This is a genomic window from Arthrobacter sp. Z1-9 (assembly GCF_054792695.1).
On the sequence record NZ_CP096456.1, the window covers coordinates 171,761 to 287,103 of the forward strand.

The 115,343-nt window shown below is 62.4% G+C and carries 104 protein-coding genes (2 of these 104 running past the window's edge); 50 read left to right on the forward strand and 54 right to left on the reverse strand.

The annotated features are described in order from the left end of the window. Positions 1-373, forward strand: the 3' portion of a protein-coding gene (locus tag M1D93_RS00835) for a cyclase family protein (protein ID WP_461173318.1). The gene continues 272 nt to the left of window position 1, outside the view; the window shows 373 of its 645 coding nt (coding positions 273-645); the start codon falls outside the window, past its left edge; the stop codon is at positions 371-373. 1,082 nt (positions 374-1,455) lie between these two features. On the opposite strand, the gene M1D93_RS00840 is transcribed toward M1D93_RS00835, so the two are convergent. Both M1D93_RS00840 and M1D93_RS00845 read right to left on the reverse strand, forming a co-directional pair. After that, positions 1,456-2,844, reverse strand: a complete 1,389-nt coding sequence (locus M1D93_RS00840; protein WP_461173319.1) for a GH1 family beta-glucosidase — start codon at positions 2,842-2,844, stop codon at positions 1,456-1,458. A gap of 30 nt (positions 2,845-2,874) precedes the next feature. Further along, positions 2,875-4,173, reverse strand: a complete 1,299-nt coding sequence (locus M1D93_RS00845) for an MFS transporter (RefSeq protein ID WP_461173320.1) — start codon at positions 4,171-4,173, stop codon at positions 2,875-2,877. Between the two features lie 218 nt (positions 4,174-4,391). On the opposite strand from M1D93_RS00845, the gene M1D93_RS00850 reads away from it, so the two are divergent. Then, on the forward strand, positions 4,392-5,426 hold the full coding sequence (locus M1D93_RS00850; RefSeq protein WP_461173321.1) for a LacI family DNA-binding transcriptional regulator: 1,035 nt from the start codon (positions 4,392-4,394) through the stop codon (positions 5,424-5,426). Positions 5,427-5,859: 433 nt separating this feature from the next. Further along, positions 5,860-7,104: an IS110 family RNA-guided transposase gene (locus M1D93_RS00855; RefSeq protein ID WP_461173322.1), complete on the forward strand. Its 1,245-nt coding sequence runs from the start codon at positions 5,860-5,862 to the stop codon at positions 7,102-7,104. Between the two features lie 1,436 nt (positions 7,105-8,540). Here the strand turns inward: M1D93_RS00855 and M1D93_RS00860 are convergent. After that, on the reverse strand, positions 8,541-9,584 hold the full coding sequence (locus M1D93_RS00860; RefSeq protein ID WP_461173323.1) for a carbon-nitrogen hydrolase family protein: 1,044 nt from the start codon (positions 9,582-9,584) through the stop codon (positions 8,541-8,543). 153 nt (positions 9,585-9,737) lie between these two features. Here M1D93_RS00860 and M1D93_RS00865 point away from each other — a divergent pair, with 153 nt between their 5' ends. Then, complete coding sequence (locus M1D93_RS00865) at positions 9,738-10,700, forward strand: helix-turn-helix transcriptional regulator (protein WP_461173324.1); 963 nt, start codon at positions 9,738-9,740, stop codon at positions 10,698-10,700. 567 nt (positions 10,701-11,267) lie between these two features. Next, positions 11,268-11,921 carry a hypothetical protein gene (locus M1D93_RS00870; protein WP_461173325.1) on the forward strand — a complete coding sequence of 218 codons (654 nt, stop codon included), beginning with the start codon at positions 11,268-11,270 and terminating at the stop codon, positions 11,919-11,921. 15 nt (positions 11,922-11,936) lie between these two features. Here M1D93_RS00870 and M1D93_RS00875 read toward each other — a convergent pair whose 3' ends face one another. Further along, positions 11,937-12,827, reverse strand: coding sequence for a LysR family transcriptional regulator (locus M1D93_RS00875; RefSeq protein ID WP_461173326.1), 891 nt, complete (start codon positions 12,825-12,827; stop codon positions 11,937-11,939). Between the two features lie 108 nt (positions 12,828-12,935). On the opposite strand from M1D93_RS00875, the gene M1D93_RS00880 reads away from it, so the two are divergent. The 7 genes from M1D93_RS00880 to M1D93_RS00910 are packed head-to-tail and all read left to right on the forward strand — an operon-like array spanning position 12,936 to position 19,719. Then, positions 12,936-13,964, forward strand: a complete 1,029-nt coding sequence (locus M1D93_RS00880; protein WP_461173327.1) for an amidohydrolase family protein — start codon at positions 12,936-12,938, stop codon at positions 13,962-13,964. 14 nt (positions 13,965-13,978) lie between these two features. Continuing rightward, positions 13,979-14,671 (forward strand): 4-carboxy-4-hydroxy-2-oxoadipate aldolase/oxaloacetate decarboxylase, encoded by a 693-nt coding sequence (gene ligK / locus M1D93_RS00885; protein ID WP_461173328.1) that lies wholly within the window; start codon positions 13,979-13,981, stop codon positions 14,669-14,671. Positions 14,672-14,673: 2 nt separating this feature from the next. Continuing rightward, the gene (locus tag M1D93_RS00890) at positions 14,674-15,630 is read left to right on the forward strand and encodes an amidohydrolase family protein (protein WP_461173329.1); all 957 of its coding nucleotides are present in this window, start codon (positions 14,674-14,676) and stop codon (positions 15,628-15,630) included. A gap of 1 nt (position 15,631) precedes the next feature. After that, positions 15,632-17,047: a protocatechuate 4,5-dioxygenase subunit alpha/beta gene (locus M1D93_RS00895; protein WP_461173330.1), complete on the forward strand. Its 1,416-nt coding sequence runs from the start codon at positions 15,632-15,634 to the stop codon at positions 17,045-17,047. 19 nt (positions 17,048-17,066) lie between these two features. Beyond that, the gene (locus tag M1D93_RS00900; RefSeq protein WP_461173331.1) at positions 17,067-18,023 is read left to right on the forward strand and encodes a Gfo/Idh/MocA family oxidoreductase; all 957 of its coding nucleotides are present in this window, start codon (positions 17,067-17,069) and stop codon (positions 18,021-18,023) included. Positions 18,024-18,049: 26 nt separating this feature from the next. Further along, complete coding sequence (locus M1D93_RS00905; protein ID WP_461175081.1) at positions 18,050-18,994, forward strand: aldo/keto reductase; 945 nt, start codon at positions 18,050-18,052, stop codon at positions 18,992-18,994. After that, a complete protein-coding gene (locus M1D93_RS00910; protein WP_461173332.1) occupies positions 18,991-19,719 on the forward strand; it encodes a substrate-binding domain-containing protein in 729 nt (242 codons plus the stop codon). The genes M1D93_RS00905 and M1D93_RS00910 overlap by 4 nt, the downstream gene beginning before the upstream one ends. Before the next feature lie 705 nt (positions 19,720-20,424). On the opposite strand, the gene M1D93_RS00915 is transcribed toward M1D93_RS00910, so the two are convergent. After that, positions 20,425-21,084, reverse strand: a complete 660-nt coding sequence (locus tag M1D93_RS00915) for a GntR family transcriptional regulator (RefSeq protein ID WP_461173333.1) — start codon at positions 21,082-21,084, stop codon at positions 20,425-20,427. Between the two features lie 562 nt (positions 21,085-21,646). Here M1D93_RS00915 and M1D93_RS00920 point away from each other — a divergent pair. The 4 genes from M1D93_RS00920 (at position 21,647) to M1D93_RS00935 (ending at position 25,797) form a co-directional block, all read left to right on the forward strand. Next, entirely contained in the window at positions 21,647-22,333 is a 687-nt protein-coding gene (locus M1D93_RS00920; RefSeq protein WP_461173334.1) for a hypothetical protein, read from the forward strand. A gap of 297 nt (positions 22,334-22,630) precedes the next feature. Next, a complete protein-coding gene (locus M1D93_RS00925) occupies positions 22,631-23,968 on the forward strand; it encodes an MFS transporter (protein WP_461173335.1) in 1,338 nt (445 codons plus the stop codon). 112 nt (positions 23,969-24,080) lie between these two features. Continuing rightward, entirely contained in the window at positions 24,081-24,527 is a 447-nt protein-coding gene (locus tag M1D93_RS00930) for a type II 3-dehydroquinate dehydratase (RefSeq protein WP_461173336.1), read from the forward strand. Positions 24,528-24,777: 250 nt separating this feature from the next. Further along, positions 24,778-25,797 carry a Gfo/Idh/MocA family protein gene (locus M1D93_RS00935; RefSeq protein ID WP_461173337.1) on the forward strand — a complete coding sequence of 340 codons (1,020 nt, stop codon included), beginning with the start codon at positions 24,778-24,780 and terminating at the stop codon, positions 25,795-25,797. Between the two features lie 531 nt (positions 25,798-26,328). Here M1D93_RS00935 and M1D93_RS00940 read toward each other — a convergent pair. The 7 genes from M1D93_RS00940 to M1D93_RS00970 all read right to left on the reverse strand — a co-directional run bounded on the left by M1D93_RS00940 (position 26,329) and on the right by M1D93_RS00970 (position 32,688). Beyond that, entirely contained in the window at positions 26,329-27,918 is a 1,590-nt protein-coding gene (locus M1D93_RS00940) for an acyl-CoA synthetase (protein ID WP_461173338.1), read from the reverse strand. 12 nt (positions 27,919-27,930) lie between these two features. After that, a complete protein-coding gene (locus tag M1D93_RS00945; protein WP_461173339.1) occupies positions 27,931-28,164 on the reverse strand; it encodes a hypothetical protein in 234 nt (77 codons plus the stop codon). A 101-nt stretch (positions 28,165-28,265) separates the two neighbouring features. Beyond that, a complete protein-coding gene (locus tag M1D93_RS00950; protein ID WP_461173340.1) occupies positions 28,266-28,721 on the reverse strand; it encodes a MaoC family dehydratase in 456 nt (151 codons plus the stop codon). A 70-nt stretch (positions 28,722-28,791) separates the two neighbouring features. Beyond that, positions 28,792-30,003, reverse strand: a complete 1,212-nt coding sequence (locus M1D93_RS00955; protein WP_461173341.1) for an acyl-CoA dehydrogenase family protein — start codon at positions 30,001-30,003, stop codon at positions 28,792-28,794. A 3-nt stretch (positions 30,004-30,006) separates the two neighbouring features. Beyond that, the gene (locus M1D93_RS00960; RefSeq protein WP_461173342.1) at positions 30,007-30,891 is read right to left on the reverse strand and encodes an amidohydrolase family protein; all 885 of its coding nucleotides are present in this window, start codon (positions 30,889-30,891) and stop codon (positions 30,007-30,009) included. Positions 30,892-30,912: 21 nt separating this feature from the next. Then, positions 30,913-31,851: an SDR family NAD(P)-dependent oxidoreductase gene (locus M1D93_RS00965; protein ID WP_461173343.1), complete on the reverse strand. Its 939-nt coding sequence runs from the start codon at positions 31,849-31,851 to the stop codon at positions 30,913-30,915. 300 nt (positions 31,852-32,151) lie between these two features. Continuing rightward, positions 32,152-32,688, reverse strand: coding sequence for a MarR family winged helix-turn-helix transcriptional regulator (locus M1D93_RS00970; RefSeq protein WP_461173344.1), 537 nt, complete (start codon positions 32,686-32,688; stop codon positions 32,152-32,154). A gap of 492 nt (positions 32,689-33,180) precedes the next feature. On the opposite strand from M1D93_RS00970, the gene M1D93_RS00975 reads away from it, so the two are divergent. The 6 genes from M1D93_RS00975 (at position 33,181) to M1D93_RS01000 (ending at position 38,026) form a co-directional block, all read left to right on the forward strand. Then, positions 33,181-34,167: an ABC transporter substrate-binding protein gene (locus tag M1D93_RS00975; RefSeq protein ID WP_461173345.1), complete on the forward strand. Its 987-nt coding sequence runs from the start codon at positions 33,181-33,183 to the stop codon at positions 34,165-34,167. A 368-nt stretch (positions 34,168-34,535) separates the two neighbouring features. After that, complete coding sequence (locus tag M1D93_RS00980) at positions 34,536-35,291, forward strand: ABC transporter permease (protein WP_461173346.1); 756 nt, start codon at positions 34,536-34,538, stop codon at positions 35,289-35,291. Next, a complete protein-coding gene (locus M1D93_RS00985) occupies positions 35,288-36,061 on the forward strand; it encodes an ABC transporter permease (RefSeq protein WP_461173347.1) in 774 nt (257 codons plus the stop codon). The genes M1D93_RS00980 and M1D93_RS00985 overlap by 4 nt, the downstream gene beginning before the upstream one ends. 157 nt (positions 36,062-36,218) lie before the next feature. Further along, on the forward strand, positions 36,219-37,013 hold the full coding sequence (locus M1D93_RS00990; RefSeq protein WP_461175082.1) for an ABC transporter ATP-binding protein: 795 nt from the start codon (positions 36,219-36,221) through the stop codon (positions 37,011-37,013). Positions 37,014-37,079: 66 nt separating this feature from the next. Then, positions 37,080-37,565 carry a MarR family winged helix-turn-helix transcriptional regulator gene (locus M1D93_RS00995; RefSeq protein WP_461173348.1) on the forward strand — a complete coding sequence of 162 codons (486 nt, stop codon included), beginning with the start codon at positions 37,080-37,082 and terminating at the stop codon, positions 37,563-37,565. After that, positions 37,562-38,026, forward strand: a complete 465-nt coding sequence (locus M1D93_RS01000; RefSeq protein WP_461173349.1) for a DUF3237 domain-containing protein — start codon at positions 37,562-37,564, stop codon at positions 38,024-38,026. The genes M1D93_RS00995 and M1D93_RS01000 overlap by 4 nt, the downstream gene beginning before the upstream one ends. Here M1D93_RS01000 and M1D93_RS01005 read toward each other — a convergent pair. After that, on the reverse strand, positions 38,011-38,970 hold the full coding sequence (locus M1D93_RS01005; RefSeq protein WP_461173350.1) for a PaaX family transcriptional regulator: 960 nt from the start codon (positions 38,968-38,970) through the stop codon (positions 38,011-38,013). The genes M1D93_RS01000 and M1D93_RS01005 overlap by 16 nt on opposite strands. 134 nt (positions 38,971-39,104) lie before the next feature. Here M1D93_RS01005 and M1D93_RS01010 point away from each other — a divergent pair, with 134 nt between their 5' ends. The 6 genes from M1D93_RS01010 (at position 39,105) to M1D93_RS01035 (ending at position 48,517) form a co-directional block, all read left to right on the forward strand. Continuing rightward, a complete protein-coding gene (locus M1D93_RS01010; RefSeq protein WP_461173351.1) occupies positions 39,105-40,853 on the forward strand; it encodes a CocE/NonD family hydrolase in 1,749 nt (582 codons plus the stop codon). Positions 40,854-40,918: 65 nt separating this feature from the next. Continuing rightward, a complete protein-coding gene (locus M1D93_RS01015) occupies positions 40,919-42,487 on the forward strand; it encodes an ABC transporter substrate-binding protein (RefSeq protein ID WP_461173352.1) in 1,569 nt (522 codons plus the stop codon). Positions 42,488-42,568: 81 nt separating this feature from the next. Continuing rightward, positions 42,569-43,510, forward strand: coding sequence for an ABC transporter permease (locus M1D93_RS01020; protein ID WP_461173353.1), 942 nt, complete (start codon positions 42,569-42,571; stop codon positions 43,508-43,510). After that, the gene (locus M1D93_RS01025; RefSeq protein WP_461173354.1) at positions 43,507-45,276 is read left to right on the forward strand and encodes a dipeptide/oligopeptide/nickel ABC transporter permease/ATP-binding protein; all 1,770 of its coding nucleotides are present in this window, start codon (positions 43,507-43,509) and stop codon (positions 45,274-45,276) included. The genes M1D93_RS01020 and M1D93_RS01025 overlap by 4 nt, the downstream gene beginning before the upstream one ends. Further along, positions 45,273-46,154, forward strand: coding sequence for an ABC transporter ATP-binding protein (locus M1D93_RS01030; RefSeq protein WP_461173355.1), 882 nt, complete (start codon positions 45,273-45,275; stop codon positions 46,152-46,154). The genes M1D93_RS01025 and M1D93_RS01030 overlap by 4 nt, the downstream gene beginning before the upstream one ends. A 1,142-nt stretch (positions 46,155-47,296) precedes the next feature. Then, the gene (locus M1D93_RS01035) at positions 47,297-48,517 is read left to right on the forward strand and encodes an MFS transporter (RefSeq protein WP_461173356.1); all 1,221 of its coding nucleotides are present in this window, start codon (positions 47,297-47,299) and stop codon (positions 48,515-48,517) included. Positions 48,518-49,336: 819 nt separating this feature from the next. Here M1D93_RS01035 and M1D93_RS01040 read toward each other — a convergent pair. From M1D93_RS01040 to M1D93_RS01065, 6 genes are all read right to left on the reverse strand, one after another. After that, positions 49,337-50,044, reverse strand: a complete 708-nt coding sequence (locus M1D93_RS01040) for a GntR family transcriptional regulator (protein ID WP_461173357.1) — start codon at positions 50,042-50,044, stop codon at positions 49,337-49,339. A gap of 142 nt (positions 50,045-50,186) precedes the next feature. Next, positions 50,187-51,272, reverse strand: coding sequence for a zinc-binding dehydrogenase (locus M1D93_RS01045; RefSeq protein ID WP_461173358.1), 1,086 nt, complete (start codon positions 51,270-51,272; stop codon positions 50,187-50,189). 4 nt (positions 51,273-51,276) lie between these two features. After that, positions 51,277-52,341, reverse strand: a complete 1,065-nt coding sequence (locus tag M1D93_RS01050; RefSeq protein WP_461173359.1) for a maleylacetate reductase — start codon at positions 52,339-52,341, stop codon at positions 51,277-51,279. A gap of 11 nt (positions 52,342-52,352) precedes the next feature. Continuing rightward, positions 52,353-52,991 carry an alpha/beta hydrolase gene (locus M1D93_RS01055; protein ID WP_461173360.1) on the reverse strand — a complete coding sequence of 213 codons (639 nt, stop codon included), beginning with the start codon at positions 52,989-52,991 and terminating at the stop codon, positions 52,353-52,355. 89 nt (positions 52,992-53,080) lie between these two features. Further along, complete coding sequence (locus M1D93_RS01060) at positions 53,081-54,034, reverse strand: VOC family protein (RefSeq protein WP_461173361.1); 954 nt, start codon at positions 54,032-54,034, stop codon at positions 53,081-53,083. Positions 54,035-54,194: 160 nt separating this feature from the next. Continuing rightward, positions 54,195-55,367, reverse strand: coding sequence for a flavin reductase (locus tag M1D93_RS01065; protein WP_461173362.1), 1,173 nt, complete (start codon positions 55,365-55,367; stop codon positions 54,195-54,197). Positions 55,368-55,590: 223 nt separating this feature from the next. Between M1D93_RS01065 and M1D93_RS01070 the strand changes: the two genes are divergently transcribed. Beyond that, positions 55,591-56,841: an acyl-CoA dehydrogenase family protein gene (locus M1D93_RS01070; RefSeq protein ID WP_461173363.1), complete on the forward strand. Its 1,251-nt coding sequence runs from the start codon at positions 55,591-55,593 to the stop codon at positions 56,839-56,841. A gap of 143 nt (positions 56,842-56,984) precedes the next feature. Here M1D93_RS01070 and M1D93_RS01075 read toward each other — a convergent pair whose 3' ends face one another. The 3 genes from M1D93_RS01075 to M1D93_RS01085 all read right to left on the reverse strand — a co-directional run bounded on the left by M1D93_RS01075 (position 56,985) and on the right by M1D93_RS01085 (position 60,607). Continuing rightward, positions 56,985-58,070, reverse strand: a complete 1,086-nt coding sequence (locus M1D93_RS01075; RefSeq protein WP_461173364.1) for a zinc-binding dehydrogenase — start codon at positions 58,068-58,070, stop codon at positions 56,985-56,987. A gap of 64 nt (positions 58,071-58,134) precedes the next feature. Continuing rightward, positions 58,135-59,709 carry an FAD-binding oxidoreductase gene (locus M1D93_RS01080; protein ID WP_461173365.1) on the reverse strand — a complete coding sequence of 525 codons (1,575 nt, stop codon included), beginning with the start codon at positions 59,707-59,709 and terminating at the stop codon, positions 58,135-58,137. A gap of 58 nt (positions 59,710-59,767) precedes the next feature. Continuing rightward, on the reverse strand, positions 59,768-60,607 hold the full coding sequence (locus M1D93_RS01085; RefSeq protein ID WP_461173366.1) for an SDR family NAD(P)-dependent oxidoreductase: 840 nt from the start codon (positions 60,605-60,607) through the stop codon (positions 59,768-59,770). Between the two features lie 221 nt (positions 60,608-60,828). On the opposite strand from M1D93_RS01085, the gene M1D93_RS01090 reads away from it, so the two are divergent. After that, a complete protein-coding gene (locus M1D93_RS01090) occupies positions 60,829-62,070 on the forward strand; it encodes an acyl-CoA dehydrogenase family protein (RefSeq protein ID WP_461173367.1) in 1,242 nt (413 codons plus the stop codon). A gap of 18 nt (positions 62,071-62,088) precedes the next feature. Further along, positions 62,089-63,108 (forward strand): alpha/beta fold hydrolase, encoded by a 1,020-nt coding sequence (locus M1D93_RS01095; protein ID WP_461173368.1) that lies wholly within the window; start codon positions 62,089-62,091, stop codon positions 63,106-63,108. Positions 63,109-63,197: 89 nt separating this feature from the next. On the opposite strand, the gene M1D93_RS01100 is transcribed toward M1D93_RS01095, so the two are convergent. Then, the gene (locus tag M1D93_RS01100; RefSeq protein WP_461173369.1) at positions 63,198-64,124 is read right to left on the reverse strand and encodes an SDR family oxidoreductase; all 927 of its coding nucleotides are present in this window, start codon (positions 64,122-64,124) and stop codon (positions 63,198-63,200) included. 254 nt (positions 64,125-64,378) lie between these two features. On the opposite strand from M1D93_RS01100, the gene M1D93_RS01105 reads away from it, so the two are divergent. The 5 genes from M1D93_RS01105 to M1D93_RS01125 all read left to right on the forward strand — a co-directional run bounded on the left by M1D93_RS01105 (position 64,379) and on the right by M1D93_RS01125 (position 70,121). Next, the gene (locus M1D93_RS01105) at positions 64,379-65,947 is read left to right on the forward strand and encodes a sugar ABC transporter ATP-binding protein (RefSeq protein WP_461173370.1); all 1,569 of its coding nucleotides are present in this window, start codon (positions 64,379-64,381) and stop codon (positions 65,945-65,947) included. After that, positions 65,937-66,965, forward strand: coding sequence for an ABC transporter permease (locus tag M1D93_RS01110; RefSeq protein WP_461173371.1), 1,029 nt, complete (start codon positions 65,937-65,939; stop codon positions 66,963-66,965). The genes M1D93_RS01105 and M1D93_RS01110 overlap by 11 nt, the downstream gene beginning before the upstream one ends. Next, positions 66,962-67,990, forward strand: a complete 1,029-nt coding sequence (locus M1D93_RS01115; protein ID WP_461173372.1) for an ABC transporter permease — start codon at positions 66,962-66,964, stop codon at positions 67,988-67,990. Before M1D93_RS01110 ends, M1D93_RS01115 begins: the two co-directional genes overlap by 4 nt. A 57-nt stretch (positions 67,991-68,047) precedes the next feature. After that, complete coding sequence (locus M1D93_RS01120; protein ID WP_461173373.1) at positions 68,048-69,289, forward strand: substrate-binding domain-containing protein; 1,242 nt, start codon at positions 68,048-68,050, stop codon at positions 69,287-69,289. A 97-nt stretch (positions 69,290-69,386) separates the two neighbouring features. Then, a complete protein-coding gene (locus M1D93_RS01125; protein ID WP_461173374.1) occupies positions 69,387-70,121 on the forward strand; it encodes an SDR family NAD(P)-dependent oxidoreductase in 735 nt (244 codons plus the stop codon). 17 nt (positions 70,122-70,138) lie between these two features. Here M1D93_RS01125 and M1D93_RS01130 read toward each other — a convergent pair whose 3' ends face one another. Genes M1D93_RS01130 through M1D93_RS01155 form a run of 6 tightly spaced genes read right to left on the reverse strand, consistent with a single transcriptional unit; the run spans position 70,139 to position 74,403 of the window. Then, on the reverse strand, positions 70,139-70,924 hold the full coding sequence (locus M1D93_RS01130; RefSeq protein ID WP_461173375.1) for a carboxymuconolactone decarboxylase family protein: 786 nt from the start codon (positions 70,922-70,924) through the stop codon (positions 70,139-70,141). A gap of 57 nt (positions 70,925-70,981) precedes the next feature. Next, complete coding sequence (locus tag M1D93_RS01135) at positions 70,982-71,815, reverse strand: NAD(P)-dependent oxidoreductase (protein ID WP_461173376.1); 834 nt, start codon at positions 71,813-71,815, stop codon at positions 70,982-70,984. A gap of 41 nt (positions 71,816-71,856) precedes the next feature. After that, positions 71,857-72,261: a 4-carboxymuconolactone decarboxylase gene (pcaC, locus tag M1D93_RS01140; protein WP_461173377.1), complete on the reverse strand. Its 405-nt coding sequence runs from the start codon at positions 72,259-72,261 to the stop codon at positions 71,857-71,859. Positions 72,262-72,263: 2 nt separating this feature from the next. Next, on the reverse strand, positions 72,264-72,668 hold the full coding sequence (locus M1D93_RS01145; RefSeq protein ID WP_461173378.1) for a cupin domain-containing protein: 405 nt from the start codon (positions 72,666-72,668) through the stop codon (positions 72,264-72,266). Continuing rightward, positions 72,665-73,570 carry an NAD(P)-dependent oxidoreductase gene (locus M1D93_RS01150; protein ID WP_461173379.1) on the reverse strand — a complete coding sequence of 302 codons (906 nt, stop codon included), beginning with the start codon at positions 73,568-73,570 and terminating at the stop codon, positions 72,665-72,667. Before M1D93_RS01150 ends, M1D93_RS01145 begins: the two co-directional genes overlap by 4 nt. Continuing rightward, entirely contained in the window at positions 73,567-74,403 is an 837-nt protein-coding gene (locus M1D93_RS01155) for an N-acyl homoserine lactonase family protein (RefSeq protein ID WP_461173380.1), read from the reverse strand. Before M1D93_RS01155 ends, M1D93_RS01150 begins: the two co-directional genes overlap by 4 nt. Positions 74,404-74,588: 185 nt before the next feature. Here M1D93_RS01155 and M1D93_RS01160 point away from each other — a divergent pair, with 185 nt between their 5' ends. Beyond that, positions 74,589-74,744, forward strand: a complete 156-nt coding sequence (locus M1D93_RS01160) for a hypothetical protein (RefSeq protein ID WP_461173381.1) — start codon at positions 74,589-74,591, stop codon at positions 74,742-74,744. Here M1D93_RS01160 and M1D93_RS01165 read toward each other — a convergent pair. After that, the gene (locus M1D93_RS01165) at positions 74,741-75,544 is read right to left on the reverse strand and encodes an SDR family NAD(P)-dependent oxidoreductase (protein WP_461173382.1); all 804 of its coding nucleotides are present in this window, start codon (positions 75,542-75,544) and stop codon (positions 74,741-74,743) included. The two genes, M1D93_RS01160 and M1D93_RS01165, sit on opposite strands and share 4 nt — an antisense overlap. Next, positions 75,541-77,115 carry an FAD-binding oxidoreductase gene (locus tag M1D93_RS01170; RefSeq protein WP_461173383.1) on the reverse strand — a complete coding sequence of 525 codons (1,575 nt, stop codon included), beginning with the start codon at positions 77,113-77,115 and terminating at the stop codon, positions 75,541-75,543. The genes M1D93_RS01165 and M1D93_RS01170 overlap by 4 nt, the downstream gene beginning before the upstream one ends. A 773-nt stretch (positions 77,116-77,888) precedes the next feature. On the opposite strand from M1D93_RS01170, the gene M1D93_RS01175 reads away from it, so the two are divergent. Continuing rightward, the gene (locus M1D93_RS01175) at positions 77,889-79,019 is read left to right on the forward strand and encodes a glutamate--cysteine ligase (RefSeq protein WP_461173384.1); all 1,131 of its coding nucleotides are present in this window, start codon (positions 77,889-77,891) and stop codon (positions 79,017-79,019) included. Between the two features lie 231 nt (positions 79,020-79,250). Here M1D93_RS01175 and M1D93_RS01180 read toward each other — a convergent pair whose 3' ends face one another. After that, positions 79,251-79,397, reverse strand: coding sequence for a hypothetical protein (locus M1D93_RS01180; protein ID WP_461173385.1), 147 nt, complete (start codon positions 79,395-79,397; stop codon positions 79,251-79,253). A gap of 135 nt (positions 79,398-79,532) precedes the next feature. Between M1D93_RS01180 and M1D93_RS01185 the strand changes: the two genes are divergently transcribed. Beyond that, positions 79,533-79,739 carry a hypothetical protein gene (locus M1D93_RS01185; protein ID WP_461173386.1) on the forward strand — a complete coding sequence of 69 codons (207 nt, stop codon included), beginning with the start codon at positions 79,533-79,535 and terminating at the stop codon, positions 79,737-79,739. Between the two features lie 86 nt (positions 79,740-79,825). Next, on the forward strand, positions 79,826-80,167 hold the full coding sequence (locus tag M1D93_RS01190; RefSeq protein WP_461173387.1) for a hypothetical protein: 342 nt from the start codon (positions 79,826-79,828) through the stop codon (positions 80,165-80,167). A gap of 128 nt (positions 80,168-80,295) precedes the next feature. On the opposite strand, the gene M1D93_RS01195 is transcribed toward M1D93_RS01190, so the two are convergent. The 10 genes from M1D93_RS01195 to M1D93_RS01240 all read right to left on the reverse strand — a co-directional run bounded on the left by M1D93_RS01195 (position 80,296) and on the right by M1D93_RS01240 (position 87,452). Then, on the reverse strand, positions 80,296-80,502 hold the full coding sequence (locus M1D93_RS01195; protein WP_458779734.1) for a hypothetical protein: 207 nt from the start codon (positions 80,500-80,502) through the stop codon (positions 80,296-80,298). A 163-nt stretch (positions 80,503-80,665) separates the two neighbouring features. Next, on the reverse strand, positions 80,666-81,352 hold the full coding sequence (locus M1D93_RS01200) for a hypothetical protein (protein WP_461173388.1): 687 nt from the start codon (positions 81,350-81,352) through the stop codon (positions 80,666-80,668). 80 nt (positions 81,353-81,432) lie between these two features. Further along, positions 81,433-81,807 carry a hypothetical protein gene (locus tag M1D93_RS01205; RefSeq protein ID WP_461173389.1) on the reverse strand — a complete coding sequence of 125 codons (375 nt, stop codon included), beginning with the start codon at positions 81,805-81,807 and terminating at the stop codon, positions 81,433-81,435. Between the two features lie 216 nt (positions 81,808-82,023). Continuing rightward, positions 82,024-82,209, reverse strand: coding sequence for a hypothetical protein (locus M1D93_RS01210; RefSeq protein ID WP_461173390.1), 186 nt, complete (start codon positions 82,207-82,209; stop codon positions 82,024-82,026). Positions 82,210-82,487: 278 nt separating this feature from the next. Next, the gene (locus M1D93_RS01215; protein ID WP_461173391.1) at positions 82,488-82,622 is read right to left on the reverse strand and encodes a hypothetical protein; all 135 of its coding nucleotides are present in this window, start codon (positions 82,620-82,622) and stop codon (positions 82,488-82,490) included. 327 nt (positions 82,623-82,949) lie between these two features. Then, entirely contained in the window at positions 82,950-83,747 is a 798-nt protein-coding gene (locus tag M1D93_RS01220) for an IclR family transcriptional regulator (protein WP_461173392.1), read from the reverse strand. Positions 83,748-83,760: 13 nt separating this feature from the next. Continuing rightward, the gene (kduI, locus tag M1D93_RS01225; RefSeq protein WP_461173393.1) at positions 83,761-84,594 is read right to left on the reverse strand and encodes a 5-dehydro-4-deoxy-D-glucuronate isomerase; all 834 of its coding nucleotides are present in this window, start codon (positions 84,592-84,594) and stop codon (positions 83,761-83,763) included. Positions 84,595-84,613: 19 nt separating this feature from the next. After that, the gene (locus M1D93_RS01230; protein ID WP_461173394.1) at positions 84,614-85,921 is read right to left on the reverse strand and encodes a TRAP transporter large permease; all 1,308 of its coding nucleotides are present in this window, start codon (positions 85,919-85,921) and stop codon (positions 84,614-84,616) included. Next, complete coding sequence (locus M1D93_RS01235; protein WP_461173395.1) at positions 85,918-86,433, reverse strand: TRAP transporter small permease; 516 nt, start codon at positions 86,431-86,433, stop codon at positions 85,918-85,920. The genes M1D93_RS01230 and M1D93_RS01235 overlap by 4 nt, the downstream gene beginning before the upstream one ends. A 14-nt stretch (positions 86,434-86,447) precedes the next feature. After that, positions 86,448-87,452, reverse strand: a complete 1,005-nt coding sequence (locus M1D93_RS01240) for a TRAP transporter substrate-binding protein (RefSeq protein ID WP_461173396.1) — start codon at positions 87,450-87,452, stop codon at positions 86,448-86,450. 155 nt (positions 87,453-87,607) lie between these two features. Between M1D93_RS01240 and M1D93_RS01245 the strand changes: the two genes are divergently transcribed. The 5 genes from M1D93_RS01245 (at position 87,608) to M1D93_RS01265 (ending at position 93,887) form a co-directional block, all read left to right on the forward strand. Continuing rightward, positions 87,608-88,633 carry a zinc-dependent alcohol dehydrogenase gene (locus M1D93_RS01245; protein WP_461173397.1) on the forward strand — a complete coding sequence of 342 codons (1,026 nt, stop codon included), beginning with the start codon at positions 87,608-87,610 and terminating at the stop codon, positions 88,631-88,633. After that, positions 88,630-89,385: an SDR family oxidoreductase gene (locus M1D93_RS01250; RefSeq protein WP_461173398.1), complete on the forward strand. Its 756-nt coding sequence runs from the start codon at positions 88,630-88,632 to the stop codon at positions 89,383-89,385. Before M1D93_RS01245 ends, M1D93_RS01250 begins: the two co-directional genes overlap by 4 nt. Further along, positions 89,382-90,011, forward strand: a complete 630-nt coding sequence (locus M1D93_RS01255; RefSeq protein WP_461173399.1) for a bifunctional 4-hydroxy-2-oxoglutarate aldolase/2-dehydro-3-deoxy-phosphogluconate aldolase — start codon at positions 89,382-89,384, stop codon at positions 90,009-90,011. The genes M1D93_RS01250 and M1D93_RS01255 overlap by 4 nt, the downstream gene beginning before the upstream one ends. Positions 90,012-90,085: 74 nt before the next feature. Beyond that, positions 90,086-90,949, forward strand: a complete 864-nt coding sequence (locus tag M1D93_RS01260; RefSeq protein ID WP_461175083.1) for a sugar kinase — start codon at positions 90,086-90,088, stop codon at positions 90,947-90,949. A gap of 856 nt (positions 90,950-91,805) precedes the next feature. Further along, entirely contained in the window at positions 91,806-93,887 is a 2,082-nt protein-coding gene (locus M1D93_RS01265) for an Ig-like domain-containing protein (protein ID WP_461173400.1), read from the forward strand. A gap of 285 nt (positions 93,888-94,172) precedes the next feature. Here M1D93_RS01265 and M1D93_RS01270 read toward each other — a convergent pair whose 3' ends face one another. The 4 genes from M1D93_RS01270 to M1D93_RS01285 all read right to left on the reverse strand — a co-directional run bounded on the left by M1D93_RS01270 (position 94,173) and on the right by M1D93_RS01285 (position 96,925). Next, the gene (locus tag M1D93_RS01270) at positions 94,173-94,976 is read right to left on the reverse strand and encodes an SDR family NAD(P)-dependent oxidoreductase (RefSeq protein WP_461173401.1); all 804 of its coding nucleotides are present in this window, start codon (positions 94,974-94,976) and stop codon (positions 94,173-94,175) included. A gap of 285 nt (positions 94,977-95,261) precedes the next feature. After that, positions 95,262-95,711 carry an SRPBCC family protein gene (locus M1D93_RS01275; RefSeq protein ID WP_461173402.1) on the reverse strand — a complete coding sequence of 150 codons (450 nt, stop codon included), beginning with the start codon at positions 95,709-95,711 and terminating at the stop codon, positions 95,262-95,264. Positions 95,712-95,780: 69 nt separating this feature from the next. After that, positions 95,781-96,497: a GAF and ANTAR domain-containing protein gene (locus M1D93_RS01280; RefSeq protein WP_461173403.1), complete on the reverse strand. Its 717-nt coding sequence runs from the start codon at positions 96,495-96,497 to the stop codon at positions 95,781-95,783. A 173-nt stretch (positions 96,498-96,670) separates the two neighbouring features. Beyond that, positions 96,671-96,925: a hypothetical protein gene (locus M1D93_RS01285; protein WP_461173404.1), complete on the reverse strand. Its 255-nt coding sequence runs from the start codon at positions 96,923-96,925 to the stop codon at positions 96,671-96,673. 557 nt (positions 96,926-97,482) lie between these two features. Here M1D93_RS01285 and M1D93_RS01290 point away from each other — a divergent pair. Next, positions 97,483-98,781, forward strand: a complete 1,299-nt coding sequence (locus M1D93_RS01290) for an erythromycin esterase family protein (protein ID WP_461173405.1) — start codon at positions 97,483-97,485, stop codon at positions 98,779-98,781. 103 nt (positions 98,782-98,884) lie between these two features. On the opposite strand, the gene ilvD is transcribed toward M1D93_RS01290, so the two are convergent. Next, positions 98,885-100,744: a dihydroxy-acid dehydratase gene (gene ilvD, locus M1D93_RS01295; protein WP_461173406.1), complete on the reverse strand. Its 1,860-nt coding sequence runs from the start codon at positions 100,742-100,744 to the stop codon at positions 98,885-98,887. Between the two features lie 85 nt (positions 100,745-100,829). Between ilvD and M1D93_RS01300 the strand changes: the two genes are divergently transcribed. After that, entirely contained in the window at positions 100,830-101,675 is an 846-nt protein-coding gene (locus M1D93_RS01300) for a helix-turn-helix transcriptional regulator (protein WP_461173407.1), read from the forward strand. Positions 101,676-101,971: 296 nt separating this feature from the next. Then, entirely contained in the window at positions 101,972-102,214 is a 243-nt protein-coding gene (locus M1D93_RS01305; RefSeq protein WP_461173408.1) for a hypothetical protein, read from the forward strand. A 107-nt stretch (positions 102,215-102,321) separates the two neighbouring features. Here the strand turns inward: M1D93_RS01305 and M1D93_RS01310 are convergent, their stop codons facing one another. Both M1D93_RS01310 and M1D93_RS01315 read right to left on the reverse strand, forming a co-directional pair. Beyond that, positions 102,322-103,146, reverse strand: coding sequence for an alpha/beta fold hydrolase (locus tag M1D93_RS01310; RefSeq protein WP_461175084.1), 825 nt, complete (start codon positions 103,144-103,146; stop codon positions 102,322-102,324). A gap of 1,120 nt (positions 103,147-104,266) precedes the next feature. Continuing rightward, positions 104,267-104,584: a GNAT family N-acetyltransferase gene (locus M1D93_RS01315; RefSeq protein ID WP_461173409.1), complete on the reverse strand. Its 318-nt coding sequence runs from the start codon at positions 104,582-104,584 to the stop codon at positions 104,267-104,269. Between the two features lie 65 nt (positions 104,585-104,649). On the opposite strand from M1D93_RS01315, the gene M1D93_RS01320 reads away from it, so the two are divergent. Further along, entirely contained in the window at positions 104,650-104,961 is a 312-nt protein-coding gene (locus M1D93_RS01320) for a hypothetical protein (RefSeq protein ID WP_461173410.1), read from the forward strand. A gap of 429 nt (positions 104,962-105,390) precedes the next feature. On the opposite strand, the gene M1D93_RS01325 is transcribed toward M1D93_RS01320, so the two are convergent. Genes M1D93_RS01325 through M1D93_RS01340 form a run of 4 tightly spaced genes read right to left on the reverse strand, consistent with a single transcriptional unit; the run spans position 105,391 to position 111,503 of the window. Further along, the gene (locus tag M1D93_RS01325; protein WP_461173411.1) at positions 105,391-107,160 is read right to left on the reverse strand and encodes a glycoside hydrolase family 3 protein; all 1,770 of its coding nucleotides are present in this window, start codon (positions 107,158-107,160) and stop codon (positions 105,391-105,393) included. Next, the gene (locus M1D93_RS01330) at positions 107,157-109,445 is read right to left on the reverse strand and encodes an alpha-L-rhamnosidase (RefSeq protein WP_461173412.1); all 2,289 of its coding nucleotides are present in this window, start codon (positions 109,443-109,445) and stop codon (positions 107,157-107,159) included. The genes M1D93_RS01325 and M1D93_RS01330 overlap by 4 nt, the downstream gene beginning before the upstream one ends. Before the next feature lie 52 nt (positions 109,446-109,497). Continuing rightward, positions 109,498-110,169: a TetR/AcrR family transcriptional regulator gene (locus tag M1D93_RS01335; protein WP_461173413.1), complete on the reverse strand. Its 672-nt coding sequence runs from the start codon at positions 110,167-110,169 to the stop codon at positions 109,498-109,500. A 50-nt stretch (positions 110,170-110,219) separates the two neighbouring features. Continuing rightward, entirely contained in the window at positions 110,220-111,503 is a 1,284-nt protein-coding gene (locus M1D93_RS01340) for an MFS transporter (RefSeq protein WP_461173414.1), read from the reverse strand. A 295-nt stretch (positions 111,504-111,798) separates the two neighbouring features. Here M1D93_RS01340 and M1D93_RS01345 point away from each other — a divergent pair, with 295 nt between their 5' ends. Beyond that, positions 111,799-112,800, forward strand: a complete 1,002-nt coding sequence (locus M1D93_RS01345) for a LacI family DNA-binding transcriptional regulator (RefSeq protein ID WP_461173415.1) — start codon at positions 111,799-111,801, stop codon at positions 112,798-112,800. Here the strand turns inward: M1D93_RS01345 and M1D93_RS01350 are convergent. Beyond that, a protein-coding gene (locus M1D93_RS01350; RefSeq protein ID WP_461173416.1) for a family 78 glycoside hydrolase catalytic domain crosses the window boundary here: on the reverse strand, positions 112,797-115,343 show its 3' portion. It continues 36 nt past the right edge of the window; the window shows 2,547 of its 2,583 coding nt (coding positions 37-2,583); the start codon falls outside the window, past its right edge — the gene reads right to left on this strand; its stop codon occupies positions 112,797-112,799. The two genes, M1D93_RS01345 and M1D93_RS01350, sit on opposite strands and share 4 nt — an antisense overlap.

Sequence of the window (115,343 nt, forward strand, 5' to 3'; positions counted from 1 at the left end):
GTGGGAGCAGATCGTGGGGCAGGCGGGAGACACTGTCCCGCCGATCGTGCTGCTCGCTACCGGCTGGGACAAGCATTTTGGTACCCAGGTCTATTTTGATCATCCGGTCCTCACCCGTGAGGCCGCCGAAAAGCTCCGGGACCGCGGGATGCGGGTCTTGGCTCTCGACACGCTCAACCCCGATCACACCATTCAGCCAACGGGAAGCACTGGTTTCCCTGTCCATCAGCTCGTGCTCGGATGCGATGGCCTCATCATCGAAAACGTGCGTGGTGCCACTGATTTGCCTGCAAGGTGCCGGACCGGCTTCTTTCCGCTGAAACTGGACCGGGCTGATGGTGCCCCCGTGAGAGCAGTCGCTTGGTTGGATTAATCAGGTAGGCAGGGTATGCCCACTGTTGGGATGAACCTCCGGATGCGGACATGCCAACAGCCCGCGGGAGTGGCCGACGTGCACCTGATACCAATGGGTGCCGTCTAATTGTCGCCAGGGACGCGATCACCATCTGACATGCAGTTCCACCAATGCCGAGTCGGTCTGACCGGAGTGACACCCTGCTCCACTCCTGGAACTCCCTTGAAGGCTCCATGCGGATGTCGATCATGTTCCGGGGGCTGGAGAAAGGCATGAAATTATGGGCGTGGATCGTCGCCGCGAGATCGTAGCGGCAAAACCGACGCCGAAGACGAATCTATTGCGGGGCAGATCTTGCGAGGCTCGGACACGTTGCGCTAACCCGAACCCTGTTCCGTCCACAGTTGAGGTCAATTCGGGTTATCCACGGCTGGAAGTCGGGAGCGATTGGGTTAGCTCCCGTAGGAGCAGTACCGGTGGATGACCCGTAGGAATTGTCCCCGGCTGCGGGCGGCGGCGGGGTCGAGCCTCTCAGAGGAACCAAATGTAAGTCCCTATTCTGGGCCTAGGCCGGCGCGCCCTGTGTCCGGTTGGGTGTGCTTAGATGTGACTCTTCGGGTGTTATCGGTTGTTCGTCACCGATCCGTGGTGAATGTCTTGGGGGCGCGAAGGTACATCCTTCGAGGGTCTTTTGCGGAGCTGGAAAAGTTTGCAAACCGCGACGTCCCCATGGTTGCCCTTACAGGGGCCTTTCCTGATCAGCAATGGTCGGTTGTTCGGTCGTGCGACGGTCGTCCCGTCCAAGGAGTACCTGCCGCCTGTGGCGGGAGGACTCCCACGTCAGGGTGTAGGAAATACCCGCGGAGTTTGTTGGACGTGGAGCATCCTGCGACCTGCCCGCTTCGTTTAATTCACATGGCGTTTGCATATCGCTTCCTTGGGGTGGTGACTTCCTCCGACAAGGGCGCCTTCAGCACGAGCGAAAGCCGGGGAAGCTTAGTGCGGTAATAAGTTGGCTAGGGCAAGGGAGCAGGGTCAGGGCAGTTGGGGCCCAGGCGAACGATCTGCGTCTATTCGCTCGTCCGGGCCCCTCGCGTCTGCTAGGCGCCGGTCCTTTGCAGGCTGCTGGGTGTGCGGCGTCCCTGCGCTTCTGTAATGAGCTGGTGGTACCAGTGGAAGCTTTCTTTGGGGATTCGTGTTTGTGTTCGGTAGTCGACGTAGGTCAGGCCGAATCGCTTGGAGTAGCCGGAGGCCCACTCGAAGTTGTCCAGTAGGGACCATGCCATGTATCCGCGGATGTCTATGCCCTCGGTAATGGCCCGGCTGAGTACGTTGATGTGTTCGCGGAGGTAGTCGATGCGTTCGGTGTCGTTGACGCGGCCTTCGGGGGAGACGTAGTCATCGAATGCGGCGCCGTTTTCGGTGATGTAGACAGGCAGTTTGTAACGGTCACGGAATTGCCGCAGAACGGGCAGGAGCGCTTCTGGGTCGATGAGCCAATCGAAACTGGTTTTTGGGGCTTCTGCGGGATCTGCTTGCCGTATGCCGATGCCTGGCGGCACTACTTGTCCGCCGGGGCCGGCCGGGTCCGCGAGGACGTGGAAGGGGGCGTAGTAGTTGAGGCCGAAGTAGTCCAGTGGCTCGGAGATGGTGGACAGGTCGCGGTCCTGGATGAAGTCGGCGCCTCCGACGCTGGTGTGCCATTCGAGCAGCTCGGCCGGGTACTCGCCGTCCACGAGGACGTCCAGCGCTGACCGGTTGATCAGCAGATCCAAGAGGCGGGCCGCGTGTTCGTGCTCTGGTCCTTGTTGTGCGGGAAGGACCGGCCAGAAGGATCCGACGATGCCGAAGTGCCCTTCCGACTGGTTTGCTCTCATGTGCCGGGTGGCCCTGCCGTGGGCGACCAGCTGGTTATGGATGGCGGGAAGCACGAGGTCAGAGCGGTTCAGTGCCGGTGGGAACCAGGATGTGCCGTTGCCCCACCAGGTGGTGACAGCGATTTCGTTCATTGTTGCCCAGTGCTTGATCCTGTCGGAAAATGCAGCATGGACGGTGTCTGCATACTCGCAGAATCTGTCGATGGTGTCCCGGTTCAGCCAACCTCCCTGGTCTGCCAGCGCAAGCGGTACTTCCATATGGTTGATGGTGGCAAGGGGAGTGATGCCACGTTCGACAAGTCCGTCGATGAGCCGGTTGTAGAAGTCCAGACCGGGCTGGTTGACCTTGTTTGTTCCATCGGGGTGAATCCGGGTCCAGGAGATCGAGAACCGGTAGGCATTGACGCCGAGCCTGCTGAGCAGGTCAAGATCCTCGTCCAGCCGGTGGTAGTGGTCCGAGGCAATGCTGGCGGTGTCACCTCGGTGGATCGCACCAGGTTTCGCGGAAAAGGCGTCCCAGTCGCTCGGGCCTCGGCCGTCCTCGGAGGCCGCGCCTTCGATCTGGTAGGCGGAGGTCGCGGTGCCCCAGAGGAAGTTGTCGGGGAAGTTCAATGGTTTTTCCTTTGCAAAATGAGGTGGCGTTTAGCGGGTGCGGACCTTGGCCATGACCGGGATTCCGGCCAGGGAGACGATGGCCGCTGCGATAAAGAGGGCGGCGTAGTTACTGCCGTCTCCCAGGCTCAGAAGCAAAGGGGCTGCCAACGGAATGAGTGAGTAGGGAAGCGTGTAGGCGATGTTCACCACGCCGAGATCCCGCGCGTTCGTCGAAGGGTCGGTCATGGTTTCAGTTGCGATGGCCAGATAGAGCCCGGTGAAAACGCCGTATCCGATGCCCGCGATGGCCACGCCGACGAAGAAGAGCGGAAGTGAGGAAGCAATGAGCATGACGAGTGAACCTGCGGCGAGGGTTAGGCCTGCCGCTGCGTAGACAGGCCGGCGCCGGCCGATGCGGTCTGAAATGGCCCCGGCCAGCAGGCTGACGACCAGGGCGATCACATTCATGATCAGAACTGCGTAAAACACAATTGTCGGCACCTCGGACTCCGCTATGCCGAGGTGGTCCTGGACAAAGAAGAAGAGGTAAGTCTGGATGACGGCCAGACCGCCGGCCACGAGAAACATGCTCAGCAGGAACCAGCTGAAGCTCGGCGACTTCCGCGGATTGACGTAGAAGCTGCCCACAAAAGCGCCCAGACCGAAAGCCACCTGCTGGGCAGGATCCAACCGCCGGTCTTTCAGGACCAGCGAGAAGGCAAGCACACCAGCCAGCGCGGCGGCCGCGGGCACCATGAAGATGACGAACGTGTTCTCAGGGACCAGCTGAACGAAGTAGGTTCCGACGAGGATGCCGGCAACGGGGGTCATCCCGGCGATACCGGAGAGCAGCCCTCGCTGCTCCACAGGGACCTGGTCCGCGATGATGGCGATCAGTGCAGCGATCGCGGCGTTGACGAAGAACTGCATGAGCGCCCAGCCGAGGAACAGCATCGGGATGCTGTCAGCAACAGCAAGAACGGCCGCCGCGACGGCTCCGCCAAGGACGCCGACGAACATCCACGGCCGCCGCATGCCGAACCGGGAACGTGTAATGTCGCTCAGGCGGCCAAACATAGGATTCGCCAGCATCGCAATCAGCGCACCCACACTGGCAATCAGCGAATAGTGTGCCGTCGCCCCCTCCGCGTCAATCTGCGAGGCCCTCAGCGCGAGACTTACTGTCGCCGGGGTCATGATGAGCATCCACACACCGAACAGCGCGAAGGTATAAGCGCTGATGAAGGCAACACCCACCTTCGGCAACGCCACCGTGCCGGTGCGCTCCGACGAGGGTTCTGCGGCCTCCCGCGACGCGGGCGGCACCGAGTGATCTGTTTCTGACATTTCCTACTCCTTTGGAGGGCCTCCGGAATCGGTTCCGGAATCGATTTCATTCATGGTCTCTTACCGCGCAGAGGGGTGTCAAGAACAAGTTTTGGCGGCCTTAACATGGCAAGGAGTCTTCGCAAAAGCCCGCACTGGGCTGGGCCAGGGTTAGGGATTGGGCTACTCTGGAATCGATTCCGGAACTGGTTTCGCAGGTTTTCACGGGAGGATAACCCTTGAGTAACACCGTCACTGGCCAGATCAGGGCCAACCTGGCTGACGTTGCCAAGGCAGCCGGCGTGAGTAAGGCGACGGCATCAAGGGCCTTGTCCAGCGATAACCACCCTGACGTACGACCGGACACCCGGGAAAAGATCCGCCAGGCAGCCCTGGAGCTCGGCTACAGGCCCAGTGTCGTTGCCAGGACACTGCGGACCGGCCAGTTCAAAGCCCTGAGCGTGATCATCCCGGATGATACGTGGGGTTGGTGGGAGCCCACCATCAGGGGAGCGGTGGCTGGAGCTGCCGCTGAGGGATACCAGCTGCTTGTGCACCCCGTCGGGGGCGTCGATGGGGGAGCGGCTGCGGTCCTCGAAGGACTCAGCGACGTCCCCACGGACGGCGTCCTGCTGGTTCTGCCCTCGGATGACCTGGCCATAACAAAGGAACTGGACCGGCTGAGGATCCCCGCCGTCTTCATCGATGACCTTTCGGCCGACGTCACCGCGCCTACGGTGAGCGGTGCAAACCGTGCCGGTGCGCGGGCGGCAACCGAACACTTGCTGGCAGTGGGATGCCGGAACGTGGGGCTGGTAGCACCGACAGACGACTCCTGGTTCGTCAAAGAGAGGATCGCAGGGTTCCACGAGGCACTTTCGTCTGCAGGGCTAACAGCAAACCCGGGGCTGCTCTTCACCACATCCTCGGATGAATTCCAAACTTATTCTGCCGGTCTGGAGCAGGCACTGAAGCAGGGCAAGCCCAACTTCGATGCCCTGTTCGTGCTGATGGACCACATGGCTGCACCCGTGCTCCGGACACTCAGGGCAGCAGGACTGTCCGTACCGGAAGACGTCCAAATCGTCGGTTTTGATGACGAAAGAGCCGCCCGCCTTCTCGATCCGCAGCTGTCCACAATGCGCCAACCACTCGAAGCAATAGGCGAAAAAGCAGTCAGTCTGCTCCTGGCAGCCGTCCGCGGCACGCCCGCCAGCCCCACGCGCTACGAGTTGCCCACCGAACTCGTCCTCCGCGGATCGACAGCGCACTAATTTGCATCCCCGGGAAGGCGCGCGACCGCCGCTGTGCAGGACGAGCTGGCCTTCGCTCTGATTTCGCAGGACTCCGCCCGCGGTATCCGACCTTCTCAATAGCGGCCGGTTGCATACAACTAATTCGGGCTAGTTCCCGAGGGGCTTCGCTCCGCCGTGGGGATGGAAAATATACGTCGCGGGCACCTGAGCCGGTGATATCTGGTGTTGTTCCATGGTGCGGGGCAGACTTGATGAGTGTGTTTCGGTCGTCCCCGATGCTTCTATGGTGCCGGTGAGCCTGTGGGCTAGTTTGGTGGTGGAGGGCATAGCTTTTTGTCCGCGGGACGGTGGAATGTTGCCTTCGAGCACGTATGTCAGATTTGTTGTTTATCCGCCCTCCCCGGAACACAGACGCCTTGTCCGCACGAACGGTTTCGGAAGGTGATCCACCATGGAGGTCATTCACTCGCGCTGCGCGGGTGTCGATGTTTCGAAGAAGGACGCTAAGGTCTGCGTCCGTATCCAGGGCCGCGGCAACCGGCCCACCACGTCCACCGTCACGACCTGGGCCGCGATGACCGCGCGGATCCTGGACCTGAGGGACCACCTGCTGAACGAACACGTGACCCTGGTCGTGATGGAAGCCACCAGCGACTACTGGCGCCCTTTCTACTACCTGCTCGAAGACGAAGGCCTGGACGTGATCCTGGTTAACGCCCGCGACGCCAGAAACGTCCCCGGCCGCAAAACCGATGTCTCGGACGCGGCCTGGCTCGCCGATCTCGGCGCTCACGGGCTGGTCCGAGCCTCCTTCGTGCCCCCGCCACCGGTACGCGAGCTGCGGGACCTGACCCGCGCCCGGACACTAATCACCCGTGAACGCACCAGGGAAATGCAGCGCCTGGAGAAACTGCTCGAGGACGCGTGCATCAAACTGTCCTCGGTAGCCTCGGACATCACCGGGCTCTCGGGACGGCTGATGCTGCAGGCACTCATCGAAGGGGAGGACGACCCCGCCGTACTGGCGGAACTGGCCCACGGGAGGATGCGTGCAAAGATCCCCGAGCTCACCGACGCACTCACCGGCCGGTTCAGCGACCATCACCGCTACATGGCGGCCCTCTATCTGCACCGCATCGATGCCCACACCGCCGACATCAAAGACCTCAGCGCCAGAATCGAGGAGGCGATGGAGCCCTTTCGCCTCGCCCGGGAGCTCCTGACCAGCATCCCGGGATTCAGCACCACCATCGCCGAGGTCTTCATCGCCGAAACCGGAGCCGACATGAGGGTCTTCCCGACACCGCAACAGCTGGCATCCTGGGCAGGCACGTCCCCCGGAGCCAACGAATCCGCCGGCCGGATCAAATCCACCAAGACCCGCCCGGGCAACAGATACCTCAAAGGCGCCCTGGGCATCGCGGCCCTCTCGGCGGTACGGTCCAACGGCACATACTTCTCAGCGAAGTACCGGCGCATCGCTTTCCGGCGCGGACCCGTTAAGGCTCTCGTTGCGGTCGAACATGCCATGCTCACCGCGGCCTGGCACATGCTCGCCACCGGCGAACTCTACCGCGACCCCGGAGCCGACTACTTCACGCAACGCACACCCGCCAAGGCAAAAGCCCGCGCAATCGGACAACTCGAATCCCTGGGTTACCAGGTCACCCTCGAGCCCCTGCACCAAACTGGATAAAACGCCCCCTGCCGGCAACCATTCGCCCAACCCTCATTTTCATGTCAGAGCAAAGGAATCACTTCCCGCTGTCAGGTTGGGGTCTACTCCAACTGTGCGAATACCGTCCCCTGAGCAGGACGACGGATTGATCAGCCACAGGGTGTACGCCACGGTCCCGCCCCGCACGGATTATGAGCTGACAGATAATGGGCGGTCTCTACTGCTGGCGGGCCGCTCATGCGAGCACGGATCAGTACTGCCGTCCATCGCGGAACCGTGTAGTACGTCAGCGTCTCGTGCCGGAATGGTGTGAGACCGGCGCGAGACGCTGATGTACTGCGCGCGGGGAAGCCTGCCTGCGTGGTTAGCGCAGGAGGCGGCTCAGCGGCACGTCCTGGAACTCCTGGCATACGTGTATCCCTCCCGTGAACCCGGCATTACGGGCTGACTTTTTCAGAGCCTGTTCCCACTCGCGGTGCGCGAAGGCGTCTGGCACCAGGTGGGTCAGGGCCACCGCGCACCCCGGACTCCTGGGTGATCCGGCCGATCTCGGCCACGTCGGTGTGGACTTCCCGCATGTGCTTCATAGTGGTCTCGTTCCAACCCATGCGGACTGCGGAGGATTCAAGCTCAACCGCTTCGTGTACCGGCAGGTCAGCTCCCTGTGCCAACCGGATGAGGTTGCTTGAGACGCCGTATCGCCGGAAAAGACAACGCTGCCGTGGTCGGTATCAAACCGGTAGGCAAGCGCTGGATGGGCCGCTCCATGCGGAACCAGGGTTGGAGTGACCCGTACGTTCTCGTCCTCCATCACGGGGAAGGGCATCGTGTCCGGGTGCGGATTGGACCAGGAGGCACGGCCGCTTCGGGGACATGGACCTCGTGCGCACGGATCATCTCCGCCCGGTTCCCAATGAATCGTTCAGCAATAAAGAAGTTTGCCGAGCCGTTGAATGCTTGATTGACCAGACGCAGAAGCTCTACCGTACCTGGCGTGGGCTGGTCCGGATCTGCCCACTTTGGATCGGGACCCAAGTCAGCAGCCGGCGTGCCGGCGCTGCCCGGCCCGTAAAGGTCGATCGGTTCCTTGTACGTGTACCGTGTGGGAAATTGTGCGGCCGAGACGGCATAGCTGCCAGATCCATGCAGTGGTCGGCGTGCAGGTGGCTCAGAGAAATCGCCCTAAGCGACCACGTCCAGCCCTGCGCGCACGAACTGGGGTGAGGGAAGCGCGCCCGCAGTCCATCAGGTACGTTCTGCCGTTCACGACCAGAGCTGTCGAGATCCCGGACCGGTCGGGCCGGCGGGGGTCCGCCCTGAATCCCGAGGGGGACGACCGCGAAGCGCGTGTCCCGGTGCGTTGACTGCCCCGCTGGAGCAGCGGCGACAGTGAGAGCCAGTGCGCTGGTTGCTGCGGCCGCTCCCAGAACGCCCTTCTGTCGGTGCTTAGGACATCACACGTGCGCAGGCCTGTCCGTCTCTGAGGCTCCGTCCCACTGAATGTCAGCGTCGAATGCCGGCTCGGTTTGAGCAGGGGCCTTGGGCAAGGTGCTGCGGCGGATGACCGGGGTGCGGGGGGTGTCGTCAAAGATCAGCCGCGTGACGTCAGCCCGGGCGTAATGGCCTGCAGGGTCGACAGTGTTCTTAGCCAGGTCAATATCCGCTAGATCAATGTCGGCGTAGACGATGCCTTCCTCGGTGGGGTCCAGGGGCTCTGTGAGGAGGCCTGAGTGCGGACCGAAGACACGCGCGTAGCCTCCGCCGCCGGTATAGACGGGCGTGGGTCCTCCATCGGCCGTCGGGAATTTGCGGGCCCCGTCATCGGACATGATCTGGGTGGCGGTGACGACGAAGGAGCTGCCTTCGAGGGCGTAAGTCTGGGAGCAGGCCATGAGGGACTCCGGGCTCAGTGCCGGCACGTTGCCCAAGATCCCCAGGCAGGGCCAGCCGGCGACGTGGATCTGCTCGTTCTGCGCGTACATGGCGTACTTCGTCAGGGGCTGGAGGTGCTCGAAGCACTGCAGCGCCCCGATTCGACCCAGGGGCGTGTCCAGGACTTTGATGTCGCTGCCGTCGCCTTCCCCGAAGAGGGTCCGCTCTGCATGGGTGGGCTTGAGCTTCCGGCGGTGCTGGATGATCTGCCCGTCGGGGCCGATCACGGCTTGAGACATGTAGAGCGAACCGCCGTCTTTTTCGCTGAAACCCACGATGACGGTGATCGAGTGCCGCTGCGCAGCTTCCCGGATCTTGGCTATCTGGGGTCCGTCGATGGTGGGGGAGTTGGCGTGGTAGCGGGCTACGAACTGCATCTGCTCGTACACGGGGTAGGACCAGAGGAACACGGGGTAGCCGGGAATCCATGTTTCTGGGAACGCGACCAAGTCGGCTCCCCCGGCTGCGGCCTCGGCAATCAGGTGGACGGTCTTTTCCGTCGTCCCGTCAATGTCCAGCCAAACCGGTTCGGCCTGAACGGCAGCAACCCGCACCTTCTCGCTCATCAATACTCCTCGTTATGCTTGGATGGTGCTTCCAAATTTATGATGGGGATCACTTAAATACGTTGGCAATTTCTGCAGGCTCATCCACTATTCCTGCAGGTTCAGGCTTCTCCTGCTTAAACAGGTGCTCGTGCTGGGAGTCGGAGGGACGCAATGACGGACGTAACCGTTACTGATGTTCTGGCTTGGCAGGATGCAGCGAGCCGGGCCTTCGTACCGCTGCTGTGCACGGCCCCCGAACCAGGTTTCGTCGCACATCTTGAGTCCGTTGCCCTGTCCGGCGGGGTATCTCTGGCGCGGGTCCAGTCGGGGCCTCTGCGGGTGGAGCGCCCCGAACGTTTGGCCCGCCGGAATGATGGTGACGACATTCTCATGTCGCTGCAGCTGCAGTCGACCGGGGCTGTCCAGCAGCACGGGCGGACTGCTGTTCTGGTTCCTGGAACGGCGGCCCTTTACGAAATCAACCATCCTTATCTGTTGGACCAGCCACAAGCAGGGCAGGACCTGATCGTCCTTCGCGTTCCACGCCGGCTTCTGGGACTAAAGGACCGGTTCGTCACGGACCTTTGCGGGCGGACAATCGACCAATCCGTCCCCGGCATGGCCGCTTTCACCGGTTATGCCGCTGGATTGATGGCTGGCCGTGGCCACATGGATGACCGTGCACGAATTGAGTTAGGGCACATCAGTACTGATTTACTCTCGCTCGCCCTGCGCTCTTTCGCGGGACTCCAGCAAAACTCGTGGAGCGATGATGAGACCTTGTTGGAATCCGCGAAGGGGTACATCAGGCAATATCTCGCTGACCCGGACCTTTCGGTTGAACGACTGGCCAGCGAACAGAACGTCTCCGTCCGCAAGCTCCACGAAGTCTTCACAGCGATAGGGGAAACGCCGGCGGCGTACGTACGGCGTCGACGCATGGAACGCGCTACCGCCCTCCTCGCTGCGAGGGCACAAACCCGCCAGAGCGTGGGATCCATCGCCGTCGCGTGCGGATTCCGCGACACATCCACCTTTACCCGGGCTTTTACACGCGTCTACCAGTGCACTCCCACACAATGGCCGCTAACGGCCGGTACATTGGCTGCCGCCCCCGTGGCATCTGCTAACTAACCTCGGACGAGAAGCCTTCCAGCGACAAGAGGCCGGTGATGGTGCCGTTACTGGTTATGCTCAGATCACCTTGGATGACGTGGGTATAACCATCGACGCTCGAACCTGCCTGACATGGAGGCGTAAGGTCCCGGAGCCAACGCCGATAAGGGATATTCCGTCAACTGCCTCGGCCGTGCAAACCCGTGCGTGCTAGGCACGCGGCCGGAAACGGTGGCGGCTCTGATCCATCCATGGCTGGGGTCAATTCAGGTCATCCACGGCTGGAAGAAGGAGCCGTTGGAGTAGCTCCCTAGCAGCAGTAGCGGTGGGTAACCTATGAGAATTGTCCCCGGCTGGGGGCGGGCGGACCTGACTTCTCTTTGAAACGTAATCAATTCCGGTTGTTGCGAGGGCCAGGCAAGAGTCGTGTCAGCTTTGGGTGTGGGCCATGTTGGCAGGGGGCCATACGGCTGCGACGACTGATCCGGCACGCCCACATAATTGTCCAAGCGCCACACAAGGAGGTAATGACCTCTCCCTCCTGCACGCGACCTATGCCGGGTGACCCTTAGGTACCCTTGATGTATGCCTTCTACTGTGCCAAGTGCCGAGCCGGCATGGGAGCCGCTCGCCGCACAGGCCGTCGCAGACCTGCTCGCTGCGTCGCCCGTTCGTTGGTGGCTCTCAGGCGGTGCCGCTTTGGATCGCTGGCTGGGCCAGCCGATTCGCGGCCGCTCCAACACGGATGTGAGTGTGGTGTTCAGGGATCTGCCTCAGCTTGTGGCGAGTCTGCCTGCGGGATTCGACGGGTGGGCTTTGGGCGATGAAGACGAACTCGTGCCGTTCGTGGAGAGCCGGTGGGGCGAGGAAGTGCAGCTCGTGCTCGTCCGCGATGTTGAGAAGAACGTGTGGGTGCTGAAGATCAATGTCGAGGACGGGGCGCCCAGCGGTTGGGTGTACAGGCGAGACCCGCGGCTGCAACTGCCCTGGGACCGCGCAGTGATCGACGTCGGTGGCGTTCCGACCGGAGCGCCCGAGGTGCAGCTGGTCTGGAAAGCGTTGCGGCCTCGACCGGAAGACGACCTCGACAAGGACGCCGTGCTACCCAAGCTCTCTAAAGAGGCCTACGCCTGGTACGAGCGCTGCATCCTCACGATCCACCCGCACTCTTCGTGGTCGATCCATGTGCGCAGCCCCTTTGCGCCGGCGAAGGCCAGCTGGAGCCGCAAGCGCAGCTGAGGCAATGAAGCCGCCCTACTCGCGAACGGCGCGCAGAACGAGCGAGCGGAACCACCGTTGGGCCGGTGTCAGGCTGGCCTCGCGCCGCGTGTACAACGAGACGGGGGTGCTCTGGCCCGACCACGGAAGGTCCGCGATCCGCAGGCCGGGGAACCACCCGCTAAACACCTCGGCGACGTGCCGTGGCAGCAGGGCGATGAGATCTGTTGTACTCAGGACCGCCGGTACCGTCGCGTAATCCTCAATGCTCAGCACAACCTGGTGCATCAGCCCGTGCTCGGTAAGCACCTGTAGCGGAAAGATGTGCCCTCCGCGTGCTGAAACCCGCAAGAAGTGGCGCCCCGTAAACATGTCGGGTCCGGTGGACGGCAGGGGATGCTCTCCCGAGACGAGTGCGACGTACTCGACGGCACGAACTTGTGAGCGCCACAGCTGAGAGCTGTCGATCACCGAGACGGTAATCGCGAGGTCGATCGTTCCTCGCGTGAGCCCATCCTCGACCTGGTCCGAGTCCAGTCGCTCCGCCTGCAGGTGCGGCCGGGAGGCTTCGCGCTCAAGGGCCCCCATTATGGGCGGAAGGAAGGTCTGCTCGCCAATCGAGGTGAGTCCGAGCATCAGCTGGCCGCTGAAGGCAGAGGGCTCGAAGGCATCCGCCTCGTTTACGGTTGCATCGATCTGCGCTAGGGCTTCGTGCAGCGGGGCGAACAGCTGCGTGGCCTTGGCGGTCGGCACCATGTCATGCCCCTCGCGGCGGAACAGCTCGTCGCCGAACCGTGCCCGAAGCCGGCGAAGGGTATAGCTGACGGTGGGCTGCGTGACATGCAGGCGCTGGGCGACCGCGGTGACGCTGCGCAGTTCATAGAGCACCACGAAAGTGCGCAACTGGTTGAGGTCGGTGAAGGCCATCTATTGATCATATCTATAGAGGTCGCGGCGAATATCTATTCGACTGCATGTTCGTGCCCTGCAATCATTACTAGGCGTAAGCCTTCTAAGTGACAAGGACGACACTCGTTGATCATCGACATTCACGGCCATTACACGACTGCTCCGGCCCAGCTCGGCGCCTGGCGCGACCTGCAGATGGCCTTTTCTGAGGAGCGGGGGAAAGCCCCTGATCCGGCGAAGCTGAAGATCTCCGACGACGACATCCGCGAGACCATCACGGCAAATCAGCTCAAGTTGATGGACGAGCGCGGCAGTGATGTCACGGTCTTCAGTCCTCGCGCCTCATTCATGGCCCATCATGTCGGTGACTTTGAGGTCAGTATGACGTGGGCACGCATCTGCAATGATTTGTGCGCACGGGTGAGCGAACTCTTCCCCGACCGGTTCCTGATGGGGGCCATGTTGCCGCAATCGCCGGGCGCGGACCCGGCGACCACTGTCGACGAACTGACTCGAGCCGTCGAAGAGCTTGGCGCCGTCACGGTCAACCTGAATCCCGATCCTTCCGGTGGCAAGTGGACGGCACCGGCGCTGACTGATCGGTCCTGGTACCCGATCTATGAAAAGCTCGTCGAGTTCGAGATCCCCGCCATGGTGCACGTGAGCACGTCCTGCAAACCGGTCTTCCACACCACTGGAGACCACTACCTGAACGCTGACACGACCGCCTTCATGCAGCTGCTTAAGGGTGACCTGTTCCGCGACTTTCCCGAGCTCAAGTTCGTCATCCCCCATGGCGGCGGGGCAGTGCCGTACCACTGGGGCAGATTCCGCGGCCTCGCCATGGCGCTCGGCAAGCCGGAGCTGGAAGAGCACCTGCTGAGCAACGTCTTCTTCGACACCTGCGTCTACCACCAGCCCGGGATCGACCTACTCACGAAGGTCATTCCCGCGGACAACATCCTTTTCGCCAGCGAAATGATCGGCGCGGTGCGCGATATCGACCCGCGCACGGGCCACTACTTCGACGACACGAAGCGGTATGTCGATGCCACAGAGAACCTGACCGACGCCGAGCGCGTGCAGGTCTTCGAATCCAATGCCCGCCGCGTGTACCCGCGCGTTGACCGCGCGCTGACCGCCCGCGTGCTCTAAATAGGAGGAACCCCATGCGATTGAACAATCTCGGACTTGTCCACACTTGTATTGAACGCCCTGCTCCTGAGGACGTCGCACGCCTCTCGAAGTTCGGTGTCGCGACGATCCATGAGGCGATGGGCCGCGTCGGGCTCATGCGCCCCTACATCCGCCCCGTCTACACCGGAGCCAAGCTCTGCGGGCCTGTAGTTACCGTGCTCCTGCAGCCCGGCGACAACTGGATGTTTCACGCCGCTGCCGAACAGGTGCAGGAGGGGGACGTGATCGTCGCTGGCTGCACCACCGAGAGCGAGGATGGATTCTTCGGCGAGCTGCTCGCCACTTCGCTGGCAGCGCGGGGCTGTAAGGGCCTGGTCATCGACGGCGGTGTCCGCGATGTAGCGGACCTGGAGGAGATGCAGTTCCCGGTGTTCTCCCGTGCCATCAACGCCAAGGGCACAGTCAAGGCCACGCTGGGGTCGGTAAATGTCCCGGTCGTCGTGGCAAACGCGCTTGTCAACCCCGGCGACGTCGTCGTCGCAGACGTCGACGGCGTCGTTGTCGTGCCGCGCGAACTCGTCGGCGCTGTCGCTAATGCCAGCCAGGCGCGCGAAGACAACGAAGAGGCCAAGCGCCAAAAATTCCGCGAAGGCGTACTCGGCCTCGACATCTACGGCATGCGCGAGCCGCTTGCCGCCGCCGGCCTTGAGTACGTGGAGAACTGACCGTGGCACACGGGGAACTGATAATGGAGCACGGCGACACCACAGGCGGCTTCGAGAAGACGGCCGGTTGGCTCGACTGGTACGAGGGCCCTTCCAAGCCCACGTTCCATTTGCCAGCGGGAGCGGTCGATGCGCACTGCCACGTGTTCGGTCCAGGCGAAGAATTTCCCTACGCGCCGGAACGCAAGTACACGCCTTGCGATGCCTCCGCTGAGCAGCTCTTCGGGCTGCGGGATTACCTCGGCTTCGACTACAACGTGATCGTCCAGGCGACCTGCCACGGTGCCGACAACAGTGCGTTGGTCGACGCGCTGCGGCGCAGCGACGGGCGGGCACGCGGCGTCGCGACCGTCCGGCGCGATGTAAGCGACGTCCAGCTCGCCGAGCTGCACGAGGCCGGTGTCCGCGGAGTGCGCTTCAACTTCGTCAAGCGCCTCGTGGACCGGGTCCCCACGGACTCGCTGGAGGAGATCGTCGCGAAGATCGCGCCGCTGGGCTGGCACGTCGTGGTCTACTTTGAGGCGGCGGACCTGCCCGACCTCTACGACTTCTTCTCCAGCATCCCGACCGACGTCGTCGTCGACCACATGGGCCGGCCCGACGTGATGAAGGACCCCAACGGCCCCGAGTTCGGGCTGTTCCTGCGCTTCATGCGCGAGAACCCGAACGTCTGGACCAAGGTCTCCTGCCCCGAACGCCTGAGCGTCACCGGGCCCAACGCCCTGGATGGCGAGCAGCACGCGTACACCGACGTGGTCCCGTTTGCCCGACGTGTGGTCGAGGAATTCCCGGACCGCGTCTTATGGGGAACCGACTGGCCCCACCCTAACCTCAAGGACCACATGCCCGACGACGGGCTGCTGGTCGACTTCATCCCCCAAATAGCGACGACGGCCGAGCTCCAGCGGCGCCTGCTCGTGGACAACCCTCATCGCCTCTACTGGCCCGAAGGAGCATGACATGACGCTCGACAAGCCTTACAACCAGGTTCCCGGCACGACCATCTTCGATGCCGACATGGCCCGCAAGGGATACCACCTTAACCAGTTCTCGATGTCCCTGATGAAGCCCGAGAACCGCCAGCGTTACCTTGCCAACCGCGAAGGCTACCTCGACGAGTGGCCCCTCTCGCCGAAGCAACGCCAAGCCGTGCTCGACATGGACCTCAACGCCATGATCGCAGAGGGCGGCAACATCTACTTCCTGAGCAAGATCGGCGCTACCCATGGCTTGAGCTTCCAGCAGATGGCCGGCTCGATGACAGGCATGTCAGAGGCCGCCTACCGCGACATGATGATCGAGGGCGGGCGCCGCGCAGAAGGCAACCGCGCCAAAGACCTCGACGGCTGGGCGCCTCCGATGCCGAGCCAAAAGTCCGCGACGGCGCGCGAGAACCCCCCGGCGAAGTACACCTCGGCGCTGTTCACCTCGCATGTCCCTGCCATTGGTGCCGCGATGGACCTCGGCAAGACCGAGGAGCCGTACTGGAAGAAGGTCTTCGACGGCTACGAATGGACCCGCAAGTGGGCTAAGGAGAACACCCCGGACGTCGTCATCCTCGTCTACAACGACCACGCGACCGCGTTCGACTCCTCCATCATCCCTACGTTCGTGCTCGGCACCGGGAGCGAGTACCCTGTCGCCGACGAGGGCTACGGGCCCCGCCCGGTTCCGACGGTCAAGGGCTACCCGGAGTTCGCCGCGCACATCGCTCAGTCGGTCATCCAGGACGACTTCGACCTCACCCTCGTCAACGAGATGGTCGTGGACCACGGTCTCACGGTGCCGCTGTCGCTCGTATACGGCGACGTCAAGGAGTGGCCGTGCAAGGTCATCCCGTTGGCTGTCAACGTGGTGCAGTACCCGGTGCCTTCTGGCCGCCGCTGCTACGAACTCGGCAAGGCCCTGCGCCGCGCCCTGGACAAGTGGGACGGCCCGGAGCTCAATGTTCAGATCTGGGGCACTGGCGGCATGAGCCACCAGCTGCAGGGTCCGCGGGCTGGCCTTATCAATAAGGAGTGGGACAACGCGTTCCTCGACCACCTCATCGCCGATCCGCTGGGCCTGACCGAGTGGCAGCATATGGAGTACGTCGACGAGGCGGGCTCCGAAGGCATCGAGCTTGTAGACTGGCTGATCGCGCGCGGCGCAATGGATGACCAGTTCGGTGGCGAGGCCCCCTCAATCGACCACCGGTTCTACCACGTGCCGGCGTCAAACACGGCCGTCGGGCACTTGGTCATCTCTAACCCTGTCGCGGCCGATGTGCAGGGCGCAGGGAAGCGCGGTGAGAGCACCACCCAGGCGTTATCCGACACTCCATCCGTCGTTCAGACAGCCCGGAACGCCACACCGGCACCGGTCCTGAACAGCTGACCCATCAAGGAGATACAAAATGAGCAGTGAGAAGGTCCGCATAGCGGTCGTCGGCGCCACGGGTGCCTTCGGCATGAAGCATCTCGATGGCCTCGCCGAGATTCCGGACGCCGAGGTTACAGTCGTCACGGGCACAACGCGGGAGAAGGCGGCGGCGGTCGCGTCAAAGTACGGCGTGCCGAACGCGGTGGTCGGTTTCGATGCAGTGCTCGAGCGTGACGACGTCGACGCAGTCATCCTTGCAACGCCGACGCAGCTGCACGCCTCGCAGACCCAGGCGGTGCTCAAGGCCGGCAAGCATGTGCAGGTCGAGATCCCCCTCGCCGACTCCCTTACGGAGGCCGAGGCGACTTTGGCTGCCGCCGAGGCGTCGAATCGCGTCGCGATGGTCGGCCATACCCGGCGTTTCAACCCCTCCCATCAGTTCGTGCACAACCGGATTGCCGCGGGTGAATTCAATGTGCAGCAGATGGACGTGCAGACGTACTTCTTCCGCCGCACCAACACGAACGCCAAGGGTGAGGCCCGCTCATGGACCGATCACCTGCTGTGGCACCACGCCGCCCACACGGTGGACCTGTTCGCCTACCAAGCCGGCAGGATCGTCCAAGCGAACGCCATCCAAGGCCCGGTCCATCCCGAGCTCGGCATCGCCATGGACATGTCGATCCAGCTCAAGAGTGAGACCGGGGCGATCTGCACCCTGTCTCTGTCGTTCAACAACGAAGGCCCCTTCGGAACCTTCTTCCGCTATATCGGCGACACAGCCACCTACGTTGCGCGCTACGACGATTTGTTCAATGGCAAGGACGAGCAAATCGACGTGTCGAAGGTGGCGGTCAGCATGAACGGCATCGAGTTGCAGGACCGCGAGTTCGTCAATGCGATCCGGGAGGGCCGCGAGCCGAATTCCTCGATCCGCCAGGTCATAGACTGCTACCGGGTGCTCGGTGCGCTCGAGGAGCAGCTAGCGTGATCCTGCCGAAAATCGGCCTCGGCTGCATGTCGTTGAGCCACGCCTATGGGTTCCCTCCCTCGGTCGAGGACGGTCTGGCGTTCCTGCGGTCGGCGCTCGACGAAGGCGTACGCATGCTCGATACCGCCACGCTCTACGGTGGCGGCCTCAACGAGAAGCTGGTGGGGCAGGCGATAGCCGGGCGCCGCGACGAAGTGCTGCTGGCCAGCAAGTGCGGCATGGCAATGGTCGACGGCGTCAAGAAGATCGATGGACGTCCTGAGACGCTGCGCGCCCAGGTTGACGCCTCGCTCGGGCGTCTCGGCGTCGACCACATCGACCTGTACTACCTGCACCGGTGGGACCGGGAGGTGCCCATCCAGGAGAGCGTTGGTGCGCTTGCTGAGATGGTGGCCGCCGGCAAGATAGGTGCCATCGGACTCTCCGAAGTGTCCGTCCAGCGCCTGCGGGAGGCCCAGGCTGAAGCTCCAATCGCCGCGGTGCAGAACGAGTATTCGCTGTGGAGCCGCAACCCCGAGCTTGGCATGCTTGAGGCGACCCGCGTGGGCGGGGTCGCGCTGGTGGCGTTCTCGCCCCTCGCGAGGGGTTTCCTCAGTGATGGCTTCGACTCCCCAGAAGAGTTCGCGCCCAAGGACATCCGGCGGGGAATGCCGCGCTTTCAACCCGAGCATTGGCCGGCGAATGCGACCCTGCTGCCCCAATGGCGGGCCTTGGCAGCGGAGGCCGGCTGCACTGCTGGGCAGCTCGCACTCGCGTGGGTGCTCTCGCGGGGTGAGCATGTAGTACCGATCCCGGGAACGACCCGCTTGGATCACCTCCGCGAAAATCAGGCGGCTGCAAGCCTCTTGATTGATGCCGAGCTGCTCAACCGCGCGGGTGACCTTATTGGAACCTCCACGGTATCGGGCCAGCGCTATGCAGCAGCCGCAGCACGCGAGGTTGACGCCGAGACCTTCGAGGATGCCGCATGAGAGCGATTTCATCGATGGCTACCCGCAACGTTCTCACCGATCTAGCGGAGGCCGCCGTAGCTTCCGGTTTGCCGTGCGTTGACCTCGAGTCCGTCGGTGGCGTGGATGCCGCCAGACGCGTGAGCGAAGGCGAGCAGTTCGAGTTGGTGTTCCTTGCCCTGGATGCGCTTCGGCGGCTCGCCGAAGACGGGCATGTCATTGCGGAATCGCTGACGCCACTCATGCTGTCGCAGGTCGCGGTGGCCGTTCCATCTATGTCGAATGCGCCTGCTACCCACGAAAGAACACGCGCGTTCCCCGAGGCCGCCGGCCTTCGCGCCGCTCTGCAACATGCCGCTCGCATCGGCTACTCGACCGGCCCCAGTGGCGTCGCACTCATGAAGATGATCGAAGACTGGGGCCTTGGCGAAGAGCTCGAGCAACGCATGGTCCAGGCACGTCCGGGCATTCCGGTTGCCCGCTTGCTCGCCCAGGGCGATGTGGAGCTCGGGTTCCAGCAGCTCAGCGAGCTGGTGGGACAGCCCGGCATTCGCGTCCTCGGAGTACTGCCGCCAGACTGCGCCATCGACACAGTTTTTGCGGGCGCCGTCGCGACGACGTCGGAGGACCGTGCTAAGGCACTCGAGGTACTGGGGTTCTTTTCCTCGCTGGCCGCGATACCGATCGTGGCGGCGCACAGTTTCGTGCCGGCTGGATCCTGTAGGGAGGTCCCATCGTCCCTGTGACCGATGAAGGTTGCTTCCAGGTGCGGAGGCATCAAGTTATAGCCCTATTGGCCCTTGGGTTCTCCTGGTCGAAAAGCCGCATCTGGGGGTATGAAGATCGCGCACTGGCTGCGTCACGCTAACTAGATTTATAGTCTGTTGCACGGTGAGCTTGACGTCGATTACAGAAGATTCTCTTCAAGGTGATCAACACGAATGGTGCAAGGAATGGGCGGCGGCTTCCACGTCCTGGGGCACGACCAAGTTCTTTCCCAATGCACTGTCCACGCAGCGCGCGTTACTCGAAACGCCAGTCGTCCGGGTCCGGCTGGCAGGGGGACTGGTTTTCCCGCTAAGAGGCCCCCACCGAGCGGGGGCCGTCGGGATAGCATTCTGGCAGCAGTAGCGTGGATAACCTATGCGAATTGTCCCCGGCTGTGAGCGGGCGGACCCGACTTCGGGTTCAGACGTGGATCAATTCCCGTTGATCGGAGGACCGGGCAAAGGAACCGTGAGTCAGCTTTGGGTGGGATCCAACGTGTTTGAGTCGCTCTGGGACATGTGCGGTCATGCTCCTTTAGTCCTACTCGGGAAAGCGGCAGATCCAGACGGTTCGAGTGCGGCACTGACAAACGTAATTCTGCATGCAGTTCATATCGCTCAGATGCCGGGTCACGTCTCGCTGTTCCATACCTGAGTCCCGTGGCGGGACGCTTCGTTGGTGAGCTAGCCGGATACACGGTCGACTGCTGCATCCATCAGGTCCGTACGAGTGGTCATATGGATATACCGCTGGTAAGAATTTGTGATGTGTCGCTGAACTGCTGCAACTGACTGTTCCACATCACGGCGGCGAAGAGCGGCCACCACATCGGCGTGCTCCTGTGCGATCATCTCCACCGACACAATCATTTTGTACCAGATGCGTAGCGCCGAGACGTTAATCCTCGTTGACGCATCCACCAGAAACGGGTTGCCCGTTGCCTCGGCAATACCCTGGTGGAAGAGCAGATCCACCTCCACTGCTTCATAGGCGAGGTTCTGTTCGACCAACCGTGCCTCCTCGGCCACCAGCCGGTCCAGGTGGGCATCTGTCTCCTCCGTGGCACGCTGGGCCGCAAGGGCTGCGATTTGTGTTTCGAAAATGGACCGCGCCTCATATAGGGCCTTCACTTGCTCTACACCGATTTCTGGTACGTACGGGGAGCGCCTGTCTGGCCAAATAATTAACTGGTCGTTGCGTAATTGCTTCAGGGCCTCGCGAATCGGCGTGCGGCCCAGCCCGTACCGTAGGCCTAGGGCTGTTTCATCCATAGCTTCGTTGGCCGGGATGACCCCTGTGATGACATCACGTCTCGCCCGTTCGTACGCCGTATTTGACTTCATTGCTAACACCTTTACAAGATACCCCTTGACAGCTCAGTATATCGAAAATATATTTTACGCCAGGCAAGTCAAGCTGCAGACCCTAACGGCAAGTACAGACCGCAGGCCCCTCCCCACGCTCTCGTTCCTGGCCCTCAAAACCCACACTGCGCATCACCTACTGGAGAGCATTGATATGAAGATGCCGTCCTTAACGCACCCACCCTCGATCGCCTCACACTTTGGTGGAATCGCCGCCAGTTTCGGCCCGGTTCCTTTTCATGTGAAGGAATGTTCAGGAGTGAGGTCAAGCCGGGCACTAGGTGTAGTTACCCGGCGCGCTGCACCTCCGGAGTGGCTGCGGAGTGATCAGGTATATGACGTCGACACCGACTTCGGCTGCGATCTTTGCGCCGTCGGTAGTGATATCGCGAAAGTAGCAGGCCATACTTTGCCTGGCTACTCGTGCCAACCGTCCCAACCATTCATTGCTGCGGATCAACCAGTGGATAAGCGCCGTGTACCCAAGACCGCACTGGTCGATGCAGATTTCCCTTCCAATGGGATGTGGAGGTAGAGAACAGTGCCAGTTCTCGGTGAGGCAGTATTGGCGATGTGGTGGGACATGGGCCCGGCAGTGCGCGCGGATTTCGAGGATTGGCATGCCCACGAGCACTTCCCGGAACGCCTCGCCATCCCGGGGTTCCGCCGCGCAACCCGATGGACCAGTACCGACGGGGGAGAGGGCATGTTCGTTATGTACGAGCTCGATGGCCATGAGGTGCTTGCGTCGCAAGCCTATGCCGCCCACCTCAATTCGCCGACACCGTGGTCAACGCGGCTGATGCCCCATCACCGGAACATGGTGCGGAGCCAGTGCCATGTGCTCGAAAGCGAGGGGGCCGTGACCGCGCATCACACACTGACCATCCGGTTCTCTCCATCTCCTGGGCAATCCGAGCACCTCCAGGCGGCGTTGCGCCGGCTGGGCGCTGATATCCGGACGAGGCCGGGGCTGGTCGGGCTCCATCTGCTTCGGCATCAAACACCTGATATTGCGCCCACAACGGAGCAGCGCATCCGCGGCAACGCGGACCGGTTCGCTGATTGGGTGCTTGTCGTTTGCGGCTATGACCTCGCTGCCTTGGAATCCTTACAGTGCGGCGATCTGGAGGCTAGGGCTTGGCAGGCCATGGGGGCGTCTCCCGGAGCCGAGGGGCACCTGTACACGTTGGCGTACTCCGCGACCCCTGGAGACGTACGTGGCTGAATTCCGGTTGCATCCGCGTGTTGGCTGGCAGTTTCTTTTTGACTAGGCATGAACGACCCCCCAAATAGGGATTGTTGCCCAACCCAGGTGAGATCGGCGTAAATTTCTGGCCGTCCCGGACCATGCCCTGATACCACGCTTCTATGGAGCGAACTTGCATCGTCCTGGCGGAAAGTCCAACGCGGAGCCGCACGGTAGTCGCTTCGGCAGCACAATTCAGCACTTAATCACCAACCTGAACCAATACAGACGCACCCCAACCCGGGGCTGCGGTTGCATCACAGAATGGAGAATGACATGAGCGACATCGTGGTCGAACCTCACGGTTCTCAGATGGTCAAAACCCCTCGAAAGGCTGCTGTTTCCGGCTGGATCGGCAGCGCCTTGGAATACTACGATTTTTTTATTTACGGCACAGCCGCCGCGTTGATCTTTCCGAGGCTGTTCTTCCCGGCGGAGAATCCCACCACCGCGACGATCGCATCGCTTGCGACGTTTGGTGTCGCTTACGTGGCGCGTCCCATCGGGTCGTTCATATTTGGACATCTGGGCGACACCATAGGTCGTAAACGGGTACTGACGATCACCTTGTTCGGTATGGGTGGTGCGACGTTCGCCATCGGGATCCTGCCCACCTACGATCAGATCGGAATTTGGGCTCCGGTCCTGTTGCTGATTTGCCGGATTATGCAGGGTCTGGCCGTGTCGGGTGAGCAGTCCAGTGCCAGCTCCACAGCGCTGGAGCATGCGCCGGCGAATCGTCGGGCCTTTTACTCGAGCTTTACCCTGGCAGGTACACAGGCCGGTAACATCCTCGCGAGCCTGGCGTTCCTGGTGGTGGCAACACTGCCGGATGAGCAACTGTTCACCTGGGGTTGGCGGATCCCGTTCCTGCTCAGCGTGGTGGTGGTTGCCGTGGGTTGGTGGATTCGAAAGAGCCTGCACGAGAGCCCCGTGTTCACTGAAGAGAAGGAGCATGGCGAGGTCCCGAAGGCGCCCCTGAAGGTGCTGTTCAAGGTTTACACGGGAAGTGTCCTGCTGATCGTCTTTGCCGCGTTGGCGTCGGTGAACAGCACAATTTTCGGCCAATTCGCGCTGACTTATGGCGTGACGGGACAGGGCATGTCGCGCAGCATGTTCCTCTGGTTGGCGATCCTGATCAATTTCCTGGCTTTGTTCACCATTCCGGTAATGGGTTTGCTCTCGGACAAGGTCGGCCGCAAGCCGGTGTACGTCATCGGCATGATCGGGGTTGCGATCATGGTGTGGCCGTTCCTCTGGTCGATCAATCAAAAGAACGTGCCCCTGCTGTTCATCACCAGCATCCTGATGGTGGTGATTTGCTATGCCTGCTATGCGGGTACAGCGTTCGCGATCTTCAACGAGCAATTCTCCACACGGGTGCGGATGTCCGGAGTGGCGGTTGGAACCCAATTCGGTTTTGCCCTGGGCGGCTTCGCCCCGGCGATCGCTGCGACACTCGCCGGAGAGGGCCTGCAGTCCTGGGTGCCAGTGGCTGTCTTTGCCTGCGCTGCGGCACTGATCGCAGCGGTCGCGGCGGCCTTCATGCGGGAAACCTACAAGACACCCCTCAACGATCTCGGAAAGAAAGCCCCGGCGAAGAGTGCTTCCTGAGCGTTGTCCAGTGGAAGACGCGGCGCATTCACTTGGCTGATGCGGGGTGAATGCGCCGTCAGCGCCTAGTCCAAGTCCCTAACCGTGCCTACTTCCTAGGGAAAGTGTTGCCGTGACAAATGCTGTGTACGTACTGAACGGGCCGAACCTGAACATGCTGGGCAAGCGCGAACCGCACCTTTACGGGAGCGTCACGCTCCCGGAGGTCGAAAAGCACTGCCGGGAACGGGGAGCCGAACTCGGGCTGGACATCATGTTTGAGCAGAGCAATGCCGAGTACCAGTTGATCGACTGGCTGCATCAGGCCTACGAGGAAGAAGCGGCGGTCGTGATCAACCCGGCCGGGCTGTCATTCCGCTCAATTCCTTTGCTCGACGCGCTCAAGATCATCCAACGGCCCATCGTGGAAATCCACGTGACCCAGATCCACCAGCGCGGCGGCCTCTACGACCGCTCGCTGGTCTCCACCGTGGCAGACGTCGTCATCTGCGGGGCGGGCGTATTCGGCTACGACCTGGCGCTGCAGGCAATGGCCGCGAGGCTCGCGGAACTGGCATGACCCAACGGAGCCAGATGCTGCGCCGGAATGTCGTCGCCCCACAGCGACGTCGAGGCACCAAGCGCAACGGGACGTTGCGTGCAACAACTTGCGGGCGATTGGGCCCTAACCCACCTGCATTTCGACGGCGGATACGATCCCGCTGACATCCCAAGTCGTGAATAAGTCATGCAGAACCTCGCTTCGGTACCACGGCCACGGCGAGGGGTCTCGCCATCTCAATTCGTGTTGACCGAGCCAAGGAGATGCCATGGAGAAAATCCGTTGGGGTGTGATCGGTGGCGCCTCAATCGCGCGTTACCGCGCCCTGCCTGCAATGAAGCAGGCGCGAAGTGTTGAGTTGACTGCACTGGCTTCGCGAAGTGCCGAGAAGGCAGCCGTTGTGTGTGCCGAACTGGGCATTCCGACCGCTTACGGCTCCTATGAACAGCTGCTGGCGGACCCGGACATCGATGCCGTCTACCTCCCCTTGCCCAACCACCTGCATTGCGAGTGGGCTGTGAAAGCAATGGAGGCCGGCAAGCATGTGCTGTGCGAAAAGCCGCTCAGTTTGTCACTCGCCGAGATCAAACGCCTCACGGAGGTTCGAAATCGAACAGGCCTGCACATCGAGGAGGCATTCGTCTTTCGGAACCATCCGCAATGGCAACGCACGGCCGAAATCCTCGAGGCGGGCACGATCGGTGACGTGCGAGGGATGCAGGTCACGATGGCGATGCAGTTCCTTGACCCAAACGACATCCGCAACAAACTCGAGCTCGGCGGCGGGGCGCTTTACGATCTGGGCGGCTACGTCATTAGTGCGTGCTCGATGGTGTTCGGGCGGGAACCAATCAGGGTCATCGCCACAATTGACCGTGATCCTGAGATGAGAATCGATCGGCTGTCGACCGCCATCCTTGACTACGGCGGCGCCCACGCGACGATCACCGTCTCCACCCAAGCGGGCCCGGCGGGCCGCGGGACCCATCAGCTGTTGTCCGTGCTCGGGTCCACCGGGTGGCTGCGCATGGACTTCCCACTCGCCCAGGCAGTACCCCACGAGTGCCACGTTCTCATCGGCGATGCGACCAGTATCGGCGGATTCGAGACAAGTTCCTTCACCTTCGAGCCGGTAAACCAATACACGCTGCAGGGGGAACGATTCTCCCGCTACCTCCTCGGCGAGGACGTGCCCACATGGCCAATCGAGACAGCAGCAACGACCATGAAGATCATCACAGCGATTTTCGGGTCTGCGGCGACCGGGCAGTGGCAGGAACTGGACTAACTCTCTCGCTCACCTGACTGCTATCGAGCCCGCACCTACCCCCCCGTCGCGGATGATTTGCTGGACGCGCGAAAACACGTTGAGACGAGTTCTCTCACCTGTTTCTACTCGTCCTACTCGAACGCCCGTGAGGCGATAATGGGCTTCCGTCAACCTGCCTCAGCCGAACAAACCCGCGCTTGCTGATCACCCGGCCGGAACTGATGGGCACTTTGATCCGTCCATGACTGGGGTCAATTCGGGTTATCCAGGGCTGGAAGTGGGAGCCGTTGGGGTAGCTCCCTGGCAGCGGTAGCGGTGGATCACCTATGAGAATTGTCCCCGGCTGTGGGCGGTGGCAGCATTCTTCTTCACGGTGGAGCGGAGATCTAATTCCCACTGCTTCTGCAGTCTAGGCAAGGAGGCATTTGCCAGGTTGGGGGTAATTGAAACTGACGGTCCTCTGGTTGGCCCGCTCTTTGATCAGCCCATACTGCCGGTTAATTCAGCTGGTTGGAGGCGGGTATCGAGAGAGCAGACAACCGGACTACGTCAGGACGTGGAGCTGGCGACGGGTGGGTTTACGTAGCTTTCGAGGTGTTGGCGGAGGTTAGTTTTGCGGATCTTGCCGCTGGCGGTCCGTGGCATTTCGTTGACAAACACAACAGATTTCGGGATCTTGTAGCGTGCCAGTCTGCCGTCCAGGTGGGCCTTGACCTGTTCTTCGGTCAATTGTGCTCCGTCGCGCAGCTGGATGACCGCTCGTGGCACTTCTCCCCATTTGTCGTCCGGCACCCCGATTACCGCGACACTGCCGACGGCGTCCAGCTCAGTGATGGCTTGCTCTACTTCTGCCGGGTAGATGTTCTCTCCGCCGGAGATGATCATGTCCTTGATCCTGTCCGCGACGAAGTAGAAGCCCTCTTGGTCCTGGAATCCCATATCCCCGGATTTGAACCATTTGCCGGGGGCGTATGACTCTTCGGTGGCATCGGGGCGGTTCCAGTATCCGTGTATGACGTTGGGGCCCTTGATGTGGATTTCCCCGACGGTTCCTTGCTGGACGGGCTCACCCAGAGGATCAGCGATCCGGACATCGGTGAAGAAGTGCTGAAGCCCGCACGAGCCGGCCTTGTCCCGTGATCTTGTTGCCGGGAGGACCGTTGCGCCGGGGGCGGTTTCGGTCATGCCGTAGCCGGTGCCGATCTGGAGGCCTCGGGCTTCGTACGCGTCGAGTACCCGCAACGGGATGGCGGACCCTCCGCAAGTGAGTTTGTTCAGCGAACTGAGGTCTGCCGTTGCCCATGCGGGGTGTTCGCAGATGAGCTGGTAGGTGGTCGGGACCCCGCTCATGGTCGTAACTCTGTACTGCTCGATCAGGGCAAGGACCCGGTTGGGGTCAAACCTTGATTCGAGGATGATGGTGCCGCCTTTGAGGAGAGTGGGGAGCACGCCCATGCTCAGTGAGGCGACGTGGAACATCGGTGAAATCATCAGCGCCACGTCGTTCGAGGAGAAGTCGAAGTCCACGATGACGTTGATGCAGTTCCAGGTGAGGTTTCCGTGGGTGAGCAGGGCACCTTTGGGGCGCCCGGTGGTACCGGAGGTGTACAGGATCATTGCCCCGTCGTCCAGGCCCACAGACTCGTCGAGGAATTGAAGGGATCCGGAGGACACGAGTTCGTCGAACTCTTCACTTGGCAGCTGGCCAGCAACTTCATCTGCCTCGCTGGTAGGCGGAGCGGAATCGTTCACTGTGCTGAGTAGTCGCACGTGCGTATTTGTTGCACCACGGCGGGCAAGGACGGTCAGGCTTCGGGCGTGTACCAGAGCCACGGCGTCACTGTCTTGGAGCTGGTACCGGATTTCCGGTGGCGCGAGCCGCGTGTTGAGCGGAACGAAGATGGCTCCCAGGAGGCCGCAGGCGAAGAGTGTCTCCAGGAAAGCAGGGTGGTTTTCACCGAGGTAGGCCACCCTGTCCCCTTTAGCCACACCGCGGTCGCGGAGGGCGTTGGCCAGCCGGGTGGCGCGTTCTGCGAATTCCTCGTAGGTGAGTTCGCTGTCCCCGGAGATCAGGGCCGCTTTGGTTCCTGATTTGGGGCGACGCCGTTGCAGCCATGAGCCGATGCCGAAGTTCTCCACGGCGGGTCCTTTCTAGAGGTGGTCTGGGCTTGTTAGAGCCGTACGGTCTGGAGGTCGTTGTTTTGGGTCCCTGGTCAGCAGGATGAACAGGATTGCAATTACGGACATGGCGGCCAGATATAGGACCACGGAGTTCGTGTTCCCGCCAGAGTCCTTGAAGATCTGGGCCACGATGACGGGGGTGCTGCCCAAGTAGCTGGCGGCGATGACGGTGCGTGCCTCCTTGCGCCGGCTTGCCGGGTCCATGGCCTGAAGCTGCGATATGTGGGACATCTTTGCTCAGCAGAGGTGTGCGACTGGGATGGGCGGGGCCTCGACGTCGAGGCCCCGCAACGGCCGGGGTTTGTTTACTTGTAGAAGCGGGCGAGGAATTCGGCTACTACGGCGGGGCGTTCCTGTCCTTCGATTTCGATGGTGTTGGCCACTTTGATCTGGGCGCCGCCCTTGACTTCGGTTACTTCAGCGATGGTGGCCTGCATGCGGATGCGGGAGCCCACCTTCACGGGGGACGTGAAGCGGACTTTGTCCAGGCCGTAGTTCACCTTGGTTGTTACGCCGTCTACGTCAAACAGCTCGCCCCAGAAGGGGATGATGAGGGAAAGGGTGAGGAAACCGTGCGCGATGGGGGCACCGAAGGGTCCGTCCTTGGCGCGTTCGGGGTCAACGTGGATCCACTGGTCATCCCCTGTCGCGTCGGCGAACTTGTTGATCTGTTCCTGGGTGATTTCGCGGTATTCGGTCGCGCCGAGGTGGGTTCCGGCGAGGGTGAGCAGTTTGTCGAAGTCGACGACGAGGTTAGGCATTTGAGTCTCCTGTTGGATTGATAGGGAAAAGTCCGGCGGCCGTGCCGCCGGGAGGACTGCGGGATTGAGGTCAGCGGGTGAAGGCGCTTTCGCCGGTGAGGGCGCGGCCGATGATCAGGGCATTGATGTCGTGGGTGCCTTCATAGGAGTAGACGGCCTCGGCGTCGGCGTGGAACCTTGCCACATCCGTCTCCAGGGTGATGCCGTTGCCGCCCACCATTTCGCGGGCCAAGGCAACGGTGTCGCGCATCAGAAGTGATGTCTGCATTTTGGCCAGGGCGGAGTCTTGGTCGCGGTAGATGCCCTTGGCCTGCTGTTCGGTCAGCCGGACTACCAGGGACAGCGCTGAGGTGACGTTGGCGAGCATTCGGGCCAGTTTCTCCTGGACCAGCTGGAAGGATCCCAGTGGGCGGCCGAACTGCTGGCGCTCCTTGACGTATCGGAGTGCAGCCTCGAACGCCCCGGCCTGGATTCCCGTCGCAATCCAGGCCACGTCGGAGCGCATGGCCCGGAGCATGGCGGCGACGTCGCGGAAGGAGTTGACGTTGTGCAGCCGCATCGCCTCAGGAACGCGGACGCCTTCAAGCGTGATGTGCGCGTTCTGCATTATCCGCAACGACGTCTTTCCGTGGATCTTTTCCAGCGTCACACCGTCGGCCCCGCGGTCCACCAGGAATGCCTTTACTTCTCCGTCCGCGACGTCACGGGCAAACACCGCCAGGACGTCCGCCGTGGCGGCACCCCCGATCCAGCGCTTCGCACCGTCCAGGACCCACGAGTCTCCCACCCTGCGGGCGGTGGTGGATAGTCCGCCGGCGATGTCCGAACCGTGTTCGGGCTCGGTGAGCGAGAAGACGCCCTTGAGTGAAAAATCGATGACCTTCGGCGTCCACTCGGCCTGCTGCTCAGGCGATGCGCCCACGCGGATGGCCGTGCGGAAGAGCCCGGACTGGGCGTTGTACCAGGTGGCAAGTGAGGCGTCCGTGCGGGCAAGTTCGAAGTTTCGGAAGCCGTGGTAAATTCCCCGCGCGCCCCCGTCGTCCGTGAGCTCAGCAGGTTCATCCAGATCAATCAGTGGCTGCACGAGAGGCTCGGGGAACTCGCCCTGTTCCCAGTAGTCGGCAAGCAGCGGCTGCGCTTCCCGATCCAGGAATTCCCGCAGCCTTCCCAACACCTGCCGCTCAGTGTCCGTCAGGAGTGACTCGGCATCGAAATAGTCGCACACGCTGTAGAGGCGGACACCTTGCGCCGTCTCAATGGTGAGTTGAGGATTGGGTGTCATCTCTTAGGCCGGCAGTCCGAGCAGGCGGACAGCATTGTCTTTGAGGATCTTCGGGCGGACCTCATCCTTGAGGGGCAGGTCCGCGAACGCTCCGAGCCACTTCTGGGGCGTGATCAGCGGGAAGTCCGTGCCGAAGAGCACCTTGTCCTGCAGTACGGAGTTGGAGGCCTTCACCAGGGACTCGGGGAAGTACTTGGGTGACCAGCCGGAGAGGTCGATAAACACGTTGGCCTTATGCGTGGCGATCGAGTTGGCCTCGTCCTGCCAAGGCACCGAGGGGTGGGCCATGATGATCTGCAGGCCAGGGAAGTCTGCAGCGACGGCGTCCAGCAGCAGGGGGTTCGAGTAGGCCAGCTTGATGCCGAACCCGCCGGGCAGCCCGGCCCCCATGCCGTTCTGGCCGGTGTGGAAGATGGCGGGCAGCCCGAGTTCCTGCAGGGTTTCCCACAGGGGGTAGAACCGTTCGCTGGAGGGGTCGAAGCCCTGCAGGGAGGGGTGGAACTTGAAGCCGCGGGCACCGAGATCGATGGCCTGGTGCTTCGCGCCCTGGATCGCGTCGGTTCCGGTGCGCGGATCGACGCTGCCGAACGGAATCAACACATCGTTGTTCCGCGCGGCTCCGGCGATCAATTCGGGGATGCTGTTCGGTTCGTGCTTGAGCTGGGTGCGGGCGTCCACCGTGAAGACGACAGCGGCCATGTTCAGTTCCCGGTACACCTCCGCGATGCGGTCCAGGGAGGGTGTACGGTCCTCAGCCTGAAAGTACTTGGCGGACGCTTCCGTGAGCGCAGGCGGGAGGGAGCCGTGCCCGCAGCTGTCCACTTCCAGGTGGACGTGCATGTCGACCGCCTCGATCTTCGAGGCGTCGATGCCGGGTTCGTAGCGCATATCGAATTCCTTCGCGGATCTTCAGCGGGCAACGGCAGGCTCGGGCTGCAGCGCGGCGGGCAGCGGGAGGAAATCCTCGCCGAAGCTCTGGAGCGTCTCCTTGCTGAAGAGGGTGGCAGCATTTTCCTGGAGGGCTTCGTAGCTCCAGCCGCCGTCGCGGTATTCCGTGGTGGCCGCCGTTGGGTGAGTCCAGACCTGCAGCCGGTCCCCGCCGGCGCCGATGGCTTGGCCGGTGATGCCGGCAGCGTCATCGGAGGCGAGGAAAGCAATCAGGCCCGCGACGTCGCCGGCCGTTCCGAAGCCGAGGTCGTGGCGGAAGAAGGAGGGCATTGCCTCGCCGCGGTCATCGGCCTCGACGGCCTTCTGGAAGTACGGGACGGTTCTGGTCATGGCGGTGGCGGCGACGGGGATGACCGTGTTGACGGTGACTCCGGCCTTTTTCATTTCCAGGGCCCAGGTACGGACCATGCCTACGATGCCTGCCTTGGCCGCGGCGTAATTGGTTTGGCCGAAGTTGCCGCGCTGGCCCGTGGGGGAGCCGATGGTGATGATCCGGCCGGCAATGCCGTTTTCCTTGAAGTAGCCGAACGCTTCACGGACACACGTGAACGTGCCTTTCAGGTGCACGTTAATCACGGCGTCGAAGTCCTCATCGGTCATCTTCAGCAGGCTCTTGTCCCGCAGGATCCCGGCGTTGGTGACCAGGATGTCCAGCCGGCCGAACGCCGCCACGGCTTTCTGCACGAGCTGCTTGGCAACGTCCGTAGTGCCCACTGGCGCGACGACGGAAACCGCCCGGCCACCCTCGGATGCGATCAGCGCCACGGCCTCCTCGGCGACTGCCGCGTCAACGTCATTGACGACGACGGCGGCGCCCTGGCGTGCGAGTTCCCGGGCGTAGGCAAGCCCGAGGCCGCGTCCGCTTCCGGTGACGATCGCTACTTTTCCTGACAGGCTCATGGCTGCTCCTTTGCTCGCTTGCTGTGCATCCTCGTTCAGATGGGATGCTTTCGTAGTTACATGTAAGTACGTATAATTGAAAATGTCAATCATCTTGGCGGGACGAACCGGCTGGTCATGGAATTGTCCGGCCCTGGGCAATGGCGAGGACATTGCCACCCGACATGAAAAACCGCCCCCACCTACCCCGGCGCGACCGTCCTCAGAGCCAGACTCTGACTCTAAGCATTAGGAGGCGCATCCAGACCCACCGGGAAAGGCCGGGTCAGGGTAATGAACTGATGTCGGTCAACGGTTCACCTAGTGCAACGCGATTCTTCGGAGCAGGGTGCGCAGCGCATCGATCTCCGTATCACTCAGCGCCGAGAGGGACATTCGCCGCGCTTCGCGAGTGGCTGCAGCGGCCTGATCAAAAATGCGGCGCCCCTCGTCCGTGGCAACGATGACGTTAGAGCGCCGGTCCTGAGGATCCGGCTGCCGCACCACGGCGCCCCGGCGCTCAAGATCGTCTACTAAAGCGACTATCTGACTGGGGTCCAAGCGAAGAAATTCAGCAAGCTCGCGCTGGGAGGGACTGGAGTTGCTGCACGCCAAAGATAGGACCGAGTAGGAACGTACTTTGAGGTCGTAGTCGCGGAGCAATAGATTCGCTCTCTCTGAGCACACTCCACTTGCTTTAGCCAAAAGGAACTCAACCTCACGGGAAAGGTCGCTCGCCGTCAAGCCGTCACCGGGAGAAACTGCGTTGGGGGATTCGGGCTGTAGAGGCAAGACGTGTCCTTTTCCGGCGGCGCAACCAATGAAACCATTGATCTTATCAAGAATAAGGTGTGACAAGCGCCACCCAAAAGCAACCGCGCCCAAAGGGCTGACTGGGGCTATGTCCCCTGCGCGGACTCCTCAGGTCTCGATTCTTCGTGCGCCACAAACGCTACGCCTGACGGCGCACCACCTTCGCTCGCCTGTTCCAGGAGGTGCAGTGCCTAGCTCTCGTGGCGTCAACCGCAGCTTCGCTGCAGGCGGGATCAGTGCAGGTGCGGGTGTGCAGTCTTGGGGGAGACCGTTCGTCAGTGCCGCCACCCCCCTAGGGTTCGTTGAATATGACAATTATTCACTCGTGGACGTTCCACCTTGTTCCGCGCCATGGGCAAGGTACTGAAGGAGCAACGCGGACACGGCCGTCATGGCCAGGGGCGCCAGCTTCAATGAACTCAAGCTGCATAGTGTTGATTTTCTCAACTATTGAAGTTACATTGTTTCCAGATGTGGCATCGATCACAAGCCGCAGTGGAAGACCGACAGACGGTCCCCATCACAAAGGAGTGAAGCATGAGAAGACACCTCGGTAGGATGTTGGCGGGCACGGCGGTCGTGGGCCTAGCCCTGACCGGTTGCGGGCAAGGGTCGCCCTCCGGCAGCACCGCGTCGCCGGAGGAGAAAGTCGCTGGCGAACTGACAAAAGTTGTGGTGGGTGTGCTGCCGATCGCTCCGGTCTCTGCCATCCAGTACGGCGTTGACAAGGGCATCTTCGAGAAGAACGGTCTGGACGTCGAGTTCCAGACCGCGTCGTCCGGTGGCGCGATGCTTCCGGCTGTGTCTACAAACAGCATCAACATCGGCATCGGGAATCCTTTGGCCGTCTTCGTGGCCGTGGATAAGGGACTGGACATGAAGTTTGTCTCCGGCTTCTCGAACGCCAAGGCCGAGGGCAAGGATGTCACCGCGGTGATCGTCAAAAAGGACTCGGGCATCAACTCCTGGAAGGATCTGGAGGGCAAGTCGGTCTCCGTCAACGCGGTCAACTCCATGGGTGATCTAACCATCAAGGAATCTGTCGCACGCGACGGTGGAGACCCCAAGGCCGTCAAGTTTGCAGAGGTCGCGTTCCCGGATGCCCCTGCTCAGCTCGAACGCGGCAATATCGACGCCGCCTGGGTGACGGAGCCGTTCGTCGCCACAGCCCTGGCGGACACCAACAACAAGCTACTGGGCTACAACTACCAGGAACTGATTCCCGGCCTGCCCACCATGGTCGCGTTCACGTCTGGCAAGTACGCTGCGGACAATCCAGAAGCGATTGCCGCCTTCAAGACCGCGCTGGGCGAATCGATGGACGCCGTCAAGTCCGACGACGCCGGGGTTCGGAAATCGCTGGCGGCTTACCTCAAGATCCCCCAGCCAGCCGCTGACTCCCTCAACATGGAGGAGTTTTCCGCGGGGATCCGTACCGACCAGCTCAAGGAGTTCGGCACGCTCATGACGAAGTACGAATACGTCGGTAAGGAACCGGACCTGGACGCGATTCTCATCAAGTAGCCGTCCGGACCGCACTGGGGATGCCCTCGCGCTCTGCATCGTTGGGCATCCCTCCGCTTTCAGCTTCAACACAAAAGACACCGTCGTCAACGAGAGCGCTGATTCGACGCACGGCGAGCAAGGAAATCACTCATGAGGTACCCCACACATTCGAAGACCGTCCTAACCCGGAACCGCATCGAGTGCGGCCACGATGCTAGAAAAAACCTGGCCAAGTCAGTGAAGAGATACGGCATGCTCAACACTGACGTCGTTCTTGAGAAGTTGCTTTCCTGATGTCCGCGCCAGGCGTCGTTGAGGCAACACCCGGGACACTCACCAGCAGCCCGGGGCCCGCACGAAAAAAGTCTCGCGGCACATCCACGTCCATGCTGGGACTCATCGGCGTCATCGCCTTCCTGGCGATCTGGGAGTTCATGCCAGTCCTCGGGATCGTTCAGGCCCGCTACCTTCCCCCCGCATCCGAGGTGCTCATCGCTTTGGGCCGTGACTTTGGGTTGGCAGGCTTTTGGGAGGCCGTCGGTGAGACGCTGCTGGCGTGGGGTATCGGCCTTGTGTTGGCAGTCGCCGCCGGAGGCGTGCTGGGACTGGTAATTGGCATGAGTGGTTTCCTGCGCCGGTTTACCAACTCCATCATCGAGTTCCTTCGGCCGATTCCATCCGTGGCGCTGATTCCCCTGGCGGTGCTGCTTTTTGGCGTCAAGATCGAGTCCTCCTTGATGCTGATCCTCTACGCGTGCTTTTGGCAAGTGCTGATTCAGGTTCTCTACGGGGTCGCTGATGTGGATCAGGTCGCGATGCAGACCGCCAAGTCCTACGGATTCTCCCGAATGCAGTTGGTCAAGGACGTGGTGTTCCCGACCGTGCTCCCGTACTTGATGACTGGCATTCGTCTGGCGGCGTCCGTGGCCCTGGTCCTGGCCATCACGGCCGAGCTGATCATCGGTGCGCCGGGCCTCGGCCGTGAGATTGCGTTGGCGCAGTCCGGTGGTGCTATCTCCGGTATGTACGCACTGATCGTGGCCACAGGGCTGCTGGGCTTGGTCATTAACCTGGTCATGCGCCAAATCGAAAAGAGGGTGCTGAACTGGCATCCATCTGTCCGGGGAGAGATCGTTCTATGAAAACCATCAAGACCATCGGATACACGACCGCACTCCCACTAATCCTGTTCACTGCCTGGTGGATAGGTACATCAGGGGAGCCGAACTTTTTCGTTCCGACGCCCGGGCAGCTGGGCAAGACGTTCGGGCCGACATGGTTGGAAGGCCGAATCACCTCAGATGTGCTGCCCTCGATCGGCCGGCTGGTTGCAGGGGTGCTCGCTGCGGTCGTACTAGGGGTTATGGCGGGCCTGTTGGTTGGCCTGAATCGCACCATCCGCGCCGCAACGGAACCGGTCTTCGAATTCTTCCGCGCCCTGCCGCCGCCGGTCCTGGTACCGGTGCTGATGCTACTGGTCGGCATCAACGACGGCATGAAGATCGCGGTAATCGTATCCGGCTGCATCTGGCCGGTGCTGCTGAACACCATCGAAGGCGTGCGTTCGATCGATTCGGTGCAGAACGAGACCTCGAGGTCCTATGGAATTTCCGGTCTGAGCCGGATCCGGTACCAGGTGCTGCCCTCCGCGGCGCCGACGATCATGGCCGGCATCCGGCAGTGCCTATCGATTGGTCTAATCCTGATGGTCATTTCCGAAATGTTCGCGTCCTCGTCCGGGTTGGGCTTTACGATCGTGCAGTTTCAGAGGTCCTTCGCAATTCCCGAGATGTGGTCCGGCATTGTGGTCCTAGGCCTCATCGGTGTGGTTATGTCCTTCATCTTCCAATGGTGCGAGCGGCGCGTTTTGCGCTGGTACCACGGCCTTAAAGAGGTAGAAAATGCAGTTTGACACTCAGGACACCAAAGGCGCGGTGGGCCCACGGACCGGCACCACCGGGGCCCACGCGACGCTTGTCGCCCAAGACCTCATCTCCCAGCCCGCAGGGTCGGCAACATCGGGGGCGCACCCTGCACCGGCGGGCCGGACCCTGCCCCTGGGGCAGGCGCTGCTGAGCGTGCGCGGGCTGAAGAAGGTCTACCACACCGACGGCGGCGATATCGAGGCGGTTCGGAATCTGACGTTCGATCTCGCCCGCGGCGAGCTCGCGTGCCTCGTCGGGCCCTCCGGGTCCGGCAAGACCACTTTGCTGAAGTGCATCGCAGGGCTACTTGCCGCCACCGAGGGTGAAGTCATGCTGGACGGGCAGCGAATCACCGGCCCGCCAAAGAAGATGGCTGTGGTGTTCCAGGAGTACGGCCGGTCATTATTCCCTTGGCTGCGCATCGCGGACAATGTGGAATTGCCGCTGAAAAACGCAGGGGTGCCGAAGGTTGAGCGCCGACGCCGGGTCGACGATGCACTCGAAGCCGTGGGCCTATCCCACGTGCCGAAGTCCTACCCGTGGCAGCTCTCCGGCGGCATGCAACAGCGCGTCGCGATCGCCCGCGCCGTGGCCTATCAGCCCGAGGTCCTGCTCATGGACGAACCCTTCGCGGCCGTCGACGCGCAGACCCGCGCGGATCTGGAGGACTTGGTACGCCGACTTTGGAAGGACCTCGGCATGACCGTCCTGTTCGTCACCCACGACATCGATGAGTCCGTTTACCTAGGCGAGCGGGTCATCATCCTCTCCAGCTCCCCAACCGTGGTTCAGGAGGACATCGTCATCGACCTACCCGACGAGCGGGACCAACTCGAGACGCGCTCCTCACCTCGGTTCGCAGAACTGCGGCACCACGTCTATGAACAAATCCAGCGCGCCAAGAAGGGGCACCGGCCTGACGCGGAAAGGGTTTCGTAGGTGTACTGAGTCAGGAGGTTGGTTACACATGAGGTCACCCATCTTTTTTCACTTATTGGAGTGGGCATGGTCGCTGGAATGCAGGATGAACAACAGGTGGAACCGGTCGAAAAATTGGTCGCCGCATCGATTACTAAGGACCTGGGTTTTCTACTCGCGAAGTTGCACGCTGCCAGTACGGTGATAAACAACCGGGCGCTGGCGGACTTTGGTCTCAAGGAGCGCTCCTACTCGGTCCTGCTCCTGGCCGACAGCGGCTTGGAGCCTACGCAACGTGAATTGGCGGACTTTTTGAGTCTGGACCCCAGTCAGATAGTCATGTTGGTTGACGAGTTGGAGAAACGAGGGTTGGTGCAGCGTACTCCCGGTAAGCAGGACCGGCGCGCCAAGACAGTCACCAGTACGCATGAGGGGCATATGCTCACTGTCAAAGCGGGGGCGGCAGCGCGTAGTGCAGAACTTGAAGCACTGGCAGGACTTGCCGAAAGCGAAGCGGGCCAGCTTAAGAACCTTCTGCGCAAAGCGCTGTGGCACTCTCAGGCACGCCCATGATCATGCCTGTGGGACCCACCCTGTCTTATCTCGCTTCCGTGAAAGTCAAAGTCGGCCCGCCGATCGAGGTCGGGGAAACGCCCGACGGCTTCCGGCGGATTATCCCGATAATAGGCGGGACGGTTGAAGGCCCGGAACTGAGGGGTACGGTACTGCCGGCTGGGGCCGACTTCCAATTGCTGAAGTCAGAGACGCTGACCGAACTGGAGGCAAAGTACGTCATCGAAACCGAAGATGGCGAGCGTGTCTACGTCACTAACTTTGGTCTACGTTCCGGAGCTGCGGAGGATGTTGCCCGCCTGGTCCGCGGAGAGGTCGTTGCTCCGGAGCTGATCTATTTCCGGTGTACGCCGCGCATGGTCTCCACCGGACGGTGGGCGTGGCTGGGTTCGCGGATTATCGTGGGCACGGGGGAGAGGCACCCGGACGCTGTGCACCTGCATTTCTACGTCGTCGAGTAGGCGGTATGGGATGGCTGGTCCAGGGGAATGGATGCTACTCGGATTGCCGGGACGAGGTCGGGGTCCACTGCGCGGAGGCGCGTTTCGACGTGGGCGCGCGTTCCTGGAAGCAGGGCGTCATACAGGGATACGAACAACTGCCGGGCTGCGGGCAGCGGCCAGTCGTTCGGGAGCAGTTCCGCCGGCAGGTCGGGGTCATTCCACGGGAAGGTGCGCCATTGGTTCACCAGCGCGATCCGCGTGGCGAAGGCTTCCCTCGGCGAAATTCCCGCGTCCACCCGCTCCAGCCAGGGTGAGTACTCATTAATGAACGGAAGATATGGCGCGGCCGCTTCTTCGAGGTCCCACGCCGTCACGGGATCCTTCCCCAGTCGGGTGGTCTCGTCGACGTGGCAAACCATGAAATCCGTGATTCCAAACGAGTTGCAGGCGGTTTCAATTTCCCGGGTGTTGCCGTGCGGTGAAACCCAGAGGGCACCATAAAGGGGTGCGAAGCCGAGCCATTTAAGGCGTGCGCGGAAAACTTCGCGGAGGGCACGGTCGCTCTCCGGAATGCTGAAGGCGACGACAGTCCAGCGCCCATTCCATCCCGGACCGGGGGCTCCGAATGAGGCTATCTTCTCGAAGCCGATGTCGAGCCGTTCCCGCGCGGCCTGGGTTACCCGATAGAAGGAACGGCGTCCGGCGCTGGACTGCTCCAGGACCCCGCGGCCGGAGAGCCGGCTCAGGCCGGTGGAGGTGGCTGACCGGGTGAGGTCCAAATCCAGCGCCAGTTCCTGAATTACCAGGGAGGGCAGCCATTGGTCGTTCCGCCGCCAGATTTCTCCGAAAAGCGTGGTGAGCAGGTGCTGTGTGTGCCCGCCCTTCTGGGGGCGCGGAAGGTCGATTTGGATCTGCCCGGACGGGGTATTGGTCCCGGGGTCAATAGTGAGGGTAGGGGGCACCGGACCATCATGGCAGTCGAAACCCGCGGGAACAAGCAGAATCCGAAATGTTTTGCAGATGTGTTGACGAGCGTCGAGGATAACGCATACAGTCTGTGGAGTGATTTAGGACACCACCCCATCAAAGGATGAAAGTGCTTCGCTTTTCAGTGATCGTGGACAACGATGTCGAAACCGTCATGACAGATGGCGTCGTCCTCCGCTCAACCGTGTACCGCCCGGCCTCGCCGGACAGGCGCTTTCCGGTTCTCCTCACCCGGACTCCGTACGGCCGCGACCTCGCCGTCAACTCCGCCTATTTCAACCCCACGACGGTCGCCGCCGCCGGCTACGTTGTGGTGATGCAGGACTGCCGCGGCCGCTTTGGCTCCGATGGTGCCTTCGAGCCATCCATCCATGAGGCCGACGACGGAGCGACGACTGTTGCGTGGGCGGCTGGGCTCCCGTACGGAAACGGCAGTGTAGGGATGTGGGGGCGTTCCTACTTTTCGGAGACGCAATGGCGGGCCGCCACCCACCGCCCGTCGGCTCTGCAAGCTATGGCTCTGGGTGTCTCGGCTGCCGGCAATGCGAACAACGGCTCGCTGTTCCGCGGAGGCGCGCATGAGTTTGGGAGCCGTATCGGCTGGGGCCATGCGTCGGCGGCGTTGAATGAACTCCACCGAGAGTTCTCAGACGATCCTGAGCGGCGGAGCAAGGAGCTGCAAGCTTTCTTCGATCTCGACCAGGCCTTCGTCAGTGGGCGTGTTTACGACGCGTTGCCGATCAGTTCACTCGCTCCCAGTATGAGCTCCTTCGTGCGGCGCCATATCCTCCCCAGCGCCGGCGAGGCCCCGGGCGGGACCACAGCGGCAGCCTGGGACGAGCCCACCGCCGAGCCCATCCCCGTAGCCACCCTGCACATCGGCGGCTGGTTCGACATCTTTCTGCCCAGCACGCTCGCCCAGTACCGTATGCAGCACGACCTTGCCCAGGAAATTGATGGCATCACCCCACGGCTGATCGTTGGCCCGTGGAGCCATTCGAACTTCTCCGGCTCCTTTGCTGACGTCTCCTTCGGCATGCCCGCCTCCGCCGGTCTGGTTGGGGGGCATGGGGACCTGTCCAGGATCCACACCGCTTTCTTCGACGCAACACTCAAGGGCGAAACGAGCGCGCTGGAATGCGTCCCGCCGGTGCTTCTTTTCGTCATGGGCGAGAACACCTGGCGCGGGTACGACGAACTTCCCGAACCCACGGGGAAGCGTTCCTGGTATCTGGGCGAGGATGATGCGCTGCTGGAGGCCCCCGGGGCAGAGGCGACAGCTTCCTACGTCTACGACCCTGTCGATCCGGTGCCTACCGTGGGCGGGGCCACCATGATTTACGGCCCCTACATGCCCGGACCTGCCGACCAGTTCCTGGCCGAAAGCCGTGAGGACGTGCTGACCTTCACCACGGAGACGCTGGAGGAAGCAGTTACGGTCTACGGGCCGGTAACGGCAACGTTCCACGCCTCATCCTCGGCGCCGGACACTGACTTCGTGGTCCGGTTGTGCCGGGTGGCTCCGAACGGCCGCTCGTATTCACTGGCCGATGGAATCGTCCGGGCGTCGTGGCGCGACAGCCTCGACGAGGCCGGTAACTTCATTCCAGGCGGGAAACCCTCACCTTTGGAGCCCGGAAGGGTTTACGAATTCACAGTAAGCCTGTGGTCCACCGCCTACACTTTCGCCCCCGGGGACAGGCTTCGTGTTCAGATCACTTCCAGCTGCCACCCCCGCTGGGACCGCAACCCAAACACCGGTGCACTGGCCTACGACGCCGAGACCACCGTCCCGGCACGCCAAACACTCCATTTCGGCACGAACTATCCGAGCCGGCTGACCACAGGGACACTGTGACCCGGCCCGCTGCCCCCCCATCCATCCGCATCCACCCTTGCCACTCCCACCTAGGAGCCTTACCCATGTCATCGAAGAAGATGCCAATCCTCAGCACGGCCGCCCTCCTCACCACACTTTTCCTGACCGCCTGCGGAGGGGGAAGCAACACCGGCGCCAGTCAGGCCCCGGCCGGGAGCACAAAACTCACCGTGGCTGTGGCCACCGCTCCATTGAGCCTGGACACGAGCAAAGCCGCCAACGGCAGCCCCAACCGCTGGTTTGAGGACCCCGCTTATGAGTCCCTGATTAAGTTCGACGCCGAGGGCAAGCTTGTCCCGGGCCTGGCCGAGCAGTGGGGATATGTTGGCACCGATAACAAGACCTTCGAAGTTCAGCTGCGCCCGGGCCTGAAGTTCGCCGACGGCTCACCGCTGACGTCCGCTGAGGTCATCGCTACCTTCAAGCACTTCCAGGAAAAGGGCACCGGCCCCACCCGCGCGTACTTCATGGATCTGTCCTTCGCAGCGGACGGCCCGGAGCGGATCATCATTACCAGCGCTAAGCCCAACCCCATGATCGACCAGCTGCTGACCCCGAATTACTACGCAGGCAGTCCGGTCAGCCCGGCCGGCCTGAAGGATCCGGCCCAGCTGGCCTCCAAGACCTTTGGTGCCGGTGAGTATGTTCTGGACGCCGGGCGGACGGTGTCCGGTGACCGTTACGTCTATGTGAAGAACGAGAACTTCTACGACCAGGAAGCCATCGACTTCGAGGAAATCACCGTCCAGGTCATCCCGAACGTGACCCAGCAGGTGCAGGCACTGAAGACCAAACAGATCGATGCCATGTACGCCGATGCAACGGTCGGCGGTACCGCCGGAGGCGGGAGTATCGAGGAAATCTACAAGCCTAACCTGTGGCGCGGCGTCTATCTCTTGGACCGTGACGGAACGAAGGTTCCGGCGCTGAAGTCAAAGGAGGTCCGCCAGGCGCTGAATATGGCGGTGGACCGCCAGGCCATCGTCAATGCCGCGTATGGCAAGTACGGATCGCCCATTCAGCAGCCCACGCCTTCGGGCACACCCGCCTACGGCTACGACGAAGCGCTGAACTCCACCTACACGTACGATCCCGCCAAGGCAAAAGAGCTGCTGGCCAAAGCCGGTTACCCGGACGGTTTCACACTCCCAATGAGCTACCAGTCATTCAACGGTGCCGATACCAAGATGGTCCAGGCGATCGCCGCCCAGCTCGGGCAGATCGGCGTCAAGGTCGAACTCAAGCCGGCGGCGAACTTCGGCGAATGGGTCGGTGACCTGAACTCGCTGAACAATGGAGCCACGGTCCTTGGTGCCGGCGGACCCCTGTACCTGACCTCGCAGTTCGGCTTCATGCCCAACGGAGTGCTCAACCCCTTTAAGGTGGAGAACCAGGCCGTGGGCGAAGCATTCAACCAGCTCTCCACCGCCACCGAAGACCAGATCGGGAACCGAGCGAAAGACCTGTCCAAGGTACTGGTCGAGGAAGCCATCGCAATGCCGATCGCCCAAGTGGATGCGATCTTCATGTTCAACAAGGACAAAGTCACCGGCCTGGAATACATCGGAGAATCCGGAGAGCTGCTGCCCATCACCGCCTGGTCGGCCAAGTAGCCTAAACCGGCCGTGCCAACCGCGGGGGCGCCAGCAACCACCGGCGCCCCCGCCCCCACACCCACCCACGGAGGCCCTGCCATGTTGAGAATCGCCGCACGCCGGCTCCTGTTGTCCATCCCCCTGCTCCTGATCGTTTCCGCCATCACGTTCGTCCTTCAGTCCTTCGTCCCGGGCGACCCTGCCACTTCCCTGCTCGGGGTCAACGCCACGCCCGAACAATATGCTGCGCTGCGCCAGGAACTGCGCCTGGACGAGCCGTTGCTTGTGCGGTACTTGGATTACCTCGCGAACGTCCTCAGCGGAAACCTCGGCACGTCCATTTTCACGGGCGATGCCGTGACCACTACGCTCCTCCAGCGCCTGCCCGTCTCGCTTTCCCTTGTGATCGCAACGACTGTGGTGGCGGCCCTGATCGGGCTGGTGCTCGGCGTCCTCAGCGCGACCCGCACCGGCTTCATTCGCCGCGCCGTTGACGTACTGTCGCTGGTCGGAAGCTCGCTGCCCAACTTCTGGGTCGGCCTGGTCCTGACCTCCATCTTCGCCGTCACACTTGCCGTGCTGCCGGCAACCGGTTACGTCCCGTTCCAGGACTCCCCATCGGGCTGGGCGCTGGCCCTGATCCTTCCGGTCGCCGCACTGTCACTGCACGGCATCGCTTCCATCGCCAAAATGATGCGCGACGGGATGATGAGCGCGCTCAGCCAGGACTACATCAGGACCCTCCGCGCCTCCGGAGTCCCGCACCGTTCACTGGTCTGGAAACACGCTCTGCGGAACTCCAGCGTTTCCTTTGCCACCATGATCGGACTGGTCTTCGTCAACGCCATTTCAGGTGCCGTCGTTGTGGAGAACGTTTTTGTCCTCCCCGGCCTCGGCACCCTGGCAGTGGACGCCACCAACCGCCACGACATCCCCGTCATCCAGGGCGTGGCCCTGGCATTCACGGTCCTCGTCGTCATAACCAACTTCGTCGTGGACATCGCCTACGGCCTCATTGACCCAAAGGTTCGTGTCTCATGACTCTCCCCACCGCCGCCACGCCATCACCGGCCCGACCCCTGGCAGGTATCGTTACCGCGCTCCGCGCCAAGCCACTGGCTGCACTCTCCCTGGCCGTGCTCGCACTTGTGACCATTGCCGTAGTGCTCGCTCCGCTGATCGCGCCCTATGACCCGCTCGCGCAGGATCTTTACGCCATCCTCCAGGGCCCGTCCACAACACACCTGCTCGGCACTGACGCGCTGGGCCGCGATGTCCTCTCCCGCCTCCTCCATGGCGGGCAACCCGCCCTTGGCGGCGTCGCGACCGCACTCGCCATTTACCTGGTCACCGGCGTCGTGCTTGGCATTGTCGCCGGTTACCTTGGGGGCCTGGTTGACCGGGCCGTCAGCGCAGTGGTCGACATCCTGATGGCACTGCCAAGCATTGTGATCGTTATGGCCGTGCTCGCCATCTTCAATCAGTCCCTTACTGCATCAATGATCACCTTCGGATTCCTTGCGGCCGGCAACCTCATCCGCGTCATCCGCGGAGTCTGCCTGACCGTCAGAGAGGAATTGTACGTTTCCGCGGCGCTGGTCTCCGGGCTAGGGCACGGGCGGATTATGTTCCGCCACGTCCTTCCTGCAGTGATGGGCCCACTGGTGGTTCAGGCCTCGTTCTTCGGCGGAATTGCGCTGTCCCTTCAAACCGGTCTGGGCTACCTCGGCCTCGGAACCATACCCCCGGCCCCCAGTTGGGGTGGGATGGTAGGAGAGGCTGCCACCGTCATGGCGCAGAGCGGCTACCTGCTGTTCATCACCGGCGGGTTAATCGCCCTGATGAAACTGGCGTTCGGACTACTCGGCGACGGCCTCCGGGACATGAACGCGGAGAAGAAAAAGGGAGGCTCCGCCAGCCGGCCCCAGGCCACCCGTTCAGCACGGGCCGCGGCGGACGTCCAGCCGCTGACCCGAACGACACCGGCCCCCACCTCAGGACCGCAGATCCCCGGCGCGCTGCTCGATGTTCGCGACTACACCATCGGGTTCAGCACCAACGCCGGTGCTGTCACGGTCGTTGACTCCATCTCCTTCACCCTCGGCAAGGGTGAGATCCTGGGACTGGTCGGGGAGTCCGGCAGCGGCAAAACAGTCACCGCGCTCTCACTGCTGGGTCTGCTGCCACCAAACGGCCGCGTCACCGCTGGTGGTGCCTGGCTGGACGGGAACAGCATCGTCAACCTCACAGAGAAAAACTACCGCCCCATCCGCGGACGCAGGATTGGTCTCGTCTCCCAGGAGCCGATGGTCGCGCTTGACCCACTGTTCACCATCGGGGACCAGCTCGGCGAAGTCCTGCGCCACCTGGGCGCCGGACCTTCCGCCGGAGTAAAGGCCCGGACGCTGGAACTGCTGCGCAGCGTCCGGCTGCCCAACCCGGAAGAAGTCGTCAAAAAGTACCCCCACGAACTCTCCGGCGGAATGATCCAACGCGTCGTCATCGCAATGGCTCTGGCAGGAGACCCGGACATCCTCATCGCCGACGAGCCCACCACCGCCCTTGACGTCACGGTCCAGGCCGGAATACTGGACCTGCTCCGCGACCTGCGCGACAAACGCGGGCTGGCCATCCTTCTCGTGACCCACGACCTCGGAGTGGTCGCTGACTTGTGCGACCGGGCCATCGTGATGTCCAAGGGCAGAATCGTGGAGGCGGCAGAGATCGACGACCTGTTCTACGCGCCGCAGCACGAATACACGCGCAAACTCATCGACAGCACCCCGAGCCTGGAGAAAACCTCATGACACCCACCACGGAACCATCAGGATCTGCCCGCCACGGCAGCACCACCGCGGAACCGCTGCTGGAAGTGTCCGGACTGGCCGTCGAGTACTCCAAACCTGGCTTCCGGAAAAAAGCCAACCGGGTGATCGAGGACGTGTCCTTCCAGCTCGGAGAAGGAGAGACCTTGGCCCTGGTAGGGGAGTCGGGGTCTGGCAAGTCAACGATCGGCAAGGCAATTCTCGGTCTGACGCCCGTTACGGAAGGAAGCGTGCGGTTCCGGGGGCGTGAGATCAGCCAGCTGACCCACAAGGAACGCCGGCCGCTCGCGACCGAATTGCAGGTCATCTTCCAAAACCCCTACGGTTCCCTGAACCCGGCCCTTACGATCGGGGACATCATGGCCGAGCCCCTGCTGGCAGCCAGGCGGGCGACGAAAGCCGAAGCAGCGGAGCGGATCCGCGTGCTCCTTGACCGGGTGAACATGCCAGCAGATGCCGCCTCCCGCTACCCCGGCGACTTCAGTGGCGGGCAACGGCAACGCATCGCCATCGCCCGAGCGCTGGCCCTGGACCCCAGTGTGATCGTCTGCGACGAACCCACCAGCGCGCTGGACGTCACCACCCAGGCAGCAGTCCTTGAGCTGCTCGATGAACTCCAGGACCGGTTAGGCGTCTCATACCTCTTCATCACCCACGACCTCGCAGTCGTCCGGCAATTCGCTGACCGCACCATCGTCCTGGAAAAGGGACGCATCGTCGAAGACGGACCCAGCGCCGAAGTCTGCGAAAACCCACAACACCCCTACACCCGCAAACTCGTCGCCGCAGCCCCCATCCCGGATCCGCACAGACAACGCCAACGCCGGCACCGGCGACTTGCCAGCATCTCCGCGAACTAGTTCCGTTGTGGTCGTCCCGCTGCGCCGATCCCACGAGCTGCACCCGTCCTGCGTCGCACCGAAGCTCCCGTCCAGGCTGCCGCAGCGGTAGGCAAAGTGGCCCGCCGCGGCCACTTCGCCCCTTCGTTGATTCGCTTCGAACAGTGGTACGGAAGGTAACCAAGTTAAGTACCGTAATTCCGCCACCCAGCAGCACGCTCGCAGCTGCCTGGTGCCGTATCAAAGGAGATGCACGGATGAGTAATCGAACTGAGTCCTAAACCGGCCGCGCCAACCGCGGGGGCGCCAGCAACCACCGGCGCCCCCACCCCCCACCCACCCACCGAGGAAGCTTTTCCATGGACAACATTTACACAGGCGCCCAACGCGGCCAGCAAGAACCGATTGCATCGCCAACGCGACCACTGGGCGGTCAGGCCCGCCTAGGAAATCGGGCCAAAAGGACACAAGGAACGGGCTACTCCAGACAGTGGGACAAGGTCTCACCGGGGGACACTGTGGAAGTTCGCCTGGATGGCACCCGATTCGAACGGGGTGTCGTGGACCTAACTTCCGAACGGGGGGACAGCGTCTGGGCCATCGTTAGCGTCGGGGAACGCAGACTTTTCCAAAGGGACGACGGCTACGATCTGATCCTTATCCAGGCTGAATTCACCTAAATCCTCATGCCCTGACTCGTGTGGAAGAACGCCCACGGCTCAGCCCGGAAACCGAGCGGCTGATGTGCTGTCGTGTAGTCCTGTTGTCATTTGAATATATCGCTGGTGGGCATGGGGTTGTCCCGATCGGGCCGCGACCGGCCCTTCTACATCATGGCGCCGCAGGTGCTCCTGCGCAACCATTTCCGTCGACACGACGATCTTGTACCGATCCTGCAATGGTGCTGGCCTAGCGGCAGGGCAACGTCGGCGAGGCGCTTAGGACCTTTCATCTTTCTCTTCCTAATGACGGCTGCTTCCCGACGCAACAGGGCGCTGCGCCACAATTCGCCGATAGCTGTTCGCATTTCGAACATTTGTTCCTGAGACGAACGCACTGTACTCTAACTGGCGGTAAGCATGCCGTGGATCACGTCCAGCTGTGACAGCACTCTCTTGAACGGTTGCCGTTTCCAATCTTTTCCCTAAATCAATGAGGATTTCATGACACTTTCTCCTTCCGACCGCCCGTCACGTTGGCCGGTGTGGCTGTGCTGGCTCGCGATGGTCCTGGACGGTTTTGATCTCGTGGTGCTCGGCACCGTCATCCCCACCTTGATCAAGACGGGCGAGCTTGGCTTTGACGCGGTCGGCGCTACTTTCGTCGCCACAATCTCCCTCGTGGGCGTGGGTTTGGGAGCACTCTTTATCGCCCCACTCTCGGACCGTTTCGGGCGCCGAAACCTCCTGATTGCATGCGTGCTCTGGTTCTCGCTGTTCACCCTCGCGGTGGTGTGGGCTCCGAACGTAGCAGTCTTTGGTGCTTTCCGGCTTTTGGCCGGGGCCGGGCTAGGGGCCTGCCTGCCGGCCGCCCTCGCCTACATGAACGACTATGCCCCGGCCGGTACCGCCGGTAAATCAACTACCCGTACGATGACCGGGTACCACGTCGGTGCAGTGGCCACCGCCTTCCTGGCGATGATCGTCATTCCGGACTGGCGCACTATGTTCGTCGTGGGAGGCATTGCCGGCCTGGTCCTGCTGCCGTTCCTGTGGTTCAAACTGCCCGAGACCTTGCCGGCCGTCAGGACTGTCAGGACAGAGGAGAAAACCGGGTTCCGGGATCTGGCTAAGAAGCCCTACCCCCTGGTCGCCGCGGGGATCGGTGCGGCGTCGTTCATGGGGCTGCTGCTGGTATATGGCCTGAATACCTGGCTTCCGCAGCTGATGGCTTCGGCCGGTTATCCCGTTAGCGCAGGGCTTTCCCTGCTCCTTGTCTTGAACCTCGGGGCCGTTGCCGGACTTATTATCGCCGGCGTCCTGGCTGACAAGCACGGAACCAAGCCCATCGTGCTGCTGTGGTTCGGCCTTTCGGCGGTGTGCCTCGCCCTTTTGAGCATCAAAGTCGACAACGCGATCCTGCTCAACGCGCTCGTCTTCGTCACGGGAGTGTTTGTCTTCAGTTCCCAGGTACTCGTTTACGCCTGGGTCAGCCAACTGTTCCCGGCCCGCCTACGCGCAACCGCACTCGGGTTCGCTGCCGGCGTCGGCCGCGTCGGCGCCATCGCAGGACCTGCCGTGACAGGCGGCCTGGTCGCCGCCGGTATCGCCTACCCGTGGGGTTTCTACATCTTCGCAGCCGCCGGCGCCCTGGCAGTGCTGGCCCTCCTGACGGTCCCGCACACCGTCACCAACACCCGCGAGAACGCCACGGCTCTCAAGTAACTCGGGCGGTAGGCGGCGTCACATGCTCTGCGGCATGTGACGCCGCCTGTGGATGACATCCAGAACGGCCGCGACGCGTTGTGGTCCTGAACAAGGACAGCCAGCAGGTTTCCTTCGACCGACTGCACGTCACACCGACGGGCTGACCAATCAGCGCACTTGAAGCTCTGGCACCTGGGAGTTACACAAAAACAGGAACAGGCGGTGGCGCTCCCGCCGGCTGTTTCTCCTGAGAGGCGGGGACGTCTCCGTACCCCTAAAACGGATTCCCCGCCCCATTTCTGAACGCCGATGACCGTGATTCCGTCAACCTGACCGAACTTGGACAAGCTCGCTCCGGTGACTCTGATCCGTCCACAGCTGGGGGGTTAATTCGGGTTATCCACGGCTGGGTATTGAGGGAGCGGTTGGGGTAGCTCCCTTAGAAGCAGTAGCGGTGGATAACCATAGGAATTGTCCCCGGGTGTGGGCGGTGGGGCGGCTGGGCTTCTTCGTGGATCGCAGTATCAAACCCGTCGCTGCGGAAGGCCAGGAGTGACATCTGTCAGGTTTGGGGTGATGGTTAAGTGCCCTTGCGGGATCATCGGTGGAAGCGTACATGTGTCATGCCCGGAGGTAGAGCTTCTGATGCTTCCTGCGGAAGGTCCCGGACGGCGATGTGTATGGCCCGTCGCGGGTTTGCATCGCGATTGGGTGCCCAGAGGGGCGGCGAGATCGTCGACGGGTGCTGCCTAAAAAGTCTCGTGACCGTGGGTCATGGAACATGAACCGCGTGAGTTTCAGTGGCAAGATATCGGGGAGGGCGAAGCGTGGTCAGTCTTAGCTGGCTTCTTCTGCTTCCCTGAGGCTCTGCAAAGCGTTGGCTTCGGTCCGTCGGATGTGCCGCGCGTAAAGTTCGGCGGCAAGTTTGCCATCACCTGCCTGGACGGCTTCGGCAATGCCCCGCAGCTCTTCCACGGCTTGGCTGTGGCCTTCGCGGGACATGGCTTGGGCCCTGAGTACACGCACCCGGGCTTGGATAGTCTCCGTCAGTTGTGCAAATACCGAGCTGCCTGCTCCTTGAACCAAGACATCGTAAAAGACATCCTTGGCCGCCAGGATTGCGGAAGCCTCGTCACGGTCGGCGGCTTCAGCAAAAGCCTCAGCTGCTGCATTTAGGCGCAGGATCTGGGATCTTGAGGCTTTCTCAACGAAGCGTTCCACCAGCAGGGACTCGAGGACCGCTCTCGCTTCATAGAGATCGTGCGCCTCGTCCAGTGAAGGTTGCGTGACAATGGCCCCCTTCTGGGGCACTACGGTGACCAGCCCTTCGGAAGTGAGTTCACGGAGTGCTTCCCGGACAGTGGTCCGCGACACTCCCAACTGCTCGATCAGTTCACGCTCCACAAGCCGCTGGCCCGGCTTCAGCCGGAAATCAAGAATGGCTTCCCTTAAGGCGGCGATGACCTGTTCCCTGAGTGGGGCAGCTATGCGGCCTACGGGGCTGGATACCCATGCCTCGGACAAGGAGTTGGATGTAGTGGTCATGGGTCCTCAGCGATCGATGAAAAATGTTGCCCTGTCATACAATTTATCATCGTCTTGGTGTACCACCGGAAGTACACGCCCGGAATCTAAGTAATCCTCAAGGGCGGTCCCTGAGGCGACTGACGCAACCGCAAGGGTTTGATCAAAAGACGAGCACTCCGCTGAGATCTCGCAGTTCCCCGGAGGCGTACATCGCCTCATTGATCTTTGACAACGGATATTCAGCGCTTACGATGCCAGCAGCCTGATAGCGCCCACTCTCCATATGGCCCAGGCACAGCGGGAGGTCCCGGCTAAGAATGCTCTGTCCGTTCTGGCAGGCGAGGATACGCCGCCCTTGTATCGCCATGGCCATCTGCGGCAGGCTGACCGTCGCCTGAAACTGCTGAACTCCCGTCAGCACAACGGTTCCCGCCCTACGGGACATAAGAACTGCCTGTTGGACGGCCAGTTCCGGTCCCGCCGCTTCAAGCACGACGTCGGCGCCGCGGCCACCCGTGAGGGATCGTACCTGTTCCACCGGGTCAGACGCGGTAGGGTCCACGGAGTGGGTAGCGCCCAGTGACATGGCAAGGTCGCGCCGGGCCGGAACCATGTCTACGGCGATGACGCGTTCTGCTCCGGCGACGCGTGCTGCCTGAACCATCCATTGTCCGAGGTGTCCCAGCCCCACAACCGCTACTGATTGTCCGGCCTCTACCTGGGCTACGTTGAAAACAGCCCCGTGCCCCGTGGTGACGCCGCAGCCCAGGAGACTCAATTGGCTGGTTGGCAGGTCGCTTTCAAGGGTCCACACCTGGTTCTGGTTCGCTAGGACGTATTCCGCGTAGGCTCCCACACGGCCGGCGGCCTTGAGTGGCGTACCGTCTCTTTTGGCACCCACTATCGGCTCGGGCTGGTCCATCAGGGCGCTGCACTGATCAGGCCTTGCTATGCCGCAATAGAAGCAGTCGCCGCATTCGGGCGTGCCTGCCACTAGCACCTGGTCCCCGGTCTTGAAGCGGGTCACCCCGGCTCCGGTGCCCTCCACTATTCCAACGGCGGTGTGCCCCAAGATGACGGGCCGCGTCTTGTTCCGCATTGCTTTCCATCCCAGCCAGTCGGTGGAACAGAACGGCGCGGCGGTGTTCCTGATCACGACTTCACCCGCTGCAGGGTCCTTCATTTCAACGTCGTGGACAGCCATGGGGACGCCGAATTGTTCAAGTACCGCCGCTTTGAAGATCATTGGCCTAGAGCCCTGGTGCCGAACCTGCGTAGGCGGACTGGAGCAGTGATGTGAGGTTTTCCCTGGTGACCTCGCGAGGATTGGAGGCAGGAATCTTGGGGAGGATGAGTTCTACGGCCTCGGAAATGTCTTCTTCCGCAAAGCCATGGTTCTTCAGCGCCGCGGGTGCGTCGAGACGCTCACGCAGCAGGTTCAGACCCCCTGTGGCGTCGTTGGCACCGAAGGCTGCCGCTATGCGCCGTGCTGCTTCCGGGGCTGCCGGGGCGTTGAACGCCAGGACGTACGGCAGGACTGTTGCGTGGGTCTGGGCGTGGGGCAGGTTGTAGGCGCCGCCGAGAACATGGCAGATCTTGTGGTGCATCCCGGATCCGGCAGAGGCGAACGCGACCGCTGAGAGATAAGCGCCGTACAGGGCCAGTTCCCGTCCTACAAGGTCGTCAGGGCAGTCCTTCACCAGTGGCAGCCCCTCATTCAGGGCGCGGATGCCCTCAGCGGCCAAGGCCTGGTTAATAGGATCAGCCTTCGGCCCCCACATTGAATCAACGCAGTGAGCAAGGGCATTCAGCCCAGAGGCCACGGACAGGTCCACGGGCAGCGAAACGGTGAGCTCTGCGTCGTAAATTACGGTGACGGGGAGGACTTTGTCATCCACTCCCGTGGTTTTGCGCGATGCCTCCGTCAGTCCCCAGACGTTGGTGGCTTCCGATCCGGCGTATGTCGTGGGTACGGCGATGATGGGCAGGTCCAGCGTCATAGCTACTGCTTTTGCCATACCGGTAGTTGACCCGCCGCCGATGCTCACCAACAATCCGATGCCGTGCTCGACGGCGGCAGCACGCGCCTTTTCCGCCTTTTCGATTGGCACGTGGGGGGCGACGTCGTCGTAGTTCAACGTCACGTCGATTTTCCGCGAAACGGCGGCTGCGATCTGGGCCTCGAACTCGGAGGCGATCACCATCACCTTGTTCGGGCCGATGCGCGCCACCTCAGCCTCGAGATTCTCGGCGGCCTTTCCTGAACCGAAGAGCACCCTTTGTCCCAGGGTGGTGTGTTCAAAAACCAAAGACATGTCAGTCCTATCTAGATGCTTTGCAGGAGCCGGTCGACGGCGGCCATGGCCTCGTCCGTAATGATGTGCTCATCACCCGGCGCAATGACGAGGTCGACGGCGGCCCCCGCCTCGGACAGCGCGTTGGCCGTTTGTTCCACGCGATACTTAGGCACCCACGGGTCATGCTCAATACTTCGCATCACCGCCGGCGTCCCCTCCAACGGAGACCCGTCACGGGCAGCAAGGATGTCAGGGCCTACAAAACCGCCGGTCAGGAGCGCGAGTGCACCGTAGCGGGATGGCCTGGTCAGGACCAGATGGGAAATGAGGCAAGCCCCTTGGGAAAATCCCCAGAGAACGATGCGATCGCGGGGAAACCCGTCCGCCTCCACCTCCGTCACGAGTGACTCCAGGGCGTCGAGGGAGCGGGACAAATTGGGTTCGTTATGGTCAAGTGCTTCAAGGAAGGGCCTGGGGTACCACGTCTGTCCCGGGGCCGTGGGGGAGTAGAAGCGGATTCCGGTGGAATCAAGGCGTTCGGCCTGGGCGCGCATAAAGGCGGGCGACTGTCCCCGGCCATGGACGGCAATAACCGCCGCCCGCGCCTGACCTATCTCGCTGCCCCAAGTGGTGACCGGGGTCTTTGCTAGCGGATGCTGAGGCAACATTGAGTCCTTCGGGGGGGGTGTGGGGCATTCTCCTGGCCGGCGAATTGTCTGCCGGCCAGAAGAACGCCAGTGAGCTGCGGGTGGGCCGCTTAGCTCTCGACGGGTTCGAGCTGGTCCATGATGGATTTGCGCTGGTCCTCGAAGAAGGGCGGCAGCATGAATGCCTGACCGAGCTCCTCAGGTGATTCATCGCAGTCCCACCCGCCCTCATTGTGGGTCACGGCGAGCTCAAACAGTGCCCCGCCGGGTGTCCGCACATAGTGCGACTTGAAGTAGGTTCGGTCCTTCAGTTCCGAGATATCGGTGTAGCCTGCTCCTTCGATTTCAAACTTGATTTGGTTCTGGTTCTCCAGATTGTCCAGGTTCCAGGCGAAGTGGTGGTACGTGCCGGCACCGTAGCGCCAGGTGCCCTGATCGTCTGTGCGGTTGCCGGTCAACTCAACGTAGTTGCCGAACTTGTCGTCACCGACCTGGAAGCGGACCCGGTCGCCTTCTTCCTGGATGTTGCCTTTAGCTGAGAACACGTCCTGTGCGAACTCCACCATCCGGTCCTGGTCATACACGTGGATGCCTGTGCCGTGGATGCCGTGGATGGCGTTTTCAGCGGGAACGCCGTTGCCGGTGTACCCCTCCCTGGTGTCCCCGTCGTTGCCCACCAGGACGTATTCAATGCCCGAAGGGTGGCGGAAGTTGACGCGACGCTCGCCGAAGACTTCCGTCAGCTGGGTTTCGACGTCGTGCTGTCCCAGCCGCTTGTCCCAGTAATCCAGGGAGCCGGACGGTACCGAGAGGAAAACCTCGCGGGCCTGGTTGGTTCCGCGGGATCCGTACAGGCCTGCTTGGGCCCACGGAAAAGTGGTGACCACCGAGGACGGATCGCCGTTCGCGTTGGAGTAGTAGAAGTGGTAAATCGGGGTCGATCCGTCATAGAGGACGGTCTTTTTGATGAAGCGCATGCCCAGGACTTTGGTGTGAAAATCCACATCCTCCTGGGCGCCGCCAACCGAAAGCGTTACGTGGTGGGAACCGACGACATACGTCATTGCTATCTCCTTTGGTCTCAATGATGGCCAGCGACGTCTCTGTCTGCTGAGGTAAAGCTGTGGTCTAAAGCGGGGGAATAGGACTCAGGCCTAGCCGACGATCAGACTGTCATACAATCGTAGAAAAACTTGAACGGCGAGTCAAGAAGTTTGCAGGAACTTATGACGTTTCGCCGGCAGCTGGCACGGTGACTGTTTGTTCCCGGCTGCGCATCTGGCGCGGACGGTCCGCATGCTGCCGCAGGACTGCCAGGGCCTGTTCCAGGTCTCCGGTTTCGTAGGCCTCCACCAACTGCCTGTGGTCGTCCAGGAGGGCGGTGGTCGCGTAGGTGGAGCGGCTAATGGTCCTGGCGTTCAGTCCGGGGAGGCCGAGGCGCCGGTACGTCTCCAGCAGGACGCGGGAGCCGGCGAGTTCCACCATGTATTCGTGGAACCGCTCGTTGGCAACTATCCAGGCCGCGGGATCGGTGAAGTGGTCATCCCGTACAAACTCAAGCGTCGCTTCCATGTATTGGCGCAGGGTTGCCAGCTGCTCCGGACTGGCCTTCCCGACAGTGCTTTCCGCAACACCCACTTCGATTGCCAGTTTGGCTGCGTAAGACTCGAAAATGATGGACTCGGGCACCGGCGCGATGATGAACTGTCCGGCCTGCTTGCGAAGGAGCCCTTCACCGAGCAGTGCGGTGAGCGCGCGGTGCAGCAGGTTCGAATCGACCCCCATGTCTTCGGCCAGCCGCCTCGGATCCAAGGTTTCGTCGACGTGGCTGCCTCTGCTGATGATGCGTTCACGTACATCCCGCAGCACTGAGGCCTCCGGAGCCATCAGCATCCGGCCAAAACCTCCCCGGAAATACGCCAGGGGGTGGCCGGGGTAGGCCACTGCATCTTCCGCATGGGCCAGGAAGACGTAGTGGGTTCCGGCCTCGACCTGTTCGCTGACGCGGCAGACCAGGTGCGCGATGGCTCCGATCAGTAACGGGGACCCATTGGCATCCACCTCTGTGGCTACGCCGTCGAACTTATCGGCCACTTTGGAGGCGAAGCGTCCGGCCAGTTCGATGTGGTCCTCCGCAAGGACGTTCACGGCAAAGGTGCCGCTCTCTGCAACGGCGTGGGCGGTGGCAGAGGACTTGTTCAGGCAGATGAGCAGCATTGGCGGTTCTGCCGACAGCGAGCTCACGGCGCTGGCAGTTGAGCCGAAGTCTCTGCCGCCGCTGTGCGTTGTAATGACGGTGACCCCGCTTGCAAAGCGGCCAATGACGTCACGAAAGGCGTCTGAGGTCAGTTGCGTGGACAGGGCTTGGGCTGGCTTCCCGCTGGTAACCATGGGCATGGCTGATCAACTCCTCTTTCTGGGTGCTGGCACCCGAATGCTTCATTGCATGAGGCGACTGTATCATCATCATACAATCGTGAATAGGCCTATCGACGACCCCCTCTGAGGGTCGACGCAATAGGAGAGTAGGTGTGGGCTGCGGCATCAATCCTTGCCCAGCCACACAGCGCTCTGATAATATCGTCATACAATCCATGCATAGACGCACAGGAGCCTCATTATGACCACAAGCCTTTATTCCCCCGCCCATCCCGGGCGTGCGGGAAGTCAGGATCCGACTCCCGACGAGCTGGTGGCCCGCGCCGTTGGACTCCGGCCGCGACTGCGCGAACTGCAGGCCGCCCACGAGCAGCTGGGCGGATACTCGCAGGAGATCCACCAGGAATTCCTCGATGCCGGGTTTTATCGGATACTTCAGCCGCGCAAGTATGGAGGGCTGGAGTACGGCCTGGACGACTTCATCAGGGTTGGAATCGAGATTTCCCGGGGGGATCCCGGCGTCGGCTGGTCCTTCATTCTCGGGGCCGGTCACGCCTTCCACGTCGGCTCGTTCTACGGTGAACAGGCCCAGGAAGAGCTTTTCGGCCACGAAACGTTTATCGGTCCGGGCCGGACCATCCCCGCCGGCAAAGCGGTCAAGGTCGACGGCGGTTACCGGCTGACGGGAACGTGGGACTATTGCTCGGGTTCCATGTGGAGCACGCACGTACTGGTGGTCGCGCCGACCTTCTCTTCGGAAAACGACGGCCAACCTGTGCTCCAGATGTTCGCGGTGCCCCGCTCTGACTACACTGTCCTTGATGATTGGGGCGGGGACCGGACCATCGGTCTCCGCGCCTCCAGCTCAAACTCCGTCAAAATCGACGGCGCATTCGTGGCCGGGCACCTTGCCATCCCCTACGACTTCCGGGAACACGTCCTGGGCACTGAGGGCACTCCCGGATACCAGCTGCACAAGAACCCCATGTACCTGGGCCGGACCATGACCTTCTTCAACGCCGAGCTTGTGGCCACACAGATTGGCGCCGCGTGGGCGGCACTGGATGAGTTCGAACGGCTGATGGAAGTCCGGATGGCCAGTTTCCCGCCCCGCCAGGCCCGCCTCGACAGCCCCGAGTACCACCGATGGTTTGGCCAGCTGCTGGCCCTGGCTGATTCGGCCGAATGCCTGCTTCTGGCGGGGGTGCGGCAATATACGGAACTGGGCCGCCGCTGGGAAACTTCGAGTGAGGAGTTCACCCCTGAACAGGATGCACGGCTCCGCGCCGTGGTTCAGCAGGCGGCCAGGCTGGCCAACGACGCGGTGGAGCTCGCCTTCACCACTGCAGGTTCCAGCTCAGCCAAGAGCGGGTCACCGATGGAAAAGTACTACCGCGATACGGCCATGTACAAGACACACATCGCCGCACAGTGGGACGTCACCTTCGGCTCACTCTCCCGCTTCCATTTCGGGCAGCCGCTGACGTTCTGAATGATTTCGCGGGAGGCCGGCGCGCAAGGATGAACTGATCACACAGAAGTGGGCGTGGCACTGAGACAGTGCCACGTCCACTTCGTGTTTAAAAAACATAGAACTGGGCGCCGGCACTGAGACAATGGCGCGCCCAGTTCGTGTTAGAAAACGAAGACGCCGGATAAGTCGTGGAGGGATTCCGACCTTTGAAGCGCAACGTTGATGTCCTCCAGCCCGTATCGTGACGTGATGATGGGCTCTGCCTCCAGCAGTCCGCGCTCCAGCAGGTCGATGTAGCGTGGGAGGTCCCTGCGCATCCTGACATTGCCGTTCTGCGTGCTGAGCATCTGGCGGCTCTGCACAGCCAGCGGAATCTGCGGGAACGTCACCTCAGTGCCGGCCTGATCCAGGCCGCTGAAAACGACCGTTCCGGCCCGGCGGGAAAGGGCAAGGGCCAGGCGTTGAGCGTCCGGTTTTCCCGCCGCCTCGATGACAGTATCCGCACCGCGCCCTGCAGTGAGGGACTTCACGACGTCGGCGGCGTCCTCGTTCGCAGGGTCGATCACATGTGTTGCTCCCAGCTCGCCTGCCAGGGCCCGGCGGGAGCTGTGCGGCTCCACTGCGATGATCAGTGATGCACCCGCGAGCTTGGCCGCTTGAACCGCCCATAACCCCAAGTGCCCGCATCCCACTACAACGACGGACTCCCCGGGCTGGACCTTCCCGACATTCAGGACGGCCCCTACACCAGTAGTGATACCGCAGCCCAACAGGGAGAGCACGTCGTACGGCAGGTCCGTCACAACGGGGAAGACCTGGTTTCGGGAGACACTCATCAGTTCCGCGTAACCGCCCACGCAGCCCGCCGCCGAGACCAGCAGACCGTCAGAAGTTGTAGCGACGTCGGGATAGACACCGCCGAGGTCAAACAGTTCCGAGCACTGATCCGGCCGTCCCGCGCTGCAGTAGTAGCAGCTTCCGCATTCCGGAGTCCCCGGCACTATGACGCGTTGCCCGGGGAGAATGTCATGGACCTGGGCGCCGACTTCAATAACCTCCCCCGCTGAGGCGTGTCCCAGGATAGTGGGGGGTGCCTTTCCGAGGTTGCCGTGGAAGCTGGTGACGTCCGTGGAACAGAAAGGACTCGCCTTGGTGGCAATGAGGACCCGGAACGGGTCCAGGTCAAGCATCTGGACGTCTTCAACAGAAAAGGGGACGTTGAACTTCCTGAGCAGTGCGGCGCGCAATACAAACACCTCAATGTGGTTTGGTAATTCAGGATCGCCAGGGGGTGCTGCCCGGGGCTGGTTCCTAAGGGGTTTCCCTCAGGGACTTCGGCCAGATCCCGTGGCGTCCGGGGGAGAGGATGCCCTGTGGGTCAACGGCGTCCTTGATGGTCTCGCAGAAGCGGCGGTAGGCATGGTCGTTGAACGAATACTGGTCCGCTGCAAGATCCATGAAATCCAAGTGCGCCCGGTATTCCCCGTAACCGCGGCGGCCGGCTTCTTCCACCAGCATCTTCACTGTGTCGTAGGCCTTCTTCGCCTGGACGGTGTCCGTGACGTCGTAGTTCAGGCCGATCACGTACAACGCGGTCCGTTCGTTGATCACGAGCAGCCCGCCGGCAACGTTTACTCCCGCGCGTTCAGCGATCAGTTTCCCGATGAAGTCCACTGCCTCCCGGACGTCAGTCCCCACGAGCGGGATCGCCGGGGAAAAGCCGATGTGGCCCATGTTCGGCGGCATGGCGGCAAGCATATCGATGCTGGGAACACCCGCGTGTACCTTGTCCGGGATGGATCCGAACTCGCCCCATTCGTCACGTCCATAAGTGTGCTCGTGAATCACTTTTGCGCCCGGGATGGCGGCCCAGGCTTTGCGGATCTTTTCCAACTGGTGTTCCACAACGGGCCCGTCGCCCCAGAGCGCTGCCCGCATGCCCCAGCGGCCCAGTCCGGTTTCGTCCGCCATCTTCTGCAGGGTTTCGTCGGAGAACGTTCCCTCGCCGCCGGCGAACTTACCCATTACTTCCGGGAACTGAGCGGCCAGGGTCACCGTGTTGTAGATGCTGGGGACACCCCTCAGGGTGCCCTCCAGCCTCAACTCGCGTGTGATGTCGATAGCCTGCTCGAGGTTCTCATCCCGAGGGACCGTGAGAAAGATCGGGGCGTAGGCTTCCGGCCGGCGCATCAGCCAGTAACCCATGCGGGTGACGATCCCGAAGTTTGACTGGATAAACAAGGGGTCCAACACTGGTCCAAGCCCGCGCTTATAAAGATGCCAGGTCTTATTGCCCGGCACCGCGCCCATTCCCGTGCGGATTAGTTCTCCGTTGGCCAGGACCACTTCCATACCGCACGGGGCCATGAAATCGGACCCGTAGGGGAGGTAAGTGACGCCGTTATCCAGGGAGTTTCCAATCACGCTGCCCCAGCCGAGGTCCGGGATGGAGATCATGAGGTCCTCGTTGCCGGACTCCTGGAGGGCTTCATAGAGATCAAACCAGCGAACGCCAGGTTCAACAACGGCATAGGCCAGGTCAGCGTTGATTTCGAGCACCTTGTTCATGCGGGTCAAGCTGACCACCACCGCGCCCTTGACCCGGGGAGAAGCTCCGCCATATCCGTAGTTGCGTCCCGTGGATGACGTCCACAGCGGTATGCCAAGGTCGTTGGCGATGCGAACGATGGCTTGCACTTCTTCCGCGGAAGCGGGGAGGAGCACTGCCGATGAATCGTACGTGTCGTCGTCGGCCGGCCAATACTTGTCCCGGTATTGCTCGTGCCGGCGGGACTCGTCATCGAGCAGCACGGCATCCTCGCCTAGTGCGGCGACGAAACGTGCCACTGCCTCATCGGTCAAGCGGTTGGCAGAGACGGTAGTCATAGTGCGTTCCTTTTTTGTTGGTTGCTGTAGCGGCTCAGCAGGGCAGGCGGCGGCGGGTTCAGTTCGAGGACACCCCGCGCCGTGCTAGCAGCTCACTGTCAAAGGCATTGACGTCCCAGAGGCCCGCCCCTCCGGCGTTGCGGTTGGTGTTCTGAACGCTCGCCCCGCCATCGATCGAGAGAATCTCGCCGGTGATGTAACTCGCGTCATCGCTCAGGAGGAAAGCCACCGAGCCAGCGACTTCTTCCGGGGTGCCCGCCCGGCGTAAGGGTGAGGTTCCTGCGCGGCGGATCATGTCGGCCTGACCGTCCTTGCCGAAGATGGACGTTGGAACGATGCCAGGCGCAATCCCATTGACCCGGACACCAAGGGGGCCACCGTACACCGCCGCACCGTGGACCAACCCGATAACGCCGTGTTTTGATGTGGTGTAAGCGAGGAGGTCGTTGCTGCCCCGAAGGCCTGCGATGGAGGCGGTGACCACGATGGATCCCGTTGTGCCCCTTTGCAAAAACTGCCGGAATGCTGCGCGCACGCCGAGGAACGGCCCCCGTAGATTGACGGCCATGACCTTGTCCCACTCGTCCACTGGAACGTCCACCAGGTTGCTCAGCGAGCCGGCGATTCCAGCGTTGAGATGATGGAAATCGACCCGTCCGAAGGCGTTGGTGGCCTCATCCATGTAGTACTGGACGCCATCTTCAGAGGAGACATCGGCGCCAAGGCCGATTGCTTCGGAGGGAAGTGAATCGGCTGTTTCCTTCGCCTTCCGAGCGTCGAGGTCGACGGCGACCACTTTGACGCCCTCCTGCGAGAGCCTCAGGGCAGTGGCGCGTCCCAGTCCACCGGCCGCTCCGGTTACCACAGCCACCTTGTCTCGGAGACCACTGTGTCCCATATGAATCCGTATCCTTCGCTCATCATTGTGCGTGAGGCGTGCTTTGTCTTCTTGTAGGACAATACATGCCCGCCGCATTGTTGGCCAGCTTTAGTGGGACGTGCGCAGTATATGTGCGGGACTCTTGTAACACTTGGATTGAGTGATTGTATGACAGGAACTGAGGTTGTAGCATTGTGACTGGCCTCACGCGGGGCCTGATGGGTACAAAGGAGAATCTATTGACTACCGTCACGTCCGAAGGGACGAAGCAAGAGTCCAGGGTCACCGCGGCCGACTTGGTCGCCGTTGCCATTTCAATGCGGCCGGAACTCATTGAGCGTCAGGCCGAGGCGGAGGAAAACACTTTTTTCAGTGAAGCCATCCACCAGAAGTTTCTGGACTCCGGCCTGTACGACATGTATGTCCCCAAGATGTACGGCGGTCTTGAGCTTGACGTGCCCACGTTTGCGAGAGTCACGGTAGAGCTGGCCCGCGGCTGCATGAGTACCGCCTGGTGTTTCGCGTTGTCGGCTAACCACGCTCTGCAGGTGGCCACGCTGTTCCCCAAGGCTGTCCAGGATGAGGTGTTTGCCCGCCGCGATTTCCGGGCCGCGTCCACCTCCGCACCCACGGTCACGGCCACAAAGGTGGACGGCGGGTACAAACTCAACGGCGTGGTGGGCTATTGCTCCGGGATCCCGTATTCCACGTACTACCTTGGCCAGGCCATGGTTCCGGCCAAGGATGGCGGGGCGCCGCAAATGGCCATGTTCCTTGCCCCGCGTGATCAGTTTGAGCAGCTCGATGACTGGGGCGACACCCTGGGCCTGAAGGGAACCGGATCGCACAGCATCCGGTTCACAGATGGCTTTATCCCCGACAGCTACCTCATCGAAAACCTCAATATGGTGGACATGCCGGTGGAAGGCGGGACCGTCGGGTCCAGCCTGCATGGGAACGGCATGTATTCCGGCAGGGGCCTGGTGATGTTCACCCTGACCCTTGCGGCTGCAGTCATCGGCGGCGGCTACAACGCGCTGGACGAGTTCGAGAACCAGATGCGGACGAAAAAAACCTCGCTTCCTCCCATGGTTTCGCGCCTTGAGGACCCCGACTATCAGCGCTACTACGGTTCCGCGCTGACCAAGATCGCCACTGCCGAAGCCGCCCTCATGAACGTTGCTCAACAGCATATGGACTTGTGCGCCGCCAACGCCTCCGGTGAGCGGCCGTACACCTTTTTGGACGACTTCAAGCTGGCAGGCATCGCCCGCGAACTAATACTGCAGGTATGGGAGACGGTCGAGCGTGATCTTTTCCGCCACGTTGGCTCAAGCGCAGCGAAGAACGGAGAGCGTTTTGAACGGCTCTTCCGTGATCTCGCACAGGCCACCGGGCACCGCAACCCCCTCCTGCGGGACCCGTCCTACCGGACCCTGACCCAGTTCACGCTGGGACTCATTCCCACCAACCAGCACTGACACGGAACGGACCAACCCGTGACCGCGACTCACAACCCACCTCACCTGTCCGCATCCAACATCGGCGCGGCAACCAAACGGGGCCTCTTCTGGATCCCCGGCGATAAAACTCCGACACCATTCGGCACCGCAATGCGCGGGCCGCTCTTCGTGGAATGGGAAAGTCCGGAGGAGGTCACCCAGCCCTTCCCGCTGATTCTGATCCATGGCGGCGGCGGCCAAGGCACTGACTGGCTGGCGACTCCTGACGGGCGGCCCGGCTGGGCGAGCGAATTCGTTAAGGCCGGGTTCGCGGTGTATGTCATTGACAGGCCCGGGCACGGCAGGTCTCCGCACCACCCGGACGTCCTCGGGCCGGCGGCTCCACCGTTCCCCTTTGAAGCGGCGCAGGCATATTTCGCGCCCACCGGCCCCCAGGCGGTAGGGCACACCCAGTGGCCGTGGGGCCGCGAACTGGAGGATCCTGAAATGGCGCAGGTGTATTCCGGCATGGGATTTTTTATGACAGACCTCGCGGAGTCGCAGGAACTCGACGGCGCCCGCCTGGCCAGTCTGCTGGATCTCACCGGTCCCGCAGTCCTGGTAAGCCATTCCGCCGGTGCTCCCGGCGGCTGGATGGCAGCTAATAAGCGGCCTGACCTGGTCCGGGCAATTGTTTCAGTCGAACCGATGGGACCGCCCTTTGCGGAGTTCCCCGGACTGGGGCCTATTTCGTATGGGTTGACCTATGCGGCCTTACGCACGGAACCGCCGCTGGACTCGCCGACGGAACTACAAGAGAACCCCTCGGCCTACCAGGTTCCCGGCCTAACAGGAACCCCCATCCAGATCGTGACGGGCGGGGCGTCCCCTACTGCCCCAGGCGGCCCCGACACCGTTAAGTTCCTTGCCGCCCTCGGCGCGGACGCCGAACTGATGCACCTGCCTGACCATGGCATTGAGGGCAACGGCCACGGCCTCATCTTTGAGATGAACTCCTCCGAGACGGCGCAACTGGTCATCAACTGGATTCAAGCACTGGACGCCCGGCCAGCGTAGAGCCTTCAAGGCAAAAAGGTTGCCGGCCCTTCCGGGGCCGGCAACCTTTTTTGGTGCTCTATCTGGTGCTGCGGATACGGCCCCTGGGGTCAGGCACTCACACTCGCCGGCCACCGGGCGGAGGACCTCTTCAAGACCTCATACATGGACGTCGGCCGGGTTCCGGTCAGCTCCAGCACTGAGTCGCTGATATCCGCCATGTAGCCCTCGCGGATGGCGCGCCCGAAACTAACCATGTCCTCGCTGCACCAGGGGATGGGCGAGGAGCTCATGTCATCCAGGGCTGTCCGGGGAACGCCAATGGCGTCCCACTGCGCAAAGCGCTCATCATCCGATACCACCTTGTAGGCCACAGGACGCCCGGAAATCTCCGTGACCATGGCCGCAACCTCCCGGTAAGACAGGAGCTCCGGCCCGGTGATGTTGTAGGCGGCGTTGTCGGTGCCCGCCCCCTTCAGAATGGCAGCGGCGGAGGCCACGCAGTCATCGCGGGAAACGAGAGCGACCCTTCCTTCAGCCTCGCTGGCGAACCATTCCCCGGTAGCCACGGCCACCGGGGCGACCATGTCCGCAAGGGCTTCCGCGTACTGGGCATCCCGCAGGACGTTCCAGCGGAGCCCTGAATTCCGAAGATCAGTTTCTGTTGCCCGGTGATCAAGGGTCACAATCGCCGGATTCGCTTCTTCACCGGCACCGATGATGGAGGTGTACACTACTTTGCCCACTCCCGCAGCATTGGCCGCATCAATAGCGCTGCGGTGCTGTCCAACACGGGAACCAACACGCGCTGTGGAGATCAGCAGCATGCTGTCTCCGCCGGCGAAGGCCTCCTCAAGCGTCTCCGGCTTGTCGTAGTCCGCAAACCTCACGTGTGCGCCCAATGCGGCGTACTCGCTCAGTTTTGAGGGTGTCCTGGTAGTCAGAATCAGGTTTTCCGCAGGTACTGATTCCAAAAGTTTGTTCACCGTTGACCGGCCGAAGCCTCCGCTTGCACCCGAAACAATAATCATCTTCATGCACTCCTCGAACGGCGTTGTTCCCACGCGGCGACGTTGCCTAGATCGTCGGACGATCTTACATGTGAGATTCTCATAGTGGCCACCGGTTATCTCCCTGTCAAGGATAATTCTTCCGCCGCTTCCGCTAGCTGGCGCATTATGTCTAGCTCTCCCATACGCCACCTTCGCTCTATAGACGTGACGGGCAGCACGCGCTAGCCTTTGTATGACAACATGACGGTCATATGGCCAGAACTCAACGAGGAGCTCCTATGTCGGTGGCGGAACAAGCACCATCGCCCCGCGACAGCGCGACGAAAGTCTCCCTGCTGCGCGCCCAGTCCCTGTCCAAACGCTTTGGTCCAACAACCGCTTTACGCAGTGCCACCTTTGATCTTCACGCCGGGGAAGTCCACGCCCTGGTGGGGGAGAACGGCTCCGGAAAGAGCACCCTGGTCAAGATCCTCAGCGGTGTCCACAGCCCGGACAGCGGCTCTATCAGCGTCCGGGGTGCGGACAAGGCCTTTGCCGGGCCCGGCGGAGCGCAGGCCAGTTCAGTGGCGACTGTTTTTCAAGAGGTTCTAGCCGTTGAGTCCCAGTCCGTCCTGGACAATCTGTGGCTCGGGACCGACTCCATGCTCCGGAGCGGGCATTCGTCACAGATCCGCCGGGAACGGGCGAAGGCCTGCCTCGCGGAGTTGCTGGAGAACCCGCCGTCGCTCGATGCCAGCCTTGAGGAGCTTGAACTCAGCGACCGCCAGGCCTGCGCCATTGCCAGGGCCCTTCTTCGAGAGCCCGATGTCTTGATCCTGGACGAGGCAACCTCGGCGCTGGACTTCGACACCAGGACACGCCTCTTCAATATCGTCACCCGGCTCAGCCGCAACGGCATGGGCGTGATCCTGATAACCCACCGCATGGACGAGATCGACGAAATTGGGGACCGGATAACTGTCATGCGGTCAGGGGAGACTGTGGCAACACTACGTCGGGGGAAATGGAACCAGAGTGAACTGGTCCGGCTGATGACGGGTTCTGATCATCTTGTCCAGCCTGATGCCCGGATCAAAAACAGCAAGGACCCGCAGGAACAACCCGTGGTACTGGAGACCCAGGGCGCGGTCCTCGCTCAGGGCTGCGCCCCCATCCATGTGGCTTTCCGCCGCGGGGAAATTGTGGGTCTGGCCGGGTTGGAGGGCCACGGGCAGGACACTTTCCTGAAGCTGCTCACCGGCCAGAATGGAAACGGCACAGTTCTGAGGGTCAGCGATGGCCGCCGGACTGCCGTCACCACTCCCGCAGCTGCCCAAAAACTGGGCATCGCCTACGTTCCCCGGGAGAGAAGGGCGGAGTCCCTCTTTCCGTGGATGTCCATCCTGGAGAACTTCTCCATTGGAACTTTGGGAAGCGACGCCTCAGCCGGCTGGTTCTCACGCTCACGGAGTGAAACCCGGTTTGCCCCCTTCATTGAGAGCCTCAACATCAAACTAGGCAACTCCTCGGATGCCATCACCACCCTCAGCGGCGGCAACCAGCAAAAGGTGATCATCGCCCGGTGGCTCGCCTCGAATCCCTCCATCCTGCTGCTCAATGACCCGACCCGCGGCATCGACGTCAACGCCAAACGCGACCTCTACGGCCTGCTTTCCAGGTTGGCCGAAGAAGGCATGACGGTAGTGATGCTGTCCACGGAAGTAGATGAGCACGTAGAGCTGATGGACCGCGTCCTAGTCTTCCGCGAAAACGAACTCTTTGACGAAATAACCGGTGACGCCTTATCACCCGAGGTCTTGGTTGCAGCGTTTTTCGGCGAGAAAGTAGGAGCATCCAGTGGCAACTAACACTCATTCGGCAGTTGAAAAACGTGCCGGGGAGCCGCAGGGCCAGCGGGCCAAGAAAGCCCAGCCTGCGCAGCGCAGAAGCATCAGGTCGCTGTTTCGCGCACACAGCTACGCCTTCGCGCTGAGCCTGGCGGTCCTGTTCCTTGTGGTGAACCTGTCAATCCAGCCCAACTTCGGCTGGACGGACCAGCTCGCGTCGTTCGCCCCCCTGGCGGTTGCCGCCGTCGCAAGCGTGCCTTCCATCATCAGCGGCCGCGGCGGACTGGACATGTCCATCAGCCCCATCATGACGCTCTCCAGCATTCTCTTCGGGGTGTGGCTGGTACCGCTGGGCCTCAGCGGAGCAGTGGCCGTGCCTATCCTGATGCTGGTCGGTGCCGCTGTGGGCACCCTGAGCGGACTCCTGATAGTAGTACTGCGGCTGCAACCGATAGTGGTCACGTTGTCGATGTTCTTCATCATCAGCGGCGTGAACCTCAAACTTGCGCCCCTTCCTGTGAGCATCAGCGGGACCTGGCTGGAAAACCTCGGCGGATCATGGGGACCAATTCCGGGAGGGCTCGTGAGCATCCTCATTCCCGTTGCCATCTGGGTGGTCCTGACACGCACGCCCTACAAGCGAATGCTGTACGCCGTGGGCGGCAACGACATCACCGCCTTCTCCGCCGGTCTGAACGTCAACCTCATCCGCGTCAGCGCTTATGCCCTTGGCGGTTCATTCGCAGCGGTCGGAGGCCTGGCACTGACAGGACTGGTGAGTTCAGCCGTGGCCAGCACCAGTACCTCCTACACGCTCATTGCCATCGCGGCAGTCGCCCTGGGTGGAACGTCACTGGCCGGAGGCCGGGGCGGAATCCTCGGGGCATTGATTGGCGCAGCCGCCATCTACATGCTGCAGAGCATGCTGGGCGTAATGCAGGTTTCGCAGATCTGGCTGCAGATCATCTACGGCCTCCTGCTACTCGTAGCCGTCGTGTTCAGCGCCGTACTCGCTGTCTCTCCCAAGGAAAAGAAATGACAACCACCTCTGCGCAGGCCCAAGCCGCTCCCGCGCTGCCCCCCGCATCCAAGACCAGTACCCGTGAGCGGTTGGCAGGACTTCAGCGGCGTTTACCCTTTGTCCAGCTGGTCCTCCTGGTAGCCGTGTTCTGCTACGGCCTCGCAACGCTGCCCGGGTTCGGCAGTGCCACCAGCATTAAGTCAATCCTCATCCTCAGTGCACTCGTCGGAATTGCAGCGCTCGGACAGACGGTGGTAGTCCTCATCGGAGGGATCGACCTGTCCGTCGCCGGGTTCATCGTCGCCGGCGCGATCATAGTCACGCAGCTGACCTCCGTGAACAACGTCCCGTTTGGGGTTGCCGTCCTCCTCGCCTTCACCGGCGCCGCAATCCTGGGTGCGATAGTGGGCTACCTCTGCCACAGATTCATGGTTCACCCGATCATCGTTTCCTTTGCCATGGGGGCCATCGCTCTGGGCTTGGCGCAGCTGCAGACCGGGGGGAAGTTTGGCGGGGGAGCACCCGTCTGGCTCTCGCAGATGACGTCCCCCATCACCCTGACCTTCGGGTTGCCCGTCCCACCGCTGGTAGTGGTATGGGTTGCGGTAACGGTCCTGGCGGCACTCTTCCTTCACAAGACGGTGCCCGGGCGGCGGCTGATGGCGACGGGTGCAAGCCCCCGTGCCGCCCAGTTAATCCACGTCAATACCCGCAGAGTGTGGGTAGCGGTGTTTGCCTTCAGCGCCGTCGCGTCGGTTTTTGCCGGTGTCTTTCTCGCGGGCTTCGCGGGAAACGTCGATTCCACCCTCGGAAACCCCTACCTGTTCCAAAGCATCGCCGCCGTCATCATCGGAGGAACCATCTTTGGCGGACCGGGTGACTACACCCGCACCGCCGTCGGCGTTCTTTTGTTGACTGTGCTGACCACTGTTCTGGTCGGCCAAGGCTTCACCGGCGCCGACCAGCAAATCCTGTACGGCCTCATCATCCTCGCAGCCATGGCCGTGTACGGCCGCGAACGCCGGCTGCGCGACCAAGTCTAGATTCATCCGCCCGCCGGCATCGAGGCCGGCTGGCCCTCCTCCACAGAAAGGGAACCCATGCGTCCCAAATTCAAAACTGCCCTGATGCTGTCCGTTCCGCTGATGTTAATGCTCAGCTCTTGCAGCACTCCCGGCGCGTCTACGGCGCCTGCTGCCACTCCTGTCTCCCAAGCGGAACTGGGTGAGTGCGGGTTGGTTCCTGACATTCCTGCACAGGATCCCGACGGCGCAGTGGCGGCACTGCCAGCCGACGTACAATCCGCGTACAAGGGCTATCCGGAACCCATTCTCGCCAGCGTCTGGAAGGACATGCCCAAGGCCGACGGGCCGGTCAAGGTGGGTCTGTCCTACCTGCCGCCGGCAAACCCCTTTGGCGCCGCAGTGGTGGCCCAGCTTGAGAAGAGCTTTGCTGAGGCGAAGGCCAAGGGCCTTGTGGAAGGTGAACTCGTCAAGAGGATCCTTCCGGACCCGGCCACCATGACTCCCGCCGAACAGATCCGCGGCTACCAGGAACTGGTGCGCGAAGGCGTGGACGTCATCCTGACCTCGCCTTTGTCCGGCGACGCGATGCTCGACGTTGTCAACCAGGCAGGGGAACAGGGAATCCCCACCATTTCACTCTCGTCCACCATCAAGTCAAAGTACGCGATCAATGTCACCGACAATTCTTACCTCAACCTCGCCAACCCCACAGCCGAGGTCATGAAGCAGCTCGGAGGCAAGGGCAACGTAGTGATTGTGCGCGGCATTCCGGGAATCCCCACGGATCAGTACGGATTCGACGCTGCCAAGGCAGTTATGGACAAATGCCCCGGCGTGAAAGTAGTCGGCGAAGTGGTGGGTAACTTCGTCCCCGCCGCCACCAAGTCCGCCATGCTCCAGTTCCTGGCAAGCCACCCACAGCAGATCGACGCTGTGGTCCAGATCGGCACCATGGGCTCGGGTGTCTTCTCGGCCTTCGAACAGACCGGGCGGCCGATGCCGAAGGTGGTTGATGCTGGTGCGTCCGCAGCATCCCTGGCGTACTGGGACAAGGCACACAAGGAAAGCGGTTACGACACGTCGGGCACTGGCGGCAACGGAACCCAGCAGGCGGCCGTGATGTTCGATGTAGCCATGAGGACGCTGGCTGGTGAAGGGCCCGCCGTCAGCACCATAACGCGCGAACCGTCCATGATCAGCAGTGACAATCTGGGCGACTACATGGTGGCAGGCGCCGACACGTCCTCGCCGATGGAGATCCTCGACGGCGAGGCCTGGATGCCGGCGGACTACCTCGAAAAGTTCTTCACCAAGTAGACATCAAGGATTGCCAGGGCGGCGGGTTTCTCGAAGACAGGAGAAACCCGCCGTTTTGGCAGTCCTGCTGCAGGTCATTAACAGAAGGGAAACAATCATGCGCCTTCAAAACAAGGTGGCACTGGTAACTGGAGCGGCGTCTGGCATCGGCTTGGCCACGGTCCGGCGGTTTGTGTTGGAAGGCGCCAGCGTGGTCGCCGTCGACCTCGACCACGAGAAGACGGCCGGGGCCCTGGTTGGTTTGGACAATGTCACGGTTGCCGCCGGGGATGTCAGCAAGAGCGCCGAGGTCAACAGGGCCTTTGAGGTGGCTGAGGGTAAACATGGCCAACTGGATGTCCTGGTGAACGCAGCAGGGATTTCGGCCGCGCCTAAAGACATCGAAGACATTACCGACGAGGACTTCGCGCGTGTTATCGAGGTCAACCTCTACGGCAGCTTCTACACGTTGCGTGCCGCGGCAAAGCTCATGCGGCGGAACGGCGGCAGTGGCGGTTCCATTGTGAACATCTCCAGTGTGGGTGCCTTGGCAAACTTCCCACTCCCGGCTTCCTATCCTGCGTCGAAAGCCGCAGTGCTGGGTATGACGAGGGCGGCGGCGGCGCTTCTGGCAAGCAACAACATCCGCGTCAACGCGGTTGCCCCGGGGGCCACGGACACGCCCATGCTGCCAACAGATCCCGAATTCAGGTCCGCCGTGGTGAACCTAGGGGTGCTGAAACGGGCAGCGTCCGCGGACGAACTGGCCAACACCATCCTGTTCCTGGCCAGCGATGAAGCAGCGTTTTTCACCGGTCAGACACTCTCGCCCAACGGCGGTTATGTCATGTAGGGGAGCGGCAAAGCTGTTCAGCCGGCCTCGTTCGAAGCGGCCATTTCTGCTTCGAACGAGGCCACTTCTTCCAGAATGATCGGGGCTGCGGAGGTGGCTGCGTGGATGCCGATCACGCTGGCGATCTCCATGACTTCGAGGATTTCTTCGATCGTGGCACCGTAGCGCAAGGCATTTTCCATGTGCAGCTTAGTTCCGCGCTCGTAGAGGTGGGTGGCGGCGATATCGAAGGCGATGTAGATGAATTCCTTGACCTTGGGCTCCAGCGGCCCGTACTTCCAGGACGCCGATGAGAATTCGGTGTAGGCCTCAAGGTATTCCGGGTCCAGTTCCAGGGTGTCGTCCCACGTCTTGTTCCAGTAGCCGCGGTTTTCGGTGAATTCCAACTTCACCTTCTCCTGGTATCCGCTGAGTGGCTTCCGGGCCGGACGGGTACCGGATTCTTCCAGTACCTCGCAGAGGATCGGAACGCCGACGTTCATGGCGTGTACCCCCAAGGTGCTGGCCAGTTCCACCACTTCCATGATTTCCGCTGATGAGGCGCCCAAGCGCAGCGCCGCCCGGACATGCTGCCGGACCCCCGGCAGGTACATGTGCGTGGCGGCGCAGTCCACGGCAATGTAGATGAATTCCTTGACCTTGTCTTCGAGGTTGTTCTTCTCCCACGGCACGGCAGACAGGGAGAGGTAACCAGCCAGGAATTCCGGGCTGAGGGCAAGAATGGCTTCCCACGACTCGCTCCAGGTGCCGCGCACGTCGATGAAGTCCTGCTTAATTTCCTGCTGGCGGGGGCTCAGTTCCATGGTTCTTCCTTCTGGGTTCAGGGCGGTGGGCGGCGAGGAGCCGTAGAGGGGCGGGAGTCAGGAGGCCAGACCGGACAGGTGAGTCACCCATCGTGCAATTTCGGTGTGGTCCGCGTTGTCCGGCAGCGCTTCTGCCGCTTCTTCCCAAAGTTGGACGGCCGCAAGGCTCAACGGGGCCGCCGCGTTGACCTGCTGTGCGAGATCCACGGCGATCTTCATGTCCTTCAGCATCAGTTTCAGGGCGAAGCCCGAGTCGTAGCTGCCGGGAAGGATGAAGTTGGGCCACTTGTTCTCTGTTGAGCCGCTCTTGCCGCTGGATCCGTTGACGATCTGCAGCAGCAGTTCCGGTTCCACGCCGAAGCTTTGGCCGGCCAGGATCGCCTCGCTGCTGACCAGCAGGTGGGCTGCAGACATGAGGTTGTTGAGCGCCTTCGCCGCATGCCCGGCGCCAACCTCGCCGGCGTGCTTAACAGTTCCGAATGTCTCAAGAACGAGGGCGGCTTCGGCCAGATCGTCTTTGGCCCCGCCTGCCATGACGGTGAGTTTGCCGTTCTCGGCTCCCCCCACGCCACCGGAGACGGGAGCGTCCATGAACCGTGTCCCATTGGCGTTCAGTTGCAGTTCCAAGGCCCTGCTCCGCAGTGGTTCGCTGGAACTCATGTCGATGACCAAGGCGTTGTCCTTCAGGGCTGCGAGCACCTCGGGGCCGGTGATGACGGATTCGACGATGTCGGAGTTGGGCAGCATCAGGATCACAATTCCGGCCCCGGAGACAGCTTCGGCGGGTGAGCCGCAGCTGGTTCCGCCGGCAACGGCCAGTTTGGTTTTGGCCTCCTGCGAGAGGTCGAACCCTCGCACCTCGTGCCCGGCCATCACCAAGCGACGTGCCATGGGCGTTCCCATGTTTCCTAGCCCGAGGAAAGCGATGGTATTCATGGTTTGGCGTCCGCTTTGAGTTCATTTAGAACCTTTTCGGCAATCCTGAACGATTCGAGGGCTGCGGGAACACCCACATAAATGGCCGTCTGCATCAGGACTTCCTGGATCTCCTGTTCCGTTACCCCGTTGTTGATGGCGCCGCGTACGTGGACTCCCAGTTCATGCGGGCGGTTCAGGGCCGTCAGCATCGCAAGGTTAATCAGGCTGCGGCTGCGCCGGTCCAGGCCTTCACGCGTCCAGACAGCACCCCAGCAGTATTCAGTGACAAGTTCCTGGATGGGACGGCCGAACTCAGTGACCTGGCCCAGTGAGCGTTCCACATGGGCTGTCCCCAGCACCTCCTTGCGTACAGCGAGTCCTTGTTCGTAGGTGGTGGCTTGGGTGTCATTGCTTGGCATTATTAGTCCTTCCGGGGATCTGCTGGCTTGTTGTAGTCGTTCTCATCCACCGGCTCCGCCCAATGCGTGGCGCCCAGGGAGATGGCGGTGTGGGTCATAAAGGAATCCTGAGCCGCTCCGTGCCAATGGCGCTCACCGGCCGGACACCACACGGTGTCCCCGGCGTTGAGCACACGGGGTGAGGCCTCGCCGTCTGTCTGAATGAGTCCGCGGCCGGCGAGGACCTGCAGGATCTGCCCGTTCTCATGGTGGTGCCAGAATGTCCTGGCCCCCGGTGTGAAGTTCACGGTGTTGATGGTGACGCCGTCTGTGGCGGCCATGGTCAGATAGGGGAAAGCGACACCGCTGAACTGGGAGCCTGCCTTGCCAGCCGTACCGTCCTGCACGGGGCCGTTGATGATTCTCATGATTCCTCCTTTTGGTCGAACAGGCGGACGCCACCGGAGACGTCCCCGATGGCGTCAACCACGGTGTTGCTGATCTGGTCCGCGTAACCCAGAGCGTTGGCCAGGCCGAAGCTCGCGAGCGGGCCGGAGGAGTTGGGGCTCGCCATGCCGAGGTCGCCAGCCAGTTCGACGTAGGCCAGGACGTCCTTCATCATCAGGGAGTTGGTGAGGCCGCCCTTGAGGTAGTCGCCCTTGATGATCTTCGGAAACCGGTTCAGCGATGCGAAGCTGACACCGGAGCTGTTGTTGATGACATCCAATAGCACTTCGAGGTCCAGGCCGGCCTTCTTGCCTGCGACCATGGCTTCGGCCGTGGCGGCGAGGGTAATGGCATTGAGGAAGTTGTTGATGAGCTTGGTGGTGTGGCCCGCACCGGAAGCGCCGGTGTGGAATATTTTGGCCGAGAACAGTTCAAGCGTGGGACGGGCCCGTTCAAGCTCCCCTGGATCCCCGCCCACCATCAGCACCAGGGCGCCTTTTTCGGCAGCGGCCGCGCCGCCGGAGATGCCGGCGTCGAGATAGGTGGCGCCCGCTGCGGCCACTTTTCCGGCAATCATCCTGGTGGATGCCGGAGCGGACGTACTGAGGTCCACTACGATCTGCCCTTCGCGCAGGTGGGCCAGCACGCCGTCGTGGCCGAGCATAACTGCCTCCACCACCGTGCTCTTGGGGAGGGAGAGCAGGATGATGTCCGATCCGTCCACCACGTCGCCAGCACCCCGGGCCGGGGCAGCTCCTGCCGCAGTGACGTTGCTTTCCACGGGGTCATGGCCCAGCACTTTCCTGCCGGAGGACGTGATGCACGTGGCCATTCGGCCGCCCATGTTCCCCAGCCCGACAAAGCCGATACGGAGTTCGTTCATGATTCGGAGGCCTTCTTCCCGATGGTTGCCGCCAGCCCGGCCAGCGGGCCTTTCGTGACGGGCGTGAAGCGTTCGAGTACGGAGGGGTCGTGTCCAGGCACCAGATGGCTTGCCGAGGTGTCCATCAGATCCCGGATGGAGTCGAAGCCGGCGTACATCTCCTGCACGTTGTTGACGAACATAAAGGGCAGGTCCTGCTCGTACTCTTCGTAGTAGTGAATGGCATCAGAGGCCAGGAGCACCTGACCTTCGCTGGTGTCCACCGTGACAATTGACTGGCCTGGAGTATGACCGCCTACCCGGAACATTTTGATGCCGGGAGCTATCTCGACCTGTTCCTCGAAAGTGGTGATTCTGCCCTGCTCCTGAGCCTTGCGCAAGTAGTCGAGCTCTGCAGTTTCAACACTGTGTTTGAACTGTTTGCGGGCAGCGAAGGGCCCGAGCCAGAAGTCGAGTTCGGCCTGCGCCATGATGACTTCCGAGTCCGGGAACATGTCCAGATTCCCGATGTGGTCGTAGTGTGCGTGCGTCACCAGCACCTGGGGCTTGTCCTCCGCCGCCAAGTCCAGAGCGGTGAACGCAGCAACAGGATCGATCAGGAACGTGCGGTTCCGTACTTCTCCGCCCTGCCGGGAAAACCCTGTGTCCACCACAACGGTGCGTTCCTCGTTTCGGATCACCCAGAAGAAGTAGTCCATGTCTATGGGATCGTCAGCGGCTTTGTAGACGTGGAAGTTCAGGTAGACATCGCTTTTGACGGTGGAACGGGTTCCAAATTTCACGATGCTGACCTGGTACTCGCTCATGCCGGGACCCATCGGATGGGTGCTCACAAGTTACCTCCTCGTAACTGATTGGCGGCAGCTGGCCGCCTTCACAGGTTTCGTATGATTGTACGATGATTTCTACCGGCCGAATAGTCCGAAGGAGGAGGGAGCTACGAACCCTTGCGACGATTGACATACTGTATGACAGTTTAGGTACGAAGAAATGGATCCACGAAGAAGAGGAAACCTCCATGATCTCCAAAGGCTCCGAGCCAGACCAGCTGTCCGTCGCTCCTCCGCAGGCTGCCCGCACTGACCCCGCCAGCACCTGGCCTTCCCGCCCGGAGGCTGTCCTAGCCTCACCGTGGGAGGGGCTCTACGACAGCAGCCCGCTGGCGGCTCCCTAGCCGGCGTACTTGCCGAAGGCCGCCTTGATCAGTTGGTTGCGCTCGTTCACCATGGGCCACCATTCCGGATGCGTCAGCGCGTAAGCATCATCGTTCCGGATAGCGCGGGTGACGATCCTGCCCACTTCGATGGGTTCCAACCACCGCAGCTTGTCCGCTTCACCGCTGGAAATATCTGTATCGAAGAGCGCGCCGTCATCACTGGCCGGGCGGTTCCGCAAGCTTTCCTTGATGTTGGTGTGCACCGTGCCCGGTGCCAGCAGGGTGGCTGAGACCTTCGACCCCTCCTCCTTCAGCTCGGCGCGCAGCACTTCGGTCAGGGCTGCCACGCCGAACTTCGTCACTGCATAGGCTCCCAGCCCAGGAAGCGGGGAAAAGGAGGCCATCGACGCGGTGTTGACGATATGGCCTCCGGACTCATTTCCCTGCAGGATCGGCAGGAAAGTGTGCACCCCGTGAATAACGCCGTACAGATTGACGTCGATCATCCAGCGCCAATCCGCCAATGACAGGTCCGCGATCCTCGCCATGGGACCCACTCCGGCGTTGTTGACCACAATGTCCACGGCCCCGAACTCAACCAGCGCGGACTCCGCGAGGGAGGCCACGCTGTCAGGATCGGACACATCAGCCACCACGGGAAACGCGCCAATGTCCGCCGCCGCTGCGTTCAGGGCGTCCTTCTGGATATCGGCGAGGACCACCTGGGCGCCCTCGGCAATCAGCTGGCGGGCGATCCCCAGCCCGATTCCCGAAGCGCCGCCGGTGACTACTGCTACGCGGTTCGAAATGTCAGTCATGACTGTCCTTCCTGACGCAGACGGGCCGGCCAGATGCCATGCCGTCCCGGTGAGAGGATCCCGTTGGGATCGACCGCGTCCTTGATGGTTTCGCAGAACTTCCGGTAGGCGTGGTCGTTGAAGGAATACTGGTCCGCTGCAAGGTCCATGAAGTCGATGTGCGCCCGGTACTCTCCGTAGCCCAGCTTCCCTGCTTCCTCCACGAGCATCTTGGCGGCCGCCACTGAAGCTTCAGTCTGCCCCTGGTCAGTGGTGTCGAAGCTGAGGCTGCTGACGACGATGCAGCTGCGCTCATTGAACGGGTAGATGGCACAGATGAAGTTGGTGCCAACCCGCTCGGTGACCAAATTCTTGATGAGCTCGACGGCGTCGCGCACGTCACTGCCGACCATAGGTACGACGGGGGAGAACCCGATGTGGCCAATATTCTCCGGAATCGCGTCCAGCATGTCCAGGCTGGGGATGCCCGCCTGGACCTTGTCCCCGAAGTCCACGATTTCGTCCCATTCGTGGCGCAAGAACGTACGGTGGTGGTCGACTCGGCCGCCTACAATCTCTTTCCATGCCTCGGTGACCCGCTTGACGTGATGTTCCACTACGGGCTCGTCACCATAGAGGGCAAGCCGCAAACCCCAGCGGCCCACCCCGGACTTCTCCGCCAAAGCCTCAAGGGCATCCTCTGAAAACACGCCGTCGGCACCGGCGAACTGACCAAGCAGTTCAGGAAAGTGGCCCGAAAGGGTCAGTGTGTTCTGGATTGTGGGCATGCCATGGATGACCCCGTCCAAGCGCAGTTCGCGCACGATGTCGATGGCCCGCTCGAGCTGGCTGTCCTGAGGGATGGTAAGGAACATCGGGGCATAGGCCTGCGGTCGCCGCATCAGCCAGTAGCCCATTCGGGTCACTATCCCGTAGTTGGACTGTATGAACAGCGGATCCAGCGTGGGTCCGAGGCCTCGCTTGTACAGGTGCCAGGACTTGTTGCCGGGGAGAGCGCCCATGCCTGTTCGCAGGAGTTCGCCATTGGCAAGCACCACCTCCATGCCGGTTGGGGCCATGAAGTCGCTTCCGTAGGGCAGATAGGTGAGGCCGTTGTCCAGGGAGTTGCCCACCACGCTGCCCCAACCGATGTCCGGTACGGAGATCATCAGGTCATCGTTGCCGGACTCCTTCAGTGCGTCGTGGAGGTCAATCCAGCGCACGCCGGGTTCGACGACGGCGTAGGCCAGGTCGGCATTAATTTCCAAAACTTTATTCATTCGGCGGAAGCTGATGAGGACCGATCCTTTGACCCGCCCTGACGGGCCGCCGTAGCCGTTATTGCGGCCCTGCGAGGAGGTCCAGAGCGGAATTCCGAAGTCGTTGGCCACCTTGACGATCGCCTGTACCTCTTCAGTGGAGGTAGGAAACAGGACGGCGGAGGAGTCGTACGTCCGGTCCGCCTGGAACCAGTACGGATCACGATAGGTGTCACGTTCCTGATCACTCAGCAGGACGCCTTCCTCACCCACGATCTCCCGAAAGCCCTCGACGGCCTGATCGGGCAGGCTAAATGCTGGAATGGTCTTCATTGACGCGGTCTCCTCTTACAAACGAGCTGGCTGGGAAAATCCTTTTCATCTTGCCATATCTCAGTCATATCGTCATTCAATCTCGGCCACTTCTTTCGCTACCCCTCCCGTTTAAACGAGGTCTAGCCGGAGGCAGTCGTAGGGGCCAGCATGGTGGTCTCCCTCGCGGGAGCGGCGCCGGGTCGGCGGAAGGCTGCTGTCCGGGGTGGGTTGCCCACGGCCATCCTCTCGACTAAGGGTCAACATCGATCCCATATCGAGGGGCCGGCCGAGCAGTTGAAGCATCGGAGCCTGCGGTGGCGAAGTCCTCCGAAATGAGGTTTGCTACCCCGAGTCGAAGATCATCTGCAGCCGGCCGGGCGGTCCGAGGGCAAGCCGGATGGCGGAAACTGCCGCAACCTACCAGGCGAACACTCCGAATGGTTTGCCAACTTAACCGGCTCCGATGCGCCTTTTGACCCCGCCTTCCTGGAAGTTGCCGAATTGAACCGGCGCTGACTGAAAGCAGTTCTAAGCCCCCATGCGAGGAAAGACGCCAGGAACGATGGCAGGAAACAGCCCTTTTTTGGGGCAGTCCCCCGCGTGTACTAAAACGCCGATAACGGATATTCCGTCAAGCTACGGCAAGAGGGGCGCTCGGGGGAGCGTCCAACATCGCGCACCAGCCGTCTCCAGGCAGGGTGTCATGCTTGGCAGCACCCGAGGAAATTAGGGGGAGCATCGGCAGCGATTCAATCATTGGCGGATTGCAAGGGACCGGGCAGACTTGCGTTATGCGAAGCTTCGGGGTGGAAGAGGAGTTTTTGCTCATCGACGCCAGGACGGGGAATCACGCCGCGGTCGGTGAAAACCTCGTTGCTGCCGCGTCCGCTGAGAACGCCACGAGCACCAGCGGAGGGGGCGGCGGCCGTTCAATGACAACACAACGAAACACCCTAACGACTGAGGTACAGAGCGAGCAGGTCGAAGCGGTTTCCGCCCCCTTCACTTGCCTGCCTGATCTTGCTGCTGCCCTCAAAGACGGCAGGGCGGAAGCCAACCGCCAGGCCCTGGTCTTTGGAGCGAGGATCGCAGCATTGGGGACTTCACCGCTCCCTGCTTTGCCTCACCTGGTCCGGACTTCCCGCTACCGTGCCATGGAAGAGCGTTTTGGGCTGGCACTAAGGGAACAACTGATGTGTGGTTTCCACGTGCATGTCTCCGTTGACTCGCCCGATGAAGGGGCCGCTGTCCTTGACCGGATCAGGATCTGGCTGCCAACCCTGATCGCCCTGTCAGCGAACTCGTGTTTTTGGCAGGGCAAGGATACCGGCTATGCGAGTTTCCGCTATCAGGTGTGGAGACGGTGGCCAACAGCAGGACCGACCGAGATTTTCGGATCGGCACAGGCGTATCGGGAGCTTGTGGAGATGCTGCTCTCCTGCAATGTCCTGCTGGACCGGGGTCAGATTTACTTCGATGCCCGTATTTCGGCGGCCCATCCGACAGTCGAAATCCGCGTCCCGGATGTCTGCACCGATCCTGCCCATGCCGTAGCTGTGGCCGCCGTGATCCGCGCCTTGGTGGACACTGCAGCTCAGGACTGGGCGGAGGGGAAGCCGCCCCCTGCAGTTCCTGCAGAAATGCTGCGCCTGGCCTCTTGGCGGGCCAGCAGGTACGGCATTGAGGATGAGCTCATCCATCCGGAGCTGAACCGGCCCCGTCCGGCTGAGGAAAGTGTGGAAGCCCTTCTGGAGCACGTCGGGCCGGCGTTGTCAGAAACCGGAGACACGACACTGGTAGAGGAAAGCATTCGACAGATCCTGGTTAACGGGACCGGGGCGAGCCGGCAGAGAAGCGTTTTCAACCGTGCCCGGAATTTACGGGAAGTGCTTTTGGACGCTGCAGAACGCACTACCGCTTGAGTAACGCCGACGCGGGGCGGCATTCCAGGCTAAGAGCCGCACCACCACAGCGGGCTGAGCACCACGTGTCCGCTTCGAGTGCACTTTCGAGCAGCATCAAAGCAGACTGCTGTGCGAAGCCCTAGCCACTTCCTGCCTGCGTCATCGCCCAGTGGCTAATGGAACGAAGTTCTCGTAGCCGGCGAATAGAGCTACGCCCACGAAGTGCGGATGAAGGACAGCGATCGACCGTCAGTCCGCCACGCGCAGTACGTGCCGGTAAGTACGGCTGAAGTTGCTGCGCGGGGTGTCAAGCCATTCTCGGGGCACCTGCCCGGACGGAAGGGGCAGGTGCAGCACCGAAGCTTCGTCATCCTCAACGATCTCGTTGACCTCCATGGCATGCGGGCATGCGGCGGCAGCGGGCTAGCACCTCGAGCAGACACGCCCTGAGGCTGGATCCGGTGTGGACGGTATTCACCCGCACATCGGCAGCCCGCCTGGAGCAGACTGAGGCCAAAGTAGGATTCGGAGATGACTAAAAAATCGAAACCCGCGCTCCTACCCCTGCTCGCCGTCGCCGTCTTGGCAGTCCTCGGCGGACTGGTTTTCCAGAAAATCAAAGCACGTCGCGCCGCTGTATCGAGCGGCGCCGCTTCGCCGCTGGATGACAAGGCCAAGGAGGAATGGATCGAAGAAGTCGTCGCGACGCCTCGTCCGCCTGCAAGTGAGTTGCACTAGCCACCCCTGGCTGCCACCTCCGCACTGCTTCCGCTAATCCCATGCGTGGTCTTCCTGGGACGTTTACCAGGTGGGACGATGCTCCTATGAGCGACAACCCCAACCACGACCCGAGGGGTCCCGCGCCGCAACAGCACCAGGACGCTGCACCTACCACACAGCAAATGCGAACTGTTGGCCAGCGCCGGCGCGAAGCGGAGCAGAAGCTGGAGCATCATCTCGATGAGGCCCGCCGCAAAAATGAACAACCCGCCGACAAGCTTGGAGCAGATACCGGGAGCGCTTCTGGCGGAGTGGATGCCGCCGACGTTGCCGCAATCCAAAGCGATGACAGCATTACCCCCGCAGACCGCGTGGACCTGATTGCCAACCAGGCCCTCCCGGAAACAGAAAACAAGGGCGCCCTGATAGACAACGGCGAGGCCTGAAGAGGGAAGGCCCGCCCCTCGGAGTCCCTGGCCTGCTGTCCATGTACGACTACCGCTTTGTCTTGCTGAAGATCCGTCACGCATCGATGGCCGGTTCCGGCGTAGACTGCCGCAGTTTCGAAGGGCCGTTATTCGGAACCGTCAGCGATACCTGCGTCAGGCGACAACGGTAGCTCCATGAACGCATACAGATCCCGCCAGGCGTTATCCAGACGCATCTCTGCTAAGACAATCTCTTCCTTGCCGGCATCGGCACCTCGCTGCCGCAATTCATAGAGCTCGCTGTACAGCTCATCCACCTCGTTCAAGCGTCGCTTGAATTCCATGTCAGCCATCGCAAAAGACTAATTCAACTAGGGCCAATGAGACAGGTCGTCCGAGCAGGCTTCTTCAGATTGCGCAGGCGTGGAGCCCCTTCCCGGGCTCCTCCCCCCGCCTGTATGCAAAGCCGATAACGGATATTACGCCAAACCTAAATTGGTTGATAAAGGAGAGTCTCTAACCGGCGGCGGGTTTGGTCTCGATGTAGTTGATGACCAGGAACTCTCCCGCCGGGACCAGTTCCACGTACCAGCGGGTCGGCTTGTCCAGGTCCTCCCAATTGCCCTGGCCGGCCACTACAGGGCGGTAGACGGCATCGAACTTCACGAACGTTCCGCTGTCTGTGGCGCTCGAATCGATCTCCTGCAACAGTTCGAACTTCCCCCGCCCGCTGCCCTCCGACTCGGCAGAGCGGACCGCTGCCAGGTTTTGCTGGTTCATCACCTTTACCGAGGTGAAGTATTGCTGCCAGGCCACGTCGCTGTGCGTGGTGAACAGGGTGGTCGAGTAGGCCTCCGCGTTCCTTGCGGCGAGCCGCTCAACACAGCTCTCAGGGACGGCCGTGCCTGGACTCCAGGCGGCGATCAGCTCGGAACCGGCGTTGAACCAGCCGCTGTAGGCGTTCAGGACACTGCCGATCGTCTCGCGCGGGGTGCCCAGGGGGATCCGGACCGGCGTTAGGTCGTTCTGGCCAACGAAGGGGCACTCCGGCGGAAGCGCCGACACAGGCGTCGCCGGAGCGATATCCGGCAGAGGCGGCGGCGACGGGAACAGGCTGCAGCCGCTGATGCCGGGCAGCAGCACAAGTGCGGCAGCCGTCGTCGTGATTTTTCTGCCGAGCCCATGCCTGACTGGAACTTTCATTACTTCTCCCCCAATAACGCCACCCTCATCCGGACGACGCTGACCATCCTACCGGGCGGTAGATAAGCGGAAGGCCTATTTCAGACCTCTCCCCCGGCCATGTCATAAACGCCGATAACCGTGATTCCGTCAATGTACTGGCGGAGGTATTGGCTGAGTCCGGGGATTGCGAAGTCGACTTTGCCGTAGCCGGCGGACTCGATCAGGCCTGCGGCGATGAGCCTGTTGCGGTATTTGGATACGACGTTGGGCTTGGCTTTGAGGATGGCACCGATCTGGCCGGCGGCAGAGGGGCCGTCCTGTGCGGCCATCGCGTCGAGGAACTCACGGTCTCTGTCCGAGGTGTCCGACAGTGCCGACTCGACGACCACTAGGGTGTTCCGTCGTTGGGCGGCAGCGATTCCACGCTCAACGTTGCTCTGGTTGAGTTTCCATGCTGCCTTGTCGGCCTTCAACCAGAGATAGTAGCCGACCAGTTGGATCAGGAAGGGATAGTCTTCCGTGGCTTCGGCTGCCTGGTTGATGAGGTCGGGGGCGAAGCTGATGCCTCCCTGGCCGAAGAGCTCGCTGTACGAGGCGGTGACTTCGGCGATGGCTGCTTCGTGAAGACTGATCCTGTCAGCCCGCCGCAGGAAGGTGGCAACGCCTTCATTCAGAAGGTCGGAGACCGCTCATGGCAAGCCAGCGAAAATCAGGCTGATCGGCAGCCCGTCCCGGATGAAATGCTGGACATCGGCGGCCAGCTGGGCGATCTCCGTCCTGTCGACGGCATGGATCTCGTCGCTTGTGATAACGAGCCCTGTGCCCTTCGCGTCCAGCAGGCGAAGCAGTTCGTTCCCGCTCCGGCGCCAGTCCACGGCGCGTTCCGGGGGAGCTGGGTTGTGAGTCCGAATCCTGCTGCGGAGAAGGCTGTGATCTTCCAGGACGGAGGCCCGTCCCCGAGTTCGTCAAGGAGCCGGAGCATGTCGTCGCCGACCCCGGCGAGGAAGCCTGGCGTGGCCGTCCGGGAGATCACGGCCCACCCGTGATTCCGGGCGATGCCTTCGGCTCCCTCAACATGACCGGTCTTGCCGATGCCCCTGGACCCGGTGATGATGGTCAAGAGCCCAGGCGCTCCGGAACCCTGCTGGAGTCCCTACTCGAACTCGTCCAGCAGCCCGGCCCGCCCGACCAGCTCGGGAGGCGTTGCCCCGGCCGTCGGCTTGAAGGGATTCTGCACTGAACCCTCCTCGGGTGAAACTGGTGAAGGTGGTGAAACTCCTGCCACCATAGGCCGATCCCTCGACCTGAAGCAGATACGGGTCCCGGGGAGGCGGTATCCCGATGTATCCGGTCGTGGTGTATATGGCGATGCCTTCGGACGACCGCCTTCGCGGCCGAATTCGGACTGCTTGACTCTGCCGAAGCGGCCGCGAGTTACCCGTGGGCTTCGGCGCGTAGTTTGCCCCTTTTAGGGTCACCAGCTGGCAGGTGACCCGAGTTCGACTTGGGCCGGTTACTGTGCATCACGGGGGGGTGACCGGCCGCTGCCAATTCGCATAGACCTTGGTCACGGCATTGGCAGCCGAACTACGGGCTGAGTAGCGGACCTACGGCACTAGGCGCTCACGCGGTCAACCGGGGAACCCAGGGCTCGGGAGATGGCCTCCGCGGCGGCGACTGCCTGCGGCGCAAACTGCTCAATCGTGGAACCGGGGTACTCAAGCTCAAGCGATGATATCGACAGGCCATACATCACTCGGCCCAGGTGGTCCCGGATCGGAGCTGAGACGCACACCGTACCGCGCTCATTCTCGCCGAGATCAAGCGCGTAACCGCGTTCACGCACTTTCGCTAGTTCGATACGCAGTTGTTCCGGATCGGTAATGGTCTTGTCCGTGCGGGCCGGAAGACCGACCTCGGCTACCAACCGGGCCAACTGCTCGGGCGTCCAGCTCGCAAGCACCGCTTTTCCCATGCCCGAGCAGTGCATCGGCATCGGCAACCCTACGCGCGAGGCCATCCGATAGGGCTTTGACGAGTCCTTACGGATGACGTACACCATCTCGAAATCGTTGGCTACGCCGACGTGAATCGTGCAATCAACTTCGCGTACGAGCTTCTCCACGATCGGCTCCGCGATGAAGGAGATGTCGAGCCGGGAGATGGCCCGGCCAGCAATGCCGAGGAAACGGGGACCAGGGTGATAACCGCGATCGCTATCGCCGGCGAGGAACTTCAACTCCGCCAGCGTCGCGAGAATGCGGTGCACAGTCGCCTTCGGCAGCTTGGTCTCCTCGACGATGTCAGTGAAACGGTCGTAGAGGATTGCGGCCTCTAGCACCCGCAACGTCTTCTCGCTCGCGCCCATAGACGGTGCTGGACTTGTATCGAGCTCCTTGGGTTCCCTGGTCATGGCCCGCATCATCTCATCTCACTTCAGCAATCGCGACGCCGTCCATATCGTCGAAGGCCTGGTTCTCCCCGGCCATCGCCCACACGAACGAGTAGTTCGAGGTTCCAACGCCCGAATGGATCGACCACGACGGCGAGAGCACCAGACCCCCGTCACCAACAAGCATATGACGGGTCTCGGACGGTTTCCCCATGAGGTGAACGACGCGAGCGTCCTCGGGTACATCGAAATAGACGTAAAACTCTGTGCGACGGTCGTGTGTGTGCGCCGGCATCGTATTCCACATGCTGCCGGGGTGTAGCTGCGTGACACCCATGACAACCTGGCAGCTGCGCACGCCGTCTTCGTGAATGTACTGGTTGATGGTGCGGCGATTCGAGGTCAGCGGATCCCCGAGCTCTCGGACCGTGCCCTGCCCGGGTTCGACCAGCGCCGTCGGGTAGGTGGCGTGCGCCGGCGCCGAAAAGCCATAGAAGCGGGCGGGAGTCCCGGCGTCGTCTGACTCGAACACCACGTCCTTCACCCCACGGCCCAGGTACAGGCACGCGCCGGTGGGCATAACATGACGCTCACCGCCGGCGCGCACGGCACCCGCCCCTCCAATGTTGACGATGCCGATTTCGCGGTGATCGAGGAACTGCTCACTGCGAATTTCCGGCACGGCCTCGAGCGCGAGGGGTGCGTCGGTCGGCACAGCGCCAACCGCCACCACACGATCGTAGTGGGTGACGACGGTTCGCACGCTGCCGGGAATAAATAGATCCTCGATGAGGTAGCGATCGCGCAGTTGCTGCTGGGTGGCGCCGGGGATCTGCTCGGGAGATGTTGGGCCGTAGATGGCGGTCATGGTGTTCCTTCCGAAGTGGTTAGAGCAGACCCATGAGGCCGGGTAGCCACAGGGAAAGCTGGGGGACGAAGACGATGACGAACAGTAGCGCGATGAGCACGACAATGAACGGCATCAGTTTGACGATCACTGGTTCCAGTTTGACCTTCGCGACCTGGGCTCCGACGAACAGCACGGGCGCGGACGGTGGAGAGATGACCGCTATCGAGAGGTTGAAGACCATCACGATTCCGAAATGGACCGGGTCGATGCCATAGGAGACTGCAATCGGCAGGAAGATCGGCGTGAAAATCAGGATCGCCGGCGTCGGGTCGAGCGGGATGCCGATCAATAGCAGCACAAGCATCATAATCAGCAGCACAACAATCTTCGAATCGGTCCACCCAAACAGCGACTCGGCGATCAACTGTGGCAGGCGCGCGTAGGTCATGACATAGGACATGATTGTCGACACCGCGATCAGGAAGATGACGATCGCGCTGGTGCGTGTGGCGTCGAACAGGACTCGCGGAAGGTCCTTGAACGAGATGGTGCGGTAGAAAAACGAGAGAAGCAGTGAGTAGATCACGGCGACGGCTGAACCCTCCGTCGGCGTGAAGAAACCGGCGACGATTCCGCCGATCGCCACGATGATCAGGCCCAGCGACGGTACCGCTCGGCCGAGCGTGACCAGGAAGTCCGAGAACTTGGGCCACGGCTCGCCCCGCAGCTCGGGGTGCCGACGAGCGTAGGCGAAGCCGACGGCGGCACAGGCCAGCGCCCACAGAATGCCCGGGATGTACCCGGCGACGAACAACGCGCCAAGTGACGTGCCCCCGGCGGCGAGTGAGTAGACGATGAGCGTATTGCTTGGTGGGATCAGCATGCCGGCCGGGGCCGAGGCGATGTTCGCCGCTGCGCTGAAGGCGCTGTCATAGCCCGCCCGGCGCTGCATCGGAGCCATGGTGGAACCAACCGCGGCCGCGCTGGCGACGGCGGAGCCGGACACAGAGCCGAAGATCGCGTTGGCTATCACGTTCGTTTGCACCAGCGGCGCCGGTGTGCGGCCCACGAGCACCCGCGCGAGGTTGATGAGCCGCTCGGCGATGCCGCCGTTGTTCATGATGACGCCGGCGAGAACGAAGAACGGGATAGCGAGCAGCGCGAACGAGTTGGTGCCGCCGATCATCTGCTGTGCGGCGGTGATGGCGCCGCGCTGGAAGTCCACGATGAGCAGCATGCACAGGGCGGACGGAAGCGCGAGGGAGACGGAAACAGGAGCGCCGACCGCAAGAAGCAGCGCGAGGCCGCCGATGAGAATAACGCTGATGGTGCCGGGATCAATCACAGGGATGCCGCCTCAAGGTCCTCGTCGTTGTCTACGTGGCCGGCATAGCGGCTCGAGAAGCTACCGACGATGTGGATGGTCAGATAGATAGTCAGCAGCACACCCGAGATAGGCAGGGCAAGGTAGAGCTGACCCTGTGTGAGGGGTAGCAGCGGATTCCGCTGCCCCCACGCGAGCATGGATTGCTGGATGCCGCCGAACACCATAACGTAAAGCACGAACGCGAGCGTCGCGAGGTGGGCGATGATGTCGGTGATTCGCTGAAGCGGAACGGGCAGTCGTGCAACCAGGAAGTCCATGATGACGTCTGCCTTCTCGCCGACGGCGATGGCAATTCCGATCAGGCTTACCCACACGAAGGTGTGCCTGGCCGCTTCCTCGGACCATGCGCTTGGCTGCCCGAGTACCAGGCGGGTGAAGACCTGCCAGGTTACCAGCAGCACGAGCAGTGCGGACAGGGCGACGCAGATCGTGCGGAGCGTGCCGTCAAGCCGCGCTCGGGCTGTGGTCATGATCTTTCTGGTCATCAGCCCCGAGCCGCCTCGATCGCATCGTAAACTTTCTTGGCGAGATCGGACGTGACCAGGTCCTCATGCAGCGGGCGCGCGGCCTCGCGGAAAGCCTTGACATCGGCCTCGCTGAACTTCGCGCCAGCCTTCTCGGCCGCAGTGATCGCTTCATCGACGGCGGTGCCGAACAGCTTGAGCTCGGTGTCGACCGAGGCTGTGAACAGTTCCTCGAAGACCTTGCGGTCCTCTTCCGAGATGCGGTCCCACACGTTGGGGCTTGTCACCACGTAGTCGGGCATCATCAGATGCTCCGTGCGTGAGTAAAAAGGTGCAATTTCATCATGCGAGAGCGAAGAGTAGATGAGCTCGTTGTTCTCTGCCCCGTCAAGCACGCCTGACTGGATCGCTGTGTAAACCTCGCCCTGGGCCATTGGCGTGCCAACGCCGCCCATCAGCTCCATCATGCGAACATTTGTGTCCGAACCAATGACGCGGATTTTCTGGCCGTCAAGGTCCGCGGGCTTCGTGACCGGGCCCACGGTTGAGTAAACGTTGCGGACGCCACCGTGGTATGCGGTAAGCACCTGGATGTTGTCGTCCACCAGTGTGTCGTACAGCTCGTCTGCAACCCCAGGGTCGTTAAGGACGCTCATTTGGTGCTCTGGCGATTCGTACAGGTACGGCAGGTTGACGACGGAGAAGTCTGATTCAAAGTTTTCAAGCAGGCTGCCGGCGACTACGGCGAAGTCGATCGTGCCCGACTGCACCTGTTCAATCGTGGCGGCCTGATCGCCAAGCGTTGCATCCGTGTAAAGCTGAAGCGAATACCGGCCGTCAGTTTGGGCCTTCAGCTCATCCGAGAGCTGCAGCAGGGCCTTCGCCTGCGGGTGGTTGATGTCCTGGTTGAATGCGACGCGGAGGACAGTCCCGCCGCCTTCTCCTGCGGCAGCCGAGCATGAAGCCAATGCCATTGTCGTAAGTGCGGCGGCGCTCAGTATCCCGAGCATCCTTTTTCCCTGCATGGTTTTCTCCTCGTTGAGTAACTGTGAACGGTGTGTGACTTGCACCACCGGCGTGATCGAAGACTACTATAGCCAAATAGAACTCAGTTGCACCAGATGGAACTTTAAGTGGAACATGGTTCCATAGTCTTATTCTGGCGAAAAAGGAGATGCAATTGCGAGCAGCGAGATATGTCGGCGACCACAGGATCGAGGTGGCCGGCGTCGAACCCGTACCGCCCGCGGCCGGCGAGGTAACTATCCGAGTGGCATACAACGGGATTTGCGGTACGGACCTGCACATCGTCCAGGGCCATATGGATACTCGGGTGGCCATGCCGGCCGTGATCGGACACGAGATGAGCGGGGTCATCAGTGCGGTGGGCCCGGACGTGGACTCGTTGAAGCTGGATCAGCCGGTCACGGTAATGCCACTGCGCTGGTGCGGGGAGTGCGCTTCCTGCCTCGCCGGCCATCAGCACATCTGCCAGCACCTCGACTTCGTTGGCATCGACTCCCCAGGCGCTCTCCAGGAGCAGTGGACGGTGCCCGCATCCCTCGTGGTTCCGCTACCTGAAGGCGTCTCGCTCGAGCACGCCGCCCTCGTCGAGCCACTGGCTGTCGCAGTGCACGATGTGCGACGCTCGCGACTCATTCAAGGCGAGACCGCTGTCGTAATTGGTGGTGGGCCTATCGGCCAGCTCATCGCCATCGTGGCCCGCGCTGCAGGCGCCAAGGTCATTCTGGCGGAGCCGGACGGCGACCGCCGCGCATTCGCCGCAAAGCAGGGCGCGATCGTCGTGGACCCCATCGAGGACGACCTCGCAGCCGTCGTCGAAGAGCACACCAGCGGCACCGGAGCCGACGTCGTCTTTGAGGTCGCCGGTACCCGTGGAACTGCGCTCGACGCCACTCGGCACGCCCGCACCCGCGGGCGCGTGGTATTCGTCGCGATCCACCCCGAGCCGGTGCCCGTAGATCTCCATCGCATCTTCTGGCGCGAGCTCGAAGTGCTTGGTGCCCGCGTTTACGAGCGCGAGGATTTCGAGCGCTCCATCGGGCTCCTCGCCTCCGGGGCCGTTCCGGCCGACGCCCTGATCACCCGCATCGTGCCCCTTGAAAGCACAGCGGAAGCGTTCGATGCGCTGCTCTCGGCGTCCGCAATGAAGATTCTCGTAGACGTGCAGGGGGTCCGGGCATGAGTGTTTTATTCGATCTCACAGGCACGACCGCAGTCGTCACCGGCGCCCGCCGCGGCATCGGCTTTGCGATGGCAGAGGGACTGGCGCAAGCGGGGGCTGACATCATCGCAGTGTCCGCCGGCCAGGAGGCCGACGGGGGCGCCATCGGAGCGCGCGTGCGTGAGCTGGGACGATCCTTCGAAGGTCACGCCGTCGACTTCCGAGACCGCGGTGCCATCGCCGCCTTCGGGGCGGCTGTACGGGATCGCGCTGACATCCTGGTTAACAACGCAGGGACTATCCGCCGATCGCCTGCGGCCGAGCATCCCCTCGAGTGGTGGGACGAAGTGCTCGACGTGAACCTGCGCAACCAGTTCGTACTCACGCAGGCAGTTGCAGCCGGCATGCTCGAGCGCGGCTACGGCCGCATCGTTTTCACTGCAAGTCTGTTGAGTTTCCAAGGCGGCATCAATGTGCCGGGGTACACTGCGGCGAAGTCGGGGATTGCCGGCCTTGTGAAGGCATTGAGTAACGAGTGGTCCGCACGCGGCGTCACGGTGAACGCGATCGCTCCGGGCTACATTGCCACCGACAACACCGCGGCGCTGCGCGCGGACGAGGAGCGCTCACAGGCCATCCTTGATCGTATCCCGGCAGGCCGTTGGGGTGGCGCGGAGGACCTGAAGGGCGCGACGGTGTTCCTTGCGAGCCGGTCGGCCGCCTATGTCACTGGCATCACCCTGCCTGTTGATGGCGGATGGATGGCACGGTGACGTTCGCGATGAGCGGGGTTGTCCCTCTAGCGACCGTCGACGACGCCCGGGCTGCTGATGTGCTCGCCGACGGTCTTGTCGCGGGCGGTCTGCCGGTGCTCGAGGTCGCGTTGCGTAATCAGTATGGAATGGCCGCGATCAAGCGCATTGCCGCACGCGGCGACGTGCTTGTTGGTGCCGGCACTGTGCTTGACCGCGAGCAATTGCAGCGCGCGCTCGACATCGGTGCCGCGTTCGTCGTCGCGCCAGGTCTCGACGAGGAGATTGTCGAAGCCGCGCTGGCGGCGGGCGTTCCGGTACTGCCCGGGGTGATGACCCCGAGCGATATACAACGCGGCATCCGCCTCGGCCTTGACCGGCTTAAGCTCTTTCCCGCCGGCGTCGCGGGCGGGCTCGCGCTGATTAACGCGCTGGCACCGGTCTTCCCGGGTGTGAGCTTCATGCCCAGCGGAGGGGTGAGCGCAGCGAATCTCGGCGAATATCTGGCGCATCCAGCCGTGTTCGCGGCTAGCGGCTCCTGGATTGCAGGCCCCGCGCGTATCGCAGCGGGGGCCGAGGCTGTCGCCGAGGCCGCTCGGGAGGCAGTCGCTCTTCAGGCCGAGGCCGACCTGGGGGTCAAGCGATGAGCGTCGTCACACTCGGCGAGTCTCTGGGGCTGCTTGTGGCCTCCCGGATCGGTCGGCTTGAGCTCGTGCCGACGATGGATCTGGGTTTTGGCGGCGCCGAGAGCAACGTCGCGGTCGGCCTCGCACGCCTGGGCGTCCCCGTGACCTGGATGGGTCGCCTCGGTGACGACGCCCTTGGTCGCCTCATCGAGCGACAACTGCGCGCCGAAGGTGTCAACGCCGCCGCCACGCACGACCCGACGGCACCCACTGCACTCATGCTCAAGGAACGTCCGGCGGTGGGCTCCAGCGCCGTCTCGTACTACCGCGCAGGCAGCGCAGGCTCCCGGCTCGCACCTGAGCACCTCGACCTCGCCTGCATTCAGGAGGCTCGTATCCTGCACATCACCGGCATCACGGCCGCGCTTGGTGCCGGTCCTCGCGCTGCGCTGGAAGCCGCGATCGACGCCGCGATCGACGGCGGCACTATCGTCTCGTTCGACGTGAATCACCGCTCGCGGCTCTGGGCCCACGAAAAGGCAGCCTCCGCGTACCGCGAGATCGCGGCCCGGGCCGATGTCGTCTTCGCAGGCGATGATGAGGCCGAACTACTCACCGGCGAACGCGATCCCGCCGCCCAGGCCGCGGCGATTATCGGGCTGGGCCCAACACAGGCGATCGTGAAGCTCGGAGCTGAGGGCGCGTACGCCTTTGCCGATGCCCACGCCGTGGAACAGCCCGCATTCCCCGTGCACGCCGTCGACACGGTCGGCGCCGGGGACGCGTTCGTCGCTGGCTACCTAGCCGAACTCCTCGCCGGCGCCTCGCTAAGCGGGCGTCTCCGCACCGCCGCTGCCTGCGGTGCAATCGCCTGCACCGCGCCTGGAGACTGGGAAGCGGCCCCCGACCGTGCCGCGATCGCGCGGTTGCTTGGAGCCAGCGACCCCGTTCAACGCTGACGCTCCGGGGACCGGGCGATGCGACGGCTCATCCTTTACATCCGGGCGTCCAAGGACCCTGCGAAGAAAGGGGAACTGCCAATACAGTCACCATCTTCAGACAGGATGGCTGTCATCGGCCGGACATCCAAGCCGCATTCTTGCTGTGGAATGTCCTCTTCCTAAGGGGATTTGAATATCCGAATGGGGTTAGCCAAACATCGACGCTAAAAATACGCGAAGGCGTGGACCAGAGGCGAAAGAATGTAAACAGAACCCCTTTACCTATGTGATGGACTGCGCCCTAACACCGGTACTTACGTAGGGCGAATCAATGCTGCCGGAAAAAGCGAGTACAGGCTACTCATGACACCCCCTGGGGCGGACCATAGGCTCTACGGCACGGGCAGAGTCAATGGCTATGTGAAGCTGGGGTCAGAGACAGACCGTGACCGGATAAGCGCTACTGTCGCGCACTAACGAATGGGGGCGGTTGCTGATGCGTAAGACTTCCTGGTTTTTCGGAAGGTGGGGAGGCGGTCGCTCAACCGGTCTTCGGCTACGCGGGTCGCGGAATCTGCGGCTCCATGCATTGCTGACAGCACTGCTTGTTGCTCTGGCTGGTTTCGTGGTGCCGGTTTCAGCGTCGGCTGCTGAGGGTGATGTTGGGGTTGAGGGTCCTTCGCATTCGGGGACGGGGACGCCGACTGGCACGAAGCGGGCGACGAGTGGGCTGTGGTTCAACGACGGAGCTTGGTGGGGGAACATGTGGGACACCGCCAGCTCGAATTTTCATATCTTCCGGTTCAGTGCCGCGACGAGCTCGTGGGTCGATACGGGGGTGGCGACGGACACGCGGGCGAGCACGCATCATGACGTGTTGTGGGACGGGACGACGTTGTATGTGGCGAGCTATCGGTTCGTCAACGATGGTCTGCCGGCCGAGCCGAACTTCCCAACGACGATGCGGCGGTACAGCTACGACTCGGGTGCGAAGAAGTACTCGTTGCTGGACGCCTCACAGATCAATAACCACCGAGTTGAGGCCTTGGCCATTGATAAGGACTCCACTGGCCGGGTATGGGCGACGTGGCAGCAGGGGAACCGGATCTATCTGAACGTCACTGGCACGGACGGCAGGACCTGGGGGACGCCGTTCGCGCATCCTGCGCCGTTGAGCAACGTGTCCGTGGACGACAACTCGGCTCTGATCGCATTCGACGGCAAGATGGGTGTGATGTGGAGCCGGCAGGTCGGTGACGCCTCCGACGGCATGTACTGGAGCTACCACACGGATGGGGCAGCGAGCAACGCCTGGACCACTGCGCAGCCCGCAGTATCGGGGCAGCGCAGCGGTGATGACCACATGAACCTGAAGTGGCTGGACTCCTCGGGCGGAAGGGTTTTCGCCGCCATCAAGACGTCGAACACGACATCTACGCAGCCGCTGATCCAGCTGTTGGCATTGAACACCACGACGGCGGCCTGGTCGGCGCACACGATCGCAACTGTGGCGGAATGCCCGAACCGGGTGATCGTCCTGATCGATGAGAGCACGCAGATGCTGCGTACCTTTGCTACCTATCCGAAGACGAGTGGCACTGGGATCACGAACGCCGGTGTCTGCACCAGTTCGGGAGGTGCGATCTACGAAAAATCCACGCCGCTGAACGACATCAACTTCACCGCTACGAAGACGGCTCGTATTGTGGACGCCGACCAGGATGTCCACAACGTGACATCCACGAAGCAGAACCTCAACAGTGCGGCGCGGGGAACCGCCAACAGCGGTCTGCTGTTGCTAGCCGATGTGAACGCCACAAGCCGGTACTGGCACTATTACGACGGCACCGCCGCTGCCCCGCCGACTGATACGACGGCTCCGACGGTGACGGGTACCTCTCCGGCTGCTGACGTGACGGATGTGGCGGTGGGCGCGAATGTGACCGGGACGTTCTCGGAGGTGATGAATCAGTCGACCATCACGTCGGACACGTTCACGTTGACGACGGCGACACCGGGCGCGACGCCGGTGCCGGCAGCTGTGACGTACACGGGCAACGTTGCGACGTTGAACCCGGGCGCAGACCTGGCGGCGGGTACGACGTACACCGCGACGATTAAGGGCGGCGCTGACGGGGTGAAGGATGCCGCCGGGAACCCCTTGGCGTCGGACAGGACATGGACCTTCATCACGGCCGCTCCGGCAGCAAGGGACTTTACCGGCGACGGCAAGTCCGACCTCGTCGCCCGCGACACCAACGGGACCTTGTGGACCTACACCGGCACCGGCACCGGCCTCTACGACCGCCGGATCGAAGTCGGCCCGGGCTGGAACGTCATGACCGCCATCAGCGCCGCGGGAGACCTTACCGGTGACGGCAAAGCTGACCTGACGGCCCGCGACAGCAATGGCATTCTCTGGACCTACACCGGCACCGGCACCGGCCTCTACGACCGCCGGATCGAAGTCGGCCCGGGCTGGAACGTCATGACCGCCATCAGCGCCGCGGGAGACCTTACCGGTGACGGCAAGGCCGACCTGACGGCCCGCGACAGCAATGGCATTCTCTGGACCTACACCGGCACCGGCACCGGCCTCTACGACCGCCGGATCGAAGTCGGCCCGGGCTGGAACGTCATGACCGCGATCAGCGCTGCGGGAGACCTTACCGGTGACGGCAAAGCTGACCTGACGGCCCGCGACCGGGACGGCATCCTCTGGACCTACACCGGCACCGGCACCGGCCTCTACGACCGCCGGATCCAGGTCGGCCCGGGCTGGAACGTCATGACCGCCATCAGCGCCGCCGGCGACCTCAACGGCGACGGCAAAGCTGACCTCACTGCCCGCGACCGGGACGGCATCCTCTGGACCTACACCGGCACCGGCACCGGCCTCTACGACCGCCGGATCCAGGTCGGCCCAGGCTGGAACATCATGACCGCCATCAGCTGATTCAGGTGCCCAACGAGGGAGTGACCTGAACGGCAGAACATTTCCCTGTGGTAGAAGCGCGTCGAGTCTCCGGGAAAAAGAGGAACAATACGCCATGACTTTGGTCGGTGCGCAGGAGCGGGCATTACGCGTGGAAGCTTGGAGCGTTGAACTATTAGACACCTTTCAGGTCGCTGCAGGGGTTTGAAGGCCGGGGGATGATCGGCTGAACAGAGCGTCACTGGAAGCTAAACCATTTAGCCCTAAATAACGTCGGCTATCAGCGATCTAGGAAATCAGCGGCAGTTAGGCCGGGGAAGGGGTTGAGCCAGGGAGGCGGGAGTTGCCGCGCTCAGTCGACTTAGCCTGGGCATCATTTTCCATCTTCATGAAGTAGTCGACCTTTGAGTAGCCGCCGTCCACCACGATGGATGAGCCGGTGATGAAAGATGCCTCTTTGCTTAGAAGAAAAGCTACGGCCTTGGCGATCTCATCCGGACTTCCGTTGCGCCCAAGCGGAGTATGGGAGGCAGCTTCATAGGATTCTGCCAGGATCCCGGAGTCTACCCATCCAGGTGTTACTGCGTTAACTCGAATTCCACGTGGGCCAAGGACATTGGCAAGGCTGTATGTGACCGAAAGAAGGGCTGCTTTGCTGGCGGAGTAAGCGATGCTGCGAAAGGATCCGATGAACGCATCGGTGCTGGCGATGTTGACGATGCTCCCTCCGGCGGGCATCTGGAGGCCTACTTCCCGCGCCAGGATCAGCGGCGCGTTGACGTTCACCTCAAAGGTCTTGTCCCACGCCTCAAAGTCGAGTTCCTCAATCGATTCCTTCATCAGTATGCCGGCGTTATTAACCAGTGCGTTGAAGGAGAATTCATCACGAATCCGTCGAGCGAAGTCCAGGGACTTGGCCCGGTCCGTCAGATCGACCTGGCGCACTTCGACGCCGTGCGTACGGTTGAGTTCCCGGGCCTCGTCGAGACCTGTGTGGAAAGTGGCCACAACATTCCAGCCGAGGTCCGAGAGATGTTCAGTGGTGGATCTGCCGATACCTCGGGCTCCACCTGTTACGAGCACAGTACGGTCGCCGTCCACCCTCATCATCGCCTAACGATCAGCCGGGAAGCACATATATTCCTACTTTGAGGCCTCGTTGTGCTCTGACGCCAGAGTGAACCTTCTGACCCATGGAGCTTCGGTCAACCGCTGTTGTCCAGAGCTTCGCCAATTTGTGGCGAATTTTGAATGACTGCCCAACCGTATTCACAGGGAACACGAGGCGCCGAGGCCGCCCCCGGGGAGCCCCTCTCGGTTGCGGGTTTGGAAACAGCCGCTTGCTTCGTTTCAAAGGCAGTAGCTGCATGATCAAACTTCCCGGCCTGGCTGGTCCTAATGGACCTCTCCGCGCCAACCACCGGTTTCGTTACCCCTGTCCTCAATGAATTCCTTGAAACGGCGCAGGTCCGCTCTGACCTCCATGTTGTCGAACCCGAGCGCGGCCCCGGCCCTCTCCGTGAAACTTTCCGGTGCCCACTCAAAGCGAACCCATACACGCGTCGCTCCGGTCTGTAGCGGCGTGAAAGTAACGGCGCCGGCGTGCGCCTGCCCGCCGGTGCTGCGCCAGGCGATCCGCTCATCGGGACGTTGTTCGATGATTTCAGTGTCGAATTCCCTTCTGGCTCCGCCGATGTTCACGACCCAGTGGTTCGTCCGGTCCGTGAGTTGGACTACGGAGTCCACCCCGGACATGAAATTGGGGAAGGACTCGAACTGCGTCCACTGGTTATACGCCGCTCGCACTGGTACCTCGACGTCAATGGTTTCTTCGACTGTTTGCATGTTCTCCCCTCGACTCTCCAGCAACCGACCGCCCGCTCAAGATGAGGTTTAGAGGCCCCCGCCTGCCTCCTACTCGCGGGTGGCCCTTTGGAGGGTATCGCGTGCTACATCATGGAGTGGTCTGCCCTCTCCACGCGAGCGGGCCAACAGTACCTCTAAAGCCTCTTGTGAGTTTAAATTCATGCGCTCAATCAGGATCCCCAACACTTTTGAAACCAGGTCCCTGTTGGCCAAGGCCTCGGCCAGTTCCTCACTCATCCGCTGCGCAGCTTGCCGGTCCCGGATATGGCGCAGCAAGACCGCGGCTGGGCTGGCGAGCCGCTCGATCAGGAAGACCGAGTTGTCATCGAATGCCAGTGGAAGGGGGGAGTAGACCTTTAGGGCGCCGATTTCTCTTCCCCCAGTGGTCAGCGGTGCGCTGAGAACGGAACGGAGGGGAAGATCCGCCACCGCAGCCGTCCATCTCGGCCACCTAACGTCTTCTTGGGTGTCCTGAATGATGATGGGGCGCTGTTCGGCCCAAGCGCTGAGGCACGGCCCCTCGCCGAGCTCGTACTGCAGTTTGTCCGCCCGGAGCACGACAGTATCGGTGGCGCCGGTGCTTTCGCTATGGGCCCGGGGGTCAATGATCGATGCCCCGGCTCCTGTCGAGCTCGCGATCGACTCCTTCAAGACGTACGCGAGGGACTGCACTGCTTTGGAAGCATCCTCCTCTGTGGGGAGGCTGCTAATCATCTTCCCGGTTACTCCGGCCAGCTCATAGGCCTGGGGAAGGGAATCTTTCATGGCTATCACCGTGTCCTGCCCGGCAACCGCAGGTTGCCGAATGGCTGAATTATGAGCAATGCACCCTTTGCTGGATGAGGGTGCAGGGGCGACGGGCGGGTGGTTCAGTCCTCGGGTGTCACTTTGGCTGTCCCGGTGTTCATTGTTCTGACCCGCCGGATGTATGGATACGATCAGGCAGCGGTCGGGCAGCTGGAGAGGATATAGTCCGCGGCCGCGGGGCCCACTATCCGAAGCCGGCTGTCATCAACGTCCGCGCCGCAGTGCATTGCTGATCGAAAAGTGATGTCGGGTTTTGCGTCCATCCCCAGCAGGACACCCCATCTGACGTACAGGCCGCAGAGGCAGTCGGCGGTCAGGGGGCAGTCACTGTCGAATTCAGGAACGGTGGCTTCTGCAAGGACTGAAGTGAAACGCGAGGTGGCCATGTCGGCTCTCTTTCCCCGGTGTGCATCTGTCCGCCAGCAGGCTCTAGCGGTACTCCTCAGGGCCCTGCACTCGGCCTAAGGGGGACAGCCTCACAATAGTGTGACGCTAGCCACTTCGAATGTATGCAATTCCACGCCTCCTGTCCAGCCGCCCAGGTGGAAGGGTAGGCCCCACCAGCAAAGGTGGGGGCCTGCAAAGAGCGTTCAAGGGCTGCCTCATGAGATGCCGAATTCATGGAGCAGCCCTGAGACGAGATGCAGCGAACCTGGACCTAGCACCACAAGCAAGTAAGACAGTATGCTTGCCAAGCAGGTTGGTGGCTGGATCATTTGCTGCCAAGACTAGTCAAGCAACGGCTTCCACTACTCCCACTTGATGATGGGCTCCCATTGTGTTGAAGCATTCCGCTACGGCCAGAGTTGTTACCCGTAGCGCCAGTCGCCTGGCTGTCTGAGCGCAGTGATGGCTCTTCTGATCAGGGCAACTCTGGATTAACGCTGTTGCACGACTCCAAGTGCCACCTCCCGGGGTGCGCGATTTCAAGAGGAGCAGAACAATGGACGACGCTGCGGTCATTAGGGACGCCGCCCTGCCGCTGCAGGACGAGGCAGATCTTGACCCGCTGATGGAACGCATTGGTGACGCACGCTATGTGCTGATTGGGGAAGCCTCCCACGGCACTCACGACTACTACGCCTGGCGGGCCGCCCTCACCCGCCGCCTGATTACGGAGCGCGGCTTTTCCTTTGTCGGCGTTGAGGGTGACTGGCCGGACTGCTACGCCGTGAACCGATGCGTGAAGCACCTGCAGGGCACACCGGAGGACCCGGCGGAAGTGCTGTACGCCTTTGACCGGTGGCCCAGCTGGATGTGGGCGAACCAGGAAGTTGTCGAGTTCAGCCGGTGGCTACGGCAGTTCAACGGAACCCGTGCTGAAGAGGAACGCGTGGGGTTCTACGGCCTCGATGTGTACAGCCTGTGGGATTCATTGCGCGAGACCCTGGACTACCTGAAAAAGTACCATCCGGACCATGTGGGTACCGCGTTGCAGGCCTTCCGCTGCTTCGAACCCCATGTGGAGGACCCACAGTCCTATGCGCTCTCCACCCGGCTGGTACCCTCCGGCTGTGAGGCGGAGGTGGTTCGTCTGCTGGGCAAAATACGTGCGACGGCGGCAACTGATGACATCCTGCCACGCGAGGAAAGATTCAACGCCGAACAGAACGCCGTGACAGCAGCCGGTGCTGAAGCGTACTACCGGGCGATGGTGAGTGCCGGCGAGGAGTCCTGGAACCTGCGGGATGAGCATATGGTGTCCACCCTGGATCGTCTGATGGCCCATCACGGCCGCAACGCCAAGGCGATCGTCTGGGAGCACAACACCCATATCGGTGATGCCCGCTGGACGGACATGAGCCGGGACGGCATGGTGAACGTCGGGCAATTGGTCCGGGAACGGCACGGTGAAGAAGGTGTCGTGCTGGTGGGTTTCGGCAGCTATCAGGGCACCGTCATCGCCTCCGACCGCTGGGGCGGACCAATCCAGACTATGGACCTCCCGCCGGCCATGCGGGGCAGTACCGAAGACCTGCTGCATTCAGCGCTGCAGGGCATGCCGTCAGCACTGTTTATCTTTGATGGTCAGCCACCCCAGTGGGCCAACCGCTCCCAGGGACACCGGGCAGTCGGCGTCGTCTATAACCCATACGCGGAACGATGGGGCAATTATGCCCCCACAGTCCTGGGCAGACGCTACGACGCGTTCATGTGGCTTGACGAAACTCGGGCACTGGAGCCGCTCCACGGCATCCGCGCCGACACCACAGAGATGGAAACATGGCCAACCGGGACCTGAGCCTCCCGGACCGGGGCACGCGCTGTCCATCAAATCCTGCCCTGCCTGACTGGCATCCTAGGACGTCGGCCTGCCTCAGTGGGATCTCTAGGGTAGGCAGCGGTTAGTTCGTCAGGAGGGAAACGTCGCGGACGGCGCCCTTGTCCGCGGACAGGGCCATGGCGGCGTAGGCGCGCAGTGCCGCGGAAACCTGGCGGTCCCGGTCTTTGGGTTTGTAACCGCCGTTGGCTTCCAGTTTTTCGCGGCGTTCGGCGAGGACCTCGTCGGGGACCTGTAGCTGGAGGGAGCGCTGGGTTATGTCGATGCTGATGATGTCGCCGTTCTCCACCAGGGCGATCGTGCCGCCGGAGGCGGCCTCCGGGGAGATGTGCCCGATCGACAGGCCGGAGGTGCCGCCGGAGAAGCGGCCGTCCGTGATGAGGGCGCACTTCTTGCCCAGGCCGCGGCCCTTGAGGAACGACGTCGGGTAGAGCATTTCCTGCATGCCCGGACCGCCGCGAGGGCCTTCGTAGCGGATGACCACTACGTCGCCTTCCTTGACGGTCTTGTTCAGGATCTTTTCTACGGCTTCGTCCTGGGACTCGCATACAACGGCCGGGCCTTCGAAGGTCCAGATGGACTCGTCCACGCCGGCGGTCTTCACCACGGCTCCGTCGACGGCCACGTTCCCGCGGAGCACGGCCAGTCCGCCGTCCTTGGAGTAGGCGTGTTCAACGGAGCGGATGCAGCCTTCCGCGGCGTCGGTGTCCAGGGAGGTCCACTCGTTCGACTGGGAGAACGCGGTGGAGGAGCGGACGCCGCCGGGAGCCGCGTGCCAGAGGGCCCTCGCTTCTTCCGTGGCTTTGCCACCGCGGACATCCCAGTCATCCAGCCAGCCGTCCAGGTCTGGCGAGTGCACGGAATGGACGTCCTTGTGCAGGAGTCCGCCACGGTTCAGCTCGCCCAGCAGGGCGGGGATGCCGCCGGCGCGGTGCACGTCCTCCATGTAGTAGGTCTTGTCCTTGGCAACGTTCGGGGCCACCTTTGCCAGGCAGGGCACTTGGCGTGACTTGGTGTCCATCTCGGCCAGTCCGTAGTCCACGCCCGCCTCCTGGGCTGCAGCGAGCAGGTGCAGGATGGTGTTAGTCGAGCCGCCCATGGAGATGTCCAGGGCCATGGCGTTGTCGAAGGCCTTGGCGGTTGCGATGGAGCGCGGCAGCACGGAGGCGTCGTCGCCGTCGTAATAGCGCTTCACCAGCTCGACGACGGTGGCACCGGCCTTCTCGTACAGCGCCTTGCGCGCGGTGTGGGTGGCCAGCACGGAGCCGTTGCCCGGCAGGGACAGGCCGATGGCCTCGGTGAGGCAGTTCATGGAGTTGGCGGTGAACATGCCTGAGCAGGAACCGCAGGTGGGACAGGCGTTCTCTTCGATGAGGTTGATGTCAGCGTCGGAGATGGACTCGTCCACGGCGTCGGCAATCGCGTTCACCAGGTCCAGGGAGCGCACGGAGCCGTCGGTCAGGGTCACGCGGCCGGCCTCCATGGGGCCGCCGGAGACGAACACTGTGGGGATGTTCAGGCGCAGCGCGGCCATCAGCATGCCGGGGGTGATCTTGTCGCAGTTGGAGATGCAGACCAGCGCGTCGGCGCAGTGGGCGTTGACCATATACTCCACGGAGTCGGCAATCAGGTCGCGTGAAGGCAGCGAGTAAAGCATGCCGCTGTGGCCCATTGCGATGCCGTCGTCCACGGCTATGGTGTTGAACTCGCGCGGCACGGCGCCGACGGCCAGGATCGCGTCGGACACGATCCGGCCCACGGGGGCGAGGTGGGTGTGGCCCGGGACAAACTCGGTGAAGGAGTTGGCGACGGCGATGATCGGCTTGCCGATGTCCGAGTTGGCGACGCCGGAGGCGCGCAGCAGTGCGCGGGCGCCGGCCATGTTCCGGCCGTGGGTGACTGTTTTAGAGCGAAGTGCGGGCATGGATACCATCCTGCCGGGCAGGCTGGGGCGGGGGAAGACGGCGCTGCTACTAGTAGTGCGAGTACCAGAGTAATAGTATTTTGCGGTGCAGGATTCCGGACGTCGCAAAGAACTAGGTCTTTTCCTTCGAGCCCGCAGGGACCAGGCCGTCCGCGCCGACTACGGCCTGCCGCCCATAGCCCGCAAGCGCGAGCGGGGCCTGCGCCGCGAGGAGGTCGCGTTCCTGTCCGGTGTGAGCGTCACCTGGTACACCTGGCTTGAGCAGGGCAGGGATGTCAGCCCGTCCCGCCAGGTACTGGAAGCTATCAGCCGTGCCCTGCACCTGTCGGACACGGGGTTGGACTACGTCCTGTCCCTTGGCGGCTACGCCTCTGCCGGGCCGAGCAGCGCCGCGGCCGCCACAGCACCGGCCCACATCCAGCGCCTTCTCGATGCCCTGGACCCCAACCCTGCATTCGCCCTGTTGCCGGACTGGAGTGTCGCGGGCTGGAACAACGCCTACGCAGCCCTCTACCCCAACATCGCCACAGTTTCCGCTCCCGACCGCAACCTCCTGTGGCTGGTGTTCACCGACCCCTACGTCCGGGACCTGCTGCCCGACTGGGATGTCACGAGCAAGCGCTTCCTAGCCGAATTCCGCGCCGAAACCGGGCAGCGGCTCGGCGACCCGGACGTGGCCTACCAAGTGGAGCGGCTCAAGGAAACAAGCCCGGAATTCCGGGCAGGGTGGGACCGGTACGACATCCTGGGCTTCGAATCACGCGAGCGGCTCTTCCACCACCCAGCCGTCGGAGTCCTGCAACTGGAACACCACCAACTCTCGCCCTCCGACCGGCCCGACCTGCACCTCGTCGTCTACACCCCGTCCCCGGGGAGCGATGCCGCCGCCCAGATGCAGTCCCTCATCGCCGGTACGCCTCGGGCTTCCTGACGCATACCTGGGCGCGGTTACAGGGGAGCTAAGTGGCACGGATGGGTTTCACCGCATCACCGGGGAGTAGGGGGAGGCCGACTCGCAGGTAGGCGCCTACTCCGCTGTTCGTGGACAAGGTGTAAGGCCCGTTTCCTTGACGTCGGTTCACGGGCCCGAAGTGATGCCACCGGCCCAAAACTCTTTGGGTCATGCCATTTCATAAGTATACTTATCATATTCCGTCGGCAGGCTTGGATACGGCAATTCCGTCTCATTGGGGAAGCCTCTTACAAGGAGCAAAGGCGGCGAGGACCATGAGCATTGAACCGGAGCGGTTGCCTGGTTTGCGGGAAGATGCCCAGGAGCAGTGGTTGAAGTTGGAACTGCAGCTGCAGGCCCTGGAAATCATCGAGGAAATCCTCAGCGACACCACGCCCGAGGAAGCGGACGCGCGTCGTGCGTTGAAGTGGCATGTCGCCCACCATCCAGGACAGCCCCAGCGGGCTCTGCTGATGCACGTGCTCACACTGCCGCGTTCCGATTCCGATCACCGGTGAGGCCGGAGCCTTCGGGGCTATGTTCCAGCGAGAGCCGTACTAGGTGCGGCTTGGGGAGCAGACTGAGGGAGGCCGCGTCTGCGGTGAGTTCACCTGCCATTCCTGTTTCACGAGCCGGTGCCGAGGTAGCGCAGGATCGCCCGGGCCGTTTCCTCGGGAGCGCTGACGTGGGGGCAATGCCCGGTGGCCTGAAGCTGCACCAGGGTGCTGCGTTCCAGATTCTTATGCAAGTAGGCGCCCACTTCCGGCGGGGCAAGTCGATCATTGGAGCACTGCAGAATCAGGCAGTTGGTGCGCACCTTTTTCAGTTCAGGGCGGGTGTCGGAAAAGAAGGTTACCCCGGCGAAGTGCCGTGCGATGGCCGGATTTGTCCGGCAGAAGCTGACAAGAAGGTCCTCCGCTAATTCCGGCGCCTGCGGGTTGCCCATAACCACGGGCGCCAAGGCCGCGGCCCAGGCGAAATAGTTGCTGTCCAAAGATGCCAGCAGGCCCTCGATGTCTTCCCGCGAAAATCCGCCCACGTAGCCGTCGTACGGGTCGTCGGTATGACGGGGTGAAGGAGCCAGCAGTACCAGGTGGGAGAAAAGGTTGGGGTCCTGCACGGCAGCGATCACGGCGATCATCGTGCTGACGCTATGGCCCACCAGGATGACGTCCTCAAGTTCAAGGATGGCGCAAATCTCCAGCAGGTCCGACGCGTACCCACCCAGGGACCCATACTTCTCCCAGTCATAGGCGGTGATGTCGGAGTCTCCCGCACCAACATGATCAAAAAGCACCAGCCGGTAATCGTCAACGAAATAGGGCAGCAGCTTCCGCCACATAGCCTGATCGCAGCCAAAACCGTGGGCAAACATCATGACAGGCCCATCATCACGGCCGAGTATGGTGACATTGTTGCGGCCGATTACCGCAGCACCTGCTTCGATCACTTTCTCACTGCCCTCGCGTACGGTGGTCTCCTGTCCCAGACTATCCACGGGAAATAAAGAATCCTAGAGATCCTCCCACTATGACCTTCACGGTGACGTCGATTCGGCCCATTACACGCCGAAGATTTCCGTCAGCTTGATTAACTTCGCTCTATGCTGTCCTTGGCTGTGCAATCGTTCACTGTGACGCCAGGCTTGCGGCAAACCGCTGGACTGTAAGGAAGCATGATGACTCAACCAAAGGAACGTCCGGCCGGAACGAGATCTACGCCGCTTGAAGTCGGCGAACCCAGCGCGGGACCGTGGCAAGCCGAGTCACTGGAGGACGTGGTGGGGCGGCTAGTGCCGCCAGCAGGTCAACGTCCCAACCGTCCGTGGATAGTAGCGGTAGATGGAAGGAGCGGAGCAGGCAAGACCACTTTGGTCGCGCGCCTGCTTGCTCAAGTACCGGACTCAGATGTGGTGCACACGGACGATGTGGCGTGGCATCTCTCCTTTTTTGACTGGGCGGATGAGCTCCGTGACGGCGTGCTCAAACCGCTTCACCAGGGCGAGTCGATCTGTTACCGTCCGCCCGGTTGGGTGGCCAGAAAACGTCCAGGTGCCATAGCTATACCAACCGGGCGTTCCGTGGTGTGGGTGGAAGGGAGCGGAGCGTCACGCCAGGCGCTCTTAAACCTAATCGACGCTTCGATCTGGGTGCAGTGCGACAACCTTGAAGCCCGGCGTCGCCTCCTGGCACGGGACGGCCGGGAAGAAGAAGACCTGCACAGGGAGTGGGAAGAACAAGAAGTTCCCTTCCTGCTTGAAGACCGGCCATGGGAGCGCGCGGCACTGATCGTGGCCGGAAGGCCGACCCTGGCGCACGATCCAAGTACCCAGGTAGTTACCGCCCGGCCTGGAAATGGGCACCATCTGCAGAGCAGTCCGCCGGCCGCCCACGGCGTCGTCCGGCGGTAGAGGACGACGGCGGCTCCCAGCAGTACCAGCACACTCGTCAACGTAACCAGTAGTAGGAATGGGGCCGGGTGTCACCTCACGCCGGTCAATGTATGCAGCTGAAGATTAGCTTGCGAGTGCGTTAACGGCGACAACGAGCGTCCCCAGACTGGTGGCGAAGTCAATCGCCCGCCACGTAAGGGGGAAGTGAGCGCCGCTCGGGCTGAGAGCGGGGCCGAGGCAAAGTGAGGGTGTAGACCAAGAGCTGCACGAGGGGAGCGGGCCGGGGTTTCTCCCGCTCGGGTCGCCGGACGAAACCGAACCTGCGGTAGAGCAGCTGGCTTTGTTCGTTTTCAAGGCCGGTATCCAGTACCACCGCGTGCGCGCCGCTACCGATGGACAGGGCAACTGCCTCCTCCAGGAGCTTCCAGCCGATCCCGGACCTCCGCGCCTCCGGCAGGCCGCCAGGACTCCCACAGTTCCACCCTGGTCCAGGCAATCATCGGCGAACTCCTCACTTCCGAGCCGGGGATCTTCGACGACACCTTGGAGCGGGCCCGCTCCTTGTACCGCAACCGCGCCCAAACCCTTGTCGCTGCCCTGCACCGGGAAGCGCCCGGAGCGTTCGAGACAGTCCTTCCCGACGGCGGCCTGTTCCTCTGGCCCAAGCTCACCGACCCAACCATCGACCCGGACATACTGGCCGCCGACGCCAGCGCGGAAGGTGTCGAATACCAGCGTGGCTCCTTCTTCCCCTCAGGGCCAGGCACAGACGCCGACCGCCACCTGCGCCTGGCCTACGGGGACGTCCCTGAACCGAAACTGGATGAAGCAGCAGCGCGGCTGGGACGGGCACTGGCCCGGCACCACAAGTAGTCCCATCCGGCCAAGCAGATGCGTCCGTCCACGCGTTCGCCACACCAGTCGGGACGCCGGGGAGCTTTCCCTGTTTCAACAGCAGATGTACTCGTTGGCGTGGCAGGACATCGGTGAAGGCGGGGTAGAGGGCGCTGCCACTGCGATGGCCCGGAAAGCGTCATGCATCAACCACGGCGTCAGCATAGACGTCGTATGCTTCGCCCAGCAGGCTGCCCCCGGGCACGCGGCCTTGATGATCTCGGTGGCCATGCACGTGCATCCGCACCTCAGGGTCATCGGAGGTGTACTGGGAGGAAGCGGATGCTTGGGCGCACGCCGCAACGAACCACGAATGGTTCACCCCGGAGCCCCGGGGCGGCCTCCACTGCCGACGGCAGGATCTATCACTACGCGCTCGTCCAAAAACTCCAGGCAACCCCAGAGACTTCAGGCCCCGGATTGGCTAAGGCTTCGCAGCCCGTGGCCGTAGGCGTACAGCGGGTCCCGCGTCCCGCCGGGGGCATCGCTGTGCCCCTCGAGGACCGCTTCGGTTGAGCGCGGCAATTCGAACGGCAGCCTGCCTTCCGGGATCTCGGTTCCCATCAGGACCCGGGCGAGGGCTTCGTCAGACACGCCGAACGTGGCCAGTATCGCGGAGCAGTGCGGTTCCAGGGGCGTGAGGATGGCGGGGCGGTCGAGGTTTGCCACCAGGAGCACGGGAACCTGTGCTGCCAATTCCTTCAGGTGCGCCACAACGGCGTCGTCGAACTCGAGGCCGCCGGCGTGGAACATGGCCTCAAGGAACAGATCGTTCCGCGGGTCAAAAGGGGCGTCAAGGCGGACAACGGCAAGGTTCGCCTCTTCCGGCGATCCGACAACAGTGATGCCGGAGGGAACGGCCTCGGCTGACATGCCCTCCAGGTAGACGCGTGTGGAGGACTGAAGCGGACCGATACCCTCCGAGGTCTTGAGGACCACCACCGACCGGCTTTGGGCCTTGAGGCCCTCCTCCCGGAACTGCGCGTTGCCCACCAGGGCCGCCGCGGCGTCCTCGTCTACGTAACGGTTCTCGAAGAGCCCAAGCTCGAACTTCACCCGCAGCAGGCGCCGGACCGACTCATCGATGCGCTGGCTTGAGATGCGGCCGGCGGTAACGAGCCCTACGAGGATTTCCGGACAGGACTCGCCGCCGAACTGGTCACAGCCTGCGTCGAGGACCTTAACCATGCGGTCTTCGACAGAGAGGTGCTCCACGCCCCAGGCCCTGGCCGGCAATGTCATGCCAAAGACCTGGGAATCGTGAAGGAGGCCCCAGTCGGTGCACACCACACCGTCGTAGCCCAGTTCCTCCCGCAGCAGCCCGGTGATGATCTGGCGGTTGAACCCGAAGCCCACTTCCTCGATGGCTTCCCCGTTGCGGGTGAGCCCGACGGGCATGCCGTAGTACGGCATAACGGCGCTGGTTCCGGCGTTGATGGCGTCCCGGAAGGGCAGCAGGTGGTCCTCGAACCTGCCGCCGGGGTAGACCTGTTCCCGGCCGTAGGGGAAGTGCGGGTCTTCGCCGTCCTTTTGGGGCCCGCCGCCAGGAAAGTGCTTGGTCATGCACGCCACACTTTGGCTGCCCAACGTTGGGCCTTGGAACCCTTCGAGGTAGGCCGCGGCCAGCTTTCCGGTCAGCTCCGGGTCCTGACCGAAGCCGCTGTACTGCCGTGCCCAGCGGGGCTCCGTGGCAAGGTCAACGGTGGGGTGCAGGGCGGCGCGGAGACCGACGGCGAGGTACTCCTGCCGGGCTGTGTCAGCGAACCGTCGCACAGTTTCCGGGTCCCCGAGCGCGGCCATGCCGATGGGTTCAGGCCAGGCGGAGAAGAAACCTGCGGCAAAAGAGGCGCCCTGGTTTTCGGCAAAGGCATGCCGGGGGTCCGTGGACACCGTGGTGGGGATCCCGAGCCGGGTCCGGGACGCCAGTTCCTGCATCCGGTTGTGCCAGCGGGCTGCGCTGCGGGCATCAGCGAGTTGGTGCACATTGAAGTGGCTCATCTGGCTGTCAGTGATCAGGCGCTGCGTTTCCGGGTCGACGTCCGCCCCGCCGAAGGAGATGGCGTGGAACATCTGTCCGGCCTTCTCCTCCAGGGTCATGCGTGCCAGCAGGTCGTCCACGCGCTCCGCAATCGGCCGGCCGGCGTCCAGGTACGCGGGTTCGAGGGCGGTGTGCGTCATTTTGATTCTCCTGCCAGGGCCAGGCCTGTTGTGGTGAACGTGTGGGTGCCCGCCTGGACGGTCCGCCTCGGTGTGGATGGCAGGTCGACGTCGGCCGTCACCCCGTCGGGTACCGTGACGGTGAGTATCAGCTCTCCCTCCGGGGCCAGGTGCCATTCGCTGGCCACCGTGCCGCGGGGAGTGGCAAGGGATGTTTTGGCCCAGTCGATTCCGGGGCCCGGCCGGGGTGCAAAGAGGACCTTGGCGTAGCCGGGTTCGAGGGGCCGGATCCCGCCGACAACCTTGTGGAGCCAGTCGGCCACGGCACCGAGGGCATAGTGGTTGAAGCTGGTCATCTCGCCTGGGTTGATTGTTCCGTCGGGCAGCATCGAGTCCCAGCGTTCCCAGACGGTGGTTGCTCCCATCGTCACGGGATAAAGCCAGGACGGACAGTGCTCTTCGAGGAGCAGCCGGTAGGCGTCCTCGATGTGCCCGGACTCGGAGAGTGCCCAGGTGATGAAGGGAGTGCCGGCAAATCCCGTGGACACCCGGTAGCCGTTCTTGGCGACAAGCTCGGCCAGGCGGTTCCCGGCAAAAGCCCGCTTCTCCTCGCTGTCGAGGACATCGAAGGCAAGCGCCAGGGCGTACACGGTGGTGCAGTCGCTCAGGATGGTCCCGGCCGCGTCGATGTAATGGGTGTTGAACGCGGCACGGACGCGTTCGGCGAGGTCCTCGAAATGGCGGGCATCGTCGTCGTGCCCCAGAAGTGAGGCGGCCTGGGCTGTGATCCGTGCAGTCCGGTAGAGGCAGGCCGTGGCCACCACGCCGTTGTCGGCCTTTGAGTTCCACGGCTGGTCAGGGTCGGCATCCGGGTCCAGCCAGTCACCGAACTGGAAGCCCTGGTCCCACAACCCGTTGTCGGAGAGCAGCCCCTCGACTCTTTGGGTGTGCGCGGCCATGGACTCATATTGCCGCCGCAAAACATCCTGGTCGCCGTAGGCTTCCCAGAGCGCCCAGGGCACCCAGACCGCGGCTTCGCTCCACAGCGCGGTGGATTCGGGGGCGGGAAATTCCTTCGGGTGCTCCTCGTATTTGAGGATGTCCGGCACGGTGAAGGGCACCAGTCCGTTAGCGGCCTTCTGCTCGGCAGCCAGGTCCTGGAGCCAGTCCTGCAGGAAGTCCTTGACGTCATACAGGTACCCGGCCGTGGGTGCGAAGACGGAGATGTCCCCGGTCCAGCCCAGGCGTTCGTTGCGCTGGGGGCAGTCGGTGGGCAGGTCGAGGAAGTTGCCTTTCAGGCCCCAGACGATGTTCCGGTGCAGTTGGTTGACCGGTTGGCTGGAGCACTCGAAGTGTCCGGTGCGTTCCAGGGCTGAGTGGACGACGACGGCCTCCAGGGCGTCCGCTGTCAGGTCGCCGGGCCAGCCGCTCACCTCCGCATAGCGGAAGCCGTGGAAGGTGAAGGTGGGTTCAAAGAAGTCCTGTCCGCCGGAGAGGACCAGGGTGTCGGTGGCCTGCGCGGTGCGCAGTGGCCGGACGCCAAGTTCACCGTCCTCCAGCACTTCTGCATGGCGAAGGGTGATGACGTCCCCGCGTTGTCCCTGCACAGTGAAGCGGAGCCAGCCGACCAGGTTCTGGCCAAAATCCACGATGGTCCTGCCGCTGGGTGACGTCAGGATACTGACGGGTTTCACCACGTCGTTCCGGACAACGGGCGGGCCGATCGGTTCCACCAGCCGTGACGTGTCGAATTCGAGAGCATGGACTCCCGTCCAGGACCGCGCGTCGTAGCCGGGGTGTGCCCATTCGGTATCGGCCCGGCGGGCGTCGATGGTTTGCCCGTTGTAGATGTCGTTCGCGGTTGTTGCCGAAGGACCGGATTGCCACGACGAATCAGTGCTGACTGTCTGGACGAAGCCATCCCCGAACTCGATGTCCAGCTGCCCGAAGAAGCCAAGTTCTTTGCCATAAAACGCTGAATTACCGTTCCAGGACAGGTTGCCCCGGTACCAGCCGTTCCCTAAGGCGGCGCCGAGGGTGTTGGCGGGCTGCAGCAGTCCGGTCACGTCATAGGTGAGGTAACGCAGCCGCCATTCATATGAGCTCCAGCCCGGGCTCAGCACGTCATCCCCGACCCGCTCGCCGTTGAGGAAGGCTTCAAAGACGCCGAAGGATGTTGCCCGGAGGGTGGCCCTCACCGGGGTCCCGTGGCCGCCCGCGAGGGAGAACTCCTTGCGGAGGAGCGGGGCGCCGTCGAAGTCCTCATTGGGCGCAATCATTGCCGCGGACCAGGGTAGTGCTGTCATGTGCTTCTTTCCGTACGTAGGCAGTGGGGTTGCGCCGGGCAGTCGGCGCGGCTCAGCCGGCAAGTCCGCGGCCGTCAGTTGTTATGGACTTTGCGAGTCTGTCGAGGTAGGCGTAAACCCTGTCGTGCAGTGACGTGGACGGCTTGGCCAGAGCCCACTGGATGGTGAAGCCGTCCACGACGGCGAGAATCTCACTGGCCACCTGACGGGCGTCAGTTCCTGGGATGAGCGCCCCGGCAGCGACCATGTTGTCGAGGATTCCCGATGAGAGGTCGATGATGTTGGCGTAGCGTCGCTGGAAGTATTCGTGCGCGGGATGCTCTTCGTTGGACGATTCGGCTGCCAGGACCGTGAACATTTGGGTGAGCCCGGGCTGGCCCTCGTTGAAGGCTGTCTGTGCAGCCATCTGCCGGAAGTACCGTATGGGGTCGTTCAGGAAGTCTTCTGCGTAGAAGGCCTCGACCGCCCGCTGGTCGCGCAGTTCGAGGACGGCCGAGAGGAGTTCCTCCTTACTGCCGAAGTGGTGGATCAGTCCGGCTTTCGTCAGCCCGACGTCGGCGGCAATCTTGGGAATGGAGGAGTTGAAGTAGCCCCACTGGGAGAAGTGCTCGATGGCGGTCTCAAGAATTGCCTCGCGCCGTGCATCCGCTGCCTTGTACGGGCCCGTCCGCCGGACACGTTTGGCCTGGACTGGGGCTTTGCTTGCCTCTGTTTGCATCGTCATAATTTAACCTTCCCGGCGTCGGCTTCGTTGGGGTGGCACTGATCTTCCGGCTAGCCCGTGACGTTCTGGGGAACGTTCCCGGTGGTGACCTTCCCGCCGTCGTCCTTCAGGAATGTGCGCATGCGGAAGATCCAGAAAATCCCGATGAGGTACGCCGCGCCGGAGGTGACGATGAGGAACAGGAAAAGGAGCGCCGGGCCGGCAGCGATGATCAGCGGTGTGACCAGGGCGGCGCCGGCGGCGACGAGCCGGGCGAAGGCGATGGTGATGCCCTGGGCGGTGCTTCGGTGGCTGGTGGGGAAAAGCTCCTGGGACCAGATCTTGTACATGGGTTCACCGGCAATCGCGCCGCCGAGCGCCCCGAATACTCCCATGATGACCAGCGTGATGGCGCTGACGCCGAAGACGAGCGGGACCGCCAGGCCTGCCAGGGCCAGGATGGCTGCGAAGACAAAGGTGCGGTGGCGCCGTGAGCCGTCCACGATGCGCATCATGACGAAAAGCCCGGCCACGCTGAGGAGCAGGATGCCGAGTCCCAGCATGGAGGCAGTTGCCACGTCTACGCCGGCTACGTTCACGAACAGGTAGGTGGAGAACTGGCCGTTGGTGTTGGCGGTGATGTTGACCAGCGCGTAGAAAAGGCCTGTGGCGGCCAGCGGGGCGAAGAGCTTCGGGGAGAAGAGGGCCCGCAGCGAACGCAGGTCGACGCGCTCGTCATCGCTGGGAGTGTTCTGCGACTGGGACCAGAGGCGCGACTCCGGGATTCCCCAGCGCAGCGCGACAGCGATCAGTGCGACAGCAGCGAGGTGGCCGTAGATGATCTGGGCGCCCAGCACTCCGGCGTTGCCGAAGAAGATGCTGATCATGATGACGCCCAGGATGCCTGCCATCCAGAGCACGTGGGTGAAAGTCACCATCTTTCCGCGCTTGTCCTCGGGAGCCGATTCGGCGATCATCGCCATCGACACAGGCAGGTCTGCGCCAGCTGCGAGGCCGAGCACGGCCAAGCCAACATACAGCACCGCAATCCCGGGGGAGAACATCAGCACCAGGGCCGCCACTACATAGACGCTCAACGTCACCAGGAAGACCCGGCGGCGGCCGAACCTGTCGCCAAGGCGGCCGCCCACCAGTGCTCCGACGGCGATCATGATCGTCAGCAGGGCCGAGAGCTGGCCGATCTGGGCGGGCGTCAGGCCGAGGGAACCCTGCAGGATCACCAGGGCCGTTCCGGTTCCGGCGATGGCTCCGGCATCGACGTAGGAGGCGAGGCCGGAGGCAAATGCCACGCGCCACCCGTGCCGGTTGGCAGCTTTTTGGTCAAGGGTACTCATGGGGACTCTCCTTTGAATCACAGTCACGTGGGGGAGCAGGAGACTTGAATCGTTTCGATCCTGCTTCTGGAAGCGTAACAAGTTAAAAACCGACCCACAAGATGGTTTTCGTTTTCCATCTAAAAAACTGACTTCACGCACTGGTCCGTATCCCGTTCCCTGCCTTCTGGCACAGGCCCTTGCCGCCACCGTGCAGGAAGGTGTGAAAAACTGGGTTCCTCACCAGCCAAGGGAGTATCGAGAGAACGTGCCAGCACACAGCGTTGCCGAAACCTCAGCGGATTCTGCCCCGAGCATGAACGATGTTGCACGGGTGGCGGGGGTATCCCTGGGGACTGTTTCGAATGTGCTGAATAAGCCGGAAATTGTGTCGGAGAAGACCAGGCTGAGGGTGCAGGCCGCCATTGACGAGCTTGGTTTTGTCCGCAACTCGGCGGCACGGTCGCTGGCGGCGGGAAGCAGCAGGACCATCGGGTTGGTACTGACCGACGTGGGGAACTCCCTCTTTGTCGATATTGCCCGCGGGGCTGAAAGCGCCGCTGCTGAGCAGGGCCATTCCCTCCTTTTGGCCAACAGTGACGTGGATTTCCAGAAGCAGGAGGGGTATCTGGACATCTTTGATGAGGCGCGGGTAGCCGGCATCATCCTTGCCCCTTTGGATGCGGGGCTGGAAGGAGTTGACCGGGTGCGCCGCCATGGCCGCAACATTGTCCTGGTCAACTACGCCGGCGGGCGGACGGACTGCTGCAGCGTTCTGGTTGATGAGGAACACGGGGGCTACCTGGCGGCCCGGCACCTGATTGGCCTCGGCCGCCGTCGGCTGGTGTTCGCCGGTGGACCGGATGATCTGCACGCTGTGAACGATCGCCGCAAGGGGGCCATGCGTGCCGCCTCTGAGACCAGGGGAATGGTGTCGCTCGAGGTGATCATGGGCCGGAGCCTGAACAGCCCCGAGGGCCGGCGGATCGCGGGGGACTTGGCCAGCCGTGGCCGGAGCAGGATGCCGGACGGCATTATCGCGCCTTCGGACCAGTTGGCTGCCGGCATGATCCATGAGCTCACCGCCACTTACGGACTGAAGGTTCCCCAGGACATTGCTGTGATCGGGTACGACAACAACCAGTTCGCCACCGAAGGCGCCATCCCGATGTCCACCGTCGGGCAGCCAGGACACGAGATGGGCCGGGTGGCCACAAAGCTCCTGTTGGAGGAAGTGAACCAGCCCGGCCAGCACGTGCACCGCACCCTGATGCTGGAGCCCACACTGTTTGCCCGCGCCAGCACGCTTGGACGCTAAGCCACCGTTTCCACCACGTAGTTGAACGTGCCAGGACCGATCTCCAGCGGCTCCTGGCCCGGGAGTTCCACCCTCGCCGTGCTGCCTGTAGGCACCTGGACCCTGACTTCCAGGCCCGCGCGCTTCAGCGTCCAGGAGATACCGGCCCTTCCATACGGTGTCTCATGCTGCGCTGATGCATGCGTGAGGTTTCCACCGGGGCGGGGTTTGAACAGGATCCTGCGGTAACCGGGCTCCAGCAGCGAGATGCCGGCCACGACGCGGTGCATCCAGTCCGCGACAGCGCCGAGCGCGTAGTGGTTGAAGGAGGTCATGTTGCCGGGGTTGACGGTTCCATCCGGCTGCATGGCGTCCCACCGCTCCCAGATGGTGGTTCCGCCCTGCTCAACGGCATAGAGCCAGGACGGGCATTCCTTTTCCATCAGGAGGGCATAGGCCGTATCGAGGGCACCGACGTTGGTGAGGGCATCGGAGATCAGCGGCGTGCCGGCGAAACCGGTGGCGATCCTGTTTCCACCCTCCGCGACGAGCTGTGCGAGGCGCTCGCCCGCCCGTCGCTTCTGGTCTTCGCTGGGGAAGAGGTCAAAGACGATGGCGAGGGCGTAGGCAGTTTGGGCGTCACCGGCGACGGTGCCTGTCGGGAAGATGTATTCGTCCGCGAAGGCCTTCGCTACGGCCCGGCCCAGTTCGGTGTAGTGCAGTTCGTCCGCGGTGTTGCCCAGAACGCTGGCGGTCTTGCCGAGGTGGAGGGCGGACCAGGCGAAGTAGGCAGTCGCCACGAGGTAGGGATCCGTTTTCGCAGCTGTCGGATCATGCGGGGGAGCTGTCGGGTCCAGCCAGTCACCGAGTTGGAAGCCGGTGTTCCACAGGTGCGACGGCCCTGCCTTGGAGTCCATCAGGTCCACCCATGCTTTGGCACTGGCGTACTGGTCCTTAAGGATCCGTGTGTCCCCGAAGCGTTCGTAGATGGTCCAGGGGGTCAGCACTGCAACGTCACCCCACACAGCACCGGGCCGGATGGGGGTCCATTCGTCCCCACCCGGGATTACCGGAACATACCAGGGAATGGTGCCGTCGGGCAGCTGCTCGACGGCGACGTCCTTGAGCCAGGAGCTGAGCATTCCGGAGCAGTCGTAGAGGAAAGACGCTGTGGGGGCGAAGACCTGGATGTCGCCGGTCCAGCCCAGCCTCTCGTCGCGCTGGGGGCAGTCGGTGGGGATGTCCACGAAGTTGCCGCGCATGCTCCAGCGAACGTTTTCGTGCAGCCGGTTCAGGTCGGGGCTGGAGCTGTCGAACCAGCCGGTCCGTTCCATGTCGGTGTGGTAGACGCGCGCTGTGACATTGTCTTCGATGTCGCCGCCGGTCCAGCCCTCAATCTCGGCGTACCGGAAGCCGTGGATGGTGAACCGCGGCTCCCAGGTTTCGGGTCCGTCCCCGGCGATGGTGTAGGTGTCGGTGGAGATGGCCCTGCGGAGCGGACGGGTGAACAGTTCGCCGTCCTGGAGTACTTCCGCATGCCGCAGGGTGATCTGATCCCCTGGCTTGCCTTGGACTGTGATGCGGAGGCGGCCCACCAGGTTCTGCCCGAAGTCCAGCAGCAATTTGCCGGCCGGGCTGGTGAACGCCGCCGCTGGTTGTACTTCCTCGGTGCAGCGAACGGGCGGCCCGTCCGGTGCCACAAGTGTGGATGGCTCCCGGGCAACTTCGACGACGGGACTCCAGCCGGCGTCGTCGAAGCCCGGGTGGCTCCAGCCTGATGGCAGCTGCCGCGCGTCGTAGGTTTCGCCCTCGTAGAGCCCGGTGAATTCGATGGGCCCGAAGGCGGCCTTCCAGTGGGTGTCGCTGCCCACGACGGTGACCGAGCCGTCGTCGTGCGTGATGTGAAGCTGGGCGAGCAGGCCCACCTTGTCGCCGTAGAGGTTGCGGTAGCCGTCGTGGAAGCCGATGCGCCCCCGGTACCAACCGTCAGCCAGCCAGCTTCCGAGGGCGTTGTCGCCCTGATGCACCAGTTCTGTCACGTCGTAGGTGTAGTAGCGCAGGCGCTGCCCGTAGACGGTCCAGCCGGGCGAGAGGATGTCGGTGCCCACACGGGCTCCGTTGATCTCCATCTCGTAGAGGCCATGGGCGGTGACGTAAAGCCTGGCTTTGCTGACCGGACGCGGCACCGAGAAATCCCGGCGGAGCAGCGGCGGGCGGCGGTCCGACTCCGGGTCCTCTTCCCAGGCGGGGGTGATGGCTGTTGCGGTCCAGTCTTCCGGGGCAAGGAGGCCTGCTTCAACCGTGGAGGGCGCGCTCCAGCCGCTGGGCTCGGCGTCGTCCTGGCCCCAAACCCGCACGCGCACGCTGGCTTCCTCGCCGGAACGCAACGGGGCGGACGGCCAGGGAACCAGGACGGATTCGCCGGAATCGACGCGGGGACCAAGCTCGACGTCACCGCCACGTGTGGTCTCGACCTGGTACGCGGCGGGCGTCCATCCGGCCGGTGCCGCGGTTTTCCAGGAAATTCGCGGGGTGCTGTTACCAACGCCGATGGCTTCCCGGTA

Bases quoted from the DNA above. Each gene is read 5' to 3' on its own strand.
- M1D93_RS01260 (WP_461175083.1), top strand. From the start codon at position 90,086: ATGGATCTGGGTTTTGGCGGCGCCGAGAGCAACGTCGCGGTCGGCCTC.
- M1D93_RS01035 (WP_461173356.1), top strand. From the start codon at position 47,297: ATGACACTTTCTCCTTCCGACCGCCCGTCACGTTGGCCGGTGTGGCTG.
- M1D93_RS01130 (WP_461173375.1), bottom strand. From the start codon at position 70,924: ATGGAACTGAGCCCCCGCCAGCAGGAAATTAAGCAGGACTTCATCGAC.
- M1D93_RS01170 (WP_461173383.1), bottom strand. From the start codon at position 77,115: ATGAAGACCATTCCAGCATTTAGCCTGCCCGATCAGGCCGTCGAGGGC.
- M1D93_RS01145 (WP_461173378.1), bottom strand. From the start codon at position 72,668: ATGAGAATCATCAACGGCCCCGTGCAGGACGGTACGGCTGGCAAGGCA.
- M1D93_RS01215 (WP_461173391.1), bottom strand. From the start codon at position 82,622: ATGGTGGCAGGAGTTTCACCACCTTCACCAGTTTCACCCGAGGAGGGT.
- M1D93_RS01065 (WP_461173362.1), bottom strand. From the start codon at position 55,367: ATGCCCATGGTTACCAGCGGGAAGCCAGCCCAAGCCCTGTCCACGCAA.
- M1D93_RS01105 (WP_461173370.1), top strand. From the start codon at position 64,379: ATGTCGGTGGCGGAACAAGCACCATCGCCCCGCGACAGCGCGACGAAA.
- M1D93_RS01190 (WP_461173387.1), top strand. From the start codon at position 79,826: ATGAGCGACAACCCCAACCACGACCCGAGGGGTCCCGCGCCGCAACAG.
- M1D93_RS01235 (WP_461173395.1), bottom strand. From the start codon at position 86,433: ATGACCACAGCCCGAGCGCGGCTTGACGGCACGCTCCGCACGATCTGC.
- M1D93_RS00845 (WP_461173320.1), bottom strand. From the start codon at position 4,173: ATGTCAGAAACAGATCACTCGGTGCCGCCCGCGTCGCGGGAGGCCGCA.
- M1D93_RS01100 (WP_461173369.1), bottom strand. From the start codon at position 64,124: ATGAAGATGATTATTGTTTCGGGTGCAAGCGGAGGCTTCGGCCGGTCA.
- M1D93_RS00855 (WP_461173322.1), top strand. From the start codon at position 5,860: ATGGAGGTCATTCACTCGCGCTGCGCGGGTGTCGATGTTTCGAAGAAG.
- M1D93_RS01200 (WP_461173388.1), bottom strand. From the start codon at position 81,352: ATGAAAGTTCCAGTCAGGCATGGGCTCGGCAGAAAAATCACGACGACG.
- M1D93_RS01050 (WP_461173359.1), bottom strand. From the start codon at position 52,341: ATGTCTTTGGTTTTTGAACACACCACCCTGGGACAAAGGGTGCTCTTC.
- M1D93_RS01335 (WP_461173413.1), bottom strand. From the start codon at position 110,169: ATGACGATGCAAACAGAGGCAAGCAAAGCCCCAGTCCAGGCCAAACGT.
- M1D93_RS00915 (WP_461173333.1), bottom strand. From the start codon at position 21,084: ATGAAGTCAAATACGGCGTACGAACGGGCGAGACGTGATGTCATCACA.
- M1D93_RS01030 (WP_461173355.1), top strand. From the start codon at position 45,273: ATGACACCCACCACGGAACCATCAGGATCTGCCCGCCACGGCAGCACC.
- M1D93_RS01340 (WP_461173414.1), bottom strand. From the start codon at position 111,503: ATGAGTACCCTTGACCAAAAAGCTGCCAACCGGCACGGGTGGCGCGTG.
- M1D93_RS00945 (WP_461173339.1), bottom strand. From the start codon at position 28,164: ATGGACCCGGCAAGCCGGCGCAAGGAGGCACGCACCGTCATCGCCGCC.
- M1D93_RS01325 (WP_461173411.1), bottom strand. From the start codon at position 107,160: ATGACGCACACCGCCCTCGAACCCGCGTACCTGGACGCCGGCCGGCCG.
- M1D93_RS01055 (WP_461173360.1), bottom strand. From the start codon at position 52,991: ATGTTGCCTCAGCATCCGCTAGCAAAGACCCCGGTCACCACTTGGGGC.
- M1D93_RS01060 (WP_461173361.1), bottom strand. From the start codon at position 54,034: ATGACGTATGTCGTCGGTTCCCACCACGTAACGCTTTCGGTTGGCGGC.
- M1D93_RS00905 (WP_461175081.1), top strand. From the start codon at position 18,050: ATGTCGTTGAGCCACGCCTATGGGTTCCCTCCCTCGGTCGAGGACGGT.
- M1D93_RS01195 (WP_458779734.1), bottom strand. From the start codon at position 80,502: ATGGCTGACATGGAATTCAAGCGACGCTTGAACGAGGTGGATGAGCTG.
- M1D93_RS01305 (WP_461173408.1), top strand. From the start codon at position 101,972: ATGAGCATTGAACCGGAGCGGTTGCCTGGTTTGCGGGAAGATGCCCAG.
- M1D93_RS01270 (WP_461173401.1), bottom strand. From the start codon at position 94,976: ATGATGAGGGTGGACGGCGACCGTACTGTGCTCGTAACAGGTGGAGCC.
- M1D93_RS01285 (WP_461173404.1), bottom strand. From the start codon at position 96,925: ATGGCCACCTCGCGTTTCACTTCAGTCCTTGCAGAAGCCACCGTTCCT.
- M1D93_RS01045 (WP_461173358.1), bottom strand. From the start codon at position 51,272: ATGATCTTCAAAGCGGCGGTACTTGAACAATTCGGCGTCCCCATGGCT.
- M1D93_RS01160 (WP_461173381.1), top strand. From the start codon at position 74,589: ATGATCTCCAAAGGCTCCGAGCCAGACCAGCTGTCCGTCGCTCCTCCG.
- M1D93_RS00960 (WP_461173342.1), bottom strand. From the start codon at position 30,891: ATGCGCTACGAACCCGGCATCGACGCCTCGAAGATCGAGGCGGTCGAC.
- M1D93_RS01290 (WP_461173405.1), top strand. From the start codon at position 97,483: ATGGACGACGCTGCGGTCATTAGGGACGCCGCCCTGCCGCTGCAGGAC.
- M1D93_RS01185 (WP_461173386.1), top strand. From the start codon at position 79,533: ATGACTAAAAAATCGAAACCCGCGCTCCTACCCCTGCTCGCCGTCGCC.
- M1D93_RS01165 (WP_461173382.1), bottom strand. From the start codon at position 75,544: ATGACTGACATTTCGAACCGCGTAGCAGTAGTCACCGGCGGCGCTTCG.
- M1D93_RS01000 (WP_461173349.1), top strand. From the start codon at position 37,562: ATGATCATGCCTGTGGGACCCACCCTGTCTTATCTCGCTTCCGTGAAA.
- M1D93_RS01330 (WP_461173412.1), bottom strand. From the start codon at position 109,445: ATGACAGCACTACCCTGGTCCGCGGCAATGATTGCGCCCAATGAGGAC.
- M1D93_RS00875 (WP_461173326.1), bottom strand. From the start codon at position 12,827: ATGGCCTTCACCGACCTCAACCAGTTGCGCACTTTCGTGGTGCTCTAT.
- kduI (WP_461173393.1), bottom strand. From the start codon at position 84,594: ATGACCGCCATCTACGGCCCAACATCTCCCGAGCAGATCCCCGGCGCC.
- M1D93_RS00925 (WP_461173335.1), top strand. From the start codon at position 22,631: ATGAGCGACATCGTGGTCGAACCTCACGGTTCTCAGATGGTCAAAACC.
- M1D93_RS00900 (WP_461173331.1), top strand. From the start codon at position 17,067: ATGAGCAGTGAGAAGGTCCGCATAGCGGTCGTCGGCGCCACGGGTGCC.
- M1D93_RS00980 (WP_461173346.1), top strand. From the start codon at position 34,536: ATGCTGGGACTCATCGGCGTCATCGCCTTCCTGGCGATCTGGGAGTTC.
- M1D93_RS01120 (WP_461173373.1), top strand. From the start codon at position 68,048: ATGCGTCCCAAATTCAAAACTGCCCTGATGCTGTCCGTTCCGCTGATG.
- M1D93_RS00870 (WP_461173325.1), top strand. From the start codon at position 11,268: ATGCCTTCTACTGTGCCAAGTGCCGAGCCGGCATGGGAGCCGCTCGCC.
- M1D93_RS01150 (WP_461173379.1), bottom strand. From the start codon at position 73,570: ATGAACGAACTCCGTATCGGCTTTGTCGGGCTGGGGAACATGGGCGGC.
- M1D93_RS00865 (WP_461173324.1), top strand. From the start codon at position 9,738: ATGACGGACGTAACCGTTACTGATGTTCTGGCTTGGCAGGATGCAGCG.
- ilvD (WP_461173406.1), bottom strand. From the start codon at position 100,744: ATGCCCGCACTTCGCTCTAAAACAGTCACCCACGGCCGGAACATGGCC.
- M1D93_RS01085 (WP_461173366.1), bottom strand. From the start codon at position 60,607: ATGGGACACAGTGGTCTCCGAGACAAGGTGGCTGTGGTAACCGGAGCG.
- M1D93_RS01115 (WP_461173372.1), top strand. From the start codon at position 66,962: ATGACAACCACCTCTGCGCAGGCCCAAGCCGCTCCCGCGCTGCCCCCC.
- M1D93_RS00910 (WP_461173332.1), top strand. From the start codon at position 18,991: ATGAGAGCGATTTCATCGATGGCTACCCGCAACGTTCTCACCGATCTA.
- M1D93_RS00995 (WP_461173348.1), top strand. From the start codon at position 37,080: ATGGTCGCTGGAATGCAGGATGAACAACAGGTGGAACCGGTCGAAAAA.
- M1D93_RS01275 (WP_461173402.1), bottom strand. From the start codon at position 95,711: ATGCAAACAGTCGAAGAAACCATTGACGTCGAGGTACCAGTGCGAGCG.
- M1D93_RS01125 (WP_461173374.1), top strand. From the start codon at position 69,387: ATGCGCCTTCAAAACAAGGTGGCACTGGTAACTGGAGCGGCGTCTGGC.
- ligK (WP_461173328.1), top strand. From the start codon at position 13,979: ATGCGATTGAACAATCTCGGACTTGTCCACACTTGTATTGAACGCCCT.
- M1D93_RS01175 (WP_461173384.1), top strand. From the start codon at position 77,889: ATGCGAAGCTTCGGGGTGGAAGAGGAGTTTTTGCTCATCGACGCCAGG.
- M1D93_RS01080 (WP_461173365.1), bottom strand. From the start codon at position 59,709: ATGACTACCGTCTCTGCCAACCGCTTGACCGATGAGGCAGTGGCACGT.
- M1D93_RS01280 (WP_461173403.1), bottom strand. From the start codon at position 96,497: ATGAAAGATTCCCTTCCCCAGGCCTATGAGCTGGCCGGAGTAACCGGG.
- M1D93_RS01220 (WP_461173392.1), bottom strand. From the start codon at position 83,747: ATGACCAGGGAACCCAAGGAGCTCGATACAAGTCCAGCACCGTCTATG.
- M1D93_RS00965 (WP_461173343.1), bottom strand. From the start codon at position 31,851: ATGAGCCTGTCAGGAAAAGTAGCGATCGTCACCGGAAGCGGACGCGGC.
- M1D93_RS01040 (WP_461173357.1), bottom strand. From the start codon at position 50,044: ATGACCACTACATCCAACTCCTTGTCCGAGGCATGGGTATCCAGCCCC.
- M1D93_RS00975 (WP_461173345.1), top strand. From the start codon at position 33,181: ATGAGAAGACACCTCGGTAGGATGTTGGCGGGCACGGCGGTCGTGGGC.
- M1D93_RS01070 (WP_461173363.1), top strand. From the start codon at position 55,591: ATGACCACAAGCCTTTATTCCCCCGCCCATCCCGGGCGTGCGGGAAGT.
- M1D93_RS00935 (WP_461173337.1), top strand. From the start codon at position 24,778: ATGGAGAAAATCCGTTGGGGTGTGATCGGTGGCGCCTCAATCGCGCGT.
- M1D93_RS01180 (WP_461173385.1), bottom strand. From the start codon at position 79,397: ATGGAGGTCAACGAGATCGTTGAGGATGACGAAGCTTCGGTGCTGCAC.
- M1D93_RS00950 (WP_461173340.1), bottom strand. From the start codon at position 28,721: ATGCCTAACCTCGTCGTCGACTTCGACAAACTGCTCACCCTCGCCGGA.
- M1D93_RS01135 (WP_461173376.1), bottom strand. From the start codon at position 71,815: ATGGCACGTCGCTTGGTGATGGCCGGGCACGAGGTGCGAGGGTTCGAC.
- M1D93_RS00955 (WP_461173341.1), bottom strand. From the start codon at position 30,003: ATGACACCCAATCCTCAACTCACCATTGAGACGGCGCAAGGTGTCCGC.
- M1D93_RS01345 (WP_461173415.1), top strand. From the start codon at position 111,799: ATGAACGATGTTGCACGGGTGGCGGGGGTATCCCTGGGGACTGTTTCG.
- M1D93_RS01025 (WP_461173354.1), top strand. From the start codon at position 43,507: ATGACTCTCCCCACCGCCGCCACGCCATCACCGGCCCGACCCCTGGCA.
- M1D93_RS00985 (WP_461173347.1), top strand. From the start codon at position 35,288: ATGAAAACCATCAAGACCATCGGATACACGACCGCACTCCCACTAATC.
- M1D93_RS00860 (WP_461173323.1), bottom strand. From the start codon at position 9,584: ATGAGCGAGAAGGTGCGGGTTGCTGCCGTTCAGGCCGAACCGGTTTGG.
- M1D93_RS01020 (WP_461173353.1), top strand. From the start codon at position 42,569: ATGTTGAGAATCGCCGCACGCCGGCTCCTGTTGTCCATCCCCCTGCTC.
- M1D93_RS01015 (WP_461173352.1), top strand. From the start codon at position 40,919: ATGTCATCGAAGAAGATGCCAATCCTCAGCACGGCCGCCCTCCTCACC.
- M1D93_RS01240 (WP_461173396.1), bottom strand. From the start codon at position 87,452: ATGCAGGGAAAAAGGATGCTCGGGATACTGAGCGCCGCCGCACTTACG.
- M1D93_RS00895 (WP_461173330.1), top strand. From the start codon at position 15,632: ATGACGCTCGACAAGCCTTACAACCAGGTTCCCGGCACGACCATCTTC.
- pcaC (WP_461173377.1), bottom strand. From the start codon at position 72,261: ATGCCAAGCAATGACACCCAAGCCACCACCTACGAACAAGGACTCGCT.
- M1D93_RS01250 (WP_461173398.1), top strand. From the start codon at position 88,630: ATGAGTGTTTTATTCGATCTCACAGGCACGACCGCAGTCGTCACCGGC.